This is a genomic window from Collimonas sp. GW821-FHT07E08 (genome assembly GCF_059418905.1).
In genome coordinates, this window is record NZ_JBWKQR010000009.1 from 57672 (window position 1) to 168054 (window position 110383).

A 110383-nucleotide genomic window follows, 5' to 3' on the forward strand; every position below is an offset into this window, starting at 1 on the left:
TAGTAATCGGCAAGGAAATGTAGCCAGTAGGTTGTCATGATGCCCGGAAAAATCAATGCAAGAAGACTTTACAATCGAACGAAATCCCAGGACATGTAAACTAGATGACTACGGGATCCTCTTGACCATCTGCTGCGACCTGATGCGATACCTCCGGCTTCGCGGCGAATTCCGTTACGGTCCGGTTGAGCAGCGCTGCCACGATGCGCTGCGAGGCGTAGCCGTCTCCGTAGGGATTGTGGTGTTGGGCAAACGACCTCCATGCGGCTTCATCGTCATACAGCCGGTGGACAGCCGTAACGATGCGCTCCACCTCGGTGCCCACCAGTTCGACCGTGCCTGCGAGAACCGCCTCCGGCCTTTCGGTGACGTCGCGCATCACCAGCACCGGCTTGCCCAGGGACGGCGCTTCTTCCTGGACGCCGCCGGAGTCAGTGAGAATGACATGCGCGCGCTGCATCAAACGTACGAACGAGAGATAATCCAGCGGCGCAATCAGGTGTACGTTGGACAGATGAGACAGGGCAGCCAACACCGGTTGCTGCACATTGGGATTGAGATGCACCGGATAGACGATGTCAATGTCGGCGCGCGCGGACAGCTCGGCCAGCGCCGTGCAGATATTCTGAAATCCTGGCCCGAAATTTTCCCTCCGGTGGCCGGTAACCAGCAAAATCTTGCGGCCCGATTGGAGGAAGGGGAATTGCGCATCGAGCCCGGCGCGCAATTCGTCGTCAAGCGAAATCCGCGTACTGGAAACCATCAAGGCGTCGATCACCGTATTGCCGGTGATATAGACCTTGCCGGCCAGATTTTCCCTGCATAGATTTTGTTTCGATCCGTCAGTTGGCGCAAACAGCAAGTCGCTGACGACGTCGACCACCCTGCGATTCATCTCTTCAGGCCAGGGCTGTTTCAAATTGCCCGTGCGCAGTCCGGCTTCGACATGCGCAACCGGGATCCCGCGATGGAACGCAGCAACCGCGCCCACCATAGCCGTCGTCGTGTCCCCATGCACCAGCACGCGATCCGGCTTTACTTGCTCTATCAAGGGATCGAGTGACGCGAAAAGACGGGAACTCAGGCCATTCAATGTCTGGTTCGACACCATCAGGTCCAGGTCGAAATCGGTCTGCAATTCGAAAACGTCCAGTACCTGCCGCAGCATGCTGCGGTGTTGCCCGGTGGTGCAGACAAGGGATTCGATTTCTGCTTCTAATGCGAGACTCTTGAGTACCGGCGCCATCTTGATAGCTTCCGGACGGGTGCCGAATATGGAGAGAATTTTCATAAGTCCCCCTTATGAATCAGACATGCAATGCTGCCATTGCCGCGAGAATGACTGTAATTATTTATTTGTTACTCATTGTTACGCTGAAGTCAGTTTATAGGATGAATGTAATTTTTGCCAATAGAATTCTTTCTAACAAGCGTTGCTTGTGCAAATGCTTTGTTTTAACTCAATAAAAACAATTAACGGCCGGCATGATGCGGCTTCCCGGGTCGTGTCGCAGGCACTGCGGATGGGGGCGCAGACGTCGCAGCCGGTATCGCTGGCGCCGCAGGTAGAGCCACTGGCACGTCAGGTGGAGCCGCAGGCAGAAGCACCGGCGCCGCAGGCGGACCCGCTGACGCTGCCTCCAGTTTGTTCTCGGCATGCTCGGGCAAGATTAACCGTTTGAGGATGCCGCCTTCCGACAGCAGCACATAGGTCTTGTGCACTTCCTTGATGCCGGTTCCCGGCTGCACTTCTTTGCCAACCCGGACCACTTGCGCTGGCTGGCCCTCTGCGCTCAGGATAGCCACGCTTTCCGCAGCATTTTGCGCTACTACCACTCCCGTCAGCCGGTAGTTGCTGGCAGCCACGCTTTCATGGCCGCCAAACAATCCGGCCGCTTGAGAAATATCAATCTGTGGCGCTTCTGCTTGCGGCGGCGGTGCCTCTGCACGTAGCGGCGGCTTGAGCAACGTCATGCCCCAGTACGCGGCGCAGGCACATAGCAGCATGAACAAAACCAGGCTGACGAGCGCTGGCATGCGCGCGCTATGGCGGCGCATATTTTTGCCGATAATTCTTTTTAAATAGCCGCCCATGTTCCTGTTGCTCCCTGGTCCACAGCATCGCGCCATGGTTGGATTCGCGCATGATCAATGACATGGTGCCGCTTGCCGCCCGGCACATGCGGACCTTGCCATTGCCCCAGAAGAGCTGGCGGGAAACGCCACCGGTTCCGGATTGACGGTTGCCGAGATCTCCTTGTTGCCGGGCAAGCGCCTCGAAAAAATCGGCCACGGCGACGGCCAGATCCAGCGGCAAATGCAAGCTGCCGGCAGGCGCTTGAAGATCGCCATTTCATCCAGGCCGACAACGCCGTCGATACTCGAATTAGTCAGCTTGCAGCGCGATAGTGCATCGGCGATATTGCCGGCTTTTATATTTTCAGCGCCTGCATCGAGGTCGCAATATCCCGGCGGGCTGCGAGAATCCGTGCATCATCGGTGCCTCCATCAACTTGGAAACAATCAGCGCAGCCAAGTATCTCCATAAGCGCCACTGCCAACCACGATTTCGACCAGTGCAAAGCCACATTGCGTGACAGCCGCGCAGCGATGTTGGACAGCGGGAATATTGCATCACTCAATTGCTTCCCGATTAAAAATGGCGCCGTATATTTTCCAGTTGCCATTCTATTTTTATGCAGCAACAAGCCTGCTTGCCCTTCATCGATTTGTGGAATTCTGGTGCGCAGGTGTTGTCGTCATGACGAGCATACTCCAAATTTTATTTCAGAGAAAAGCAGGTTTATTACCCGCGGAAAACAATAATTCAGACGACATTTTTTTGCGCAAGATGTCGCATCGAGCCCTAGTTAAAATGGCACTTTCGTCTATACTTTAAGCTAACATTCCACGGTACGAAAACGGCCATTCTCATGAGAAAGAATTGGCGCGTTTTCTATTTCATTCCGAGATTGCATCGTAGAAAGACGGATCATGATTGCTGTCAAGAAAACTCTCGGATGCAGGTCGATTGCCCCCCTTCCTCGTCATTTTCTCCGCACTGTTTTGACGCGCACGAAATCAAACAGCAACGTCATGCGAGACGGTCAGCAATATCCCACATTCAAAGTTTGCATTGCTAGTTCCCGGATGCGATATCCCAGCCCGACTTAACGAGAAGGCTGGCGCTGAAGTACTCATCTTCAATGGGAGAAATCATGAAAGCTACAGGTAAAACGCCGTTGCGCATTTTCATGGCGGGCATCGGCGCGGCAATTGGTTTTGCTGCCTCCGCCAATGCGGGCAATGTCGACATCCCCCCTCCTCCGAAACCCGTTTTTGACACGGTGGTCACGCCGGGCCAGGTGCCCGGAAAAGACATCCAGCACGGCCATCATCACAAGGGCGACGTCAAGAAGAATAAATCCAGCGATGATGAAGAGCGTAAACAAACCGGAAAAGCAGGTGGCCAATCATGAAAAAGATTGCAGCTATTTTCGTACTGATCGCCGAGCTGTTTTTGCTTAACCCGTCGCCAGCAACGGCGCAAATCCTGACCACACCGATAAAAGTATTGATTGTGTACGATGCCCCTTCCCCTGATCAGTATGAGAAGCTGGGATTTGCCTACGCCATCATGCTGCGTAATCTGATTGGACATTTCAACAGTGCCGTCGACCTGGTGCCGATACAAAACTATACCGCCGGCAAAGTGGAGTCCTATCAGGCCACTTTCTATCTGGGGTCGTACTATAACAATCCGATTCCGGCGGCATTTCTTAACGACGTCAATGCCACGCAGAAAACCGTCGTCTGGTTCAAATACAACCTGTGGCAGTTCGCATGGAACACGGCCTACAATTTCAATACCCATTACGGATTCAGCTTTGTCGGCTTGCAGGGATTGAATGCGCCGCCCAGTTCGAGCAACCCGACGCCGGGTTTCTTCGACACCGTCTCCTACAAGGGTCAGTCGATGGTGAAGTACTATGCCTACGATGCTCCGAGCAACACTGTCAACGCCGATCCCGACGTCGGCATCACGCAGGTCATCGATACCGCCAAGGCACAGACGCTGGTAACGATTACAAACAGCAAGACGTCCGCGCAGGCGCCGTATATTATCCGCTCCGGCAATTTCTGGTATTTCGCTGACATGCCACTGTCATACATCGGCCCACGCGACCGCTATCTGGTCCTGTGCGATATATTGCACGACATCCTCGGTGACAATCAACCGGTAAGCCATAAAGCTCTGGTACGGCTGGAAGATGTCGATGCATTGGTCAATTTCGGCACAATGAAAACACTGTCGGACTATTTGTTCAGCAAACGCATTCCATTTTCGATTGCGACTATTCCACACTATTTGGACCCTTTGGGCGTGTACAACGGCGGGGTTCGAGAAGAAGTACCGTTGTCGCAGGCCGGGACTCTCAAGACATCGTTGAATTACGCGCTAGCGCGAGGCGGGAAAATTCTGATGCATGGTTATACGCATCAATACGATTCAATGCGGAATAAAAATACAGGCGTCAGCGCCGATGATTTTGAATTCTGGAATGCCGTGGCAAATACCCCGGTGGCCGAAGACGCGGTCACTTCCGGCATCATCCCGCTATTCTCGCCATGGGCATTGGGACGTCTCCTGGCTGGGCTGGCAGAATTCAAGAATAACGGTTACGCCAAACCATTTGCCTGGGAGACTCCGCATTATCAGGCATCGCCGCTGAGCACGAAGGCTGTGCCGCTAGCATTTAACACAACCTATCAGCGCGCTGTCTATTACACCTCCGACATCCCTAATTTTACGGCGGCCGTGGGTAAGGATTTTTCAGTTGGACAGTTCTTCCCCTACGTCATCAAACAAGACTACTACGGCCAGTGGAACGTGCCGGAAAATCTGGGGAATGTCGAATACAATATCAGCGCCATCGATCCGTTTTCAAATGTTGTCTACACTTGGCAGGATATTTGTCTTAATGCCCAATATGCCACGGTGGTAAGAGATGGATTCGCATCTTTCTTCTTTCACCCGTTCTGGCTGGAGTCGTCGCTCGCGCCGTTGGTTACGACCGGATTCAGCGACTTCAAAAACATAATTCAGTGCATTACGACATTGGGCTACACCTGGACTGACGCCAGTACAGTCGCACATCCGTAAGCCATGCATCCGCCTGCCAAAGGAGTCGGTTCCTTTCGCAGGCGGGACATTTCAGCTTTCTCATCAAAAAACAGGGAATCTTGGACGCCTGCTCGAGCAGGCTCCAGACATGCTGGTCGAAGAGCTTGACGCCGGCATCCTTCACAGCTTCGGTGGACAGGAGGAGCATGTGTCCCGAGATTGAAGAAACGATCTTCATTCTTCTTTTCAAAGTACCGGGTGCCCTGTTGATCTTTACGACATCGGAACATATTGACTGCGGCAATGATGGCCGCAGCTTCCCTAAACACTCTCCTGCGCAACAAGCCAGGGTAACAAACGGCTTGGATAACGGACAACAGGCGCAAAAGAGATAAAATGGCGGCTTATTTGTAACGGAGCACATTTTCATGAAATGGGCAGTAGTCAGTATTTTCCTTTTATCGGTGTTGTACGTGCATTTCCGCGGCAAGGCGCGCCTGCCGTTTTTCCGGCAGCTGTTCGACCATTCGTCGATCATGGCCCCGCTCAACATCTTCATGTACATGTTTTCCAAGGTGCCGACCAACACGCCCTACCTGCCGACCAGCACCTTCGCCGACCTGAAGATCCTGGAAGACAACTGGGAAACCATACGCGATGAAGCCAAAGGCTTGATCGGCCTGGAAAAGATTCGCGCCGCGGAAAAGAACGACGACGCCGGCTTCAATTCCTTCTTCAAGGCCGGCTGGAAACGCTTCTACCTGAAATGGTACGACGCCAGCCATCCTTCGGCCGAACAATTCTGCCCCAAGACCGTGGCCCTGCTGCGCAGCACACCGAGCGTCAAGGCCGCGATGTTTGCCGAACTTGCGCCCGGCGGCACCCTCAATCCGCACCGCGACCCGTTCGCCGGTTCGCTGCGCTACCACCTGGGCCTGGTCACGCCCAACGACGACCGCTGCTTCATCGAAGTCAACCAGCAGCGCTACAGCTGGCGCGACGGCCAGGGCGTGGTGTTCGATGAAACATTCATCCACTGGGCGCACAACGGCTGCGACAGCAACCGCATCATCATCTTCTGCGACATCGAACGGCCGATGCGCTACCGCTGGGCGCAGGCAATCAACCGCTGGCTCGGCCGCCACATGATGAGCGCCGCCGCGTCGCCCAATGAAACCGGCGACGAAACCGGCGGCATCAACAAGCTGTTCCGCTTCGTCTGGGCCGCCGGCCAATACCGGCGCGCGCTGAAAAAGTTCAGCAAGCCGCTGTACATGTGCATCAAGTTCGGCCTGATCATCGGCGTGGTGCTGGCCATCATTTATCTTTGAACCGCTGGCCCGGCAGCATTTGGCCAAGCCGCCTCCGGGCGGCTTTTTTACACCTGGCATATAGCCCGCAAATGTTGTGTTGCAGTAACAATATTTGGCTTTCACAGGTAGACTACAGGTCCTACTTTGCACAAGGAAAACCCATGATGACTCGTTCGCTTATCGCCACCGCCGTTCTATCGCTTGCCGCCTGCGCCACCGGCCCGTCGATCGCACAAGACAGGGGCAGCGACGGACTGGCCGAATCGAATGCACAAAACCGCCCGGTCAAGGTGATGATCATCACCATGTTCGGTCCCGAGGGCCAAGCCTGGCTGGACCGCCTCGGCCCGTGGAAAACCGTCGCGGTGCCGGGCCTGTCGCCAGACTATCCGAACGTTAACTGCAACAAGCAGGATGTCTGCGTAATCACCACCGGCATGGGCTACGCCAATGCCTCGGCGTCGATCATGGCGCTGACGTTTTCACAGCGCTTCGACTTGCGCCATACCTATTTCCTGATCTCCGGCATCGCCGGCGTCGATCCGGCGCGCGGTACTGTCGGTTCGGCAGCCTGGGCCAAGTACCTGGTCGATTTCGGCATCCAGTGGGAACTCGATGCGCGCGAAATCCCGGCCGGCTGGAAAACCGGTTATCTCGGCATCAACACCAAGAGCCCGACCGAAAAACCGCCGCTCGACTACCGCAACGAAGTATTCCAGCTGAATCCGAAACTGGCCGACGCCGCGTTTGCGCTGTCGCGCAATGTAGTGCTGGCCGACAGCGCGCAGGCGCAGGTAGCACGCTCCAAGTTCGGTTACGCTCCGGCCAACCAGCCGCCGACGGTAGTCCAGTGCGACATCGCTTCCGGCAACACCTGGTGGTCAGGCACGCTGCTGGGCGAACGCGCGCGCGAATGGACCAAGATCCTCACCGACAACAAGGGTGTGTATTGCATGACAGCGCAGGAAGACAATGCAACCTTTGAAGCATTGAAGCGCGCATCGAGCATCAAGCGGGTGGACCTGAACCGCGTGGCGGCTCTGCGCACCGGGTCGGATTTCGACCGGCCTTACCAGGGGCAGACCAGCGCCGACAACCTGCTCAACTATGCGGACCAGGGCGGCTTCGTGCCAGCCACCGAGAACCTGTACCGTGCCGGGAATCCGCTGGTGCAGGATATCGTGACGCACTGGGGTGAGTGGCGGGATGGGGTGCCGCACCGGTAAGCATTTCTGCGCAGATCCCAAGCCGCCTTGTTTGGCGGCTTTTTTTACGCCTGGAGATTTTTCTCCATGCTATCGAGCCCGCACGCAATTCCGCAGCTGTTTTTCAGACTTTTGCCTCTATCGCGAAAGCCGGCTTTTCATGACATTTAAGTACTCGAAGTCCTCTCAATTCCAACTACTTAACATGAATCGTTGTTACACAAAAATACACAAAATTATTATTGAATTGTGTAATTTTGTGTATGATAATATGAACAGCACAAACATCATCAAGCAATTGAAAACTACCGGCTGGAAACATGTTTCCACACGCGGAAGCCACCACAAATACCGCCACCCGATTAGCGGCAAGTCGGTAATTGTTCCGCATCCGAAGAAAGACCTTCCGCTGGGAACAGCCGAGAGCATCCTGAAACACGCTGGACTGAAATGAGGACGAAATGTTATATCCGCTTTATGTATGGAAGGATAGCGATAGCGCTTATGGCGCCCGCTTCCCCGATCTGCCCGGCGTATTTACCGCCGCCGACGAATTGAATGATCTTCCGGCAATGGCGCAGGAAGCTGCTGCGACCATGTACGAGGGTGAAGCGCATATCCCCGAGGCGTCATCCATCGAGGAATGGAAGGATGCGGCGGATTACGCCGGCGGTTTCTGGATGCTGGTCGATATCGACCGTTCGAAAATCAACACCAAGCCCGTACGGCTCAACATTTCGCTGCCGGAAAACCTCTTGCGGGAGATCGATGCTTTCGCCAAGTCGCATCAACTGACCCGATCGGGATTCCTGGCCCAGGCCGCGCTGAAGGCAATGGCTCAATAAGTTCCGCAGGTAGTTACCTCCCCCGGCGGCGTCCTCGTGACATCAATCCATTCGGACTGCATAGCCAAGGCTCGAAACCGAAATGTAGACGAAACAGCAATCTTATTTAGTATCGAAGACCGAAGATATCGTCAAAAATATGGTTTAAAATTGCCTTTCGGAATTATTTTCCATCGATTCCCGATGTGCCGCGGACCACTGAGGTCTATCCGACAGTTCCGCATTTAGGCCACACATTCCACTTGATGGACTTCCAGTTTCACTCCGCTCTCCAGCGGGGCCAGCAGCGTCAACCGGGCTTCACTTTTAAACTAAGGGGCAAAACCATGGCAATCGACGTATATCTGCAAATTGACGGCATCAAAGGGGAATCCACCGACGACATCCATAAAGACTGGATCGAGTGCAAATCGGTGCAGTGGGAAGTGCTGCAGCCGAAATCGGCCACCGCATCCACCGGCGGCGGCCATACGGCCGAGCGTTGCGAGCACAAGGATATCGTGATCACCAAGCTGGCTGACCTGGCTTCGCCGCTGCTGCTGCAAAACTGCTCGTCGGGCAAGACCATCCCGAAGGCCAAGTTCGAATTCCTGCGTGCCGACGGCAAGGGCGAACGCATCCGCTATTTCGAGATCGAGCTGGAAAACCTGCTGATTTCCGACGTCGCGCCATCCGTCACGGAAGGCAGCGTGCTGACTGAAACCGTCAGCCTCAAGTATTCCAAGGTCAAATGGAAATACACCCAGCAAAAAATCGCCGGCGGTTCGGGCGGCAATACGTCGGGCGGCTGGGATCTGTCGACCAACAAGGTTGCTTGATACGACGCTGCACAAGAAAAAAGAGCCGTGGCGATCACGGCTCTTTTTTTATCCCCAGCATTCCTGTCAGCCGCGCGCCGGCAATATCTTGCCGCTGACCGTGCCGAAACCGACGCGATAGCCATCGCCCTGGCACCAGCCGGTCATCCCCACCTCATCGCCATCCTGGATAAAACTGCGCTGGCTGCCGTCTGCCAATGCCAGCGGATTCTTGCCGTTCCAGGTCAGTTCCAGCAGGCTGCCGAACGATTCCGGCGTGCTGCCGCTGATGGTGCCTGAGCCCATCAGGTCGCCGATGCGGGTGTTGCAGCCGGAAACCGTGTGGTGCGCCAGCTGCTGCACCATGGTCCAGTACATCGCTTTGAAATTGGTGCGGCAGATGGTTTGCGCCGCCGCGGCTGCGCCCGGCTTGAGCGAAACTTCCAGCGCGATATCGTAGCCGTTCTTGCCGCTCTGCTGCAGGTACGGCAGCGGCTCCGGCTGCTGTGCCGGGCTGGCGACGCGGAATGGTTCCAGCGCATCCATCGTGACCACCCACGGTGAAATCGACGTCGCGAACGACTTGCTGTTGAACGGGCCGAGCGGCACATATTCCCATTGCTGCAGGTCGCGCGCGCTCCAGTCGTTGAGCAAGACCATGCCGAATATATGCTGTTCCGCATCGGCGATGTCGATGGGTTCCCCGAGCGCGTTCGGCTGGCCGATGATGAAGCCGGTTTCCAGTTCGAAATCGAGCTTGCGGCAGGCGCCGAAGATGGGCGCGTCGGCATCGGGCAATTTCAGCTGACCCATCGGCCGCCGCAGCGGCGTACCGCTGACCACTACCGAGCTGGCGCGGCCGTTGTAGCCGATCGGGATGTGCAGCCAGTTGGGCAACAGCGCATTGGCCGGATCGCGGAACATGGAGCCGACGTTGGTCGCATGTTCCTTGGACGAATAAAAATCGGTGTAGCCAGGAATGTCCAGCGGCAGGTGCATCGTTGCCTGCTCTTGGGCAACCAACGCCTTGGCGCGCAGGGCCTGGTTGTCGCGCAGTTGCAGGTTGTCTTCGCGCAGCAGCTCGCTGACCGCGGCCCGGGTGCTGCGCCAGCTTGCGCGGCCCAGCGCGATGAATGGATTCAGGGCGGCCTGGCGGAACACGTCGGCGCCGGCGCTCAGCAAACCCGCTTCGGCCAGCACAGCCAGGTCGACGATCTGGTCGCCGATCGCTACGCCTACTCTCGGCGCCGGATTGGCGGCGTTGCTGAAAATGCCGAACGGCAGGTTCTGGATAGGAAAATGCGATTCAGGCGCAACCGGGATAAATGATTTCAGTGCAGGATCGTTGGTTTGCATCATGTCTTTTCTCTCAGGGTTGACCGGTGAAATGCTTTTGCAGGCCGTGCCAGCATTGCAGGTAGTCTTTCTGCAGCAGCGGCGTCGCCAGTGCATAGGGCGTAGGGTGGATCACGTAGCGGCTTTCAAACATGAAGGCCATTGTATTGTCGATGCGGTGCGGCGCCAATGCCGCGCTGGATGCCTTGTCGAAAGTGGCGGCGTCCGGGCCGTGGCCGCTCATGCAGTTGTGCAGGCTGCCGCCGCCGGGCGTGAAGCCGTCGGCCTTGGCGTCGTAGGCGCCGTGGATCAGGCCCATGTATTCACTCATGACGTTGCGGTGGAACCATGGCGGACGGAACGTGTGCTCGGCCACCATCCAGCGCGGCGGGAAAATCACGAAATCGACATTGGCGGTGCCGTGCGTATCCGAGGGTGAAGTCAGCACCGTGAAGATCGACGGATCGGGATGATCGTAGCTGACCGTGTTGATGGTGTTGAACAGGCCCAGGTCGTATTTGTACGGCACGTAGTTGCCATGCCAGGCCACCACGTCCAGCGGCGAATGGTCGATGCGCGCAGCCCACAGCCGGCCGCCGAATTTAGCCAGCAGCTGGAATTCGCCTTCGCGGTCTTCATAGGCGGCTACCGGCGCCTGGAAATCGCGCGCGTTGGCCAGGCCGTTGGAGCCGATCGGCCCCAGTTCCGGCAGCTGGAAAGCGGCGCCGTAATTTTCGCAGATATAGCCGCGCGCGCTGCCGTCCGGCAGTTCGATGCGGAAGCGCATGCCGCGCGGAATCACCACGATTTCGCCTGGCTTGACTTCCAGCACGCCGAGTTCGGTGCGGGCCAGCAAGCGTCCTTGTTGCGGAACGATCAGCAGTTCGCCGTCGGCATCGTAAAAGAAACGGTCGTGCATGGAGCGGTTTGCCGCATACAGATGGATCGCCACGCCGGCCTGGGCGGCAGCATCGCCGTTGCCTGCGAAGGTGACGATGCCGTCGATGAAATCGACGGCCTGGCCGTCGGCCGGCATCGGCAGCGGATTCCAGCGCAGCTGGTCGGGCGGCGTATCGGACTGGGTAAAAGGGCCGCTGGCCAGCAGAGGCTGCTGGATTTTTTCAAAGGCGTGGTGCATCGCGCCCGGGCGGATGCGGTACAGCCAGGAGCGCCGGTTGTGCGCGCGCGGCGCAGTGAACGCGGTGCCGGACAGCTGCTCCGCATACAGGCCGTAAGGCGCTTTCTGCGGCGAGTTCTGGGTTGCGGGCAAGGCGCCGGGCAAGGCTTCGCTGGCGAAGTCGTTGCAAAATCCGGACTGGTAATGGAGCTGACTGCGGAGCGCGTTTTCCATGGGTTTCATCCTTGGTTCAAGTTCTGATCTTAATGCGCAACGACGGCTTGCGCTTTGCTGCGGCGGGAAGTCTCTTGCATCAGCACCAGCATCGCGGCTGACACCAGCGCCGGCACCGCCAGCACGATGAAGATGGTGCTGTTGGGCCAGTTCAGGCGGATCAGCTCACCGCCCAGCACCGGCCCGACGATGGAACCGATGCGGCCGACGCCCAGGCTCCAGCCGATGCCGGTGGAGCGCAAGGTAGTCGGGTAGTAAGTGCCGGCCAGCGCATTGACTGCCGGCTGGCCGCCGACGATGCAGAAGCCGGCGACGAAGATGCTGGCGAACAGGAACAGCAGCGAAATCTCGGGGCGGCCGATCAGGAACACCGCCAGGCCGGCCACCAGGAATACCGGGATCAGCACGCGGCGGAAGCCGGAACGGTCAATCAGCTGGCCCATGATCAGGGTGCCGAGCGTGCCGCCTATCTGCAGGGTGGTCCCGGCCATTACAGCGGTGGCGGTGGACAGGCCGGCGTCCTTGGCGATGGTCGGCAGCCAGTTGGAGAGGAAATACAGGTTGACCAGGTTCATGAAATTGATGATCCACAGCAGGATCGTGACCCTGGCCCTGCCTTCCTGGAACAGCTGCAGCATGGGCGCACCCTTGCCGGCTTTTTCGTTGACCACGTAGCGGGTAGCCTCGCTGATAACGACATCGGGATCGATGCGGCGCAGCCACTTGCCGACCTGCTCCAGTCTTCTTCCACGCAATACCAGGAACTGCATCGACTCCGGCAGCAGGAAAACCATGAGCACGCCGATCACCAGCGGCACGAGGCCGCCGACATGGAATACGGACCGCCAGCCGAAACGCGGGATCAGCGCCGCCGACAGCAAACCTCCCAGCACCGCGCCCAGGGTGAAGCCGCAGGACACCAGCATCATCAGGGTGACGCGCTTGCGCAGCGGGCTGTATTCGCCGGCCAGCGCCATCGCGTTCGGCATGATCGCGCCCAGCCCGAGGCCGGTAATGAAACGCAGGACGATCAGCTGCTCTACCGTGGCGGCCAGCGGCGTGAGCAGCATGCAGGCAGCGAAGAACAAGGTGGCGCAAATGAGCACCGGGCGGCGGCCGATGCGGTCGGCCAGGATGCTGAAGGCAAGCGAACCGAGCAGCATGCCGAACAGGCCGGCGCCGAACACCGGCCCCAGGTTGGCCTTGGCGATGCCCCATTCCTGGATGATGGCGGGCGCCACGTAACCCATGGCCTGGACGTCGAAACCGTCGATGATCAGGCAGATGGCGCACAGGCTGAGCATGACGACCTGGAAGCCGCCGATGCGGCTGCGGTCGATCAAGGCGGGAATGTCTATCGGGCTGCTGTTTGTCGCGACGGCCATGCGTGTCTCCTGAGAAGTTGGCGTCGTATCAATACGATCTGGTTTTTGGCATTATCATCCTTTTTAATATTCAGAAAAATAGGCAATAATTAAAATCATTTTTTAATTAACTTAAATAATATAAAATCGTTATCATGGACAGGCTGGAATCGTTAAGGGTGTTTTGCCAGGTGGTGGAACTGAACAGCTTCAGCCGCGCGGCTGAACAGCTGGAGATGTCGAACGCCACCATCACCAACCATATCGCCGCCCTCGAGCGGCATTTCGGCGTGCGCCTGCTGAACCGCACCACCCGCAAGATCTCGCTGACCGACGACGGCCATAGCTGCTACCAGCGCGCCCAGCGCCTGCTGGGCGACATGAGCGAGCTGGAAGACGGGCTGCAAGGCCGGCGCGTGACGCCGCAAGGCATCTTGCGGGTCGACGTGCCGACCGTGATTGCACGGATCTACCTGGCGCCGGCGCTGGCGCGCTTCAGCGCCATGTATCCGGAGCTGTCGATCCGGCTCAACGTCGGCGACCGCATGGTGGATATGGTGGAAGGCCGCGGCGACGTCTGGATACGCATCGGCGAACTGAAGGATTCCAGCATGGTGGCGCGCCGCATCTACCAGACCCGCAACCTGTGCTGCGCCTCGCCCGCATTCCTGGCGCAGCACGGCACGCCGCAAACTCCGCAGGAACTGCAGGATTTCCGCTGCCTGGCGTTCATTCATCCGAACAGCGGCCAGAACGTGCCCTGGACCTTCAGCAAGGGCAAGCAGGAACTGAGCTGGGCGCCGCCCGGCAATATCGCGATCAACCACGCGGAAACCCTGATCCACGCGGCCGCCAGCGGCGCCGGCATCGTCCAGCTGCTGACGCTGTCGCTCAACCCGCAGGTCCGCGACGGCCTGCTGGCGCCGGTATTGGCGGATTGGTCGACGCCGGGGCCGCCGGTGTCGGTGGTGTATCACCAGAGCCATCAGTTGTCGGCCAAGGTGAGGGTTTTTGTCGATTTTGTTACAGAGCTGTTTGCCGCTATCGATTAGAGTTTCGTACCGTTTTGTTTTTTAGCCAGGAGAGAAGTCATGCATTGGGTCTATCTATTGATCGCCATCGTTGCCGAAGTGATTGCCACCAGCGCCCTGAAAGCCAGCGCCGAGTTCACGCGGCTGGTGCCGTCGATCGTGGTGGTGGCCGGCTACCTGACGGCGTTCTATTTCCTGTCGCTGACCCTGCGCACCTTGCCGGTGGCGATCGTGTATGCGATGTGGTCAGGCATCGGCATTGCGCTGATTGCGCTGGTCGGCTGGCTGTTCCTGAAACAGAGCCTGGATGCCGCGGCCCTGGCTGGCATCGGCCTGATTGTCGCGGGCGTGCTGGTGCTGAATATCTTCTCGAAGTCGGTGTCGCACTAACCCGCACCAAGCCGCGTCAGGCCGGCTTCATGCCTGCCACAGCGGCGCTTCGTCCATCAGCGCGATCTGCTCGCGCAGCTCCAGCACCCGGTCCTGCCAGTAGCGCTGGGTATTGAACCAGGGGAAGGCCACGGCGAAAGCCGGGTCGTCCCAGCGCCGCGCTATCCAGGCCGCGTAATGGATCAGGCGCAAGGTGCGCAGCGCTTCGATCAGGTACAGCTCGCGCGTATCGAAATCGCAGAAATCCTCGTAGCCGGCCAGCAAGCTGCCCATCTGCTGCACCATGTCGCGCCGTTCGCCCGACAGCAGCATCCACAGATCCTGCACCGCCGGCCCCATGCGGCTGTCGTCGAAATCGACGAAATGCGGCCCGGCGTCGGTCCACAGCACATTGCTGCCGTGGCAATCGCCATGCAGGCGCAAGGCGCCGACGCTGCCGGCGCGCTCGAAACAGCGGCGCACGCCTTCCAGGGCCTGGCTCACGGTGCTGCGATAGGCTTCCAGCAGATCCTCCGGCACAAAACCGTTGGCCAGCAGGAAAGCGCTGGGTTCTTCGCCAAAACTGACAATATCCAGCGTCGGCCGGTGCTGGTAGCTGCTGAGTGCGCCGACTGCATGGATGCGGCCGAGGAAACGTCCCAGCCATTCCAGCGTGGCGCTGTCCTCCAGTTCCGGCGCGCGGCCGCCGTGGCGTGGAAACACTGCAAAGCGGAAACCGTCGAACTGATGCAGGGTGCGGCCGTCCACATCGGCCCAGGCGGCGACCACCGGGATTTCCCGCTCCACCAGCTCTTGCACGAAACCATGTTCTTCCAGGATGGCTGCGTCGCTCCAGCGCTGCGGCCGGTAGAACTTGGCCACCAGCGGCGGCCCTTGTTCCATGCCGATCTGGTACACGCGGTTTTCATAGCTGTTGAGCGCCAGCAGGCGGCCGTCGCCGTGCAGGCCGATGCTGTCGAGCGCGTCCAGCACGGTATCGGGGGTCAGGGTAGAGAATGAGACGGGGCTTGGGATAGTCATGTCGGCTATTGTAAGCGCCAGCGGCCCGCTCATCGCATCGATTACACTAATACTCTTGCATCGTTCACCATTGCCGGGAGCAGCTTGTGCCAGCCATCGCCCTCAACCATTACAACCTGCGCGCGCCGCGTGCGCTGCTATTGCAGCTGAAGGAATTCTATTGCGAGGTGATCGGCCTGGAAGCGGGTGCGCGGCCGCCCTTCGACAGTTTCGGATTCTGGCTGTACGCCGGCGACCAGGCCGTGCTGCACCTGAGCGAAGCGCGCGCCGGCGATATCAGGCATACCGATACCGCCACCACCTTCGATCACGTTGCCTTCAGTTGCGTCGATCCGGAAGAAATGGAAGCATGCCTGCAGGCGCATGCGCTGCCCTACCAGGTGGCGTTTGTGCCGTCTGCGCAGCAAAAACAGATTTTCTTGCGCGATCCGGCCGGGAACGGGGTGGAACTGAATTTCGTGCATATAAGCTAAATCGCAAATCGCGCTTGCGGTGCGTTTCTACAGGCAACGTCGTTTTACGATATCGCTTCCTTGCCAGACAGCCCACGTCCCATGCATGCGTTATCGTCAATTATCGCCAGATTGCTGAGCACCGCGCTGCTTTGCTTCTTTCTCGGCCGGCCATCCATTGCAACAGCGGCGACACCTCCCGCAGCGCCGCCGCTGATGCTGGCCAATATTTACCATCCCGGGATAACCCTGGCCGACTATTGGGTCAGCGAAAAACTCGACGGCGTGCGCGGCTACTGGGACGGCGAGAAATTGCTGACGCGCGGCGGCCAGCGGATCAACGCCCCGCCCTGGTTCACCGCCAACTGGCCGAAAACCGCGCTGGACGGCGAACTGTGGGCCGGCCGCCGGCAGTTCAGCCGCGCGGTTTCCACCGTGCGCCGCGAGACGCCAAACGACGCCGCCTGGCGCCGCATGCGCTTCATGGTGTTCGACCTGCCGGCCCACCCCGGCACCTTCGACCAGCGCCTGCCAGCCTTGCAAAACACGCTCGCCAAACTCGCCGTGCCTTGGCTGCAGCCGGTGGAACAATTCAAGCTGGGCGACCACGCGGCCCTGCAGCGCTTGCTGCAGCAGACCGTCAAGCAAGGCGGCGAAGGCTTGATGCTGCACCTGGGCGCTTCGCTTTACCGCACACAACGCAGCGACGACCTGCTCAAGGTCAAAACCCATGAGGATGCCGAAGCTACAGTCATCGGCCATCTGCCGGGCAAGGGAAAATACCAGGGCATGCTGGGCGCCCTGCTGGTGGAAACGCCGGACGGACGGCGCTTCAAGCTCGGCAGCGGCTTAAGCGACCTGCAGCGGCGCCGGCCGCCGGCCCTGGGCAGTGTCGTGACTTACCGCTTCCGCGGCTTGAATGACAGCCGCATCCCGCGCTTCGCCAGTTTCATGCGGGTCTATGAGCCGTAGTTGCGGCGCTATGCCGCATCGAGATACAGGGCCATGCGTTCTTCGTCATGAAACTTCCCGTCTATGCACAAGGCGCGGCGGTCGATGCCGCAAGAGACGAATCCCAGCTTGGCGTATACCGCCCTGGCGCGGGGATTGATTGTGTTGACTTTCAGGTCCAGCTGGACCAGTTCCGGGATATTCCTTGCGTGGGCGATCAACGCCTCGAACATGCGTTGCGCCACGCCGCCGAAGCGCGCCGTTGGCGTGACATAGACGCCAACAACGATGGCCCGGTGACAAATTTTGGAGCGGGGATCGCGCACCAGGCCAACGGTGCCGACCAGCGTGCCGTCTTGAAACGCCCCATAAGTCACCTGGAAAGGACTCGCAGTCAGACGCGCCGCCATCTGTTCGTCGGGCACGGCGCTTTCTTCTTCATAGGTGGGCACGAATGAAGACGGTGAGTCGAGGATGGATTCCAGCCTCAGCTGGCGATAGGATGCAAGGTCTGCTGGGGTTAATGCTCTGATTTTCATATAAGATGGCCTGATCTGGATAGACTTGTCACAGGATAAATGATTGTGCGCAGGCAAGCAGCTCGAATATTTTCCAGCCCATGGCCATTTCAATCGTAAAATCCGTATCCCCATTTCCATCGTAAATTTAAGCGGCCATTTCCATGAATCTCGACGAACCCCTCTCAGACAAAGAATTTGACGAACTGGACGACTTCCTGTTGTCCGATCGCTGCGCTGAAGACAGCATGACCATGGATACCCTGCACGGCTACCTGACGGCGCTGGTGATCGGCCCGGAGCAGGTGCTGCTGGGCGAGTGGCTGCCGCACGTGTGGGGACCGTCGCTGAAAGACGCGCCGAAATTCAAGTCCGACAAGGAATATGAAAAGATCGTCGGCCTGATCGCGCGCTACATGAATGAAATCGCGGTCACGCTGGAAGTCGCGCCAAAAGAATACGAACCGCTGTTTTGCGAACAGGAATACGAAGGCAAGTCGCTGCTTGACGGCGAAGCCTGGACCTGGGGTTTCTGGGAAGGCATCAACCTGCGCGCCAAAGCCTGGGAGCCGATCTGGCACTCCAACCTGGCGCAGGTGGTGCGGCCGATCTACCTGCTGGGCGCGGAAGAGCTGGAAGAGGAAGAAATGGCGTTGCGCGATGATCCGGTGCAGCGCCACAAGCTGGCTGTGGAAGTGGAAGCCGCGATTCCGGAAATCTACCGTTACTGGCTGCCGCACCGCAAGTCCGCGGTCAAGACCATCCAGCGCGAGGCGCCGAAGGTCGGCCGCAATGACGAGTGCCCTTGCGGCAGCGGCAAGAAATTCAAGAAATGCTGCGGGATCGATGCAAAGGAAGATTGAGCCAAGAAGGACCAGGCAAGACAGCGGGTGGACAGGATAACCACCCGCCGCACTGCTATTCCTTGATGAAATGCTCGCGGTAATAGCGCAGTTCTTCGATCGATTCGATGATGTCCGCCAACGCGGTATGCTTTTGATGCTTCTTGAAACCGCTGGCCAGTTCCGGCTTCCAGCGGCGGCACAGTTCCTTCAAGGTCGACACGTCCAGGTTGCGGTAATGGAAAAACGCTTCCAGCTTGGGCATGCCGCGCGCCATGAAGCGGCGGTCCTGGCAGATGGTGTTGCCGCACATGGGCGACTTGCCGTTCGGCACGTATTTCTTCAGGAACTCGATCAGGGCCAGTTCAGCCTCGCTTTCGGTCACGGTCGAGTTTTTGACTTTCTCGATCAGGCCCGAACGGCCGTGGGTGCCCTTGTTCCAGGCATCCATGCCGTCCATGATCTCGTCCGGCTGGTGGATCGCAAACACCGGGCCTTCGGCCAGGATATTCAGTTGCGGGTCTGTCACCACCACCGCCACTTCAATGATGCGGTCGCTGTCCGGGTTGAGGCCGGTCATTTCCATGTCGACCCAGATCAGGTTGAATTCGTTTGGCCGCACCGGCGCTGCCGGGGCTGCGGTAGTGGCGGCGATGGTAGTGGATACGTCGGCGGCTTGTGACATAATTGTTCTCTTAGTTATTTAAGCAGTATTGCGGCATTTTTGATGTAGAACTTGCCGTAAGACGCCTTCAGGAACCGTAGCGAGCGGGCCAAGGTCTGGCAGAGAAGCGGAGCTGTACTTTAGTACAGTGAGCATCGCAGACCAGAGATTGAGCCGCGCAGCAGGTTCCTGTAGGCGCGATTGGAAGCTATTTTCTCACATAGGGACTACATGTCTTCATTTGCATTTTCAGTTTTGTTTGTGGTTTTCCTGGCGATCACCCTGGTGGTGCGCTTTTGGCTGAGTTCGCGCCAGATCCGCCATGTTTTGGCCCATCGCAGCGCGGTGCCGGCCGAATTCGCCGAAAAGATCCCCCTGGCGGCCCACCAGCGCGCCGCCGACTACACCGTCGCCAAGACCAAATTCGGCCTGTTTTCGATGCTGGTGAGCGCCGCCGTGCTGATCGGCTTCACCCTGCTCGGCGGTTTGCAATGGCTTTCCGGCGCCATGTTCAGCTGGGCCGGCCCGGGCATGCTCTACCAATTGAGCCTGCTGGTGGCGTTTGCCCTGATTTCCGGCCTGATCGACCTGCCCCTCGATTATTACAAGCAATTCGTGCTCGAAGCCCGTTTCGGTTTTAACAAGATGACGGTCAAGCTGTTCTTCACCGACATGCTGAAAAACACCCTGATAGGCGCTGCCATCGGCCTGCCGCTGATCTGGGTGGTATTGCAGCTGATGGCGAAAGCGGGCGGTCTCTGGTGGTTCTACGCGTGGCTGGTGTTCAGCGCTTTCCAGCTGCTGATGCTGGTGCTCTACCCGACCGTGATTGCGCCGCTGTTCAACAAGTTCACGCCGCTCAACGACGACAGCCTGCGCGACCGCATCGAGGGCCTGATGAAACGGGTCGGCTTCGCTTCCAAGGGCCTGTTCGTGATGGACGGCTCCAAGCGCAGCGCCCATGGCAATGCCTATTTTTCGGGCTTCGGCGCCGGCAAGCGCATCGTTTTTTTCGACACCCTGCTGGCGCGCCTGGCGCCGCATGAGATCGAAGCGGTGCTGGCGCACGAGCTGGGCCACTTCAAGCTGAAACATATCGTCAAGCGCATCGTCGTCATGTTTGCGCTTTCGCTGGCCTTCCTGGCTTTGCTCGGCTACCTGAAGCAGCAGCTCTGGTTCTATACCGGCCTCGGCGTCAATCCGCTGCTGCTGCCCGACCTCAGCAATAACGACGCGATGGCGCTGATCCTGTTCATGCTGGCGCTGCCGATCTTTACCTTCCTGCTGTCGCCGCTGTCGTCGATCAGTTCGCGCAAGCATGAATTCGAGGCCGATGCCTTCGCCGCCCAGCACACCGACGCCAACGACCTGGTGACCGCGCTGGTCAAGCTGTATGAAGACAACGCCTCGACCCTGACGCCGGACCCGCTGCACTCGGCGTTCTACGACTCGCACCCGCCGGCCTCGGTGCGTATCAACAAGCTAGCCAGCAAGTTATCGGCCGCCCATGGCTGAGCACAACAAGCAGAACGGCAAACAGCACAGCAGCCAGGCCGGCAGCGGCCTGGTGATCGCCGCCCACGGCCGGCATTACCTGGTGCAAGGGACGATTGAGGGGAAATCGCTGAAATTGCAATGCGTCACGCGCGGCAAGAAAAGCGATGTCGCCGTCGGCGACCGCGTGCAGTTGAAACTGACCTCGCCCAACCAGGGCGTGATCGAAGCCATCGATGAGCGCCGCAGCCTGCTATACCGTTCGGACCAGTACAAATCCAAGCTGCTGGCCGCCAACGTCACCCAGCTGTTCATCGTGGTGGCGACCGAGCCGGGTTTTGCCGACGACCTGATTTCACGCGCGCTGGTGGCAGCCGAAGCGGCCGGCGTCACCGCCCACATCGTGCTGAACAAGACCGATATCGTCGATGCGCTCGAAAAAACCCGGCAACGCCTGCAGCTGTATGCCGGCCTCGGCTATCAGGTGCATGAGGTGTCGGCGCGCGCCTTCCCGGAACAGACCTGCGCCACGCTGGCGCCCCTGCTGGCAGGCCAGTCGACGATCCTGATCGGCCAGTCCGGCATGGGCAAGTCGTCGCTGATCAACCTGATCGTGCCGGACGCCGACATCGCCGTGCGCGAAATTTCCGCCGCCCTCGATACCGGCAAGCACACCACCACTTTCACCCGCCTGTACGAAATGGATGCGGCCGACGCCAGCCTGGACGGCCATCCCGCCAACATCATCGATTCGCCCGGTTTCCAGGAATTCGGCCTGTACCAGCTGAGCGAAGGCATGCTGGAACGCGCCTTCGTCGAATTCTCGCCCTACCTCGGCAAATGCAAGTTTTACAATTGCCACCACCTGACTGAACCGAGCTGCGCCGTGCTGGAAGCTGTCAAGGAAAACAAGATCGCGGCCATGCGCCATCAGCTGTACGTGCAATTGCTGCATGAATCGTCGCAAAAGCTGTATTGATTGCCAAAAACACCATCTTTTGACAGGTATCTTTTCTACTGAAATCCCTTATAATTGAAGCACTTATTTCATTTCTAAGCCAATCTCAGGCAGCAGGGAAAACGGCAGCGCGGCAGTTGAGCAGTTGTTTTAAAAATGGAATTCCAACTATCGGCGGCAGTCGCCACAGCGGCCGCCGTTTTCATTTATGGCAATCAAACACTACCTGCAGTTTTCTGATTTTTCGCTGGACGAATACGAGTACGTGATTGAACGTAGCCGTCTCATCAAACGCAAATTCAAGAATTACGAACCGCACTACACGCTGCTCGACCGCACGCTGGTGATGGTGTTCGAGAAAAACTCGACCCGCACCCGCCTCTCGTTCGAAGCCGGCATGCACCAGCTGGGCGGCGCCGCCATCTACCTCAACACGCGCGACAGCCAGCTCGGCCGCGGCGAACCGGTGGAAGATGCGGCGCAGGTAATGTCGCGCATGTGCGACGTGATCATGATCCGTACCTTCGGCCAGGACATCATCGAGCGTTTCGCCACCCACTCGCGGGTGCCGGTGATCAACGGCCTGACCAATGAGCAGCATCCTTGCCAGGTATTGGCCGACGTCTTCACCTACATCGAGCACCGCGGCTCCATCGCCGGCAAGAAAGTGGCCTGGATCGGCGACGCCAACAACATGCTGTATTCCTGGCTGCAGGCAGCGCAGGTATTCGGTTTCCACGTCAACGTCTCGACCCCCAAGGGCTATGACATCGACCCCAGCCAGGTAGCCCCCGACAACCAGCGCTACACCTTCTTCGCCAATCCATCCGACGCTTGCGAAGGGGCCGACCTGGTGACCACCGATGTCTGGACCAGCATGGGCTACGAAGATGAAAACGCAGCGCGCCTGAAAGCCTTCGACGGCTGGATCGTCGACCAGGCCAAGATGCAGCGCGCCCAGCCGGACGCCTTGTTCATGCACTGCCTGCCGGCGCACCGCGGCGAAGAAGTTTCGGCGGAAGTGATCGACGGCCCGCAATCGGTGGTCTGGGATGAAGCCGAGAACCGCCTGCATGTGCAAAAGGCGTTGCTGGAATACCTGGTGCTCGGAAAAGTCGATTAACTGTACAAAACAGTACAACCCCAGTTACAACAACCCACATAGAAATATCATGTCCAATATCCTGCAATCCGTTCCAGTCAACGAAAAAGTCGGCATCGCCTTTTCAGGCGGCCTCGATACCAGCGCCGCGCTGCACTGGATGCGCCAGAAAGGCGCCATTCCCTACGCCTATACCGCCAACCTGGGCCAGCCCGACGAGCCGGACTACGACGCCATCCCCAAGAAAGCCAAGGCCTACGGCGCTGAACTGGCGCGCCTGGTCGATTGCCGCGAACAGCTGGTGGCCGAAGGCATTGCTGCGTTGCAGAGCGGCGCCTTCCACATCTCCACCGCAGGCGTCACCTACTTCAACACCACTCCGCTCGGACGCGCTGTCACCGGCACCATGCTGGTGGCCGCCATGCGCGAAGACAAGGTCGACATCTGGGGCGACGGCAGCACCTTCAAGGGCAACGACATCGAGCGTTTCTACCGCTACGGCCTGCTGGTCAATCCCAACCTGCGGATCTACAAGCCTTGGCTGGATGACCAGTTCATCCAGGAGCTGGGCGGCCGCAAGGAAATGTCGGAATTCATGATCGCGTCTGGCTTCGATTACAAGATGTCGGTGGAAAAAGCCTATTCGACCGATTCCAACATGCTCGGCGCCACCCATGAAGCGAAAGACCTCGAATACCTGAACAGCGGCATGAAGATCGTCGAACCGATCATGGGCGTCGCTTTCTGGCGCGACGATGTCGAAGTCAAGCGCGAGGAAGTCACCGTGCGCTTTGAAGAAGGCCGTCCGGTTGCCCTCAATGGCATCGTGTTTGCCAACCAGGTCGAGCTGATGATGGAAGCCAACCGGATCGGTGGACGCCACGGCCTCGGCATGAGCGACCAGATCGAAAACCGCATCATCGAAGCCAAGAGCCGCGGCATCTACGAAGCACCGGGCCTGGCCCTGCTGTTCATCGCCTACGAGCGCCTGGTCACCGGCATCCATAACGAAGACACCATCGAGCAATACCGCGAAAGCGGCCGCCGCCTGGGCCGCCTGCTGTACCAGGGCCGCTGGTTCGACTCGCAGGCAATCATGCTGCGCGAGTCGGCGCAACGCTGGGTGGCGCGCGCCATCACCGGCGAGGTTACGATCGAACTGCGCCGCGGCAACGATTATTCGATCCTCAACACCGAGTCGGCCAACCTGACCTACCATCCGGACCGCCTGACCATGGAAAAGGGCGCGGGCGCCTTCACGCCGCAGGACCGTATCGGCCAGCTCACCATGCGCAACCTCGACATCAGCGATACGCGCCAGAAGCTGGCGATCTACCAGAGCACCGGCCTGCTGGCATCCAGCAACGCCGTATCGCTGCCGCTGCTCGACAAAGACGCAGAGTAAATCCACGCCAGCGGCAAATAAGCCGCGGGCACAGGCGTGACACAGAACCGGCTTTGCGCCGGTTCTTTTTTGTCAAAGATCCTCCAAGCAACACCCCGGCAGGCATGGCCACAGGAAAAATGCCGCTTGAGTCAAATGCAGGCGCAATTGCGCAATGGGTTTATCCTAGGGCCAATTACCACGGTACAGACAATCAACCCAGATAAAAGGCATGAACATTCTTTCACTTGATTCACTGGCCGCTTATTGGTCCGGCCCAGAGGTCGGAGCTAACATCCTCATGTTTCTCAATTTGCTGGGAGCCTTGGTCCTGGGGGCGCTGGTCGGTTACGAACGCGCCTATCATGGCCGCGCCGCCGGCATGCGCACTTACGGCCTGGTATGCATGGCTTCGACCGCCCTGACGGTGTTCGCCGGATATCCGGCGCTCTGGTATGGCGGCCACTCCGGCTTGCCGATCAATCCGGATCCAACCCGGGTAGTGCAAGGAATCGTCACCGGCATCGGTTTTCTCGGCGCTGGCGTCATCATGAAAGAAGGCTTGAATATCAGGGGGCTCACTACGGCGGCGTCGATCTGGGCAGCCTCGGCGATCGGCGTCCTGGTGGGCGTCGGTTTTTACATGGCGGCGATATCGCTCACGCTGCTGTCGGCCATCTGCATGGTGTGGATAGCCAAGCTTGAATACTGGCTGCCGTCGCGCGCCGGCGTAGCCATCCTGGTCGAGTTCGAAAAAGGTTTTGTCCCGCACGAAGAAGCGCTGCGCAAGGTGGCTTTGGAGCATGGCTACGAGATTGCCAAGGATTCGTTGTCCATCAGCTCGCACGACAGGCATGCAAAATGGCATTTCATCGCCTTCGCCATCGACAGCAAAAAAGGCTCGTCGGTCTCGGAACTGGCGCGCATGATGAATTCTTACGAAGGGGTGGAGAATTTTGATTTGACCCACTGCCGCAACTGAGCTGCGGTTCCAGATCACGATGAATGTCGCCGCATCGCTGCATCCAGATACAGCGAATATCATGCAAAAGCGGGTTGGCTGCAGTTGACGTCGAGGACATGGGCCCGACGCCGGCGCGCGCTTATTTGATCAGCGTCACCGGCACATGAACCAGATGAATCACTTTGTTCATGATCGAACCGAGGATCAGGTTGCCCAAAGCTCCCCTGCCGTGGGTGCCCATGACAATGCAGTCGCACTTCTGCTCCTGGACATAGTCAACGATGCTCTTCGCAATCGGACCGATGCGGGTGCTGGCGATGTAAGGGACCTCGGCCTGTTCCAGAATCCGCTTGACGGGATTCAATACTTCATCGGCCGCCGCCGTTTCAATTGCCTTGATTTTTTCGAGAGACAGGTAAGCCTGGATTTTCCCGTCAAGATGTTCTTGCACGTTCAGCAAATGAATCTGTGCGGCAGTGTCCCCCTTGACCATCGAGCTCGCATATTTCACAGCCCTTAAGGCATAGTCTGAGCCGTCAACCGGAATCAATATTTTTTGCATTTTTGCACCTCGTCCACCAAAATCCCGGCGGCATGACCACATCCGCAATCGTGGATATCTTGTTAGGAAGATTAGCAGTTTGGATGTAAAGATTGTGTAAATAGTCGGATTGATTGCGTAGACGGAACGTAAAATATGATCTGCATCAAAAACCCCGTACACATAAAGCCAGCATCGACCTGTTCAAGCTGCCAGTTCTAATAAGCGCCATTAAAACAATGGGTTATAAAAACCAACCATGAGAAAGCATCCTTAAGTCATGAGCACTCAATTCGACAATGTATCCGTACTAAAGCAAGCCAGCGTCTACTTTGACGGCAAATGCGTTTCCCACACGGTGGTTTTCGCCGACGGCAGCAAGAAGACGCTGGGCGTGATCCTGCCGTCGTCGCTGACTTTCAGCACCGGCGCCGCCGAAATCATGGACATCACCAGCGGCAGCTGCCGCGTGCGCCAGAAAGACCAGCAAGCCTGGACCACATACAGCGACGGCCAGAGCTTCGATATCCCGGCCAATTCGAGTTTTGACATCGAGACGCTGGAAACGGTGAACTACGTCTGCCATTACGCCTGATACGCCAAGGCAAAAAAAACCCGCGATGCGGTTGCATTGCGGGTTAAATCCATTACCTTAGGGAGTGTTGGATATGAGGCATAACAGAGTTTAATTCCGTTATGTGACCCAATAATGACACATTAAGATACAAAGCGCTTGCGCCTCATACAAAAATCGGTTCCGGCTCCAGCGCCACCCCAAACTTCCCCATCACATCGGCTTGCACCGCCTGCGCCAGGCGCACCACGTCCTGCCCGCTGGCGCCGCCGCGGTTGACCAGCACCAGCGCCTGTTTTTCATAGACGCCGGCTGCGCCAAGCGTCCTTCCCTTCCAGCCGCACTGGTCGATCAGCCAGCCTGCAGCCAGCTTGTAACTGCCGTCCGGCTGTTGATAATTCACTAATTGCGGATGCTGCGCCAGCAAGCCCGCGCGTTGCGCCGCCGTGACAATAGGATTCTTGAAAAAACTGCCGGCATTGCCGATTACCGCGGGATCCGGCAGCTTGCGGGTGCGGATGGCGATCACCGCATCGCTGATGTCGCGTGCGCTCGGCTGCGCCAGTTTGCGTGCATCCAGCTCTTGCGCCACATCGGCGTAACGCAGGTCAGGCTGCCAGCGCTTGGGCAAGGCGAAGGTAACGTCCGTCACTATGGCCCGGCCGCGCAGGCCGTGCTTGAACACGCTGTCGCGATAGGCAAAAGCGCAAGCGTCCCGGTCCAGCGCCAGGATTTCGCCGCTTTCCATATCGATGGCGGTCAAGGCATGGAAGCGCTCTTGCAGCTCGACGCCGTAGGCGCCGATGTTCTGGATCGGCGCGGCGCCGACGCTGCCGGGAATCAGCGACAGGTTCTCCAGTCCGGCCAAACCCTGCTCCAGCGTCCACAGCACCAGCTCATGCCAGTTCTCGCCGGCGGCGGCGCGGACATAGACAGCATCGTCATCCTCGCCGGCAATTTCCCGGCCGCGATTACACATATGCAACACCAGCCCCGGGAAATCCTGGGTCAGCACCAGGTTGCTGCCGCCGCCCAGCACCAGCCGCGGCAAATCCGATGCAACGGCGTCGGACCTGAGCGCCCGCAGGGTTTCCAGTGAAGTGACCGGCAGGTAGGCATGCGCCTTGGCGTCGATACCGAAGGTATTGTGCCGGCGCAGCGAAAAATCGAATTGGAGCGGAAGCTGGAAGATAGTCATAGCAACGGGATTATAAAGTAAGTAACCACCGCCAGCGGGCGGCCAGGCGCCCGGAGCCGGGCAGGCCAGCAAGAAAATAGCGCGGCCGGACCGACACCTCGGGTTTCTTGTCCGCTAAAATGCGCATAGCTCGACGGCCGCGCCAGCCACCGGTTCCGCGGCCGGCTTTGTTTGAACATATAGAAGGAATATCACCATGCCATCATTTGATACCGTATCGGAAGCCAACCTGGTTGAAGTAAAAAACGCCAACGACCAGGCCAACAAGGAAATCTCGACTCGCTTCGACTTCAAGGGCAGCGACGCCCGCATCGAATTGAAAGAGCGCGACCTGACCGCCTATGCCGACTCGGAATTCCAGCTGAGCCAGGTGCGCGACGTACTGACCGCAAAACTGGTCAAGCGCAATGTCGACACCCGCTTCCTCGACATCGGCAAGATCGAAAAGATCGGCGGCGACAAGGTCAAGCAAGTCATCAAGATCAAGAACGGCATCGAATCCGAAGCGGCCAAGAAGATCGTGCGCATCGTCAAGGACAGCAAGATGAAAGTCCAGGCCAGCATCCAGGGCGACGCCGTACGCATCACCGGCGCCAAGCGCGACGACTTGCAGGCGGCGATGGCGATGCTGCGCAAGGAAGTGGCCGACCTGCCGCTGGAATTCAATAATTTCCGCGACTAAATTCCATAGTTAAATTGTATCGAGGCAACATATAAGGTTATTATCCTTCTGCTGTTGCCCGCTGATCATGAAATCGGCAATACGGCGCCATCTCAACCTCTTGCCACGAAAGTCGGATACTCATGCGCCCGCTTGCCTTGATCTCCAGCCTGTTTTTGTTTGCCTCCATCACCGCCCAAGCTTCCGATATCGGCGTAGTCGGCCTGTTTCCGGGCAAGGCGGTGCTGGTGATCGACGGCTCCGGGCCGAAGACGTTCTCAGTCGGCAGCAAGGTCACCGACGACGTCAAGCTGGTGGAAGCCAACGGTTCGACCGCAACGCTGGAGGTGAAAGGCAAGCGCCAGGTGATCGGCATCGGCGAATATGTCAGCCGCAGCGCGCCGGGCGCCGCTTCCAGCGTCACCTTGAAAGTCAATCCGCAAGGGCACTTCGTGGCGCAGGCCCAGATCAACGGCGCGACGATGACCATGCTGGTCGATACCGGCGCCACCATGATCGCCCTGCCCGCTTCGGATGCAATGCGGCTTGGCGTCGATTACAAGAAGGGTCGCATGATCATGGTCAACACCGCCAACGGCGCGGCGCCGGCATACATGGTCAAGCTGAACACCGTGAAGATCGGCGATATTGAAATGAACCAGGTCGACGCCCTGGTGCAGGAAGCCGGGCTGCCGTTCGCGCTGCTCGGCATGTCGTTCCTGAACCGCACCGAGATGCGGCGCGAAGGCGAAATGATGGTGCTGACCAAGCGCTTCTGACAGCGCGCGGCCTTGCAGACGGGCAGGCGGATAAGCCATCCGCCCTGCTCCGCTTACTGGTTCAAGCCGGGTTGCTGTTCAGCAAACGGCGTTGTTTTACCGCCGCCGCCAAACCTTCCAGCACCGCCACGCTTTCTTCCCAATTGATGCAGCCGTCGGTCACCGACTGGCCATACACCAGTTCCTTGCCCGGCACCAGGTCCTGGCGGCCGGCGATCAGGTGCGACTCCACCATGACGCCGACGATGCGGTCGTCGCCCGCAGCAACCTGGCGGCCGATGTCGGCGCACACCGGGATCTGGTTTTCCGGCTTCTTCGAGCTGTTGGCGTGCGAAGCATCGATCATCAGGCGCGATGCCAGGCCGCTGTTGGCGATATCCTTGCACGCCGCCTCGACGCTGGCAGCGTCGTAATTCGGCGCCTTGCCGCCGCGCAGGATGATATGGCAGTCTTCATTGCCGTTGGTCGATACGATCGCCGAATGTCCGCCCTTGGTCACCGACAGGAAATGATGCGGCTGCGACGCGGCCTTGATGGCGTCCACTGCAATCTTGATGTTGCCGTCGGTGCCGTTCTTGAAACCGACCGGGCACGACAAGCCGGAAGCCAGTTCGCGGTGTACCTGCGATTCGGTGGTACGGGCGCCGATCGCACCCCAGCTGATCAGGTCGGCAATGTACTGCGGGCTGATCACGTCCAGGAATTCGGTGCCGGCCGGCAGGCCCAGTTCGTTGATGTTCAGCAGCAGCTCGCGCGCCATGCGCAAGCCGTCGTTGATGCGGAAGCTGTTGTCCATGTACGGATCGTTGATCAGGCCCTTCCAGCCCACGGTAGTGCGCGGCTTCTCGAAGTACACGCGCATGACGATTTCCAGCTCGCCCTTGAAGCGCTCGCGCTCGCCGACCAGGCGGCCGGCATATTCCATCGCCGCCTTGGTATCGTGGATCGAGCACGGGCCGATCACCACCATCAGGCGGTCATCCTGGCCATGCAAGATGCGATGCAAGGCAATGCGCGAATTGGCGGCCGTGTCGGCCACCTTTTCGGAACAGCCGAATTCGCGGATCAAATGGGATGGCGGAACCAATTCTTTCATTTCTCGTATGCGCAGATCGTCGGTGCGTAGCATGTTTTTCTCCTGGCTCAAAAGTGACTGGGTATAAAAAAACCGCCATCGCTGGCGGTTTTTTAGAAATTTCGGTTTGCTCTTTACTTACGAACGCTTACCGCTTTTCACCGCCGTGGGGCTGGAATAGCTAAAGTAAAAAAAGAAATAAGCGCGTGCGAAAGACATGTTTTTCAGTAAAGGATCATTAAAATCAAGGCCAATAGTGCAGGATTTCCAGAAATTTGGCAAGGCCAGGATTACCACAGCCGGCCTCGGACCAAAACTGCAGCTACCCGAGCCAACCTGGTTTCGCCGGTCAATGCATGGCAACCGCATGCCCCGCGCCCACGATGGGCGCAATCCCGTCCCGCCGATCCAGCCGTCCCGCCAGTGAAGTCAGGCCCAACGCACCCAGCACCACGATAGCGCCGATCCAAGGCGTAGCCATCAGACCAAGATGACTGACGATCAGGCCGCCGCCCCAGGCGCCCAGCGCAATGCCGACATTGAATGCGGCAATGTTCAGGCCGGAAGCCACATCCACCGCGCGCGGCGCATGGCGTTCCGCCTGCTGCACCACATACACCTGCAAGCCCGGCACGTTGCCGAAGGCAAAAGCGCCCCAAGCCAGCACGGTCAGCACAGCCAGCCAAGGATTGGCCGCGGTAAAGGTCAGCACGAACAGGACCAGCGCCAGCAAGGCAAACACGATCTGCAATGCGCGTATCGGTCCCTTCCTGTCAGCCAGCTTGCCGCCCCAGATATTGCCGAACGCCACCGAAACGCCGTACACCAGCATCACCAGGCTCACGGTGGAAGCCGAAAAGCCGGAGATTTCCTGCAGGATCGGCGCCAGGTAAGTAAAGGCGATAAAAGAACCGCCGTAACCCAAGGCCGTGATTGCATACACCAGCAACAGCCGCGGTTTCTTCAGGACGGCAGCCTGGGTCAGCAACGATGCCGGCTTGCTGCTGGCGATATTGTCAGGCACAAGGATCCAGCTGCCGACAAATGCGATCACTCCCAGCAGCGACACCGCCAGGAAAGTCGACTGCCAGCCGAAAGTCTGGCCGATGAACGTACCGAGCGGCACGCCGGTGACCAAGGCTACTGTCAGCCCGGTAAACATGAGGGCAATGGCGCTGGCTGCCTTTTCTTTCGGCACCAGGCTGGTGGCAATGGTCGATCCGATCGAGAAGAATACGCCGTGCGCCAGCCCCGTCAGCACACGCGCCGCCATCAGCGCTTCATACCCCGGCGCCATCCATGCCACCAGGTTGCCGACAGTGAACAAGGCCATCAGGCCCAGCAGCAGATGCTTGCGCGGCACGCGGCCGGTCAAGGCGGTCAGCACCGGCGCGCCAATCGCGACACCCAATGCATAAAGGCTGACCAGCAGGCCCGCCGAAGGAACGGAAACGCCGAGGCTGGCGGCAATAGTTGGAATCAGGCCAACGATAACGAATTCTGTAGTACCGATGGCAAAAGCGCTGAGCGTCAGCGCCCAAAGTGCGAGTGGCATGATGTTTTTCCTGTTTGAAGTTTGACGCCATGCAGTTTGACGGCCGGCGCAACAAAGAAAAACCACCGCGGCCACAATACATATGTGACTGAAAATCAAATATATCCGAAATTTGATGTGAATTCCGCACAAAAATCCCCCAACACCAAGGCATGCAGCCTGCATCCAAATAAATAGGGTCAGAGTTGAATTGTTGACCGGTCAACAATTCAACTCTGACCCTATTTAACATTACTGAATTCGACCGCAAGAGCCGGAGTGCGGCGGTTCGGTTGCCTGTCTAGACTGGGAACCGTCAACCACTTTGGAGTAAATCATGGACGCACTGCACGGCGCTGCCACAACAGCGCTCTATTTGAGGCAACCTAATACCGTCGTGGAAGAGCAGATCCACTACGCTATCGGCGACGGCTCGCTGGGGAAATTCCTGGCGGCCCAGAGCTCGCACGGTATCTGCGCCATCATGTTCGGCGACAACGAACAAGTCCTGGCCAGCGAACTGGCGCGCAGCTTTCCCAGGGCAAAGCGTGTCTTGAGCTACTACGCGTTACGAGAATTGATCACGGAAATCAATACCGCGATAGCCTGGCCGGAATACCGGCTGAGCCAGCCGCTGGACATCGGCGGCACCAGTTTCCAGCAGCAGGTGTGGCAGGCGCTGCTGGAAATTCCCACGGGCGCCACCGCCAGCTACCAGGACATCGCCAATCGCCTCGGCAAGCCCGATGCCGTGCGCGCGGTGGCAGGCGCTTGCGGCGCTAACCTGCTGGCGCTGGCCATCCCTTGCCACAGGGTCATCAGGCAAGACGGCGACATCTCAGGCTATCGCTGGGGCGTGCAACGCAAACAGGCGCTGCTGCAGCGCGAGGCGCGGGCATGAACGCCGTCGCACGCCGCGCCGTGCCGGATGGCGGCGCCATCGCCGGCCGGCTCAACTGCATCGATTGGGAAAACGTTTACCAGGACCTGGACAACTACGGCAGCGCCTTGCTGCCGCGCCTGGTGACGCCAGAAGAATGCGCGGCGCTGATCGCACTCTATCCGCGCGACGATATCTTCCGCAGCCGGGTGCTGATGGAACGCCACGGCTTCGGACGCGGCGAGTACAAATATTTCAGCTATCCCTTGCCCGGCCTGGTCGGCGCCATGCGCACCAGCCTCTATCCATTGCTGGCGCCGCTGGCCAACCGCTGGCACGAAACCATGGATATCGACGTCCGCTTCCCGCAACGGCATGCCGATTTCATCGCTCGCTGCCACGCGGCAGGACAATTGCGTCCGACGCCGCTTATGCTGCAGTATGGCGCCGGCGACTACAACTGCCTGCATCAAGACCTGTACGGCGAACATGTGTTTCCCCTGCAGGCGGCGATCCTGCTATCCGAACCGGGCCGCGATTTCAGCGGCGGCGAATTCGTGATGACCGAGCAAAGGCCGCGCATGCAATCGCGTCCCGAAGTCATTCCCCTGGCCCAGGGCGACGCTGTCGTGTTTGCCGTCCACAATCGCCCGGTCCAAGGCCGGCGCGGCGCATATAGGGTAAATTTACGGCATGGCGTCAGCCGCATCCGCTCCGGGTCGCGGCACACGCTGGGCGTGATTTTCCATGACGCCTTATGAAGAACATCACATGACTTTAGATTTGTTCGACACCGAAGAATTGGCCGATAACCGCCAGCAGCAACTGGCGCAAGATGCGGTCGTATTGCGCGCTTTCGCCACGCCATACGTGGCGCAATTGCTGCCGCAGCTGGAGGCCATCCAGCAAGCATCGCCGTTCCGCCACCTGGTGACGCCGGGCGGCTTCCGCATGTCGGTAGCCATGACTTGCTGCGGCGCTGTCGGCTGGACCAGCGACCGCCGCGGCTATCGCTACAGCGCTATCGATCCCGACAACGGCCGCCGCTGGCCTGCCATGCCCGACGTTTTCCTGCAGCTGGCGCAAGCCGCAGCGGCACAGGCCGGATTCGACGGCTTCCTGCCGGACGCCTGCCTGATCAACCGCTACCAGCCTGGAACCAGGCTGTCGCTGCATCAGGACAAGGATGAACAGGACTACGACGCCCCCATCGTTTCCGTCTCGCTGGGCATCCCCGCGATGTTCCTGTTCGGCGGCCATGAGCGCGGCGACAAGGCAGCCCGCGTGCCGCTGTTCCATGGCGATGTCGTGGTCTGGGGCGGCGTCGACCGGCTGCGCTACCACGGCGTGCTGCCGCTGAAGGAAGCCCGGCATCCCCTGCTCGGCGGGCAACGGATCAACCTCACTTTTCGCAAGGCCGCTTAAATGCCAGTTTCAACCATGATCGTTGCGGATACACCCGAGAATGCCTACTCTGAAGCTGAACAATTTCTCTCAGCGCTGGACGCCGACTGGGAGCGCCACATAGCCCATGTCGGTCCTTGCCGCCACGCCGCCAAACCGGCGCGCGATCCCTATCAAGCCCTGGTGCGGGCGATTGCTTACCAGCAGCTGCATGCGCGCGCCGGCGACGCCATCCTTGGCCGCATGCTGGCGCTATATGCCGGCACGCCTTTTCCAAGCGCACGGCAATTGCTGGATACGCCGGTCGATGTCTTGCGCGGCTGCGGCTTCTCGGCCGGCAAGATCGCCACTATCCACGGCATTGCCCAGGCTGCGCTGGATGGCGTCGTGCCCCTGCGCGCCGACGCTGCGGCGATGAGCGACGCCGCCCTCATCGAACGGCTGACCAGCCTGCGCGGCGTCGGCCGCTGGACGGTCGAGATGTTCCTGATCTATACGCTGGAGCGCATGGATATCCTGCCGGCCGACGACTTCGGCGTGCGCGAAGGCTACCGCCGCCTGAAGAACCTGCCGCAGGCGCCGACCAGGAAACAGATCGGCGACATCGGCCTGGCCTGGAGTCCTTACCGCACCGTGGCCGCCTGGTATTTGTGGCGTTTCCCGAAAAATCCGGCGGCTGATGATATGGTCTGAATTTGACAGCAAGACTCGGAGTGCCAGGCACGTGACGCATGGCTAAAGTACAGTGACAACATCCGACTGGAAACCGATATGCGACCGCTGACACAATACCAACACACCGCCAGGCAGGCTGCCGAACGCGATCCGCGCTGGGCCGCGGTGCTGGCGCGCGATCCGGCAGCAGACACGCAGTTTGTGTATGCCGTCAAGACCACCGGCGTGTATTGCCGCCCGAGCAGCCCGACACGCCTGCCGCGCCCCGAAAACGTCGAGTTTTTCGATACGCCCGAAGCGGCCGAAGCAGCCGGCTACCGGCCCAGCAAACGCGGCGCCGACCAGACCTCGGTGGCGGCCCATCACGCCGAACTGGTAGCGGCCGCCTGCCGCCGCATCGAGAGCGCGGAGGAACTGCCGAGCCTGGAAAAGCTGGCCGCCGACGCCGGCCTCAGCCTGTTCCATTTCCATCGCGTGTTCAAGGCCGTCACCGGCTTGACGCCCAAGGCTTACGCCAACGCCCACCGGGCAAAAAAAGTGCGCGACCATCTCAGCCGCAGCCATTCCGTCACCGAGGCGATCTACGACGCCGGCTTCAATTCCAACAGCCGTTTTTATGAAGCCTCCGGCAAAGTGCTCGGCATGACGCCGACCGACTACCGCGCCGGCGGCGCCAACACCGATATCCGTTTTGCGATCGGCGAATGTTCGCTGGGGGCGATCCTGGTGGCGCAAAGCGAACGCGGCGTCTGCGCCATCTTCCTGGGTGACGACCCGAACGCGCTGGCGCATGACTTGCAGGATAAATTCCCGCGCGCCCACCTGATCGGCGCCGACCATGACTTCGAGCAGCTGGTGGCGCAAGTGGTGGGTTTCATCGAAGCGCCGGCCCTCGGCCTGGACCTGCCGCTGGACGTGCGCGGCACCGCTTTCCAGCAACGCGTATGGCAGGCCCTGCGCGACATCCCGGCCGGCAGCACCACCAGCTACGCCGAGATCGCCGCCCGCATCGGCTCGCCCAAGGCGGTACGCGCCGTCGCGCAAGCTTGCGCCGCCAACAGCCTGGCAGTGGCGATTCCCTGCCATCGCGTGATCCGCAGCGACGGCAGCGCCTCCGGCTATCGCTGGGGAGTGGAACGCAAGCATGCGCTGCTGGAGCGTGAACAAAACCCGGCCTGATTCACACTGGCAACCGCGCCGGCAAACCGGCTATCAGACCGGGCGCAGCTGCTCGGCCAGCGAGCGCGTTTTATCGCTGACGACGTCGCCGGTATGCAGCGTCGTTTTGCGTTCGATCAGCATCAGGTGGCACTCTTCCTCCGCTACGGGGTTATGCCGCACACCTTTGGGCACGACAAACATCTCCCCTTCGCCCAGTTCAACCGTGCGGTCTTCCATTTCGATGCGCAGGCGGCCTTTCAGGACCAGGAACAGTTCGTCTTCCTGGTCGTGGCTGTGCCAGGCCAGGGAGCCTTTTACCTTGGCGACCTTGACGTAAGAATCGTCAACCTCGGCGACTACGCGCGGCGACCAATGTTCTGTCAATGATGCGGCTATTTGCTGCGGCGAGCTGACGTCTGACATGATTTTTCCAGTTGATGAAGGTTGAGCACCGCCCGTCCATTACGGGCCTTTCAGTTTATTCGCCAGGTAGCTGCGCACTTGCTGTTCCTGCTCCGCCGACATGTCGCCCAGGATGCCATGCCGGTGCGGCGGAATGTGCGCGGTCAAGTCGTGGCCGGAGTCGAACACATAATGGTTGAAGATGCTGGCCCAGGCCTGGCGGTAAGCCGGGGCGCGTTTTTTCAGGTTGACCAGCGCCAGCATCAGGCTGTCGGAGCCGGAATGGATGGAGTCGGCAGTGCCGACCGCACCGCCCCACCAGTAGTTGACCAGGATATTGCACGCCTGCAGCGATTCGACATGATGCCACCACAGCGGCGGTATGTAGAGCGCATCGCCCGGCTCCAGCTCAGCCGCCCGGGCTGCCTTCAGGGCATCCCTGAACTTGGGATACTTGTCGAAGTCCGGCTCGTTCAGCGCCACCATGCTGATCGGCGCGCCGGTGGGTGCGAAATCCAAAGGGCCGATGTAAAGATTGCCGATCTGCTCCGGCGGGAACAAGGTAAACCGGCGCCTGCCGCTGACCACGCAGGCGATGTTATGGGCATCGTCAAAATGCGCGGGCGTGGTGACGGCGTTGCCTATCCATATCCTGGGGATGACCTCGGGGCCAAGCACCGACAATGAATTATCGTCCAGGAAACCCGGCAGGCAATTGGCGATCAGTGCGCTCTGCGCCGCAACCGCGGGCGGGTTGGCAAACTGCCGGTAACGCAGCAATTGCTCGACGATGGCGGAGACCGGAAGCCGGTTGCGCAGGTAGTTGAAACCGTTCATGGCTTCATCGTAGAAGATGCGGCCCTTGGCTTGCGGCGGCGTCATGATGGCATCGACGTCGCTGCCGCTATCCAGTTCCGTCAGGTAGCCGCAAATCGCTTCGGTGGAGGTCTTGGCCAGCTGCACCGCCGGCCAGTGTTTGACATAGCCGCGCAAGACCACCGGCTGGTATCGGGTGGCGATCTCTTCCTTGAAGATGCGGTCGTCTACATCGTATCGTTCCGCAATCGCTTGCACGCTCTGGCTCATTCAGCTTCCTGGTTAAAGACGGCGATCAATTTGCCTGAGGAGGATAACCTGATTTGAACTGACGAGCCAGAATACAAAGCAGCTTTACAATACCCAAATAGGGTATTACCATTCCATTTATGGGTATCAATTCAATCGGACTGGCAGACGCGCTTTTTTCCAAGGCACAGCAGCGAGTGCTGGGGCTGCTGTTCGTCAATGCAGAGCGCAGCTTTTATACAAACGAGATTGTACGGTTTGTCGATTCAGGAATCGGCGTCGTGCAACGCGAACTGGAAAAGCTGGCCACATCAGGATTGGTGACGACCAAAAGAATCGGTAACCAGAAACATTACCAGGCAAATCGCGAGGCGCCGATTTTCGAGGAACTGCGCGGCATCATGCTCAAGACAGTCGGCCTGGCGGACATTTTACGTGCCGCACTATTGCCGCTGTCCGATAAAATTCGCACAGCTTTTATTTATGGCTCTATTGCCAAAGGCAGCGACACGGCAAAAAGCGACATCGATATATTCGTCGTCAGCGACAATGTAGCTTACGCAGATTTATACACCTTGCTAAGCGACAGCGAAGCGAAGCTTGGGCGGCCGGTGAATCCCTCGATTTATTCAATGCAGGAACTGGAACGTAAGCTAATGGAGAAAAATGCTTTCGTGCTGCGTCTATTGGAGCAGCCCAAAATTTTTCTGCTAGGCTCTGCGGATGTCCTCCCAGAATCTTGAAAACCTGTTCAAGACCGGCAACCTGAAATCGGAACCGGCGAACCAGGGCGAATTCAACGGATTGCTGCGCTCAGCGAAAGCCAGGCTGGCCGATTCCGCCAATACCAGCCTTGCCGTCGAGAGTCGTTTCGACCTGGCGTATAACGCGTCGCACGCACTGGCGCTGGCGGCCCTGCGCTGGCATGGCTACCGCTCGGATAATCGTTATATTGTTTTTCAATGCCTGGAACACACTCTGCGGATAAAGCCGGAAATCTGGCGCGTGCTAGCGTTATGCCATCAGCGCCGCAATGTGGCCGAGTATGAAGGTCATCTTGAGGTGGGCGATCAATTACTTGCCGAACTGATTGCCGCCGCAGGTCTGTTGCAAAGGAAAGTCGAAGCATTGGCGCCAGTCAAGCCAATACCCCCATGACCTATCACTGTGCGGCCGGCGCAATCATGTGGATGTGTGAAATGCCGTCTTCGTCGTACAGCTCGCCGACCGGCTGGAAGCCAAAACTGCCATAAAAACGCTGCAAGTGCGCTTGCGCGCCGATCTTGACCTCATGCCCCGGGAACAGCCTGGCGGTTTGCGCCATTGCTTGCCGCATCAGTTCGTAGCCGGCGCTCTTGCCGCGCAGCTCGGGGGCGGTCACTACCCGCCCGATCGACGGCAAGTGGAACGCCTTCCCCGGCGGCACGATGCGCGCGTAGGCGCCCAGTTCACCGTTCGGCAGGTAACCCAGGCCATGCCAGGAATACAGGTCGACGCCGTCGGCATCCTGGAATACGCAGGCCTGCTCGAGCACGAACACGCGCTGGCGCAATTGCATGGCAGCATACAATTGCACGGTGCTCAACTCCTGGAACGGCAGCCAGCGCCATTCCATCATGGTTGCTTGCGCCATCGCCTTAAGCGGTGCCGCCGACGGTCACGCCGTCGATGCGCAGGGTAGGCTGGCCGACGCCGACCGGCACGCTCTGGCCTTCCTTGCCGCAAACGCCGACACCAGGATCGAGCTGCATGTCGTTGCCGATCATGGAGACCCGGTTGAGCACGTCCGGACCGTTGCCGATCAGCGTGGCGCCCTTGACCGGATAGGTCACCTTGCCGTTTTCGATCATGTAGGCTTCGCTCGCCGAAAACACGAACTTGCCGTTGGTGATGTCAACCTGGCCGCCGCCGAAATTGACTGCGTACAAACCGTTCTTCACCGACGCCAGGATTTCCGCCGGATCCTTGTCGCCGGCCAGCATGTAAGTGTTGGTCATGCGCGGCATCGGCAGGTGGGCGAACGATTCGCGGCGAGCGTTGCCGGTCACCGGCATCTTCATCAGGCGCGCGTTCATGGTGTCCTGGATATAGCCTTTCAGGATGCCGTCTTCAATCAGGGTAGTGCACTGGCTAGGATTGCCTTCGTCGTCAATATTCAACGAACCGCGGCGGTCGGCAATCGTGCCGTCATCCACCACGGTGACGCCCTTGGCCGCCACGCGTTCGCCGATGCGGCCGGAGAAGGTGCTGGAGCCCTTGCGATTGAAATCGCCTTCCAGGCCATGGCCGATTGCTTCATGCAGCAGGATGCCGGGCCAGCCAGGTCCAAGCACCACGGTCATCGGACCGGCCGGAGCCGGCCGCGCGTCCAGGTTGACCAGCGCCGAAGCGACCGCGTCGGCCGCGTACTCCTCCAGCAAGGCATCGCTGAAATAGCTGTAGCTGTAGCGTCCGCCGCCGCCGCTGCTGCCGGTTTCGCGGCGGCCGTTCTGTTCGACGATGACGGTCACCGACAAGCGCACCAGCGGCCGGATATCGGCGGCGATCACGCCGTCGCTGCGCGCCACCAGCACCACATCGTATTCGGCGGCCAGGCCGGCCATCACTTGCACCACGCGCGGATCCTTGGCGCGCGCCATGCGCTCTACCCGTTCCAGCAGCTTGACCTTTTCGGTGGCGTCCAGCGACACCAGCGGATCGTTCGGCAGGTACAGCGAGCGGCCGCCGCTTTGCGCCATGCCGGCAGCGATCTTGACCTTGCCGGCGCCCTGGCGTGCGATGGTGCGGGTAGCTACCGCCGCATCGTGCAAGGCGCGTTCGGAAATTTCATCGGAATAGGAAAACGCAGTCTTGTCGCCGGAGATGGCGCGCACGCCTACCCCCTGGTCGATAGAAAAGCTGCCGGTCTTGACGATGCCTTCTTCCAGGCTCCAGCCCTCGCTCTTGGTGAACTGGAAATAAAGATCGGCGTAGTCGACCTTGTGCGTGAACATGGTCCCCAGCGCTTTCAGCAAGCTCGATTCGTCCAGCCCGAACGGGGTCAGCAGGATATCGCGTGCAATGGCTAAAGTACCGAGGTTTGGTTCGAATGGTTTCATTGGTATTCCGGTTTTACTGTGGTGTTGGTACGGATTGTAGAGCATCCGAGGCTGGGCTGGCCTCGACGGCGAAAATAGTCATATCGTATTGCCAATTATTCCTATAATTTGCGATGCAGCAACGCCGGCAGGCTATCCCGCACTCCTTTAAGGAAATGGGGGTCGATGCTGCCGCTGACAAGGCCCTCGCCTTCCGCCAGTACCGATTTAATTTCGCCCCAGGGGTCGATCAGCATGCTGTGGCCCCAGGTGCGCCGGCCGTTGGGGTGCCTGCCGCCCTGCGCCGCCGCCAGCACGTAGCATTGGTTTTCGATGGCGCGGGCGCGCAGCAGGATCTCCCAATGCGCCTTGCCGGTGGTGTAGGTAAACGCCGCCGGCACCACGATCAGGGCGCAATCGCCCAGCGCCCGGTACAGCTCGGGGAAACGCAGGTCATAGCAGACCGACAAGCCGACCTTGCCGAACGGCGCCTGGAAACTGCCGGTGTCCTTGCCGTAGACGATGGTGCGCGCCTCGTCGTAGGATTCTTCGCCCTTGCTGAAGCTGAACAGGTGGATCTTGTCGTAGCGGCTGACCAGCCGGCCGTCGGGATCGTAGACCAGGGTGGTGTTGAGCACCTTGCCGGCTTCATCGGCAATCATCGGCAAGGTGCCGCCGATCAGCCAGATACCGTATTCTTTCGCCAGTTGCGCCATGAAAGCCTGGATCGGCCCTTCGCCCAGGATTTCAGCGCAAGTCAGCTTGTCGGTGTCCACCATGCCCATGATGGGCCAGTATTCGGGCAGCAGCGCCAGCTGCGCGCCCTGTGCAACCGCCTCAGCGACCAGGCGCCGCGCGGTGTTGAAATTTTCTTCCAGCACCGGCGTCGACACCATCTGGATTGCGGCGACATTGAAACTGGCTGGGCTGAGTGCTTGGTTCATTGTGCGGGCTCCTGTGCTGGGGCAGCTGCCGGCGCGGCTGCCTGGATAACTGCTTGGCTGGCGGCTTAGCGGCCGGACGACAGGTCGGGGGTGCCGGCCGCCGGTGTGTCGGTCTTGTGGTCCAGCTTGGTCACGACCGGATCGGTCCAGCCGCCGGTAATATTATATTCAAAGGTGAAGGCCCGCATCAGCGGGTCGCGCAGGAACAGCTGCGCCAGGAAAGTGCCGATGCCGATCACCGGATTGATCGCCAGCGCCACCACCGAAGCGGTGCCGGCATTGATTTCCGGCAGCACCGCGACATGCAGGTCCTGGGTCTCGCGCGCGATATCGGCGACGCCATCCATCAGCACCGTGGCGCTCACGCCGCGCATCTTGAAATTGTCGGTATGCGCCTTGCCCTGGGTGATCGAAGCGGTGCCGACCACGCTGTCGAAAGCGAAACCTTCAGAGAAAATATCGCGGAAATCCAGGGTCAGGCGGCGCGGCAGCGATTGCAGGCTGAGCACGCCGAGCAGCTTGGCGGCGCCCGGATCGACCTTCAGGAACTGGCCGGCCGCCATGTCCAGGTTGATCTGGCCGGACAGCGACGGGATATCCATGGTGAACGGCAAACCCTTCCAGCTGACTTCGCCATCCATGCGTCCCTTGGCGGCCCGCAGCACATGTGCAAAACCGAAGCGGTCCAGCAGCTTGCCGGCGTCGGCGATATCCATGGCGTAGGTCAGGCTGGTGGTGTTGTCGCCGTTGACGGTGGTCCATTTGCCGTCAGCCTTCAATTCTGCATCGGGATTCTTGATCGACAGTTTATGGATGCGCCATTCGTTGCCGACATTGGCGCGCACATTGTTGGCGCTCAGTTCAAGCCGCCCGAGCTTCTTGCCCAGCAGCTGGAAATCCTCGGCGATGATGTCCAGCCCGGGAATCTGGGTAGAGCCGCCCTTGCCTTCCAGCACGTCGCCGACATCCGTCTCGCCGCCTTGCGGAATGATCAGCGAAGACAGGCGCGCGGTCACCTTGCCCAGCCCGCGGCCCGACGGCGCGGCATTCCAGGTGACGTAGCCCGAAGCCTGCCTGGAATCGATGTTGACCTGCCAGGCGTTTTTCTGATGGGTAGCGCCAAGCACCACATTGTCCAGCGTCTTGCCCAGCAGGACCAGCTGGCCGGCCTTGACCGACACCAGGTTCGGTTCGGCATACTGCGCCAGGCCGGTCAGGGGTGTTTCCTCGCCGGCCTTGGCGGCGCCATCTTCGTTCAAGGCGCCGGCCAGGTTGTTCCAGGCGTCGACATTCAAGGTCTTGGCATTCATGTTGATCGCCAGCCCGCTATCCGGGTCCGGCGCCGGCGCATTGATGCCGATGCCGCCGCGCAGGATTTTCCAGTCGGCCGGTTTACCGTTCTCGGCGGCGCTCTTGCCGAGCGGCTTCTGCCGCTGGTAACGCGCAACGACGGCCGACCCCAAGGCCAGCTTGAGTTCGTCGCGCGCCATCGCCGCATCGTCGGACGCCACGCCCAGCCACTCGAACTTGAGCGGCATCGCTTCGCTGGCGCTCTTGCGCAAGGGTTCCGGGAAATCCAGGCCGATGCCTTGCAGGCTCGATTCGACCACCAGCTCAGGATGATGCTCGCGGATCGCCACGGTGGCGGTATAGCGGCTGCTGCCGCTGGCGTGCGACAGCAGCTTTTGCATCGCCGCGGCCGGATACATGGCGCGCAAGCCGTCGGCGCCGGCGCTGCCTTCGATCTTGATCACGGTCTGGCGATCGGCCTGGGTGCCGCCGCTGGCCTGCACCGGGCCGCCCAGCAGGCTGCCTTTGATGCCGTTCAGGTTGAAGCCTTTTTCATTGAATTCAAGCTGGCCGGTGGCGTTGGCGATAGGCGGGATGATCTTTTGCAGGACCACGTCGTTGTTCTGGAATTGCAGCACGCCGGTGACCTTGGCGTCGATCACATGGGCCAGCGGCAGCTGCAGGTTCAGCTGCAGCCTGGCATTGCCCTTGGCTTGCGATTCGCTGGTGAAACCGTCGATCCAGTGCAGCACCGGACTGTTGTTGGTGAACTGCACGAAATTCTGCAAGGCGCCGGCGGCGGTGCCGTCGATCAGCAGCATCTCGTCATGCGACGCCAGGTCAGGCACCGTCGCCGTCACGTCGCTTACCGTCACCGCCGAGGTTTGCGCGGTGGCGGCTTTGATCTGCAAGCGCGTACGGTCCACCGCAAACGTGCCTTCGATCTTTTCCAGCAGCGGCCACAGCGGCTGCTTGCCATCCTGGCCGACGTGGGAAGGGTCGTATTCCAGCGTGCCGTTTTCTATCTTGCCGGCGACGCTGAATTCGCCTTTCGGTTTAGCGTTCGCGGTGTCCGTGTGAAACGGAAAATCGGCCAGGTCGCCCTTGAGCCTGATCGTCACGTCTTTCGCCTTGCCCTCCTTGAGCGCGCCGACCAGCCAGTTGCGCAAATGCTCGGGGGTATGCAGCGGCAGGTAAGTGCCGATTTTCTTGAGGTCGAATTCGCTGATGCTGCCGGTCATGTCGATCACCCCCAGCGCGACGCCGTGGCGGTCTTGCAGCGGCAGCAGATGCGTGCCCGACAGCGATCCCGCCAGGCCGTCCTGGACAAAGTCCATGCTATCGATCTGCAGCAGCACATTCTTTTGCTGGAAATGCCAGCGCGCCTGCATGTCAAGCTTGTCGAAAGGCAGCAGCGGTGTATCGAAGAAGCCGGGCAATTCCAGCTGGGTTTTTTCCGATTTCAGGCTGACGCTGCCGCCATCCTGGTTGGCGTCGACGCTGCCGCTCAGGTTCTCGATCCCGGGAATGCCAGGCACCGCGGCTTGCGCCGGCTGGCTGGCGGTCTTGGGCTGCGCCGCATGCGGCGCCTGGGCGTTGACGCTCAAGCCCTCGAACCGGCCTTTGGCGCTGTACGACACGATTGCCGGATAAGCGCCCTGCCACTGTGCGGAAAAATCGCGCAGCTGGCCGCGTGGCGCAAAATCGTCAATCATCTTGATCTGCGCGGCTGTCAGCGGCAAGCGCTGGGCGAAACTCGCCACTGTCTGCAAATCCAGCTGCTTGGCTTGCAAGCTGTATTTTTCCGCCTGCTTGCCGCGCGCCGGCGCATAGGATTCGCTGATGGTGGTGCGCGGCAGGCTCAGGCCGTCCGCGGTTTTCAGGGAAAAATCGGTGAGCGTTACGGCATGGCCGTTGGCGCCGAAGGTCGGCGCGCCATCTTGCGGCGCCGGCCCCAGTTCTTCATGCGCGGAAATACGTCCGCTGATATTCGCCAGGCTGAGCGGCTGCAGGTCAGGCCGCAGCTGCATGGCCAGGTCGTTCAGTTCCAGGTCGGCGGTAAAGTTGCTGACCTTGGCATGGTCCAGGTCGAGCCAGGCTTGCACCGCGCCCTTGCCCTGGCTGATCTCGAAGGGATAATCGAAGTAAGGTTTCCACACTGTCAGGTCGGCTTCGTGCAGGTTCGCGTAGAGGGTGCCGGTCCAGCGCTTGAAATCGGCGGTCTTGTGGGTAAATACCGGATGGACAAAATCCGCCCGCAGATCCAGCGGCGCCGCAAATGAGGCAGGCGGCGTCGCCCGTGCCGACAGCTGATGGCGGCGCCAGCGGTTTTGCAGCACCAGGTCGATATCGGCCAGGACCAGTTCCGGCGCCTTGCGCAGGTCGTCGCGCCAGCGTACCTGGCCGCCGCGGATCACGATCTTGCGCTGGGCCAGCAGCCATTCGGCGCCGGCGCCGTCGTTTTCCTGCTTGGAGTTGACCAGGATGCCGGCAACGAACAGGTTGCCCTGGGTATCGCGCTCGATTTGCAAATCGGGTTTATTGATCTCCAGCGAAGCCAGCCGCACCGCGCCCACCAGCGCCGAACGCCAGGAGATGGTGGCCGCCACCTGCGGCAGCGTCAGCGCCGGCTGGCCGCCCTTGTCGTGCACCACGACGTTGTCCAGCACCAGGCGCGGCTGCAAGCCATGCCAGGAGGCCTGGATCGCGCCGATGGAGATCGGATTGCCTACTGTCTTGCTGACGATATGCTCGACCTCGGCCTTGTAGTAGCCGACGTTCGGCAGCACTACATAACGCAAACCCAGGAACAGTCCGCAAAACAGGAAATACGCCACCACCACCAGCGTCAGCAAAAGCCCCAGCAAATGGTGGGTGACCAGGTTAACGTGTCTATAGGTGGCGATCCCGGCGCGCCAGCAGATTTCAAGCTTGCTGGCCGGCGGCGGGATTTTTGCTTGTTCTTCCAACATCAATCAGAATGGGTAAAATTAATCATTGTGAGACAGCGGCTAGGGCCTGTTACTCTGTCCCCCAACTGAGCAGGGATAGGAAGTAAAATAAATCGGCTGCATCTGTGTGTTTCCAGAGTGGCAAGCTGTTGATGTTCGACAAGCCGCCAAGCCATATGTTCGCATGGATCATGCCCGCGCATAGCTAAAAAAACAAAAAGACCGTCGAAAACCCTGCTATTTTCTTTGAATTTTGCGCCATTTACCCTTCAATCCCTGATCCTATCCCGTGACTCCATCTCTCTTAAGCAGCACCGCCGCCTCGCGTTATTTTGCACGCTGGGTGAATGCCGAAGCCGGACGCGCCGGACAGGTCGCAGAGTTGGCCAAGCCGTTGACAAGATTAACCGTCGACCAGACGCTGCTTAAGCACTTGTTACAAAAAGAAACAGATTCCGGCATGCCGTTACCGCGCGCCATGCGCCGCCTACGCAACCTGCTGGTATGCACCCTGATCGAACGCGATTTGCGCGGGCTGGCCGACCTGGACGAAGTGGTCAGCGCCATCACCACTTTCGCCGAATTTGCAGTGCAAACCCACCTGGCGGCGCTGACCGCAAGCCTGGTGGCGCTGCACGGCACGCCGCTGGGCGAAGAATCGGGCCAGCCGCAGGAGTTGCTGGTGCTGGGCATGGGCAAGCTGGGCGGCTGCGAACTCAATATTTCCTCCGACATCGACCTGATCTTCACGTACGCGGAAGACGGCGATACGCAGACTACAAGCGCAGAACAGCGCTCATTGTCGAACCATGAATTCTTCACCCGCCTCGGCAAGAAACTGATAGGTGCATTGTCCGAGATCACCGAAGACGGCTTCACCTTCCGGGTCGACATGGCGCTGCGGCCGAACGGCGCTTCCGGGCCGCTGGTGGCCAGCTTCAACATGGTCGAGACCTACCTGGTGACCCAGGGCCGGGAATGGGAGCGTTATGCCTGGTGCAAGGCGCGCGCGCTGACCGGGCGGCCGGAAGATATCGCCACCCTGACCAACATCAGCCGCCCGTTCGTGTTCCGGCGCTACCTGGATTACGGCTCGATCGACGCCATGCGCTCCATGCATGCGCAAATCCGCTCGGAAGTAAAACGCCTGGAAGCGCTGCATCCCGAGCGCAGCAACAACGTCAAGCTGGGACGCGGCGGCATCCGCGAAATCGAATTCCTGGCGCAGGTGTTCCAGCTGATCCGCGGCGGCCGCGACTGCGATTTGCGCGACCGCTCGACCCGCACCACCCTGCGCACCCTGGCGGCCAAGAACCTGCTGGACGCCGCAGTGGTGGACAAGCTGCTGGCAGCCTACGATTTCCTGCGCAACCTGGAACACCGGCTGCAATACCTGGACGATGCGCAAACCCATACCTTCCCCACCAACGGCGCCGATTGCCTGATCATCGCCCAGGCCATGGGTTTTACCGAGGTTGCCTCATTGATGCAGGAACTGGACAAGCACCGGACCCTGGTCGACGCCCAGTTCGACGACATCTTCAAGGACAAGCAGCACAGCCGCCCCAGCCAGCAAGACTGGGATGAGTGCGACAATCCCTTGCACACGCTCAGTGAAACCGACAGCCGCGAAACGATTGCGCTGGTGCTGACCCATTGCGGCTTCTCCGACGCCTCGGCGGCGGCGCAGCGGCTGGTCACCACCTGGCAATCGACCCGCGTGCAAAACCTGCCGGCCGCCAGCCGTACACGCCTGCTGGCGCTGGTCAACGCAGCGCTGCCGGTGGTCGCCGCCATCCCCGAACCCGAGCGCCACCTGCCCACCCTGAACCGCCTGCTGGATTTCCTGGAGGCGATCGTGCGGCGCGCCGCCTACCTGGCGCTGCTGACTGAATATCCCGCCACCCTGCACCGCGTGATCCGCATGATCAGCGCCAGCGACTGGGCCGCCAAATACCTGACCCAGCACCCGATCCTGCTGGACGAGCTGCTGGATCCGCGCAGCCTGAATGCCGCGCCGGACTGGCCGGTGTTCGCCCAGGAATGCAAACGCCAGCTCGACACCGCTCCCGGCGACACCGAACGCCAGATGGACATCCTGCGCGAAATGCACCACGCCCAGCAGTTCCGCCTGCTGGCGCAAGACCTGGAGGGCATGCTCAGCGTCGAGGCGCTGGCCGACCACCTTTCCATCCTGGCCGACATCCTGGTCGCCGCCACCGTGCAGGCGATCTGGAACATGATGCCGGGCCGACACCGCGAGACGCCGCTGTTCACCGTGATCGCCTACGGCAAGCTGGGCGGCAAGGAACTCGGTTATGTTTCCGACCTCGACGTGGTGTTCCTGTATGAGGATGAAGACCAGGATGGCCCGGCCCTGTACGCCAAGCTGGCGCAGCGCTTCATCACCTGGATGACCAGCCATACGCCGGCCGGCATCCTGTTCGACATCGACATTGCGCTGCGCCCCGACGGCGCCAGCGGCTTGCTGGTATCGTCATTCGGCAAATTCGAGAAATACCAGCGCGAATCGGCCTGGCTGTGGGAGCACCAGGCCCTGACCCGGGCCCGCTTCTGCGCCGGCGACGCCGCGATCGGCGAACGTTTCGAAACCCTGCGCGTGGAAGTGTTAAGCCAGCAGCGCGATGCCGCCAGGCTGCAAAGCGAAGTGCTGGAAATGCGCCAGAAAATGCGCGACGCCCATCCCAACCGCAGCGACCGTTTCGACCTCAAGCACGACGCCGGCGGCATGATCGACATCGAATTCCTGGTGCAATTCCTGATCCTGCGCCATGCCGCCGCCTACCCGCAGCTGACCGCCGACATCGGCAATATCGCCCTGCTGAAACTGTGCGGGGAGCTCGGACTGATTGATGGAGGCCTGGCTCACTCAGTAGCCGACGCTTACCGGACTTTCCGCAAGCTGCAGCACCAAGGGCGCTTGCAGGGAGAGGAACGGGCGCGCGTGGCTGCGAGCCGCATCGCGACTGAAATCTCGGTAGTCAAACAGTTATGGTCTGAAACCTTTACGGCCGCATCAAGCTAGCCGCGCCGGTCTTTTCACCGCCCGTTACAAAAAAACGCCCCGATCGGTCAACGAGCGGGGCGTTTCATCTTGCAAGCAAAACCAAGGTCTTACTTGGCGTTCACCAGTGCAACCGTGGTATCCAGCATGCGGTTCGAGAAACCCCACTCATTGTCGTACCAGCTCGACACCTTCACCAGGCGGCCGGAAACCTTGGTCAGCGTGGAGTCGAAGTTCGACGACGCCGGGTTGTGGTTGAAATCGACCGACACCAGCGGCTCGACGTTGTAAGTCAGCAGGCCCTTCAAGGCGCCGTTTTCCGACGCATCTTTCATGACCGCGTTGACTTCATCGACAGTCGTGTCGCGCGCGGCGACAAACGACAGGTCGACCAGCGAAACGTTGATGGTCGGCACGCGGATCGCGAAACCGTCCAGCTTGCCGTTCAGTTCAGGCAGCACCAGGCCGACCGCAGCCGCGGCGCCGGTCTTGGCCGGGATCATGCTCATGGTGGCGGAACGGGCGCGGCGCAGGTCTTCGTGATAGACGTCGGTCAGCACCTGGTCGTTGGTGTAGGAGTGAACGGTGGTCATCAGGCCGTTCAGCACGCCGATCTTGTCGTTCAGCGGCTTGACCAGCGGCGCCAGGCAGTTGGTGGTGCAGGAAGCGTTGGAGATCACGGTGTCGCTGGCTTTCAGCACACCGTGGTTGACGCCGAACACGACGGTGGCGTCGACATCCTTGCCGCCAGGCGCCGAGATGATGACTTTCTTGGCGCCACCCTTGATGTGGGCGCTGGCCTTTTCCTTGGTGGTGAAGAAACCGGTGCATTCCAGCACGACGTCAACGCCCAGCTCGCCCCATGGCAGTTCGGCCGGGTTGCGCTGCGCCAGCACCTTGATGCGGTCGCCGTTGACCACGATGAAATCGCCGTCGACCGTGACAGTGCCAGGGAACTTGCCGTGGGCAGTATCGTACTGGGTCAGGTGGGCATTGGTTTTTGAGTCGCCGAGGTCGTTGATGGCGACGATCTCGATGTCATGCTTTTTGCCGCCTTCGTAATGGGCGCGAAGGATGTTGCGGCCGATGCGGCCATAGCCATTGATGGCGACGCGGATAGTCATGCTTTTCTCCTAAGGTATTAACAATGAATTTATTGCAACTACATCACACACGTTTCAACTGACCCTAATGGTACGCCAGCCATAGCCGGCTTCCTGCAAATCCAGACCGTCCCAGCTGAACGGCTGCTCCACCAGCAGCTCGGCCCCCAGCATTTCGTAAAACTGCCGCGCCTGGCGGTTTTCCGCCAGCACCCACACCAGCATGTTGTTGGCGCCGGCGCTAGCCAGAGTTGCCGCCACGTGGGCCACCAGGCGGCGGCCGATGCCGGCGCGCTGCACCGACGGTTCCAGGTAGATCGCGGTCAGCTCGGAGTCGTAGCCGAGCTTGGCTTCCTTGAGCGTCATGCCGGCCGCAAACCCGAGCACCTCGCCGTCGACTTCGGCCACGAACACATTGGCCGCACTCGACGTCGCCGACAGGATGCGGCTCCAGATGGCGGTGCTGTCTTCAACCTTCATCCCGTCCAGGTAGTCATCCGGAATGATGCCGCGGTAAGTGGCTCGCCAGCTGTCGATGCGCACTGCCGCGATCACCGATGCATCGGCGACCGTGGCGCGGCGGATGACGACATCGCCAACGATGTTGGTGACGTCGAGACCCTTGGCTCTCTTGGCTTCTCTTACATTCATGCCAGTATCAACTTGGTCTTGGCGACGACGTTTTCAACAGTGAAGCCGAAATGCTTGAACAGCACGGGAGCCGGAGCCGATTCGCCGAAGGTGTCGATGCCGACCACCGCGCCTTCCAGGCCGACATACTTGTGCCAGAACGCGGTCACGCCCGCTTCGATCGCCACGCGCGGCAGGCCGCGCTGCAACACGCTGGCCTTGTAGGCCGCTTCCTGGCGGTCGAAGACATCGGCGCAAGGCATGGACACCACGCGCACCGCAATGCCTTCCTGCGCCAGCGCTGCCGCGGATTGCATCGCCAGTTCCACTTCGGAGCCGGTAGCGATCAGGATTGCCTTGGCGTCCGGCGCATCTTTCAAGATGTAAGCGCCGCGCTTGATGGCGGCGATCTGCGCCGCATCGCGTTCCTGGTATTGCAGGTTCTGGCGCGAGAAAATCAGCGTGCTTGGGCCGTTTTTGCGTTTCACCGCCTGCTCCCATGCGACCGCCGATTCAACCGTGTCGCACGGACGCCAGTTGTCCAGCTGCGGAATCAGGCGCAGGCTCGACACGTGTTCGACCGACTGGTGGGTCGGGCCGTCTTCGCCCAGGCCGATCGAATCGTGGGTGAACACGAAGATCGAACGGATCTTCATCAGCGCCGCCATGCGCAATGCATTGCGGCTGTAGTCGGAGAAGGTCAGGAAGGTAGCGCCGAACGGGATGTAGCCGCCGTGCAAGGCGATGCCGTTGATCATGGCGCTCATGCCGAATTCGCGCACGCCGTAGTTGATGTGGTTGCCCGGCTGGTCGGCACGGACCGGCACCGATTCTTTCCAGTTGGTCAGGTTGGAACCGGTCAGGTCGGCCGAACCGCCAAGGAATTCCGGCAGCACCGGCGCCAACGCCTGGATTGCGTTCTGGCTGGCTTTGCGGGTAGCGATGGTTTCTTTCTTGGCGACGCAGCTGGCGACATAGTCGCTCACGGTCTGTTCAAAATTGCCTGGCAGCTCACCTTTCATGCGGCGCGTGAATTCAGCGGCCTGCTGCGGGTACTCGGCAGCGTAGGCAGCGAACAGCGCGTTCCAGTCGCCTTCGAACTGCTTGCCTTGCGGCTTGGCGTCCCAGGCGGCGTAGACGTCTTCCGGGATTTCAAACGGCGCCGAGGTCCAGCCCAGCGCTTCGCGCACGGCAGCGATTTCCTTGTCGCCCAATGCCGCGCCGTGCACCTTGTCGGTGCCGGCCAGGTTCGGCGAACCCTTGCCGATCACGGTCTTGCAGCAGATCAGGGTCGGCTTGTCGGACAGCTTGGCCTGGTGGATGGCGGCGCTGACAGCTTCGACATTGTGGCCGTCGACGGCGCGGATCACGTTCCAGCCGTAGGCTTCGAAACGCATCGGGGTGTCGTCCTTGAACCAGCCTTCGACGTGGCCGTCGATCGAGATGCCGTTGTCATCGTAGAGCGCGATCAGTTTCGACAGGCGCAGCGTGCCGGCCAGCGAACAGGCTTCGTGCGAAATGCCTTCCATCAGGCAGCCGTCGCCGACGAACGTGTAGGTGTAATGGTCGACCACCGGGAAATTGGCGCGGTTGAATTCCGCCGACAGCAGTTTTTCCGCCAGCGCCATGCCGACCGCATTGGTCAGGCCCTGGCCGAGCGGACCGGTGGTGGTTTCTATGCCGGGCGTGACGTCGACTTCGGGATGTCCCGGCGTCTTCGAATGCATCTGGCGGAAATTGCGCAGTTCGTCCATCGGCAGGTCGTAGCCGGTCAGGTGCAGCAAGGCGTACTGCAGCATCGAACCATGACCGTTCGACAACACGAACCGGTCACGGTTGAACCAGTGCGGATTGGCCGGGTTATGACGGTAATGCTTGGCCCACAAGGCGACTGCGATTTCCGCCATGCCCATCGGCATGCCGGGATGGCCGGAGTTGGCTTTCTGTACAGCGTCCATTGCCAGCGCGCGGATTGCATTGGCCATCTTGGTAGTCGGGAGTGTGGAAGTCATGGTGTGAGCGGGTAGGCAGCAGTTGAAGATCGGTTGGAAAGCGGTTGGCGGGCGAAAAGCAGCGAAACAGCCCACAAAGGCCGATATTTTACCAAAATGCAGTCGATTCCGGTTCAAATCGGCGCATCTCTCCGACGCCGTGACGGTAAAATGCTGCCGCACCGCATGAAGCGCGTGACAGCACCGAAGCCGGATCGCATTGTTTTGTTGCGATTTTCATATCCAATCACCTGTCCCCGTATTTTTCATTGATCGCACCATGCAAGGTTTACATCTGACGGCTGACTGTTACGACTGCCGCTGCCCCCCGGGCTTATTGCTAGACCCGATCCAGCTGCGCGAGTTCGTGATGGAACAAACCCTGCGTTCCGGGTTGACCGTGGTCGGCGAAAAATTCCATCCGTTCCAGGCTGCCGACGGCAGCGCCGCCGGCGTTACCTGCGCCCTGCTGCTGGCCGAATCGCACCTGGCGATCCATACCTGGCCCGAGCGCCAGGCGGTGACGCTGGATCTGTATGTCTGCAATTTCACGGAAGACAACAGCGCCAAGGCCAGCGGCCTGCTGGACGCCCTGGTCGCCGGCTTCGCGCCGGCCCGCTGGCAAACCCACCGCTTGCAACGCGGCGGCGGCGCCGACGACCAGACCCTGGCGCTGGAGCAGCTCACGCCGCACACCGCCTACGGCACGCAGCTGGCGCCGCCGCTGGTGCAGGTGCAATCGCCGTTCCAGCGCATAGAAATCGCCGAGTCCGCCGAGTTCGGCAAAGTGATGCGGCTGGACGGCGCCTACATGACTTCCGAGCGCGACGAATTTTTCTATCACGAATGCCTGGTCCATCCGGCCGCGCTCAGCCACCCGCACCCGCGCCGCGCCCTGATCGTCGGCGGCGGCGACGGCGGCAGCAGTGAAGAACTGCTCAAGCATCCGTCGATAGAACAGGTCACCTTGTGCGAAATCGATCCCGCGGTGATCCAGGCTGCACGCCAGCACCTGCAAACGGTCCATCGAGGAGCGCTGGACGATGCGCGGCTGCGCCATGTCGCCCAGGACGGTTTTGCCTACGTACAGGCAGCGGCGCACGCCGCCGCTGCCGACCTGCGTTACGACCTGATCCTGCTTGACCTGACCGATCCGCAAGGCGCCGACGGCAGCGCGCTGGCAGCCGATTGCTACACTCCCGGCTTCCTGCATGCCTGCCGTGCCTTGCTCAACCCAGGCGGCGCACTGGTGATGCACCTGGGCAGCCCGTTCCACCATCCACAACGATTCGCCTTGCTGCGCCAGCGCCTCAACGGCGTCTTCAGCAAGGTCCGTCCCTACACTGTGCATGTACCGCTGTATGGCGCGCTGTGGGGCATGGCGATTGCCAGCGACAGCCTCGATCCGCTGCAGCTGGACAGCCGGGCGGCGGCAAGCCGCTTGCGGGAAAGAGCACTGGGCGAACTCCAGTACTACAACGAAAATGTCCATTCGGCACTATTCGCCTTACCCAATTTCGTGCAGAATCTGGGCGCCTAGGGCCTGTAACAACCAATTCATCGTTGCCCGATATGGAGAGCGTCTTGCCAACCACCGGTCTTTTAAAGCAAATCCCCGAAACTGCCGCGCCATCGGCCCGCAAGAGCCGCGCCGTGCCGCTGGTGCTGGCGGCTTCGGCCCTGATCGCAGGCTGCAGTCCACGACAGGCGCGCGATGAATACGCCAGCCAGGACGATTGCAAGAAAGACTGGGGACGTCCCGAACTGTGCCAGCCGGCATCGGGCGGCAGCTCAGGCGGCAGCCACGGCGGCACTTACTACGGCCGCTACTACGGTCCCAGCTACGATGAAGGCGAACGCGCAAGCGCGCAACGCAGCGCACGTAGCGGCGGCAACAGTTTTGGCTTGACTGGCAGCGGCGGCGAGAGCAACCACTCGGTCGGCCGCAGCGTGTCGCGCGGCGGCTTCGGCGGCGCCCATATCTCCTCGGCCGGCGGTTAAGCATGATTCGCGAAAGCCTGACGCCGCGCAGCAACTGGCAAGAACAATTCGAATCGCTCGGCTTCACCTATCACTCGATTGACGACCTGTATTGGGACGAGCGCTACGCCTATCGCTTCACCGCGGCGCAGATCGATGCGGTCGAAGACGCCACCAGCGAATTGCACCAGATGGCGCTGCAGGCGGTCGAGCATGTGATCGCGCACGAACGGCTGGAACAGTTCGCCATTCCGCAGCCGTTCTGGGCGCTGGTCGAAGAAAGCTGGCGCGAAAAAGAATTTTCCCTGTACGGACGCTTCGACTTGTCCTGGGACGGCCGCACTCCGCCCAAAATGCTGGAGTACAACGCCGATACCCCTACCGGCCTGGTGGAATCCAGCGTGGCGCAATGGTATTGGCTGCAAGACGTGTTCCCGCAAGCGGACCAGTTCAACTCTCTCCATGAAAAACTGATCGCCCAATGGCAAACCCTGGCCCGCGACCATCACAGCAAAGGCTTGCTGCACTTCGCCTGCATCGGCGGCCATGAGGAGGACGAAGGCAACCTGGCTTACCTGCGCGACACCGCGATCCAGGCCGGTTTCGCCACCAAGCAGCTAGCCATCGAACATATCGGCTGGGACGACCGGCACGCGGAATTTGTCGACGACTTCGACCTGAAGATAGACAACCTGTTCAAGCTTTATCCGTGGGAATGGCTGTGCCGCGAAGCGTTTGCCGAACACCTGCTGGCGCGGCCGCTGCGCCTGATCGAACCGGCCTGGAAGATGGTGCTGTCCAACAAGGCCATCCTGCCGGTGCTGTGGGAACTGTTTCCCGGCCACCCCAACCTGCTGCCGGCGTTTTTCGACGCCTGGCGCATCAGCGGCGATTTTGTGAAGAAGCCGCTGTATTCGCGCGAAGGCGAAAACATCACGATCTATGCTGGCGGCGAAGTCCACCACCAGCCGGGCCAATATGGCGCCGAGGGCTATATCTACCAGGCATTTTCCGCGCAGCCGAAATTCGACGACGGCATCACGCCAGCCTACACTTCGGTCGGCTCCTGGGTGGTAGGCGACACCCCGGCCGGCATCGGCATCCGCGAAGACGTGTCGCTGATCACCAAGGACACCAGCCGCTTTGTGCCGCATTATTTTGTCGACTGACGATCAAACAGCAAATTTGAAGCACGTTCCCTCCCCTTGATACCAGGAGCACTGATCTTATGAACTTTCTCCCCGTCGGCCTGCCCGCCTTTCTGTCTCACTTCGGACTCGCACTGTTGCTGGTCGCGATATTTTCCGTGGTGTATATTTTCATCACGCCCTACCATGAACTGCGCCTGATCCGCGCCGGCAACCACGCAGCCGCGGCCAGCCTGGCCGGCGCATTGCTCGGATATATCGCGGCCCTGGCTTCGGCCATCGCGAACAGCGTCAGCCTGCTCGACATGCTGGTGTGGGGCGTGGTGGCCCTGGTGGTGCAGTTGCTGGCTTTCCTGATTGTCAAGTTGCTGCTGCCGACGCTGCTGGCCGATATTCCGGAAAACAAGATCGCATCCGGCGTCTTTCTTGGTACAGTAAGTCTGGGCCTGGGCTTGTTGAATGCCGCTTGCATGACTTATTGATTAAGGATTTTCCGTGCCTCGTTTTTACGTTCCTACCCCGCTCGAAATCGGCCAGCAGCTGGTTTTGCCGGAAGCCGTCGCCCATCACCTGCTGGTGCTGCGGCTAGGGCCGGCGGCGCCCGTCACCCTGTTCAACGGCGAAGGCGGCGAATACACCGCCACCATCAGCAGCATTGAAAAAAAGCGCGTCGGTGTCGAGATCAAGACTTTCTCGCCGCGCGAGGCGGAGCTGCCGTATGCGATCACGCTGGCCCAGGCGCTGCCGGAATCGTCGAAACTCGACTGGATCATCGAAAAAGCCGTCGAACTCGGGGTCGCGGCGATCCAGCCGCTGGCGGCGCAGCGCTGCGTGGTGCGCCTCAACGGCGAGCGCGCCGAGAAGAAACAGAACCACTGGCAAGCGGTGATCGTCGCCGCCGCCGAACAGAGCGGCCGCAACCGCCTGCCCACCCTGTCCAGCCTCAGCCCTTTCAACGACTGGGCGCAACAGCAGGACCTGCACAAGCGCATCCTGCTGTCGCCGCGCGGCGAGCAATCGCTGTCGGACTGGGCGCGCCACCAGCCGCCGCAGGCGCTGGCGCTGCTGATCGGCCCGGAAGGCGGGTTCACGGAAGCGGAAGAAAACCTGGCCTGCAGCCAGGGCGCGCTGATGTTGTCGATGGGGCCGCGGATACTGCGCACCGAAACCGCCGGCCTGGCGGCGCTGGCCGCGATCAACGCGATCTGGGGCGAGATGTAGTTTCGCCAACCCGGCGCTTGCCTCTATCGATCCTACAATTTGTTCTAAGCAAAAATATAAGTGCTGGCTAGAATGGTAAACGCAATCAAGACACAATCGTTTTCAGTTGCGCAACTATTCAAAGCCCTTACCGCGTTGTAAGATCGATCTTCTCAACTGCTTTGCATTTACAGAGCAGCAACCTGCCTCGATGGCTGACGTTGTATCACGCGTTCATTATTGACGCATTTTTACTCAGGAGAATATTATGGGACTGCTGGATTCGGTACTTGGCGCAATCGGTGGCGGCGGCCAACAGCAAGCAGGTGGAAATAACACGCAAGCCCTGTTGATCCAGGCGGCATTGCCGCTGGTCCTCAAGGCGCTGCAAGGCGGAGGCGCGGGCCAGGCTGCCGGCACGGAAGCCGGTGCGGGCGGCGGCCTGCTCGGCGCGCTGGAAGGCGCCGGCCTGGGTTCGATCGTGCAATCATGGATAGGCACCGGCCAAAACCAGCCTATCTCGCCAGACCAGGTGCAACAGGCGCTGGGCGGCGGCCACCTGCAGGAACTGGCGCAAGCTGCCGGCATTTCGCCAGCGGAAGCGGCCGGCCACCTGTCGGAGATACTGCCCGGCCTGGTGGACAAGCTGACGCCGCACGGCGAAGCCAGCCCTGCTCCTGGCGGCGTCGACCTCGGCAGCTTGCTGGGCGGTCTCTTGGGCGGCAACAAACCGGCCTAAGCAAAACCGGGCTTGCCTGCCTGATTAAAAAATCGTCCTCCGGGGCGATTTTTTTTGGCCGCGGCAATCCTGGATTCCCGATTCAGTATCCAAAATTCAATAAAATAGCCGTTTTATCAATTAAAAATCGAGCAATCCGCTGCGGTTCGACTTCCGTGCAGGGGCAAGAGGCCGAAAGCATTTATAATGCAGGGTTTTGGCAACAAATATTCCGGTCACTTCAATGAAGGTATTTCGCGGACTTCCCAACGCCGAATCGCGCGCGCCTTGCGCGCTCACCATCGGCAACTTTGACGGCGTGCATCGCGGCCACCAGGTGCTGCTCGCGCACGTCCGCAAGGCTGCCACCGAGCTGGGGCTGGATGCCGCGGTAATGACGTTCGAGCCGCACCCGCGCGAGTTTTTTGCGCAACGCGCCGGCCAGCCGGGCAATATGCCGACCCGTGTCGCCAACCTGCGCGACAAGCTGCAGTCGCTGTCCCAGGCTGGCATAGACCGCGTGATCGTCGAACATTTCAACGCCAGCTTTGCCGCCATGTCGCCCCAGGATTTCATTGAGAAAGTACTGGTTGAGGGCTTGCATGTGAAATGGCTGATGGTCGGCGAAGATTTCTGCTTCGGCGCCCGCCGCGCCGGCAATATCGCGACCTTGATCGAGGCCGGCAAGAAATACGGTTTCCAGGTCGAGACCCTGCCAACCGTCATGAACGACGGCGCGCGGGTATCGTCGTCGGCGGTGCGCGCGGCGCTGGCGGCCGGCGATTTCAGCCACGCACGGGCGCTGCTGGGCCATCCGTACTCCATCTCGGGGCATGTGGTGCATGGCAAGAAGCTCGGCCGCACCATCGGCTTCCCGACCCTGAACCTGCGCGTCAACCATAAACTGCCGGCGCTGTCCGGCATCTTCGTGGTCAACGTCCATGGCCTGGCCGACCGGCCTTTGCCGGCGGTCGCCAGCATCGGCATCCGCCCCACCGTGGACGACAGCGGCCGGGTGCTGCTGGAAAGTTATATCCTCGACTTTACCGGCGATTGCTACGGCAAGCTGATACAGGTCGAGTTTTTGCAAAAACTGCGCGACGAAGAGAAATATGTCGATTTGCCGACCCTGACCGCCGCGATTACGCGCGATGTCAGCAATGCACGCGCGTATTTCCGCCAGCATGGCCAGCACGACATGTCGGCGGTGTCGGCCACCGACCGAATTTGACGCTGTCAGCAACTCCTCGCGCTCTGCCTGCGCTTATGCCTGCATATGCGCCGGCTCCACAGAATTCCACTGAAGAAAATTATGTCCGACCAGACCAGCAAACCAGAAAACGATAAACCGGCGAAACCGCAAGGCAAGCCGCAAAATAAGCCGCAAAGCAAATACCCGGTCAACATGACCGAGACGCCTTTCCCCATGCGCGGCGATCTCGCCAAGCGCGAGCCGCAATGGGTCAAGCAGTGGCAGGAAAAGAAAGTCTACGAACGTATCCGCAAAGCTTCCAAGGGCCGCCCGAAATTCATCCTGCATGACGGCCCGCCCTACGCCAACGGCGAGATCCACCTGGGCCACGCCGTCAACAAGATCCTCAAGGACATGATCGTCAAGGCCCGCAACATGGCCGGCTTCGATGCGCCTTACGTGCCGGGCTGGGATTGCCACGGCATGCCGATCGAGATCCAGATCGAAAAGAAATACGGCAAGAACCTGCCGGTGGCCGAAGTGCAGTCGAAAGCGCGCGCTTACGCCAATGAACAGATCGACCTGCAACGAAAAGACTTTATCCGCCTCGGCGTGCTGGGCGAATGGGACAATCCGTATTTGACCATGGCCTTCGGCAATGAAGCCGACGAGCTGCGCGCCCTTGGCGCCATCCTGGAAAAAGGTTATGTGTACCGCGGCCTGAAACCGGTCAACTGGTGCTTCGACTGCGGTTCGGCCCTGGCTGAAGCAGAAGTGGAATACCAGGACAAGCGCGATCCGTCGATCGACGTCGGCTTCCCGTTCGCCGAGCCCGAAAAACTGGCTGCGGCCTTCGGTCTGCCATCGCTGCCGACCAATAAAGGCTATGCGGTGATCTGGACCACCACGCCATGGACCATCCCGTCCAACCAGGCGCTCAACGTCCATCCGGAAGTCGACTATGCGCTGGTGCAGACCGCGCGCAACGGCGAAGCGCTGCTGCTGATCCTGGCGCAGGACCTGGTCGAAGACGCGCTGCAGCGTTTCGGCCTCGAAGGCAAAACCATCGCCACCTGCAAAGGCGAAGCACTGGCCCTGATCAATTTCAAACATCCGCTGGCCGACAGCGATCCAGGCTATAACCGCCTGTCGCCGGTCTACCTGGGCGACTACGTCACCACCGACAGCGGCACCGGCATCGTGCACTCGGCGCCTGCCTACGGCATCGAAGACTTCATCTCCTGCAAGGCGCATGGCATGAAGGACGACGACATCATCAGCCCGGTCATGGGCGACGGCAAGTTCGCGTCCTGGCTGCCGTTCTTTGCCGGCATGACCATCTGGGAAGCGTCCAAGCCGATCTGCGCCAAGCTGGAAGAAGCCGGCGCGCTGTTCAAGCTGGTCATGTTCGACCACAGCTACATGCATTGCTGGCGCCATAAGACGCCGATCATCTACCGCGCTACGTCGCAATGGTTCGCCAGCATGGACAACCTGCCGAAGGACGGCCACCCGAGCCTGCGCGCAACCGCCCTGCAAGCGATCGAGGACACGGCCTTCTTCCCTGCCTGGGGCAAGGCGCGCCTGCACGGCATGATCGCCAACCGTCCCGACTGGACCCTGTCGCGCCAGCGCCAATGGGGTGTGCCGATGGCTTTCTTCGTGCACAAGGAAAGCGGCCAGCTGCATCCGCGCACGCCTGAACTGCTGGAACAGATCGCGCAGCGCGTCGAGCAGAGCGGGATCGAAGCCTGGCAGGCGCTGGATCCGAAAGAACTGCTGGGCGACGACGCCGTCAACTATGTCAAGAACAGGGACACGCTGGATGTCTGGTTCGATTCCGGCTCTACCCACCAGACGGTATTGCGCGGTTCGCACGCCAGCCAGCTGCAGTTCCCGGCCGACCTCTACCTGGAAGGCTCGGACCAGCATCGCGGCTGGTTCCACTCCTCGTTGCTGACCTCGGCCATGCTGAATGGCCGCGCGCCGTACAACGCGCTGTTGACGCACGGTTTCGTGGTCGACGGCGAAGGCCGCAAGATGTCGAAGTCGCTGAAGAACGGCGTCGAGCCGCAAAAGGTGGCCGACTCGCTGGGCGCGGAAATCCTGCGCCTGTGGGTTGCCTCCAGCGACTATTCCGGCGAAATCACCATCTCCGAAGAGATCCTCAAGCGCGTGACGGAATCGTACCGCCGCATCCGCAACACCTTGCGCTTCCTGCTGGCCAACACCTCGGACTTCAATCCGGCAACCGATGCGGTGCCGATCGCCGAGCTGCTGGAAATCGACCGCTATGCGATCGCCAGCATGGCGCAGCTGCAGGCCGACATCCTGAATCACTACGAGGCCTACGAATTCCATCCGGTGATCTCGAAGCTGCAGATGTACTGCTCGGAAGACCTCGGCGGCTTCTATCTCGATATCCTGAAAGACCGCCTGTACACCAGCGGCGTCAACTCGCCGGCGCGCCGCTCCGCGCAAACCGCGATCTGGCATATCACCCAAGCCCTGCTACGGGTGATGGCGCCGACGCTGTCGTTCACGGCGGAAGAAGCCTGGTCGTTCTTCGCCAGCCCGGAAGCGTTTGCCGCCAGCGATGAAACCATTTTCACGCAGACCTATTACACGCTGCCGGAAATCAGCGGCGCCGCGGCCCTGATCGAGAAATTCAACGCCATACGCGCGGTACGCGCCGACGTCACCAAGCAGCTGGAAGAAGTGCGGGTGGCAGGCGGCATCGGTTCTTCGCTGCAGGCCGAGGTGGAAATCAAGGCGGCCCCGGCCAAGCATGCGCTGCTCGGCAGCCTGGGCGACGACCTGAAATTTGTCTTGATCACCTCCAGCGCCACAGTGTCCGAAGTGGCGACGGAAGCCGAAGAAACGATCGTGGTCACGCCGTCGGCGCAGCAGAAATGCGAACGCTGCTGGCATTACCGGGCCGACGTCGGCAGCCACCCGGAACATCCGGGCCTGTGCGGACGCTGCGTCGCCAACCTGTTCGGCAGCGGCGAAGACCGGCATTTTGCTTAAGCGATGAAGTAGATTAACCAGGCGCGGCCTGCAATCGGCTACAAGCTTGCAGGCTGCGCATTTTGCCACATAGTTAAGAATCGACATGGCCACAAAAAAACGCTCTTCCGCTTCATCTTCTTCCAGCTACGGCCTGGCGCCATGGCTGGCTATCGCCGCGCTGGTGCTGCTGATCGACCAGCTGACCAAGATCACCATCGTGCGCCTGTTCAGCTACGGCGAATCGCAGCCGGTGACTTCCTTCTTCAACCTGGTGCTGGTGTATAACAAGGGCGCCGCGTTCAGCTTCCTGTCCACCGAATCGGGCTGGCAACGCTATTTCTTCACTGCGCTCGGCATCGCCGCCGCGCTGTTCATCACTTTCCTGCTGAAACGCCATGCCGGACAACGCATGTTCTGCACTGCGCTGGCGCTGATCCTGGGCGGCGCCATCGGCAACGTGGTCGACCGCATCGCCTACGGCCACGTGATCGATTTCCTCGACATCTACGTGCGCAACTGGCACTGGCCGGCTTTCAATATCGCCGATAGCGCGATCTGCGTCGGTGCGGTATTGTTTGTCATTGACGAGCTGCGGCGCGTAAACAAGTAAGCAAGCAAGTAGCCAATACATAACGTTTCCAGGAGCAGGTATGGATCTCGCTGGTAAAAAAATCGTGCTGGGACTGACCGGCGGCATCGCCTGCTACAAGGCGGCCGAATTCGCGCGCGCGCTGATCAAGGCCGGCGCTTCGGTGCAGGTGGTGATGACCGCGGCGGCAACCCACTTCATTACCCCAGTCACCATGCAGGGCTTGTCGGGCAAGCCGGTGTTTACCGACCAATGGGATGCGCGCATCGGCAACAACATGCCGCACATCGACCTCACCCGCGACGCCGACGCCATCGTGATCGTGCCCTGCTCCGCCGATTTCATCTTCAAGCTGGCGCATGGCGCCTGCGACGACTTGCTGTCGACGCTATGCGTAGCGCGCCCGGCGATGCTGCCCTTGCTGGTAGCGCCGGCGATGAATGTCGAGATGTGGCAAAACGCGGCAACCCAGCGCAACCTGGCGCAACTGCTGGCCGACGGCATACAGCTGCTCGGCCCTGACGCCGGCGAACAGGCTTGCGGCGAAGTCGGCATGGGCCGCATGCTGGAAGCCCATGAGCTGCTGACGGAAGTAGTCGCCTCATTCCAGCCCAAGCTGCTGAAAGGCAAACGCCTGCTGCTGACCGCCGGCCCGACTTTCGAACCGATAGATCCGGTGCGCGGCATCACCAATCTCTCATCCGGGAAAATGGGCTACGCCGTGGCCCGCGCTGCTTACGAGGCGGGCGCCGAAGTCACCCTGGTATCCGGCCCGACCGCGCTTGCCACGCCCTACGGCGTGCGCCGCATCAGCGTCCAGACCGCGCAGCAGATGCACGATATCGTGATGGCGCAGCTGGCCGGCGCCGACAGCCGCACCGATATCTTCGTCGCCGTTGCGGCGGTAGCCGACTGGCGGGTAGCCAACGCCAGCCCGCAGAAACTGAAAAAGAATGCCGACGGCAGCGCGCCCGAACTGGTGTTCGAGCAAAATCCCGATATCCTGGCAGCAGTTGCAGCATTGCCGAAAGCGCCTTACTGTGTCGGTTTTGCGGCCGAATCGGAAAACCTGCTGCAATATGGCGAGGCCAAGCGGCTGCGGAAAAACGTGCCGCTATTGGTGGGCAATATCGGCCATGACACGTTTGGCAAGGACGATAACCAGCTGGTATTGTTTGACGCCAGCGGCCACACCAACCTGCCGCGCGCCGGCAAGCAGCAGCTGGCGCGCCAGCTGATTGCAGCAATCGCCGATCGTCTTGTTTAGCGCCTGCATGCCGCTGCCGGTTTCAACGCCGGCGGCTTGCATCGAAAAATCCGCAGTAGCTTGATGAACACCGGGCGGGATGATTCCTGCCATGCCTGTTGCACCAGCCTCTATTATTTCACTTATAGATTGTTACAAAATTCAATGAATATCATCGACGTCAAAATTCTCGACCCGCGCATGCAAGACCAGCTGCCAGCCTACGCCACCGAAGGCAGTGCAGGCCTCGACCTGCGCGCCTGCCTGGATGCCGCGCTGACGATCAAACCCGGTGAAACCCACCTGATCCCGACCGGCCTGGCGATCCACATCGGCGACCCGGCTTACGCAGCGATGATCCTGCCGCGCAGCGGCCTCGGCCATAAACACGGCATCGTGCTGGGGAACCTGGTGGGCCTGATCGACTCTGATTACCAGGGTCAGCTGATGGTTTCAACCTGGAACCGCGGAACGACCGAATTTACCCTTAACCCGATGGACCGGCTGGCGCAATTGATCATCGTGCCTGTAGCACGTGTCCGTTTTAATGTCGTAGCCGATTTCGAGAGCAGCGAACGCGGCGCAGGCGGCTTCGGCAGCACCGGAAAACATTGATGGAGAAATTGATGAGATTGACGCGTAACAATGGATGGCAGGGAGTCAGGCGCTGTGCAACGCTAACACTGCCAGTGCTGTTGCTGGCAGCCTGTGCCATCCAGGAGCCTGCAGGCACCCAGCCGCAAACCGTGCCAGTCCCTTCCAAGCCCGCCGTGCCTGCACCGCCGCCGCAACAGGCGGAATTGAAAGCCTTGATCGGCTTGCAAGACCGTTTGTACGACGTCGCCGCGCCTTTGCTGGTGAACAATGCGCTGCTGTGCCGGAACAATGCGCGCAACCTGCTGGGTTTCACCGCCAAGACAAAATATTCCTATACCTCTGAATTCATTGACGCGGCGAGCTCTCTCGGCCTGAGCGACCAGCTGCAAGTGACCGGCGTGCTGGCCGGCAGCGGCGCCGCCAAGGTCGGCCTGCAGCGCGGCGACCTGCTGGTCAGCATCCAGGACAAGCCGGTGCCGACCGGCGCCGACGCCGAGCGCCAGACTGCCTTGCTGCTCGGTCCGCTGGTCAACGGCCGCAACAGCATCAAGGTCGCCATTGCGCGCAACGGCGGCAACCAGGTCCTGAACATCCCGCTGACCCGTGCTTGCGCCTTCGGCATCGAACTGGGCAATACCGAGAATGTGATCAGCTATGCTGACGGCCGGCGTGTGCTGATCAGCAGCGGCATGATGAAATACACCAAGAGCGACGATGAGCTGGCGCTGGTGATCGCCAAGGAAATGGCGCACAACACGCTGACCCACCCATCGCGCCAGCGCAATACCGCCACCATGACCGGTGTCATCGACAACCTGATCCGCCTCAAGCCGGACACCGCCGCGCTGAACGGCATGGCCGGCGTCAAGCCTTACCCGCAGCAACTGGATGCGGCGGCCGACAAGCTGTCGCTGTACATGGTTGCGCGCGCCGGCTACAAGGTCGACGATGCCGCGGCTTTCTGGCAGCGGCTGGCGAGCAGCTACCCGGCCAGCGTGCTCAACGGTTATACCGCGATCCATCCCGGCACGGACTATCGCCTGTCGGCGATCCAGCAGGCGGTTTCGGATATCCAGGCCAAGCAGGCGACCGGAACCACCATACAGCCATGACCAAACGCTCCATCGTTGCGGCGATGGAGCGCCTCCCAATGCCGAATGCAGCGGCGACCATAAAAAAAGCCTGAATCACTTGCGTGCGTTCAGGCTTTTTCAACATGCCAGGCAAATGCCCGGCAGTATCGGCTTGCTTATTCGACTTCGACAGTTTCTTCAGGGGCCGCAGGCGAGGACGAATCCTTTTCTGCAAAGTCCAGGCTGATCAGGTCCTTGTCGTCGAGATCGACAGTTACGCGGCCACCAGTCACCAGCTTGCCGAACAACAGTTCGTCAGCCAGCGCCTTGCGGATCATGTCCTGGATCAGGCGTGCCATCGGCCGCGCGCCCATCAGCGGGTCGAAGCCCTTCTTGGCCAGGAACTTGCGCAAGTTTTCGGTGAAGATCGCTTCCACTTTCTTCTCGTGCAGCTGCTCTTCCAGCTGCATCAGGAACTTGTCGACCACGCGCAGGATGACTTCTTCGTCCAGTGCATGGAAGCTGATGATGGAATCGATGCGGTTACGGAATTCCGGCGTAAACATACGCTTGATATCCGCCATCTCATCGCCGGCTTCTTTCTTGTCGGTAAAGCCGATCGAACGTTTTTGCAGGCTTTCCGCGCCGGCATTGGTGGTCATGATGATGATCACGTTGCGGAAATCCGCCTTGCGTCCGTTATTGTCGGTCAATGCGCCGTGGTCCATCACTTGCAGCAGGATATTGAAAATGTCCGGGTGGGCTTTTTCGATTTCATCCAGCAGCAGCACCGCATGCGGCTTCTTGGTCACGGCCTCGGTCAGCAGACCGCCCTGGTCGAACCCGACATAACCCGGCGGCGCGCCAATCAGGCGGCTCACCGCATGACGCTCCATGTATTCGGACATGTCGAAACGGATCAGGTCGATGCCGAGGATGAACGCCAGCTGCTTGGCCACCTCGGTCTTGCCGACGCCGGTCGGACCGGAGAACAGGAAGGAGCCGATCGGGCGGTCGGTCTTGCCCAGGCCGGCGCGCGCCATCTTGATCGCCGACGCCAGGGCGTCGATCGCCGGATCCTGGCCGAACACCACATTGCGCAAATCGCGGTCTATGGTTTGCAGCTTGCTGCGGTCGTCCTGGTTGACCGACTGCGGCGGAATCCGCGCAATCTTGGCGATGATGTCTTCGATCTCGCCCTTGCCGATCGTCTTTTTCTGCTTCGACTTCGGCAGGATGCGCTGCGCCGCGCCGGCTTCATCGATCACGTCGATGGCCTTGTCCGGCAGATGGCGGTCGTTGATGAAACGCGCCGCCAGTTCAGCCGCGCTGGTGAGCGCGGAGGCCGAATACTTGACGCCGTGGTGTTCTTCAAAGCGCGATTTCAGGCCGCGCAGGATTTGCACGGTTTGCTCTACCGTCGGCTCGTTGACGTCGATTTTCTGGAAACGGCGCGACAAGGCATGGTCTTTTTCAAACACGCCGCGGAATTCGGTGTAAGTGGTCGCACCGATGCATTTCAGCTGGCCGCTGGACAAAGCCGGTTTCAGCAGGTTCGATGCATCCAGCGTGCCGCCCGAGGCGGAACCGGCGCCGATGATGGTGTGGATTTCATCGATGAACAGGATGCCGTTCGGACTGTCTTTCAGCTGCTTGAGCACCGCTTTCAGGCGCTGCTCGAAATCGCCGCGGTACTTGGTGCCGGCCAGCAGCGAACCCATGTCGAGCGAATAGACGATCGCGCTTTGCAGGATTTCAGGGACGTCGCCCTGGGTGATGCGCCATGCCAGCCCTTCCGCAATCGCGGTCTTGCCGACGCCGGCTTCGCCGACCAGCAGAGGATTGTTCTTGCGGCGCCGGCACAAGGTCTGGATCACGCGTTCGACCTCGTACTCGCGGCCGATCAGCGGATCGATCTTGCCTTCGGCCGCCAGCTTGTTCAGGTTTTGCGTGAACTGGTCAAGCGGACTTTCCTTGGCCTGGCCTTCGGCCTGCACTTCTTCCGCACCTTCGGAAGATTTCTGCGCGTCGGCCTGCTGGTCCTTGCGCACCCCGTGCGAGATGAAATTCACCACGTCGAGCCGCGTCACGCCTTGCTGGTGCAGGTAATACACCGCGTGCGAATCCTTTTCGCCGAAGATGGCGACCAGCACGTTGGCGCCGGTCACTTCCTTCTTGCCGTTGGAAGCCGATTGCACATGCATGATGGCGCGCTGGATCACGCGCTGAAAACCAAGGGTCGGCTGGGTGTCCACTTCATTCGAACCCGGCACCGTCGGTGTGTTGTCGCCAATGAAGATGGTCAGCGTCTTGCGCATATCATCAATGTTGACCGCACACGCACGCAGCACCTCTGCCGCGGACGGGTTGTCTAGCAGAGCCAGCAGCAGGTGTTCAACCGTGATGAACTCGTGCCTTGCTTGTCGTGCCTCGACAAACGCCATGTGCAAACTTACTTCCAGTTCCTGCGCAATCATGCTTCCTCCATCATGCATTGCAGGGGATGCCCTGCTTTGCGTGCGTGCGTTAATACCAGTTCAACCTTGGTGGAAGCGATATCTTTCGGATATACCCCACACATGCCTTTGCCATCGCGATGCACCTTCAACATTATCTGCGTTGCGGCTTCACGATCCTTGTTGAAGTATTCCTGCAGGATGGCGACCACGAACTCCATTGGAGTGTAGTCGTCATTGAGCAAAAATACTTGATACATGGGGGGCGGCTTGAGCTTTTGCTCTTGTCGCGTCGCTACTGTCCCGTCTTCGTGCTTGGTTACCATGCGCCTATTCTAAAACCTTCCGCCAAATGCGCAACGCGCGACACAGAATAAAATATTGCTTATAACGATATTACGCGTTTTCCGATTGCTATGCAGATGACGATAGAAGAGATTAAATCAAGAGCAAAAAAACGGCCGAAACCAGAAAATTAATTGCACAAAGGAAATTACTTGACTTTTTTATTTTTAACGCGAACAATGACATTCATTGATAAGCATGTTTCAGCTTGTTAATAGAAGTGAGCAAGTTCTAGAAGGGGCAGCGTTACGCGAGGCTTCTTGCTTTTACGGCTCGTGTGATTGTTATTATTTGAAAGACGCTATTTTATGGCAACAGGTACAGTCAAGTGGTTCAACGATTCTAAGGGCTTCGGCTTTATCACTCCGGATGACGGCGGTGAAGATTTGTTTGCACACTTTTCCGCAATCCAGATGAACGGCTTCAAGACCCTCAAAGAAGGTCAAAAAGTCCAGTTCGAAGTCACGCAAGGCCCTAAAGGCAAGCAAGCTTCTAACATCCAAGCTCCTTAATTTCGCTTTGCGTCATTAAGCCGCGTTTGTAAAAAACCTCACCGTGGTGAGGTTTTTTTATAGGTACGGCCTGCAACAGCACAAAAAAAAGCCAGGACACGTCCTGGCTTTTTTGCAAAAACGACAAAATTACATGTTTTCGATCAGCACTTCACCGAAACCGGAGCAGGAAACCTGGGTTGCGCCTTCCATCAGGCGGGCGAAGTCGTAGGTGACCTTTTTCGAGGTAATCGACTTTTGCATCGATTCGATGATCAGGTCAGCAGCTTCGACCCAGCCCATGTGGCGCAGCATCATTTCCGCCGACAGGATCAGCGAACCCGGGTTGACGTAGTCCTTGCCTGCATACTTAGGCGCAGTACCGTGGGTTGCTTCAAACATCGCAACCGAATCCGACAGGTTGGCGCCCGGCGCAATGCCGATGCCGCCGACTTGTGCCGCCAGGGCGTCGGAAATGTAGTCGCCGTTCAGGTTCAGGGTGGCGATCACGCTGTATTCGTTCGGACGCAGCAGGATTTGTTGCAGGAATGCATCAGCGATCGAATCCTTGACGATGATTTCGCGGCCAGTCTTCGGGTTCTTGAATTTCGCCCATGGGCCGCCGTCGATCAGCTCGGCGCCGAATTCCTTTTGCGCCAGGGCATATGCCCAGTCACGGAAGCCGCCTTCGGTGAACTTCATGATATTGCCCTTGTGGACAATAGTCACGGATGGCTTGTCGTTGTCGATAGCGTACTGGATCGCCTTGCGCACCAGGCGCTCGGTGCCTTCACGCGAAACCGGCTTGACGCCGATGCCGGAGGTGCCAGGGAAACGGATCTTCTTGACGCCCATTTCCTTGATCAGGAATTCGATCAGTTTCTTGGCGCCGTCGCTGCCTTCCTGCCATTCGATACCGGCGTAGATGTCTTCCGAGTTTTCGCGGAAAATCACCATGTCGGTCTTTTCCGGCTCACGCACCGGCGAAGGCACGCCCTTGAAATAACGCACCGGGCGCAGGCAGACGTACAGGTCCAGCTCTTGGCGCAGGGCCACGTTCAGGGAACGGATGCCGCCGCCGACCGGCGTGGTCAACGGGCCTTTGATCGAAACGACGTAATCCTTGATTGCAGCCAGGGTCTCTTCCGGCAGCCAGACGTCAGGACCGTACACTTTGGTCGACTTTTCGCCGGCGAACACTTCCATCCAGCTGATCTTGCGCTTGCCTGCATATGCCTTGGACACCGCGGCGTCCACAACCTTGATCATGACCGGGCTGATATCGACGCCGGTGCCATCGCCTTCGATGTAAGGAATGATCGGATTGTCAGGGACGTTGATCGAAAAATCGGCGTTGACGGTGATTTTTTTGCCTTCAGCAGGCACTTTGATATGTTGGGACATCTGTGTACTCCGGAGTTGAGGAGGTAAAAACTACCAGTGCGGTTGGATTTGAAACACGGTCGGTCTTATATAAGACATAAGACAAGCATTCCATATTATGCACTAGTATTTTACTAGACGCCATGTTTTTGCGACACCCGCACCGTGCTTCCTCCATGGCGAAGCACTATACTAGCGCCATGTCCCTGATTCTGTTCAACAAACCATTTCAAGTGATGTGCCAGTTCTCGGCCCATCCCGGCCGCCCTACGCTGGCCGACTACATCAAGATCCCCGATATCTACCCGGCCGGACGGCTCGATGCCGATAGTGAAGGATTATTGTTGCTTACCGATGACGGCCAGCTGCAGCACAACATCAGCCATCCAGCGGCGAAGCAGCCCAAGACTTACATGGCGCAAGTCGAAGGCTTGCCGACCGAGGCCCTGCTGGAGCGCTTGCGGCATGGCGTCGATCTCGGCGACTTCCGCAGCAAGCCGTGCCAGGTGCGCCAGATCGAAGCGCCCGACTGGCTATGGCCGCGCGATCCGCCGATCCGCCAGCGCCAGGACAAACCCACCAGCTGGCTGGCGCTGACCCTGACCGAAGGCAAGAACCGCCAGGTGCGGCGCATGACGGCGGCGGTGGGATTGCCGACCTTGCGCCTGGTGCGGGTGGCGATCGGGCAGGTGTCGCTGCAAAGCCATCCGCTGTGGCCGGGCGAGTCGCTGGCGATCGATCCCGCCGACCTGACCACCTTGAGGAAGTAGCAGTCGATACAAATTGATACAAGTTTCTGGTCTTTTTAAAAAAGAGTGTCAACCATACGTTTCCGAGGGTCGTTAATTGCAGTGATTCAAGTGAATCATCGATTGATTAACTCGCTAACTGAATGGATTTGAAAATGAAAAAACTGATCGCTGCTCTGATTGCTGGCCTGTTCGCTTCTTCCGTTTTCGCTGCCGACGCAGCCCCAGCTGCTCCTGCAGCACCTGCTGCCGCTTCCGCTGAAGCATCGGCGCCTGCAGCCAAGAAGACCACGCACAAAGTCAAGAAGGCTAAGAAAGCCGCTAAAGCAAAAGCTGCAAAAGCTGAAGCTCCAGCAGCCGACGCTGCTCCTGCTGCCAAGTAATTCCGGCATCAGTTTCGACAAAAGGCAGGCGCGTCCTGCCTTTTTTTACGTCCTGAAACAATTAATATCCGCAGCCGGCGCCCCTCTGCCGATTTGCCTCTCTGTATAATCTCCCGATCCTAAAGGAGCATTATCGACATGAGAAAAATTCGCCCAGCCTACCTCGCAACCACCGCCGCCCTCATCGCAAGCCTCGCCGCAGCCGTACTGCCGGCAGCGGCCCAGGAAATCCAGCAGCTCCCGGTCACTCCCCTGAATATCGGCATCCATGTGATCAAGGCCGAAGTGGCGCGCAGCGAAGAACAGCGCGAACAAGGCCTCATGTTCCGCAAGAAAATGGGCGCCAACGAAGGCATGGTGTTTGTGTTCGAGACTCCTGCGGGCATCTGCATGTGGATGAAGAACACCCTGATTCCGCTGTCGGTGGCATTCATCGACGCCAAAGGCGCGATCCTGAACGTCGAGGAAATGAAGGCGCAGACACTGGATTCCCATTGCGCCCAAGGCGCGGCATCTTATGCGCTGGAGATGAACAAGGGCTGGTTCAAGGAAAAGAACATCAAGCCCGGCACCGTGATCCAGGGTTTGCCGCAGCTGTAGACAAGCAGGAGAAAAGCAGCGGCTAGACGCCGCTGCCCGCAGACGGGGCAAAAAACAAAGCAGAAAAACCCTGCATGACATGCGTCATGCAGGGTTTTTCTTGATCCGGCAACAACTCAGTAAAAAGCGCCAGCCTGGCCAGCGCTCAATTACTTGCTATTAAGCAGCCAGTGCTTTCAGAGCAGCGTTCAGACGGCTCTTATGGCGCGCAGCCTTGTTCTTGTGGATGATTTTCTTGTCCGCGATACGATCGATAGTCGATACGGAGTTTTGCAGGACCAGCGCTGCTGCAGCCTTGTCGCCGCCAGTGATTGCCTTGCGGGCAGCTTTGATAGCTGTGCGCAGGGTCGAACGCTGGCTGGAGTTGTGCAGGTTTTGCTGAACTGCTTGACGAGCACGCTTACGTGCTTGTGCGGTATTTGCCATTTATATTTCCTAAAACGAGGTCGGGAATGCTAACGCGGCAAACCAGACCGCGGCGCAGAATTCTGTAAAGCCACGGATTATAACCAGTTTTTGGGAAACAGGCAAACCCCCTCTTGCTTTGGAAGCAATTCTGTCGCAAGAAAGCAGCGTTGCCAGAGTGGCAAGCCGATATTATGATCGCCACGGGAACGATCCAGCCAGGACTTTATCACAGTCAGTGTTTGCCGGAGGCAAGCCAAACCCGGTGCCAACTCTCGCTTCTCCACCTCCTGAGAAAGCTGCGGCAGGCGATCTGCTCCAGCTATAATGCCGCTCCATGAACTTGCATAAAACGCTTGCCACCGTCTCTGGCATGACCATGGTGTCGCGTGTGACGGGCCTGATTCGCGAAATCCTGTACGCGCGCGCATTCGGCGCCGACGGTTATACAGACGCCTTCGCCATCGCTTTCCGCATTCCCAACCTGTTGCGCCGGCTGTTTGCCGAAGGGGCTTTTTCACAGGCGTTCGTGCCCATCCTGGGCGAATACAAGAACCAGAAAGGCGAAGCCGCGACCAAAGAACTGGTCGACCACGTCGCCACCGTGCTGACCTGGGCCATGCTGTTTACCTGCATCATCGGCATCCTGGCCACCCCGGTGCTGGTGTATTTCATCGCCACCGGCCTGAAAGACAACAAGGAAATATTCGACGCCTCGGTATTCATGACCCGGATCATGTTCCCTTACATCGGTTTCATGTCCTTTGTAGCGCTGGCCGGCGGCATCCTGAATACCTGGCATGAATTCAAGATCCCGGCCTTCACCTCGGTGCTGCTCAACCTGGCTTTCATCGTCGCTTCGCTGTTCGTTGCGCCTTATATGCAGCACCCTATCTATGCAATGGCGTTTGCGGTGCTGGTCGGCGGCGTGCTGCAAGTGGCGATCCAGGTGCCGGCGCTGCTCAAGGTCGGCATGCTGCCGCGGATTGCGCTCAGTCCCATGGCCGGCTTGCGCGACCTGGGCGTGCAACGGGTGCTGAAAAAAATGGGGCCGGCGGTGTTTGCGGTGTCGGCCGCCCAGCTCAGCCTGCTGATCAACACCAACATCGCCTCGCGCCTGGGACATGGCAGCGTGTCTTTACTCACCTACGGCGATCGCCTGATGGAGTTTCCGACAGCACTGCTGGGCGTGGCGCTCGGCACCATCCTGCTGCCTAGCCTGTCAAAAGCCAATGCAGACAAAGACCATGGCGAGTATTCATCGCTGCTGGACTGGGGACTGCGCCTGACCTTCCTGCTGGCGCTGCCGTCCGCGGTCGGCCTGGCAACCTTGTCAGTGCCGTTGACGGCAACCCTGTTCCAGCACGGCAAATTCGACGCCGCTTCGGTGGCCGTCACCAGCCAGGTGCTGATTGCCTATGGCGTGGGCCTGATCGGCCTGATCGTCGTGAAGATCCTGGCTCCCGGTTTTTATGCCAAGCAAGATATCCGCACGCCGGTCAAGATTGCCGTCGGTGTATTGATCGCCACACAATTGATGAACTACCTGTTCGTGCCGGTGTTCGCAGTGGCCGGCCTGGCGCTGTCGATCAGCGTCGGCGCCTGCCTCAACGCCGGGTTCCTGCTGTGGAGCCTGATGCGGCGCGGCATCTACAAGCCGGAAGCTGGCTGGATCCGCTATTTCATACGCCTGCTGGGCGCCCTGTTCCTGATGGCCGCAGTTGCGCTGTGGTGCGGCCAGCAATTCGACTGGACCGGCCCGCACACCAGCTCCCTGGCGCGCATTGCCGCCCTGTGCGTAGTGTTGGCTGCCTGTGGCACTACTTACTTTGGAGCACTATTGGCGATGGGATTCCGATTCCGCGATTTCAAGCGGATTGCGCGTTAACTGGATCGCACAGTAGAAAATAGTTTGCCAGTGCAGTGTTTCGCGATAAGGGAGCTTCAGAAATGGTGTATTTTTGTGTCAGGCTAGACGCAAACCGGAGCGATAGTACAACTATCGCGAGGATTTGCAACGACGCATGACGCGAAAAGGCGCCGTTTATGAAGTTTCATTATTGCGAAACACTGCACTAGAATAGAGTCATGACGATCACATCCTTAGAGTACTTTACTTCGTTGGTGAAACAAGCCAACGATGTCCCGTTGTTCGAGGCCGCCCTGGCGATCGCGCAGGATGTCTATCCCAAGCTGGATTTCGATGCGCCGCAGAACGAGCTGGACCGGCTGGCCAACACCTTGCGCCTGCGCCTGCCGGCGGATGCCTCGGCAATCCAGAAACTGCGCCTGCTGAACCAGTTCTTCTACCAGGAGCTGGGATTCGCGATCAACGTCAATCATTATTACGACACCGACAACAGCTACCTGCACCGGGTGATCGTCAAGCGGCGCGGCATCCCGATATCGCTGGCGCTGGTCTACATGGAGCTGGCGCAGCAGATCGGCTTGCCGGTCAAAGGAGTGTCCTTCCCAGGCCATTTCCTGATGAAGCTGACTGTGCCCTCAGGCGATATCATGATTGATCCGGCCAACGGCGCCAGCCTGTCGCGCGAGGAACTGGAAGAACGGCTAGAGCCTTACCTGCCGACAGAAAACGACGAAGAAAGAGCGGCCAGCCGGCTATCGCTGATCAGCTACCTGCAAATCGCCCACCCGCACGACATCCTGGTGCGCATACTGCGCAACCTGAAAGCCATCTACCAGCAAAGCAACCATTGGCAGCGGCTGCTGGAAGTGCAGCAGCGGATCCTGATCCTGCTGCCTGGCGACGCCGTCGAACGACGCGACCGCGGACTGGCGTTTGCGCAACTGGATTGCCCGCAAGCAGCCTTGGACGACCTGGAACATTACCTGGCGCAGCGGCCGCTGGCAGCCGATGCGGCCGCCTTGCGCGTGCAAGTGGCGGAACTGCGCGAGGCTTGCAAGCGCTTGAATTGATTAATTGGCGTTGGCCGCGGGCCACTCGCTGCGCAACAGCGAGAGCATCAGCATGTCGTGATACCGGCCGCCCCAATGCCCAACCTGGCGCATGCGCCCTTCGTCGACAAAACCGAGCTGGCGCAGCAGCTTGAGCGAACCTAGGTTTTCGGGATGGACCATGGCCTCGATCCGGTTCAGCGCCATCTCGGCGAAACCCCAGGTCATGACGGCAGTCAGCGTCTCGCGCATGAAGCCCTGTTTCTGGGCCGATGCCGAAAGTTCATAGCCGATCATGCATTTGCGCCAGTTCCGGTCCCAGCGGAACAAGCCGCACGAACCCAGCAACTGGTTATTCCCCTTGGCCTGGATGCCCCAGCGGGTCCCCGGATTTTCATCCAGGCGAAAACTGGCAAAGCGTTTGATCAGGCCCTTTGCTGCGTCCAGGTCCTGCAAGGGATCGACGCCAAACCAGCGCATCAGCTCGGGATCGCCGTGCATGGCGAGTATCTGTTCTGCATCGCGCTCGATTATCTCGCGCAGGAGCAGGCGTTCGGTCTGGATGACGGGGAAAGCCGGGGCTTCGCTCATTGCTTAACCATGTCCTTCAATGAAAGGTTGCGTAGATCTCGAATGAAGGCGCGGCCTTCCCTGTCGCCACAAAACTGCCTGCTTATCCCTTGCTGCGCGCCTCGATCACTTCCCACTTCTCCAGGCTCTCCAGCAGCAGGCCGTCGATTTCTGCGAAGCGGTCGTTGAGGCGTTTCACCTCGTCCGGTTTCTGCTTGTACAGGTCGGGATCGGCCAGCTGGCTGGAAATGGCTTTCTGTTCCGCTTCCAGCTTGGCGATCAGCAGCGGCAATTCTTTCAGCTCTTGCTGTTCCTTGTAGCTGAGTTTTTTCTGCTTGACGGCCGGTTCTGCCTTGGCTTCCACCTTGGCTTCGCTCTTGGCCTTGGCAATCACCGCCGACTGGCTCGGACGCACACGCTCCCAGTCGGTGTAGCCGCCCACATATTCGCGCCACATGCCGTCGCCCTCGGCGGCGATCACCTGGGTCACCACGTTGTCGAGGAAGGTGCGGTCATGGCTGACCAGGAACACCGTGCCGCTATAGTCTTCCAGCAATTCTTCCAGCAGTTCCAGCGTATCGATATCGAGGTCGTTGGTCGGCTCATCCAGCACCAGCACGTTGGCCGGCTTGGCGAACAGGCGCGCCAGCAGCAGGCGGTTGCGCTCGCCGCCGGACAGCGACTTGACCGGCGAACGGGCGCGTTCCGGGGCGAACAGGAAATCGTTCAGGTAAGTCATCACGTGCTTGCGCTGGCCGTTGATCTCGACCCAGTCGCTGCCCGGCGCGATGGTGTCGGCCAGGCTCGCGTCTTCGTTCAGCTGCGCGCGCATCTGGTCGAAATACGCGATCTGCAATTTGGTGCCCTGCTTGACCGTGCCGCTGTCGGGCTGGTCTTCGCCCAGGATCAGTTTCAGCAGCGTGGTCTTGCCGGCGCCGTTCTGGCCGATCAGGCCGACCTTGTCGCCGCGCATGATGGTGGCGGTGAAATTATTCACGATGACCTTCGCGCCGAACGCCTTGTTGACATCGGTCAGCTCGGCCACGATCTTGCCGGAACGTTCGCCCGAAGACACGTCCAGCTTGACCTGGCCTTGCTGGTCGCGGCGCGCGCTGCGCGCCAGGCGCAGGGCTTCCAGGCGGCGCACGCGGCCTTCGTCGCGGGTGCGGCGCGCTTGCACGCCCTTGCGGATCCAGATTTCTTCCTGCGCCAGGAATTTATCGAACTTGGCGTTCTCTACTTCTTCGATTTCCAGCTGCTCGGCCTTGCGCACCTGGTAGGCCGTGAAATTACCTGGGAAGGACAGGATGCGGCCGCGGTCCAGTTCAATGATGCGGGTGGCGACGTTATCCAGGAAACTGCGGTCATGGGTAATGAACAGCACGCTGCCCTTGTAATCGCGCAGCAAACCCTCGAGCCACATGATCGAGCTGAAATCCAGGTGGTTGGTCGGTTCGTCGAGCAGCAGGACATCAGGCGCGCTGACCAGGGCGCAAGCCAGCGCGACGCGCTTCTGCATACCGCCCGAGAGCTGTCCCATCAGCAAGTCCTTGTCCAGGTTGAGACGGTCCAGCGTGGTCTCGACCTTGTTGGTCAGGCTCCAGGCGTCGGCCGCATCGAGCTTGCTCTGGATCTCGTGCATGCGCTCCATGATGGCGTCGTCGTTATCGCCGCCGAACTGGCCGGTCAGCGCATCGTATTCGTTCAGCAGCGCCTGCATCTCGCCCATGCCGGACGCTACCGCGTCGAACACCGACATCTCGGATTCGAAATGCGGTTCCTGGTCGACGTAGGCGATCTTGATCCCCTGCTGCATCACCATCAGCCCGTCGTCCAGCCTGGACACGCCGGCGATGGTTTTCAGCAGCGACGACTTGCCGGTGCCGTTGCGGCCGATCAAGCCGACCCGCTCTCCCGATTCCAGGGAAAATTCCGCGCGGTCCAGCAGCGCAACGTGACCGAATGCGAGTTGCGCATTGGTGATAGAAATGACAGCCATAATTTGGATGAAACCAGAAAAAGAAAGATCTGCAGCAGCGCTACAACGGCTTTGTGCAGTCAATTGGATGAATGAACCGCACATTGTACCCATACTCGTGCCGCCTAGTCGTACATTTGTCGCAGCCCACCCTTTGCCAGGCCCATTTCATGCCCATCGCCAGCGGTGATTTCGGCTAGCCGGCCGCATCAATAAAATATTTCCATAAACGTATTGCCGGATAGGAATTTTAACCCTATATTATTTCCACATGGAAATATCCATCCACGAGACGGACACATGCCATGGCGTAATTTATCTGACCTGGTTTTTATAATAACAATGTTGCAAAAACAAGGGCAGAAGCGCCTCGCTTTTGCCTATCACATTCATACGACAGGGAGAAAGCCATGGATCCATTGCTAGGTCAATTATTGGCGCCGAAATATGACGCTGCTCTGGTACTGCTGTCATACATGATTTCATTCTGGGGCGCGCTGCTGGCCTTGCAATGCGCCAAATCCATGTTTCGCAAGGATGGCTCGCTGGACCTCGGCATGACCGTCTGCGCCGCTGCCTCGCTGGGCGGCATCGGTATCTGGTCGATGCATTTCCTCGCCATGCAGGCGTATCGCCTGACCGTGCCGATTGCCTATGACGTGGTGCTGACCGCGGCTTCGCTGCTGGCCGCCATCGTCATTTCCGGCATTGCGCTCTACCTGGCCGGCAGCCACGGCAAATTCAAGGTATCCGGCTGGCTCGCCGGCAGCCTGCTGGCCGGCGTCGGCGTGTGCGTGATGCATTACATGGGGATGTACGCGATGAACCTGCGCGCCACCATGCTGCTCAACCCGACCATCGTGGTGGTCTCGATCGCCATCGCCATCGCCGCCGCCTCCGCGGCGTTGTGGCTGGCGTTCAACCTGACACGGCTGCTGCACCGCGTGGCAGCGGCGCTGGTGATGGCGCTGGCGGTGTGCAGCATGCACTACGTCGGCATGTACGCCGCCAACATGATCTGCACCAGCAACGCGCCGCTGATCCCGCTCAAGATCGGCGGCAACTACCTCGACGTGTCGGTCTATGCCGTCGCCGGCCTGCTGTCCCTGTGCATTTTCTGGGTGGTCCTGGGGCGCAGCATGGATGAAAACAAGCTGGTCGAGACGCTGCGCTAAACAACCAGGGCGGGCTAGAGGTCAAAGCCCTTCATGACGCCGATCGTCATCAGGTCGGCGTCATTCTTGTTCCTGAACGTGACTACGCGGCCGAAACTGGCGAAGCCTCTCAGCTGATGGCCGAGGTCGCGCCCGACCTGCAAACTGACCAAGCCGTTGACTTTCCAGTCGTTCGAGTCGCGTTTATTGACGGCCAGGTAAGGGCCAACGCCGGCGCTGATGTCCCAATGCTCGGCGACAGGCTGCACATACCAGCCCTGTGCGGCAACCCCGTGCCGGTTCACGCGCACGCCATCATCCCCTTCTTCAATCGCGGAAACCGAAGCGGCCCATGGGCCGTAGTATTTCTTTGCTTCCAGCGCATAACTCAGGCGCTTGCCCGGTCCCGACTGGTTGGTCTGGGCGAAACCGCCCAGCGCCGCCAGCCATAAGCCGTGCTTGCCGCCATCATCGGGCGCGCCCACGCGGGCCGCGCCGAAGTCCTTGCCGAGGCCGACCAGGAAAGCATCCGAGGAAGGCGCGCCGGGCGTCAGCACGTGGTTGTAGGCCAGCCGCAGGCTGAGGCCGGGCGAATACTGGTCGAGATGCGCCAGCAACGCCACGGAAATCAAGCCGCCCAGGCGCGCATCGTCTTTTTCCGTGCCGTTGACAGTGGTCCGGTTCATGCTGAAATACGGGCCCGCCCCCAATTCAAGGTCAAAACTGGGGCGCAAGTTCTGGCGGTAGACCATTTGCATGGCGTAACCGTCGCGGTGATTGTTGTCGGGATGGCCTTCGTTGTAATACACATAGTCCAGCCGGGTGCTGGCGCCTGCCGGCAGATGGCCGCCGGCCGCCAGTCCGAACAGGTCGAGGGCCGGTCCGAAGCGGATTTCCGCCGCGCGCCAGCGCATCGGCTTCTGGCCGTCCAGGCTGGTGCCGTACAGGATGCCGTTGCCGAGCGCGGCCGAGGCGTAGTAGCTGTCGCCGGCCGGCGCCAGCGGTGGCAAGGCGTCGTCTGCCTGGGTGATGGGATGCCAGCAAAGAAACATGGACGCCAGCGCAAAATTTCGGATTACTCTGTTCTTCTTGGACATGGCAGCCTCCGTTATCAATGCAACATTGTTTTACGGCTTGCTCAAGCTTATGTGTGTGACCATTATATAACGGCATTGTTTCAACCCTTGACTTAGGAAACAAATATTTCCATAATCAAGCCATGTCAAATTCCTTGTCAAACCCAGTCACTACAGACCACGTCAATCTTTCGCGCGGCCGCGGCAGGCCGCGCGAATTCGACATGGACCAGGCGCTGGACAAGGCGGTACGCGTATTCAGCGAGCGCGGCTACCATGGCACCACTGTGTGCGACCTGACGCAGGCCATGCAGCTTGCTTCGGGCAGCGTCTACAAGGCGTTCAAGGATAAAAAAAGTGTCTTCCTGGCAGCGCTCGGCCATTACAAGACCGTACGCGATACGCAGCTGCGGGCAGTGGTCGGCGCGGGTGCAACGGGAAAAGAGCAGGTGCGCCTGGCGTTGGCTTTTTATGCCGAAGCATCGCACGGCGCCCGCGGCCTTGAGGGTTGCATGGTGGTCGGCAGCGCGGCGGAACTGGCCACTTTTGACCAGAATGTTGCGCAATGGGTCACCGCAGCGCTGACCAGGAACGAAATGTTCATCGGCACGCTGATCCGGCGCGGACAGGAAGACGGCTCGATCCCGCCGCATATCGATGGCGCGGCGACCGCCCGCATGATGCTGTGCGTGATCCAGGGCATGCGCGTGGTCGGCAAGACCGGTCGCACCCGGGATGAGATGGCCGTGCTGGTAGATATTGCAATGAAGACGCTCGCCTGATTTTTTTATCAATTTAGGAAATGCTTATTCCCTTTTTAAGGATTACCGATGACCACATTTACCGCTAACGCCGAGACCAGCTCCGAACCGGCAGCCTCGGCCTGGATCATGCTCCTGCTGGCGTTCGCCTGCGGGCTGATTGCCGCCAACCTTTATTACGCCCAGCCCTTGGCCGGACCGATCGGCGCAGCGCTGGGCCTGTCGCCCGGCGCCACCGGATTGATCGTCACCCTGACCCAGATCGGTTATGGCGCAGGACTGCTGTTTATCGTCCCGCTCGGCGACTTGCTGGAAACGCGCCGCCTGGTGCTGATCCTGATCGGCCTCGCCATGCTGTCGCTGCTGGCAGCTGCATTGTCGACGCATCCGCTGCCCTTCTTCGCCGCCACGCTGTGCATCGGCCTCGCTTCGGTTGCGGTGCAGGTGCTGGTGCCGTATGCAGCGCACCTGGCGCCGGAAGCGGAACGCGGCCGAGCCGTCGGCAGCGTCGTCAGCGGCCTGATGCTGGGCATCATGCTGGCGCGTCCGGTGTCCAGCTTCATCGCCCAGTTTGCCTCATGGCACGCGGTGTTTTTCCTATCGGCGGCGGCGATGGCGCTGCTGGCGCTCATGCTCCGCCTGGCGTTGCCGCAGCGCGAACCGGTTTCGACCATTTCCTATGGCAAGCTGCTGGCCTCCATGGTGCATCTGATGCGCAACACACCGGTGCTGCGGCGCCGTGCGTTCTATCAAGCCTGCATGTTCGCCGCCTTCAGCCTGTTCTGGACCACTACCCCATTGCTGCTGGCGGGGCCTGAATTCGGGCTATCGCAAGGAGGCATTGCATTGTTCGCCTTGGCGGGCGTGGCCGGCGCCATCGCCTCGCCCATCGCCGGCCGCTTCGCGGATCGCGGCTGGACCAAGGCCGCGACCGCGTTCGCGATGCTGGCCGTGGCCGGCGCCTTCCTCATCACGCACATCGGCGCCCACGGTTCGCCGCTGGCCCTGGGCCTGCTGGTAGCCGCCGGCATCCTGCTGGATTTTGGCGCGACCACCAACCTGGTGCTGGGACAACGCGCCATCTTTGTTTTGGGTGCCGAATACCGCAGCCGCCTCAACGGCCTCTACATGGCGACCTTCTTCGCCGGCGGCGCACTCGGATCGGCGCTGGGCGGCCTGGCATTCGCCCATGGCGGATGGGCCATGGCGTCGTGGCTGGGATTCGCGTTGCCGGTCATTGCGTTGCTCTACTTTTTCACCGAGCCGCGCTAGATTTTTCCAAAGGCTTGCCTGCCGTCGGCTGCTGGCCGGCGGCTTCACAAGAACGAATCAGGCAAGCGCAGCCTTGACCAGCGTCGCAAGAGTGGTCGTCGGTCGACCGATCAGCCGGCTCAGCTGATGGCCGTCATCAAACAGCCCGCCTTTTGATACCCCGACATCAGAATCCGACAGTAAACCGGCTACATGCTCAGGCAAGCCCGCGCCAAGCAGCGCTTCCTTGAACTCGGCTTCCGGCAGGTTTTGGTAGACCACCGCCTTGCCCGACTGGCGAGCGATTTCAGCCGCAAGTTCGGCCAGTGTGTAGGCTTCGTCGCCAGCCAGTTCGTACACCTTGCCGGCCTGGCCGGGGCTGGTCAGCACAGCCGCAGCTGCAGCGGCGTAGTCGGCACGCGCCGCCGATGCGATCTTGCCTTCGCCGGCGCTGCCGATGTAGACGCCATGCTGCAAGGCGGTGGGCACGCTGGCCAGGTAGTTTTCCGTGTACCAGCCGTTGCGCAGCACTACATGCGGCAGGCCGGATGCCCTCAGCAGCGCTTCAGTTTCCTGGTGTTCGGCAGCCAGGCCCAATGGCGAAGTATCGGCCCGCAAGATGCTGGTGTACGCTACCAAGCCGACACCGGCGCGTTTCGCCGCGTCAATCGCATTGCGATGCTGCGGCAGGCGCTGCCCCACTTCGCTGGATGAAATCAGCAGCAGCTGGGCGGCGCCCTTGAAGGCAGCGTCGAGTGTCGCTGGCTGGGCATAATCGGCCAGCCGCACCTGCACGCCCAAGGCGGCCAGGTCGGCGACTTTTTCAGGAGTGCGCACAGCGGCAACGATTTCGTTTGCCGGCAGCTTTTTAAGCAGTTCCTTGATCACAAGACGGCCCAGTTGGCCGGAGGCTCCAGTTATCACGATCATGGTCAAATTCCTTTATAAGCGAGAGAAGAACTGGCACAATATCATCCAAACTTACATTTAGTAAGTACCAACATAGAGGTAAGTACCCTTCCCATGAACAATGACGCCAACAGCCCGATAGCGGCAACCATGCCCCTCTCCGCCCAGATGAGGAGAGGCGACTTGTTTACCGGCAAATGTCCATCGCGCGAGGTGCTGACGCACGTCACCAGCCGCTGGGGAGTGCTGGTCCTGGTCGCCTTGCTGGGCGGGACCTACCGTTTCAGCGATTTGCGCAGGAAGGTGAACGGCGTCAGCGAAAGGATGCTCGCGCAGACGCTGCAATGGCTGGAAGCCGACGGATTCGTGCTGCGCAAATCCTACCCGGTTGTTCCGCCGCACGTGGAATACAGCCTCACGCCGCTCGGGCTGGAAGTCGGGGAAAAAGTGGAAGCGCTGGCCGACTGGATTGAAGAGAGCTTGCCGCAGATTATGGAGGCTCGGCGTCTCGGTGCCGATGCGTAAGGTAAAATCAGACCAAAAACGCTGTGCATCCCACCCCGACCCTTGCGACGAAATTCAAATCCGAGAGGAACGCCATGCCGGTACATCACGCCCTGATTCCCTGCCTGCGCTATAACGATGCGCAGGCCGCCATCGAATTTCTCTGTACGGCGTTCGGCTTTGAACGCAAAGCCGTGTATGCCGACGAGGGCGATCCTTCAATTGTGCACCACGCCGAACTGCTGCTGCATGGCCAGATGATCATGCTGGGCTCCGACAGGCCCGGCGAGGTCAAGGACAAATACCGCTGGAAGACGGTCGCCGAAGCAGGCGGCATAACGGCGTGCATATACGCCGTGGTCGAAGACCCTGACGCACATTGCGCAAGGGCGCGCGCCGCCGGTGCGGAAATACTCACGGCGCCGAAAGACAACGACGGCTATCCCGGCCGCGGCTACGATGCGCGCGACACCGAAGGGAACGTCTGGAACTTCGGCAGCTATGATCCGTTCGCCCCGGTTCCGCATTCATAAACGTCCCTTGGCGCATCGCCCCTCGGCGGCCGTCCTCCCGATTGCACATTAGTCGAATTTCACCAAATTCAACACTGCCAGCGGACCGCCCGGGAACTGCACTGCCCTTCCTTCGTTGACGCCGCCCAGGTCGATCGGGGCAAAACCCAGCCGCGCGATCAGGTCGCTTACTGTCTTCTTCGCATCGGCATCCGGTCCCGACAGGAATAACGCGCGGCGGCCGCCGTTGGCTTGCGGATCGGCATCCAGCACGGGCGCGACCAGGTGGCCGAAAGCCTTGACCACGCGAGCGCCTGGCGCCAGGTCTGCGACTACTTCGCTTGATGCACGGCCACCCAGGTTGACGGCCTGGAACGACGGCACTTCAACGGCATTGTTGGCGTCGACCAGGATGCGGCCGTTCCACGGGCCGAGGTCCTTCAGCGCCGCCGGGATGCGGCTCCAATTGACTGCTACGAATACCAGGTCTGCCTGGGCTGCTTCTTTCACGCTGACAGCCTTGATATTCGGACCAAGTTCGTCAGTCAGGGCTTGCAGCGACTGCGGGCCGCGGCTGTTGGCGATGGATGCTTCGATGCCGTTTTGAGCGAGTTTGCGGGCAATGGCCGAGCCGATGGCGCCAGCGCCGATGATTGCGATGTTCATGGTGTTTCCTTTGAATGAGGTGGAAAAGTTGTCTTGCTGAGTTGAATCTTAGGTGCTTCCGGCTTATAGCGTTAGTAGATAACGGCTATAATCAGTTTCAAGCATTACTTGAAATCTCAATCATGGAAACCCTCGCCAACCTGGAATCCTTCGTACGCAGCGCCGAGACCGGCAGCTTTTCGTCGGCAGCACGCCGGCTGGCGCTGACGCCGGCAGCGGTCAGCCGCAACGTCGCGCAGCTGGAACGCAACCTCGGCGTCCGCCTGTTCCAGCGCAGCACGCGCGGCCTGACCCTGAGCGAAGCGGGAGAGCGTTTCCTGCAAACAGTGCAAGGCGGCCTCGACAGCATCCAGGGTGCGATTGCCGATATCACGGTCAATGCCGGGCAACCGGCCGGCGTGCTCAAGCTGAGCGCCGCGCCGGGCTTTGGCATGGACTACCTGTTGCCGCTGATGCCGGCCTTTCTCGAACGCTACCCGGCAGTGACGCCGGACTGGTACTTCGATAACCGTCCGCTGGACCTGATCGCCGGCGGTTTCGACGCGGCTATCGGCGGCGGTTTCGACCTGCCGCCAGGCATGGTGGCGCGCGAGCTGGCAAGGATGCATTTGATTGCCGTGGCATCGCCAGAATTCATGCGCGGCAAACGCCGTCCCAAGGATCCGGCCGGATTGGCAGAACTGACCGGCATCGTGATGCGTTCGCCGCTAAGCGGCCGGCTACGTACCTATGTCATGCGCAACGGCGCCGGCGCTGAAATGGCGGTGGTGCAGAAGCCAGTGATGACGGTCAGCGGTCCGGATGCGATCTTTCCCGCTACGCTGCTGGGCCTCGGTGTCGGCATGGTTGCCGTGCCACATGCCCGGCCGCATCTGGAGAGTGGCGCACTGGAGCGGCTGCTTCCGGACTGGCATAGCGACATCGGACCGGTTTCTCTGTATTTCACCAGCCAGAAACTGCTGCCGGCCAAGACGCGCGCTTTTGTCGATTTCGTCACGGAAGCATTCCGCGTCCAGAAGCTGGCGCAAGTGCTGTCCGTCTATGGCCGTGGGTGAAAATTGCAAGCACTTCCGACGATTGCCCAGCGAGCAAAATCCAATGACCACTTTCAGCTTTCTTGACGATTACAGCGAAGGGTGGCACCTCGATATCCTGCAGGCTCTCCTAGAATCCAATCTCACCCAGCACGCCCCATACGGTTCCGACACTTACTCCGAGAAAGCCAAGGCCGGCATCCAGGCTCACTTGAGGAAAGTCAGGGCCGATATCCACTTTGTGGCGAGTGGAACGATGGCGAACATTGTGGCGATCGCCAGTTGCCTGCGTCTCCACGAAGCAGTGATAGCGGTCGGCTCGGCGATTCGCCTGGTCAGTTCTTGGGCAACGGAAGAGCGTCATGTCGATGCGTTCTTATCGAAGCTGCCGCCTGCGTGAAACTGCCAATAATTACGCCCTCTCGCATCCCCTTTGAGCAAGCGCTTCCATACGCCAGGGAACGAGAAACGCGCTCTTGCCAGGCCGATGCAATATCGGGTTCCAGTACCACTGGTCAAAAAAAAGCCCGACAACCTGTCGGTTGCGGGCATGAAGGTACATCGGGGTTGGGGATACCGTCATGGTAAGTGACGGTGCAAGTATAAAGCGGACTTAATTCCATAACATTAAGATGGCATGAAGATGGGCCCAGAAAGACGACAAGAAACATTCATTGCCGGCGTCTCATTGATGGCCTGATGAATACAGTGAAAGGTGGCACAGGTCATTGAGAAAGCGCAGGCGATGTGCTTGGCGCTTCGCATTGAGCGAGGTCCCTGACCATATGTTGTTTCATGGCTGAAACCACCTGATCTCTGATTTCTCTTTTAAACATGCGTTTTTTTTGGGTCCTTTTGCGATGGCGGACATGAATCAGGTCCAGTGCTCTTTCCGCGTATGGAAGTGAGATTCGGTAATAATTTTTTTGCGGAACAAGATCGCCGTATTTCTCAAAAAACTTATCGTACGAAAAGAAGAGTTTTTCGCACTGACAAATTTGATTTTTGCTGGCTATGCCTACTATCGTATTGAAACCAAGGGCCAGGCCCAATCCGCCGATTGCGGCCATCAACATTTGAGCCGGCTGAATATCGTGGCAAATTCTTGTCGCCTGCTGAATTTCCGCAAAGTCGTGCATTCCTTGCACACTGGAGATGAAGATTACATGGTCGTCGGAAAAATCAAATGCACTACCCTCGGCTATGACAAAAATCAGGCGGTAAATGCATGCCGTATCTTTTTTAAAGACCAGGCACAGATCTCCTTCATGGTCGACAGCATGCGGAAAATCCATCACGATCTCAAAGGAAATCCCATCGATGTGCCGGCTCCAAAGCAGGATGGGGCGCAGATAAATTCTATCTAAGAAATCAGTCTTGAAGTTACTTTGCAGATATGAATAATGGGAGATCAATATCAGCAAGCCATTTCGCGCAGGGATGTCGAACGAGATGTAGTCCCTCAAATATTTATAAGTCAGCTCCGGCTTGTTGATAATCAATTGCCTCGTTTGCGGATGGCTGAGAATGCCGATGAATTTTAAGTGGAACCTGAAATTCAGGATAAACAACATTCCCCTACGCCAAGTCTTGAGTTTCAGCATCGATCCTCTCGACACAATATTTCGCATTATCCTGAACGTATTGGCCAAGAAAAATCTGACCGGATGTTTTGGAACAGGGTTCATGACATTTCCCTTCAGCAATCCATTTAGCATGGCACCGACTTGAGCGATGAGACATTAAAAAAAAATGAAGGTTCGTTGCCGAAGTATTGGCGCATCCCCGCCGTGCGCGTCCGCGTTGCTTTGAGACACAAGGCATTTGCAGATGTCGCCAGCCCATAATTTCCAAGTGGGAATTTCAAGCGGCCAATAAAAAAAACCGCCAATCCTTACGAGGCGCGGGCCAAGCTGCGGCGCAGGCGAAGCGCGTTGCCACCCAGCAGGCGCCAGACGGCGCGCCTTGCGCGGCACGGAAACAGCGCAAGAACCTGCGAGGAAAAAAAGAGGGACTATCCTGTCCAACCTTTACTAGGTTTTTCTCCCGCCGATGAAACATTGATTCGAGATTCTTTGTTGCGTCATCTCGGCGGCTAGTGCTGCAACTTGGCACGAAACAGAATATCTCTAAGGATGTGGTCATCGTCGAAAGCGATTTTTAACGCATAGCCCAGCACCGTCAAATTCACTTTTGTTCCGTACGTTGCAAAATGACCGGCGTCGGAATCGAACGTGAATTCGTTCGCTAATTGATGAAATTGTTCCTTAACGATTGCTTGCGCAACTGAGTTCCAGTCGCGGCCGTTACCGACCCAGCCTTCCTTCGCTCGTTCCTTGAATATGGGCGCTTTAGCTTCAAAATCAGGGGCGAACAAGACCAACGCTGTGCAATTGCCTTCAATAAGTATGAATGGCCAAAACGTTGTCATGTCAGCGGACTCTTTTTCTTTTTGTTGCAGACAAACTCTTGCTGGCTCTTGGGCCAGGTCGGTTATTGGGTCGATCTTCATTGAATGCCTCCACTGGACGTAGCTGTCCAGCCCGTCCCTTGCTCTGCTTCAACACCGCGGATCAGGCCTTGATTCGTGATGCTTTGTTACGCCATATTGTCAGTGACTTGTAGGTATTGAACTCCTGGGCGCATACCCGTTGTTTTACTTCGCCCAAGTTAATGAATGGCAACCAGTGAAGCCGCATATTCGAAAGGCTTTTTGTATTCCGGCAGGCTGTAATGCGCGTCATTGCCCATTTTTGTTAGTCGGCTTTTGAATGCCAAGAGATTCGCCGTCGCATCGGATCGCTGACGAAGGAGGAAATAACATGCTTCGCTGATGACAGATTTAATGGGTGCGTCAACATCTTGTCCGTACAAGGCAAGGACTGCCAGCGCTTGAATTTTATTGACGTATTCGCTAATCATTTCTTCTTCTATATGCATGTCCATAGCGAACTCCCAAAACCGAAACAATAGATAAAATGACATGAATTCATCTTAGTAATCGGAATGAAATTTGTCCATGGTTCAGATCGGTTTTAGCAAAATTTATAAATGCCATACGGTAATGCGGGTCAACTCTCTAGCGGCATCGCGTGACCCCGCACGCGTGCAAAATGCGGCACCGAAATTGGCAATTCAAAAAAACACATTATTGTGGGCGTTATCTCCAGACATTTTTCAGAAGCGCTGCCTCACAGCGTCCGTCCCCCAGTCAGTAGTCACTAGTTCGCGGCTGACGCACTGGCTGCCGCCGCTACCAGTTGCGTACCGCCGACGGCTCGCCAACTCGCGTTGGGCAGCCATGCTCCCGGCTTGTTCGACGCACATCTTGTTTTTAATCACCTTGCATTTTCTGACTATTGATGCATTGTTGTTTTACGCAAATAATCGCGTGGGAATCGCGCAACAGCATAGTTAAATGATCTCGATTGTTAACTTTTTACTAGCTTTTTTTGCCATAGACGATTTAATATCAAATCGTCTCCATACAAAAAAAAGAGGTGACGACATGGGATGGTTTAACAAATTAGCGGCCAAATATATTCTGACGCCGGAAAAACTGGCGGAAAATGAATTGCGCGATACACGCTTAGCCTTGTATCAATCAGAAAGGCAGTTGCTGGAAGCGGAAATGCGCGTCGATTATTATTGCAATATCCTGACCTTCCTCGAAGCGATTACCGTCGACGGCGTAGAAAGTGTCGCCGAATCGCAGAGACCAAAACTGTCCTTACAACCGCAAGTACCGCAGCGGCGTACGCCAGATCTGAGTTCTTACCGGGGCGGAGCCTGACCTCCGGCTCGCACGGGTTTCATGCGGCGCAAACGGTCATGCATGGATCGCTGTTCATGCTTATTCGTTGTCGCCGCAACTCGTGTCGCAACTCCCGCGACGGCTGCAAAAAAAACTGATTACACGTCTCGAGCAAGCTTGATTGCGGTCGGCCAACGCTGCCCGTTGCGAAGCGGTAGCTCGCTTCGCCGCGCCTAGGCCTGCACGCCTGCGACGCGTTTGCGCTCCCAAATCAGAAAGCGGCGATGTTCGAAAAAATCGCCTGCAAAAAAATCTCAAAATCGAACAGGGTGTGATTGGCTGGAAGAGCAATTGAAATTGCGGCTCCAATCGACGAAAAAAAATCACTCCGCTTGTGATTCTGGACGTATTACCAACTATCACTTGTGACAGTATTTTGCTCACCCTAACTCTGCTAACGTCGCAAACGTAGCTCTGGCTCTCTGCAGATGAATTTTTTGCCAATGGCGCCGCTGGTAAATTACGCTACAAGTCACGTACGGCGCGAACCATTCAAAATAGGAGTCTTTCATGTCTCGATTCATTCCTGCCGGAAGTTATCAAAAAACAGCCTCACATATCAATTCGAACCTTTATGGCAAAGCGCGGCGTCGCGATCAATCGTGGATTGCATCTGGATTTAACATCTCCAGCCTATCTGGCGGCCTTGTAAATTATGATGGCGCGCTGCAATCGGAAAACGATTCTCTCCCCGTCACCGGCTTCATTCCTAACGGCAGCTACCAACAGACCACGGAAAATATCGCCGTCGCGTTAACGGCATATTGCCAAAAAAGAGACGGCAGCTGGCAATGGGCTTCGCTGGACATTACCAGTTACAAGCAGGGCGACGGCGATATTGCGAATATCGATGGCGAGCTGAAGATCCAAAAATAAAGCTCCGTGAGCTATGGTGGGTGGCGCCACCATTTTCAAAAAAAATACAGAGATAAATTCAGAAAAGCTGCGTCACCATATCTGCATCCCAATTGGCAATAACTGGTTCTTTGCTAGTCCTCGGCTGGCTATGCTTACCGCCAATGCCGTATTCGATATCCAGGCCAATCATCGTAAACCCATCGAACACGCGGCGAATACCTGAATCGCGCTGCTCCTGGACGTAGAGCTGAAAGCGCCAAACATTCCCGCTTTTCTGAATGATGCCATTTCGCAGTTTGTTCGCAAATTGCCACAGAAAACGCGGGAAATCATGGGTTTTCGTGGGAATCGCGCGAGGAGGAAAATCGTCGACAAGCCTTTAAATACGTGGCTGACGGCCGATTACAGGGAGTTGAAGAAAAGGGACTTGGTCCCGCCAACAGGAATCGGACCTGTATCTAGCGCTTAGGAGGCACTCGTTCTATCCATTGAACTATGGCGAGACTTGCATTGCAGGCAGGAGTATAGCAAAAACCATTGGCACCAAGATGAGGAAATAGCCACACATCGCCGCCGCGCCACAGATTGGTCGCGGGAATGCTGTGAACCGACTGATTTCTGTATCATTCCCTCATGCCAATCTTCCATAGCATCAAGTTCCGCCTGATTGGCCTCGGTATCCTGATTATCGTGGCCGGGATCGGTTTGCGCCTGTTTTTTGCACTGCCGTTCGCCCAGGGACTGTTGCGCGAGGAGGTGGCGGCCCAGCAATTATCGATTGCATCGTATATCGCACGCGACATTGACCATAGCGTCCAGGCGCGCCAGGCGCTGATCGCCGAACTGAGTTCGGCGCTGCCGCCGGCATTGCTGCAGCAGCCGGAGAAACTGGCCGTCTGGCTTGAAGAACGGCAGCGCGTGAATCCCTTGTTTAACAGCGGCCTGCTGGTGGTGAAGCCGGACGGCGACGGCCTGCTGGCGGAATATCCGGTGGTGGCCGGGCGCGGCAAGCTGGCTTTTTCCGGAATCGCGTGGTTCCAGGCTGCATTGCAGGCCGATGCCCCGGTGATGGGCAGGCCGCAGCGCGGCCGCGCCAACGGCGAGCCGATCCTGATCATGGCGGCGCCGGTGCGCAACGCGGCGCGCCAGGTGGTGGCAGTGCTGGCGGGCGTGGTGGTGCTCAATACGCCAGGTTTCCTGGATCGCCTGCAGGAAACCCAGCTCGGCGTCAGCGGCGGCTTCCTGCTGGTGTCGCCGGCCGACAAGCTGTTCGTCGGCGCCAGCGACCCGGCCATGGTGCTGAAACCGACCCCGCCCACCGGCGTCAACCTGCTGCATGACCGCGCCATGGCGGGTTACCGCGGCACCGGGATCACCATCAATGCCAAAGGCGTCGAGGAGCTGTCGGCGATGGTGACGGTGCCCAGCACCGGCTGGTTTGTCGTCGCCCGCATGCCGACCGCCGAGGTATTCCATCCGATCAACGCCATGCTCGGTTTCTATCTCAAAAACACGCTGCTGATCGTTGTCGGCATGATTGCCATCATGATGCTGCTGTTGCCGCGCACCTTGCGGCCGCTGACCGACGCCGCGCATGCGATGCGTGAAATGGCGGACGGTAAACGCCAGCTGGCGCCGCTGCCGGTCGGGCGGCAGGATGAGGTAGGCAGCCTGGTTCTTGGTTTCAACTACCTGGTGGAACGGCTGCGCGACAAGGAAATGGCGCTGAAGGAGAGCGAGGCGCGCATGGCGTTCATGGCGCACCACGATGCGCTCACCGGCTTGTGCAACCGGGCCATGCTGGAAGACCGCTTGCAGCAGGTGATGGCGCGCGCGCAACGCGACAGCACGCATTTTGCCCTGCTGTTTTGCGATCTCGACGACTTCAAGCCGATCAACGATGAATACGGACATGAGGCTGGGGACGCCATCCTGTGCCAGGTTGCGGCGCGCTTGCTGGATGGGCGCCGCAACACCGATACCGTGGCGCGCCTGGGCGGCGACGAGTTTGTGATCCTGCTGACAGACCTGACCGACACCCGCAATGCAGCGATCGGCGTCGCCCAGCAACTGCTGGCGGCGATCGGCATACCGTTCAATATCGCCGGCACCATATTCGAACTCAGCGCCTCGATCGGCATCGCCTTGTATGGCGGCGCCAGCATCTCTACTTCGCAACTGATGTCGCAGGCCGATATCGCCATGTACCAGGCCAAGCGGGCCGGCAAGAACGAATTCTTTGTATTCGATGAAACGCTGGAGTCTTACAACGTCTAGCGCGCAAAAAAAAAATCGCAGGACTCAGCGCGACGATTGCGTGAGTGCCTGCCTGGAGAAGGGGCGTGGCTTATTTGCTTTTTTGAGCCGGGGCCGAAGCTGGCGCGGCAGCGGCCGGCTTGCCATCGAGAGGAAATGCGCAAACGAAATTCATCATGACTTCGGCTACCGAATCCTTGGCTGGCGCGGCATACGTCGAATTCTTCAGGGCATCGCTGTGATCCACCCTGGCGCCGGCGCCGTCAGCATCGGCAAACAGGATTTCCCTCTTCAGGCTCAAGGTCTTGGCCTTGCAATCGTACACAGTCAAATCCTGGTACGACTTGAAGGTAGGCAGCACCTTGGCGTCGCCGTCATTCTTGCGCGCCTCCTTGAAGTTCCACATGGACCATGCTTCGCGGATGCCCTTGTTTTCCTTGATCGAATTCTGGTCCAGCTTGAGCTCTGCGGTATCGCTGGAACCGACCGATTGCCAGTCGGGAGCAGCCTGGACGGCGACGCAAGCGAGGCCAAGAGCAAGGGTGAGCGCTATTTTTTTCATATGTGTTCCTTAAAAAGTGCGAGCTTGGTTTCGACTTTGCATAGTAAACATTAATTCCCGCGACAAGGAAGCAATTTGGTAACAAAATGAAAAAGCCCCGTCTGCGACAGGGCTTTTTGCTACTGCGGGAATGCGCGAAGAAATGTCTTATGCCTTAGGCTTCGACAGGCATTCTTTCATGAACGCCTTGCGATCGTCGCCCTTCTTGCCGGTAGCGTCGACGTTGCAAGACTTCATTTTCTCTTGCTGCGTCATGGGAGCCGCGGCTGCCGGCTTTTTGCTCAGGCAATCTTTCATGAAAGCTTTGCGGTCGTCGCCAGCTTTACCGGTCGCATCCTTGTTGCATGCCGCCATCTTGCTTTGCTGGGCATTTGCGGCAAAAGCCGGGTTAAACACAAAGCAGCAAGCGAGCAATGCCAGACCTGTCAGTTTTTTCATGATTTTTCTCCGTTTCCACAGTGAGGGTTACCGCATTATTCTGCGACGATGCGGCTTGCTGCATTACAGCACGAAAATTGTCGGCTGCCAATATGTTAGCTATATGCTTATGCGGTCTCGACATATGCCGCCATTCATCCGGGGAAGGCCGACTGATATTCACAAACCGTATGGCGAGTATGTGAAAGCGAAATTGGATTAGTCATCGAGGGTTGCATATACTGCACTGCAACATAGACGACCAACTGAAAGGAAATATCATGGCCAGCATCTCCCCTCCACTGCCGCTGTCGACACGCGCGATGCAAGCCCAGGCTCACCCTGATATGTACAAGACCGAGGCTAAACAACAGCCGAGCCTGCTGGACAAGGTGCTGACCGTCTGGAGCGCGCCTTACAAGAAATTGAGCGGTGCTTTCCTGCGCTTCTGAAAACGCAGCGCCGTCAGGCACGCTCGAATCAGCCCCGCCTTTCGCGGGGCTTTTTTTTTGCCTATAAGACAGCCCGGCTCAACACCAACCCGAGTTACCCACAGAAAATGTGCGCAAGCCTGTTGATAACTTCACCGCAAAAAATCCAAGCCTTTGATTCATATCATTTTTTCGGCAATGCTCGCAGCAGGGTCAAATGTCTCGCCGCGAATGGTCGCCCGCGCTGCGCGCGCGATTCGCACAGGCAAAAAAAAGCCCGCTCACCTTGCGGTTGCGGGCTGAATCCAAACCTTAGGAGGTGTTGGAGGAGACAGGTGTAACTATATGGCGACGCAGCAATCGTGTCTGCTTTATTTGTCTGATAACAGATATTTTCTATCTATATATCTCTACGATATTTGTCGCCCGCGGGTTTCATTTTGGTTTTTCATCATGGCCGCGGCAGGCATCGGCGCGCGCCTTGCGCATCGTCCCATCCTTGCAACGCATTACGCTGTGGGTTCCCATGCGATGGCTGCCGTCGTAAAACGACTCGGGCCGCCTGTCGTTGCGCGCATCCGGATGTCCTTCCAGTCCAGCTCCCGGTTCGGGTCGCGGCATGGGTTCGTTCTGCGCATGAACCCACGGAGTAATGGCCAGCAATAGCGTCAGTGCGCCTAAGAGCTTCTTCATATCGGACCTTTCTTTGGAAGTGGATTTACCAGGAGGATCTCGGTTGCAACAGCTCTGTTTCGAGCCAGGCTGGATGCTTTACGTTCCGTCATTTACAGAAAACTTTAGCCGCGTGGCTGTGCTCAGGCACGCAGGGCGCGATACAGCGCCGCGCCGGACAATGGCTGCAAACCGCCCTGTTCGGCGGCGTGGACCAGCGCCGTGATACGCCGGTTGGCGGGCGCGTCGCGCGCCAGCGATTCGGCCAGGCGCACGATTGCGCCATTCAGGTAATCCACTTCCGTCGGGCGCCCTGCGTGCAAGTCTTGCCACATCGAAGAGCGCGCCTCGGGATCGATTTTCAGCATGGTTGCGGCAACCCGCGTGAACATCGCGTCGGGCAAACGCAGCAAGGCCGGCAGCAGCCGCGGCCCGGCCCTGGCGACCCTGGCCGGGCGAATCCCGGCGGCGCGCAAAACGCCCAATGCTTCTTCGATCAGCAGCGCCAGGCAACGGCGGTAGGCGCGTTGCGACAACTCGCTTTTGAGCGCCAGGCCGGAGAGCGCATTGACAGCATTATTCAAATTCAGCAACAGCTTGCCCCATTGGACTGCCGCGATATCCTGGCACTGCTGCAGCGGCAGGCCGGCCTGGCGAAACAGCGCCAGCCAGGGTTCCAGCCCGTGGTTCGCCTCCACCATCAGTTCGCCGCCGCTGGCGCGATGAAAGCGGTTGCCTTCCATCTGCACCACATTGAACGGCACCATGGCCGCCAGCACCTGCCGGCCGGCCAGCAGGCTGCGCAAGGTATCGACATTGCCAACACCGTTTTGCAAGCTGACGACCAGCGCCGACGGCTTGGCCCAGCCGGCAATCGCGCTCGCCGCGGCGGCGCTGTCAGCGCTCTTGACGGTGACCAGGACCAAGTCGGCCGCGGCCAGCGCCGACGGGTTTTCGCGGTAGGGAACCTGATCGCCTTCAAGCCGCTGCCGGCGCCCTTCCAGGTCGCTCAGCAGCAAACCCTGGCTGGCGATCTGCCCGCGCATGCGCGCCCGGCCGATGAACACCACGTCGGCGCCCGCGGCCAGCAGCGAGGCGCCGACATAAATGCCGACGGCGCCGGCGCCAAATACGGCGATCTTCAGGGCTGAAACCGGCATATGGCAACAGTCTTCAATAGGCGATATGCAGGCGGCGGTACAGGAAACCGAGGACAAACAAGGGGCCGATCAGGAGGAAACGCAAATCGTCGAAAAACGATGGTTTCTTACCTTCGATCTTATGGCCGACGAACTGCCCGATCCAGGCGATCACGAACACGCTGACCGAAAGCGGCAGCACCAGCCCGGGCGGCAGCGCATACAGCAGGGCCAGCATCGCGCCAGACATCAGCAGCATGCCGAAGGCAAACGGCACAGACAAGGAAAAATAGTAAAGCAAGGAGGCCAGCACGGCCGCCAGCGCTACCCATGGGTGGATGGTCCACAGCAAACCCAGCAGGGTAAACACGATGACCGGCACGCAAATGAAGTGGATCACTTCATTGACCGGGTTCAGGTGGCTTTCAGAGTATTTGGCTAGCAGGGTGTCTATGGAACGGCCCGCTGCCTGCTGCGGCTGCTGGTTCATGACGGTCTCCATCTTTTTTATGTACAACCATCTTAGACCATCATTTTTCTTCGCGCTTGAACGCAATCGCCATCTTTTGCAGTTCCGACGGGACTACGCCGAAGGTGCGGCGAAAGGTGCGGCTCATGTGCGCCAGGTCGGCGAAACCGGCCGCATGCGCGGCATGCGTCATGTTGTCGCCGCGCCCCACCGCCTCGACCGCGGCCAGCAAGCGCGACCACAGCAGGTAACGCGACAGCGACAAGCCGGTCTGCTGGCGGAACAGATGGGTGAAGCGGCTGGCCGACAGATGCACGGCAGCCGCCAGCGCCGCGCCGCTGACCGCCGGCCCCGGCTGCGCGGCTATCAGCGCCAGCGCCTGGCTGATCCGGCGATCGAAACCTGGCTGCGCCGGCCCAGCCAGGGTCGTGCAATCCAGCCATTCCTGGCCCAGCTGCTCGGCTTGCGGCAGCTCAAGCTGGCCCAGCCTGGCCTGGGCCAGCCCGGCTTGCACTTGCGCGAAGCCTGGGTCGCTGGCATAGGTGGCCGCCAGCACGCTTGCCGCGCCTTGCGCGCGCTGCGGCAATTCGACAAACAGGTGCGCCAGCTGCGTGGCGTCGCAATGGATCTGGTGCGGCTGGCTGGAAGCAAAGATGGCGGCGCGGGTGGTGGTCCACGGCTGGTCCGGCGCCAGGCGCGCCTGGAATGGCCCGTCCAGGCCCCAGGTCAGCTGGGTGCCGAAATGGGCGTGGAAGCGGGAATCGATGCCGGGGCCGATGACCAGGGCCCGGCCGCGCCAGAGAAACAGATGAGAGTGTTGCCGGTTCATTGAGGCCTGGTCGAATTGGGCAGGCTAGAATTTGTGGCAGGTGCAATTGCCCCAGCGGTACAGGTGCATCTTGTGGAAAATGTTTTTGATCTCGTTCGGCACGCCGCCAAACAATACTTCGGGCGCGGTCAGGCCGAACACGCCGAGGCTGATCGACGGTTCCAGCGACACTACCGCGTGCCAGGTGCGCTTGGGGATGAACAGCGCGTCGCCCGCCTCGACCCGCGCATACAGGCCCTGCGTTTTTTCGAATTCCTTGAGTTTGTCCGGCTGCCGGTCCAGCTGCGAGATATTGATATCGCTCAGGATCGCGCCCCAGTCGTATTTCTCGGAAATGCACATGTGCGGCGTTTGCTCGGGAGGGAACAAAATGAATTCCTTGCTGCCGCGCACCTGGCAAAACCAGTTGTGCGGAAAGTCGTAATGCAGGCCGGTGACCGTATTGGCCGGCCCCATGAAGACATATTCCCAGGTCCAGCGCCAGCCCGGCCACAGGTCCTTGATTGAAAAATCATGGCGCAGCGCCGGGAATTCGTCGAGGATATTCCACTGCGCCAGGTACATGCGGTCTGGCTGGAACGTCTGCATGTGCGGCCAGTCGAGGAAAAACCGTTCGCCCGGCGCCAGCTGATGGCGGCGCCGGTCCGGCAGCAGGCCGACATCGTCCGGCAGGGCGCGCTTGGCCAGCGTCGCCAGTCCTTGCAGGTAGGGGCCGACCGGCATCACCGGCCGCGGCTGGGTCTGGCCCTGCTCTACCAGGCCGTTCTGGAATTTCACTTTCGGTTCGGAACCGTCCTTGTAGCGCAGCGCCGCCATCTGTTCGAACGACCAGTTCTGCTGCGCCGGCCAGTTGCGCAATGCGCCCTTGACCAGCAAGGGCCGGGTGCGCGCGCCGAAACCGCCTTGGCGCTGCAATTGCTCGGCATCGATCTGGTCGACTAGCTGGAAGGATGGACCGCGGATCGAAGTCATAGGCAGGTAAGAAGCTGAAATGAAAATCGGGAAAAATCCCGCTGCGAGGCTTCACAGTTTAGCAGGATGAGACGGAAATTTTCCGGCAACGGCATTCTCTAGAAATTGCGTATGTCGTCCTGGATCATCCTGATCCGGTTATCGCTGTTGAGCCGGTTGATCAGCTGCGCCTGGGCTGCGCGCCATAACTGGTCGCGGTCCATCAGGTAGCCCTCGGTGCGGTAGCCGTAACGGCCTGTGCCGGGCACGTCGCCGTAATAGCTGATGGTGGCGCGGCGGCTTTCGGCGACTTCGTTGTAGCGCAGGTCCAGGCTCGGCACCCTGGTCACGGAAAGATCGAGGATGACCTGCATGGCGTTGGCTTCCTCGACCACCTTGCGGTTGAAACGGTAGGTGCGCACGGCGGTGCTGCCGTCAGGCTTTTTATATTCCACATTCTCGCTCATCGCCTCTACATATTGACTGAACCTGGGCGGCTGGTAGATATACGAGGTATTGAGATACATGCCGAGGTCGGCAGCGCCGCCGCCCTGGTATTGAAAACGGGTGAACCCCAGGTCGAACAGCCCCAGCACGCTCCTGGTGATATCGCCGTTCGGTTCGTTGCTGCTGATTTGCAGGACCACGGTGCCCATGTTGCGATATTTGTCGGACAGCGGCTGCGCATCCTTGTAGGCGCCATGCTGGCGGTACACGTCGTAGGCGTTGAAAAAGGCCAGGCTGGCGTCGCGGTACAGCGCCTTGCGGCGCTGCGGATTATTCGCAGCCAGCTCCGTCCCTTGCTGGTAATACGTTGCGGCGTCCTTGCTGTCTGCCGCATATTTATACTTGTCCGCCAGTTTCCTGGCATCTTTGTAGTCGCCGTATTTCTGGTAGGCGTCGGCGGCTGCGGCATAACTGACAGCCGCCATCCGGTCGTCCTTGACGGCCGCGGCAGCCCTGCCTTTCAGGTAGTACTGTCCGGCCAGGTTTTCCCGCAGGCCGACCTCGAGGTAGCGATCCGGCAAATCCGTATATTTGGAGTAGTACGGCCTGCCGGCCAGCATGGTCCGGATTGCCAGCAGATCCGAATAGGCGGCTATCTTCCTGTCGTACTCCTGGTCGCTAGCGGTCTGGACCGTGGTTGCATAACTGCTTTCGATAATCCGCAGGCGTTCGCGGATGCCGTTTCTTTCATCGCTGTCGTCGTAATCCGCTTTCTTGTATTTGTCGTCGAGATAGACCAGGGTCGATTGCACGCTGGCGACATAGTTGCCGTCCTTGAACTGCGAAATCGATGTAGACAAGGAAGCGCAGCCCGCAAGCAGCATGGCGCAGCCAAAGAATAAAAGCGCTGTCAAGACCGGTTTGAGTTTTTGCATTCTGTTTTCCCTGTAGCGATGCGGACCTGGCGTCGAGCAATGGCAGATCTTAAACGGAAGTACAAGGAGGAGGCAATCTCCGGCGCGGCCATGAAAAACCGCGTGCCCATGGCGAGATAGCGGTCAAGCGGTGCCGGAGCGCGGCGCCGAAGCCCCCGGAGGAGGCCCGAAAAAAAAAGCCCACTGCCTTGCGGCAGCGGGCTAAATATCAACATAGGAGAGGATAGGCTCCGATAGACGGTTTAATTCTAGTGAGAATTGGAAACTGCCACACCTGTCACTTTTAACAGGTTTACAAATCAGGGATATCGCCAGTCATGTCAACTATGACAATACCGTTGTCCAGGCTTGTTAATCAATCGTCATCTGCGATGCCAGGCCGGTTGGCGGCAGCCTGCGCTTGGAGCAACTGTCGCCGCAAAGGTCGGCCTGCTTGCATGGATGCCAGGCGGCGGACAAAAAAACAGAACGCGTGGAGCGGTAGTTTGCCAACATCCAGCGTATGGTCGCAGCACGCAAGAAACAGCTTGGCAAGCTCGCAACATAGTCGCTATTGCACAACATATCCTGGCGTGGCCCGGCAGGCGCTTCAACTCGCGAGGAACTCGCGCCAAGGCTCGAAATATTTTTCGCGCCAGCCGAGCTTGACCTCTTCGTAATCCTGGTCAGGCACATCCAGGTGCACCAGCTCTATGCGGCCATGCTCGCCTTGCGGATGGAACGACAGGATCAGGATCGAATCCGGATCGTCCGCCGCAAATGCCGGCGAGCGCCAGGTCTGCACGATCAGCCTGGGCTTGACCACCTGCAGCATCACGCCGGTCAGGGCGCCGTCGAAAGCCTCGAATTCGGCGCCGGCCTCGGCGCTTATGGTGACCGGCAAGCCGGTGATCGCCTGGTGCAGCACCGGATCGACATACATGTCGAACAAAGCGTCGGGAGTCGCTTTCAAGACTACCGTTTTATAAATCACATTGCGCATGCTGGTTCTTCCTGCTGTAAGCAAAGCATCAGATCAACAAACGCCAGGGACGCGACTGCGGGATGGCGCGCTGAGGAAATTTTCGTAACATGGGGAGACAGCGCAAGAACAGGCGCCGTCGCAAAACTTTACCTCATTTTTCAAAAACTCATTTCATCGCGCGCCGCATGCCGACATACAGGGCTTCCACCTTTTCGCGCGCCCACTCGGTCTTGCGCAAAAACGTCAGGCTGGATTTGATGCTGGGATCGCTCTTGAAACAGCGGATGTCGATGCGCTGCCCCAGTCCATCCCAGCCGTAATGCGCTACCAGTTCGGTCAGCATCGCCTCCAGCGTGACGCCGTGCAAATGGTTGTGTGTGTTCATGTGCTTCTCGATCAAGGTTCAGGCTGGCATTTTACGGTGCCTCGCTCCTCATCACACAGTATTAAAGTTTTTGGAAATCCTGTCGTTATCTGAATGACAGCTATCCTGAAAGAAAACAAATGATTTCAAGAATCGCCCCGGCCCAGGGTTCGACCCAATCCGCCGCCAGCGCTGCATCGCAGATCGCCGCCTTGCAAAAGCAGCTTGCCGGCCTGCAAAAACAACTGGTTTCCGCACTCAAGGAAATGCCATCGTCGAAAGAGGAACAGGCGCTGGCCGACATGCGGGTAAAAATGCTGCAGCAGCAGATTGCATCGATCGAGAACGAAATCAGCCGGCTGAGCCAGCTGGGGTCCGCGCCTGAGGCGCGGGATGGATTGCAAAGCGCCCAAGCGGCATTGCGAGACAAGCAGGCGCAACGCCAGAAAAACCCGGCCGCCTCAGCCGGCGCAGGGGTCGACCTGTATATCTGAACCCAGTCCTGCCCGGCGCTGGATTGCGGGGCAGGAGCAGCGTATCAAGGCTGCAGGTTAGCCCGGTAAAATGCCGTCACCGCATCGGCCAGCAGCTTGTGCGTATGCGTGGTCGGGTGCAGCGTATCCCAGAACACGAAGCTGTCCGGATTGCTGCACTGGGAACGCGCCGTCTGCGTACTCAGGTAGTTGGTGCTGGAATCGGTATTGATGTTGAGGCAGGACTGGGTAGTGTTGCTGACCTGGTATTTGCCTGGATTGCTCAGCAGGTCGTTGAATAGCGCGTAGCTGTCGAACAGCTGGATATGCAGGCTGCTCCCGTATTGCGCCTGCAGGGAACCGACCAGCGCCGCCAGCCGCGTGTTGAGATCGACCACCTGCGCGGCTACCGTCGCGCCCGTGGTCTTGATCCCGAACACCGGCGCCTTGGAAACGTCGGGCAGCTTGAGCAGCAGGATATTCCTGGCGCCGGCCTGGATCAGGCTTTGCAAGGCCTGGGTTTCGCCGCTGATCACCTGGTCGACCGTACTGTTGTAATTGACCAGGTCGTTGCCGCCGATGAGCATGGTGAACAAGGTGTTTTGCGGCTGGTAATTCTGCGCCTTCTGCATGTACTCGGTGTACGACTGCACTTGCTGGATCACGCCCGGGATCACGAGATCCTGGGTGCTCACGCCGGCGCCGCCGACGGCCCAGTTATACAAGGGAAGCTGCAGGTTGTCGGCCAGGTATTCGACCCAATTCTTGCCGTTGCTGAAACGGCCCAGGAACCAGCTGCCGGAATTGGGCAGCTTCCAGTCCGAGGCGTTGTAGGCATTCTGGGTATCGGACAAGCTGTCGCCGAAAGCGACTATCTTGTTGATGCCGCCCTGGACCACGCTGTCGGTAGTCCACACGGCATAGTTGAACGACAGCGCATTGTCGGCGGCGGCCACCATCGCCATCGGCTGGCTGATGCCCTTGGCGTTCAGCGTGCTTTGGCACACCGATTGCAGCGTGCTCTGCGCGACATCGCTGTAAAACATGTTTTCCCAGTTCAGCAGGCCGCCGGCCCACCAGTAGCCGTTGATGCGGTAATAGTCGCCGCTGGACGGATCCAGTCCCCAGACATAGGTAGTGGTCGGCTTGGTCGGATTGCTGCCGGTGCGGTACCAGCAGCGCAAATAGGTGTAAGTGCTGGCGCTGGCGGCCGCTGTTGCCGCCAGGCTGCGCGCGGCCGGCTTTTGCGCCTGCTGCTTCAGCAGCTGCTGCCTGGAGAGCGGACCGGACGACGATAGGTGATGGGTATAAGCGGGATCGGGTTTTGCATCAGCGGAAACTTCTGCCACGGCTAGATTCGAACACAAAGCACACAGTAAAAACAGGGTTTTCATTATTGGTTTCCTTGTTGTCTCGTTAGTCTCTGGATCACGGGAACTGCGCTTGCCACCGATAGCAAAATGCCACTATCGATATGGCTGCGGCAATGTTGACACACGGCAATAATATTCAGGTGACATTAAGATGACTGCCGGTCCTTTCCGATGGTTACCTCTAATCCCGGGTTACCCACAGAAATTGTGGACAGTCCTGTTGATAACCCGCAAGCGTTTTAGCTATGTAACTGATATATATAGGTTTTTCAGCAGTGCACAGAGTTGTCGCGCGGTGCTTTAAGAATCATTTAATTCAATCCGGCTAAACTGTCGTGATTTCCGATGTTTCCGAGGAGCTGGCCCCATGCGTTTGCTGTTGGTGGAAGACGATCTGATGGTGGGCGAAGCCGTGCGCAAGGGATTGCGCCAGGACGGTTTCGCCGTCGACTGGGTGCAGGACGGCGCCGCTGCGCTCAGCGCGCTGGCGCAGGAAGATTACCAGTTGCTGCTGCTCGATCTCGGCCTGCCGAAAAAGAATGGCCTGGAAGTGCTGAAATCGCTGCGTGCCGGCGGCAACCGGATCCCGGTGCTGATCCTGACCGCGCGCGACGCGGTAGCGGACCGCGTGGCCGGCCTCGACGGCGGCGCCGACGACTACCTGGTCAAGCCGTTCGACCTGGAAGAACTGGCGGCCCGCATCCGCGCCCTATTGCGCCGCCAGTCGGGACGCGCCGAACCGCTGGTCGAACTGGGCCAGCTGACGCTCAATCCGGCCACCCATGAAGTATTGCTGGAAGGCCGCCAGGTGAACCTGTCGGCGCGCGAATTCGCGCTGCTGCGCGCCTTCCTCGACCGCCCCGGCGTAGTGCTGTCGCGCGCCCAGCTGGAAGAAAAGATGTACGGCTGGGACGACAGCATCGAAAGCAATGCGGTCGAGGTCTACATCCACGCCTTGCGCAAAAAGCTCGGCAGCAATTTCATCAAGAATGTGCGCGGCATCGGCTACATGGTGGCCAAATGAAGTCGGCGCCGTCGATCCGCAGGAGCTTGCTGCTGTGGCTGGCGCTCGGCCTGAGCGGCGCCATCCTGGTGGCCGGCATCGCCCTGTATTTCCAGGCGCGCGGCGAAGCCAACGAATTGTTCGATTACCAGATGCGCAAGATCGTCGCTTCCCTGCCGCGCCAGGCGTTCTCGCCGATGATAGAAAACGGCGACGGCGGACCCGAGCTGGACGACCAGATCATGATCCAGATCTGGGACAACACCGGCGTCGTCATCTACCATTCGCACGGACAGGCCAGCCTGCCGCTGCAGGCCGAGCTGGGATTCACCTATGTCCGCCAGAGCAACGGCCTGTGGCGCGTCTACAGCGCGCAGATCGGCAACACCGTGGTGCAGATCGCGCAGCCGCAAAGCGCGCGCAACCAGATCGCCGCGCAAATGGCGGTCAAGACCGTCACTCCGCTGCTGCTGCTGTTCCCGCTGCTGGGCGTGCTGATCTGGGTCGCCGTCAGCCGCGGGCTGGCGCCGATCCGGCGCGCGGCGATGGAAGTCCAGGCGCGCGACATGCATGCCCTGTCGCCGATCCCGGACGCCACCCTGCCCGGCGAAATCCAGCCGCTGACCCAGGCCCTCAACGATCTGCTGGCGCGCCTGGGGCAATCGATCAAGGCGCAGCGCGCCTTTGTCGCTGACGCGGCGCATGAACTGCGCACACCGCTGACTGCCCTGCGCCTGCAAGTCCAGCTGGCCGAACGCGCCGCCGACGAGGGCGAACGGCAAGCCGCTTTCGGCGACCTGAAACAAGGACTGGAACGCGCCACCCACCTGCTGCAACAGCTGCTGACGCTGGCGCGCCAGGAACCGGGCGCGTTCGAGCAAGCCCACGCCGAACTCGACTTGCGCGCGCTGCTGCACAGCGTGGTCGGCGACTTCGCGCTGGCCGCGCATGCACGCCAGGTCGATCTCGGCATCAGCGCGGAGACGCCGGCCAGCGTGACCGGCAACGCCGACGCCTTGCGCATCCTGTTCAACAACCTGATCGACAACGCCTTGCAGTACAGCCCGGCCGGCAGCAGCATCGACGTCTCGCTGGCCGCCGACGCCGCCGGCGTCACGGTGGCCGTGCAAGACGGCGGCCCCGGCATTCCCGAGGCCGACCTGGAGCGCGTGTTCGACCGCTTCTACCGCGCCGCCGAAAGCCAGTCGCAAACCCGCGGCAGCGGCCTCGGCCTAGCGATCGTCAGGCAGATCGCCGATGCCCACCGGGCCAAGGTCAGCCTGAAAAATACCGGACATGGATTGCGTGCAAGCGTGCGCTTCGGCGCTTGACGCACCGCTTAAGCTATCACTCAACTGTTCCCGTTGATATTATTTTTTAAATCATTAAAACTACAATTATGTAACTACAAATTTGGAGTTACAATTTTTTTCATGGGACGATGTTAAAAACCGGAATAACCGGCGCAAACACTGCGTCAGTCTTGAGGCAGCTACATTTGTTTTCGACCACCCTCTGCATATCACCCGGCAAGATCGTGTTGAAAACAACGAATAGTGGAGTGGCTCAAAGAAGAAGGAAAAGGCTACCAAAGCCGCATGAACGATATTTTGCGAGCCGCAATGCTGGAAAACCTCCGTCACCGCTAGCGTGATCCGCGCGCTCAAAACAAGCACCTGTTGCCTGTTTAAGTCTGCTTTAATTTTTCGTATTTATGCTGTGCGCTAGTTCTAGTCCATCTGCAAGGAGCACAGCATGAATCGTCAAACCTTTACCCGCAGCGCCGTTGCCGTCGCCGTCCTGGTGGTCGCCGGCGGCGCCTACCTGCATTCGAAGAACGGCGATATCGGCATCGAAAACGCCAATGCCGCGATCGTCGCCCCCGCCCCCGTGGCGAGCAGCGCCGCGCCGGCTGTTGCGGTGGCGACCGATTTTTCCGGCATCGTCGAACGGGCCGGGCCGGCGGTGGTGAATATCAGCGTCACCGGCAAGGCAAAACAGAGTGCGGTATCCGACCAGGACGACGAGCTCGATCCGAACGATCCTTTCTCCCAATTTTTCAAACGTTTCGGCCCGCAGCTGCAAATCCCGCGCCATCCGCAGATCATGCGCGGCGAAGGTTCCGGCTTCATCATCAGCGCCGACGGCCTGATCCTGACCAACGCCCACGTTGTCGAAGGCGCCCAGGAAGTCACGGTCAAGCTGACCGACCGCCGCGAATTCAGGGCCAAGGTGCTGGGCTCCGACAAGCAGAGCGATATCGCCGTGATACGGATCGACGCCAAGAACCTGCCGACGGTACAGATCGGCAACCCGGCGCTGACCAGGGTCGGCGAACCGGTGCTGGCGATCGGCTCGCCGTACGGTTTTGAAAACACCGCCACCGCCGGCATCGTCAGCGCCAAGTCGCGCTCCTTGCCGGACGACACCTACGTGCCGTTCATCCAGACCGACGTCGCCGTCAATCCCGGCAATTCGGGCGGCCCGCTGTTCAACATCAAAGGCGAAGTGATCGGCATCAATTCGCAGATCTACAGCCAGACCGGCGGTTACCAGGGCCTGTCGTTTGCGATCCCGATCGATGTCGCCACCAAGGTCGAGCAGCAGCTGGTCAAGCACGGCAAGGTCACCCGCAGCCATCTCGGCGTCAGCGTGCAGGAAGTAAACCAGGCGCTGGCCGAATCGTTCGGCCTGAAGAGCGCCGCCGGCGCGCTGGTCAGCTCGGTCGACAAAGGCAGTCCGGCCGACAAGGGCGGCCTGCAAGCCGGCGATGTGATCCTGCGCTTCAACGGCCAGCCGATCAACCATTCATCCGACCTGCCGAGCCTGGTGGCCGATACTGCGCCAGGCACCGCCAGCACGATTGAAGTAGTGCGCAACGGCCAGGCCAAGACGCTGACCGTCAAGCCGACCGAAGCCGAAGCAGTGAAAACCGCCAGCAACGATGAAAGCGCCGGTTCGCAGGCACGGCTGGGACTTGCGTTGCGCCAGCTCAGCCCGGACGAACAGCAGCAGGTCGGGATCCACGGCGGGCTGGTGGTGGAAGATGCTTCCGGCCCGTCGGCGCTGGCCGGCATCCAGCGCGGCGACGTGATCCTGTCGCTCAACGGCAAGCCGGTCAACAGCGTCGAGCAGTTGCGCCAGCTGGTAAGCAAGGCCGGCAAGAACGTGGCGCTGCTAGTGCAGCGTGACAAAGACAAGATCTTCGTCCCGCTCAACCTCGGCTAAGGCCCCGACCGCAGGATGTGAAACGATGATCAAGCTGGCCAACAACAACCTGTCGCAGCACATCCTGCCCTCTTCCGCCACGATGATCGGCGTCTGCATCACCGCGCTGTCGATCATCAAGCTGGCCCGCTTCAGCGGGCTGGCGCTGTGGCTGAGCCACCTGCTGGCGCTCAACAGCCTGGTGTTCCTGAGCAGCGGCGTGCTGTCTTATGCCTCCATGCGCTCCAGCCGCAGCACGCGCCTGGAGCAATACGCTGACATCGCCTTCATCTTCGGCCTGACCCTGCTCAGCCTGTCTACCGTCTTCATGGCGGTGGTGATTGACTGAATTTTCATTCTCGCCGAAGTTACCCACAGAAACTGTGGACAGTCCTGTTGATAACTCCCGCGCGTTTCAGCTATGTGCTTGATCTATATGGATTTTTCATCTGTGCTCATTGGCGTGCTGGCAGCGCCGCTGAAATAACGCCCGATGCCGCCGGCTGCCGCAGCATCGTGACGCCGCAAAATTCTGTCTTTGAACGAATGCTCGATTTGCAGTTTGCACTGAACCCGCATCGGCTGTTTGCGCTCAAACAAACCTGGCCGCATGCCTGCCGAATAAAGAAATTGCGATTTCCACAAGTAAAGCCGCCCCTTCAAATATAATTCAAAAAAAATCTGCAAACTGTCGATCTCGCCGTTTCCCGCTCGACTAGTAAGCAGATCCGGGAATTCATCGGCGGCAGCCGCCGGCCCGGCCCCGACCTTAAACCGAACGGAGACATCAAGATGCGATTCATGATCATACGCAAAGCGGACAAGAACACGGAAGCCGGCACCATGCCCAGCACCGAACTGCTAGCCGCCATGATGAAATACAACGAAGAAATGGTGAACGCCGGCGTCATGCTGGCCGGCGAAGGTCTGCAGCCTAGCGCCAAGGGCGCCCGCATCAGCTTTGCGGGAGGCAAGCCGACCGTGTTCGACGGCCCCTTCGCCGAAACCAAGGAACTGATCGCGGGCTTTACCATGATCCAGGTCAAGTCGAAACAGGAAGCCATCGAATGGGTCAAGCGCTGGCCTGCGCTGGATGGCGACGGCGCTGTCGAGCTCGAACTGCGCCAGGTATTCGAGGCGGAAGATTTCGGCGCCGAGTTCACGCCGGAACTCAGGGAAACCGAAGAACGCCTGCGCCGCCAAAGTTCCGGCGCCTAAGCCTGCCGCGCTGCCCCAACGCACCAGGAGACCAGCAATGATCAAGACCATCGCCATCGTTATTGTCGTCGCACTAGCCGCCGTCTTCGGCTATGCCGCGACCCGGCCCGACACATTCCGCGTCCAGCGCACGATCTCGATCAAGGCGCCGCCGGAAAAGATCCTGGCGCAGGTCAACAACTTCCACGACTGGAGCAACTGGTCGCCTTATGAAAAGCTGGATCCAGCCATGAAACGGACTTTCAGCGGCGCCGCCAGCGGCCCGGGCGCGGTGTATGCCTGGAGCGGCAACGACAAGGCCGGCGCCGGACGCATGGAGATCAAGCAAACGTCGCCGTCGAAAACCGTCATCAAGCTCGATTTCAGCAAGCCGTTTGAAAGCAGCAACGTCGCTGAATTCAGCGTCGACACCCAGGGCGACAGCAGCAACGTCACCTGGGCCATGTACGGACCCGCACCTTATGTCAGCAAGGTGATGGGCTTGTTTTTCAATATGGACAGCATGATCGGCAAGGATTTCGAAGCCGGGCTTGCCAACCTGAAGACCGTCACCGAGAAATAAACGACGGTACCCCTGGCGTCGCGTGCAGAGACAGGCGCGGCGCCGTTTTCATCATCCATCGCAGGAACAGAGGAGATCAACATGCTATTGAACGCCTACCTGAATTTCAACGGCCAGTGCGACGCCGCCTTCAAGTTCTACCAGCAAGTCCTGGGCGGGAAAATCGCCTTCAGGCTGACCAACAAAGAAACGCCGATGGCAGAACAGACGCCGCCTGACCGGCAAGAAAAGATCGCGCACATCCGCCTGGAACTGGACGGCGGCGTCTTGATGGGATCAGATTGCCCGCCTGAATATTTCGAAAAAATGCAGGGCATGGTGTTGTCGATCAATGTCGACACGATTGCGGACGGCGCCCGCATCTTCAATGCGCTGGCAAAAAACGGCACGGTCAAGATGCCTTACGAAAAAACCTTCTGGGCCGCCAGTTTCGGCATGCTGGAAGACCAGTTCGGCACGCCGTGGATGGTCAATTGCGAGAAGGACGGCTAAGCAGCGGTTGCAGCACGGGTGCATCGTCAGCCTCGCGAGGATGACGATGCGCCGGTTCAGGACAGCGGCAGCTTGACCACCGTCACGCGGTCTATGAAAAATTCGCCGTCGACGCATTTCCGGTGCGGCACGCCGGCCACCTTGAATCCCGGCCCGCCCTGGGCCGCCCAGAGTTTGGCAACCGTGTCGAAATCTTCCAGCTCCAGCCCGAGCAAAGGCGCCGACAGCACGAATTGCGCGCCCTCTTTTTGTCTTGCCAGAACTTCTTCAATCGTCTTTGCCATGGTGTCAATCTGATGTATCGGGTTAATCGTTATCCGTGCGCGGCGCCTCAGCCGTCGCGCAGCAGTTCGCGCGGCAGCTCGTAGGTTTCCTTGATCGCCTGCAGCACGATATTGGAGCGGATATCCTGCACGCCCGGTATTTTATATAACTTCTCCAGCACGAAAGCGGAATAATGCTTGAGGTTGCGCGCCTTCACCCGCAGCAGGTAGTTGGCGTCGCCGGTGATGATGTAGGAGCCGACCACCTCCGGGTAATCCTGCAGCGCCTGCATGAAGTTCTCATGCCAGCTCTCGACATCGCGCCGCATCGTCACCTGCACGAAGACATCCAGCTCCAGCCCCAGTTTTTCCGGGCTCAGCACGGCGCTGTAACGGCTGATGATGCCGGCCTCTTCCAGGATGCGGACGCGGCGCAGGCAGGACGACGGCGACAGAAACACCTGCTCCGCCAGGTCCTGGTTGCTGATCCGGCCATTCTGCTGCAGCAGCGTCAGGATGTTCAAATCGATAGTATCGAGTTGCATTGAAATTATCTTTCAATATTAATAAACTATCTTTCATTTTATTCTAATTAATATTGAAAACAGCTATTAATTTCGTATAAAAATTCCTGCAAGCTCGCCTAAAATAATTGCCAGCGGACCATAGCAGTTCATTAGCAAGTTCACTAGTATCCAGCACCGGGGAACGCCATCGCCACTTCAAAACCCATCTGGGACATCAGCCCAACCCTGTCCGCACGGATCCCCGTGTGGCCGGGCGACACCGCGTACAGCGCGCAAGCCACCTGGGAAATCGGCGACGGCTGCCCGGTGCATGTCAGCCGCATCACGCTTTCCACCCATACCGGCGCGCACTGCGATGCGCCCAGCCATTACGATCCGCAAGGCGCGGCTATCGACCAGGTCGCCCTCGACGCCTATATCGGCCCCTGCCGCGTCATCCATTGCATAGGCGCTGCGCTGGTCACCCCGCAGCACATTGCCCACGCCTTGGCCGAGGTTCCGCCGCGCGTGCTGTTGCGCACCTACGCCAGCGCGCCGCAAGAGCATTGGGATCCCGCGTTTGCCGCGGTAGCGCCGGAAACCATCGCGCTGCTGGCGCAGCACGGGGTGCGCCTGGTCGGCATCGATACGCCCTCGCTCGATCCGCAGGAATCCAAGACCATGCTGGCGCACCACGCCGTCAGGCAGCACGGCATGGCGATACTGGAAGGCATCGTGCTCGATGCGATCGACGCCGGCGACTACGAGCTGGTTGCCCTGCCCTTGCGCCTGGCCGGCATGGACGCCAGTCCGGTGCGGGCCGTGCTGCGCCCTCTTTCACCTTAAGGAACACCACATGACAAACAGTAGCCGCGCAGCTTGCCAGGCCCTGGACGCCGACGATCCGCTGGCGCCGCTGCGAACCTTGTTCGACCTGCCGTCCGGCGTGATCTACCTGGACGGCAATTCGCTGGGCGCGCGCCCGCACGCAGCGCTGCAGCGCGCGCAGCAAGTGATCCAGCAGGAATGGGGGCACGACCTGATCCGCAGCTGGAACAAGGCTGGCTGGTTCGACCTGCCGAGCCGGCTGGGCAACAAGCTGGCGACGCTGATCGGCGCCGGCGAGAATGAAGTGGTGATCACCGACTCCACGTCCATCAACCTGTTCAAGCTGCTGGCCGGCGCCCTGCAGATCCAGGCCGGCAAGGCGGA

General features: G+C 59.5%; 119 protein-coding genes, 1 tRNA gene and 1 pseudogene (2 of these 121 only partly in view). 71 read left to right on the forward strand and 50 right to left on the reverse strand.

The genetic code is table 11. The features are described 5' to 3' along the window. From AC07RZ_RS13085 to AC07RZ_RS13105, 5 genes are all read right to left on the reverse strand, one after another. Positions 1-38, reverse strand: partial view of a glycosyl transferase family protein gene (locus tag AC07RZ_RS13085; RefSeq protein WP_494668218.1) — the start only. It extends 2086 nt beyond the left edge of the window; only the first 38 of its 2124 coding nucleotides appear in the window; its start codon is at positions 36-38; its stop codon lies off the left edge, out of view. A 62-nt stretch (positions 39-100) separates the two neighbouring features. Then, on the reverse strand, positions 101-1291 hold the full coding sequence (gene wecB, locus AC07RZ_RS13090) for a non-hydrolyzing UDP-N-acetylglucosamine 2-epimerase (protein ID WP_494668219.1): 1191 nt from the start codon (positions 1289-1291) through the stop codon (positions 101-103). 182 nt (positions 1292-1473) lie between these two features. Next, positions 1474-2094 (reverse strand): type II secretion system protein N, encoded by a 621-nt coding sequence (locus AC07RZ_RS13095; RefSeq protein WP_494668220.1) that lies wholly within the window; start codon positions 2092-2094, stop codon positions 1474-1476. After that, complete coding sequence (locus tag AC07RZ_RS13100; RefSeq protein ID WP_494668221.1) at positions 2045-2317, reverse strand: hypothetical protein; 273 nt, start codon at positions 2315-2317, stop codon at positions 2045-2047. Before AC07RZ_RS13100 ends, AC07RZ_RS13095 begins: the two co-directional genes overlap by 50 nt. Positions 2318-2432: 115 nt before the next feature. Beyond that, positions 2433-2687 (reverse strand): hypothetical protein, encoded by a 255-nt coding sequence (locus tag AC07RZ_RS13105; protein WP_494668222.1) that lies wholly within the window; start codon positions 2685-2687, stop codon positions 2433-2435. 531 nt (positions 2688-3218) lie between these two features. On the opposite strand from AC07RZ_RS13105, the gene AC07RZ_RS13110 reads away from it, so the two are divergent. From AC07RZ_RS13110 to AC07RZ_RS13145, 8 genes are all read left to right on the forward strand, one after another. Then, a complete protein-coding gene (locus AC07RZ_RS13110) occupies positions 3219-3479 on the forward strand; it encodes a hypothetical protein (protein WP_494668223.1) in 261 nt (86 codons plus the stop codon). Then, complete coding sequence (locus AC07RZ_RS13115; RefSeq protein ID WP_494668224.1) at positions 3476-5164, forward strand: DUF2334 domain-containing protein; 1689 nt, start codon at positions 3476-3478, stop codon at positions 5162-5164. The genes AC07RZ_RS13110 and AC07RZ_RS13115 overlap by 4 nt, the downstream gene beginning before the upstream one ends. A 167-nt stretch (positions 5165-5331) precedes the next feature. Next, positions 5332-5520, forward strand: a complete 189-nt coding sequence (locus AC07RZ_RS13120; protein ID WP_494668225.1) for a hypothetical protein — start codon at positions 5332-5334, stop codon at positions 5518-5520. A gap of 33 nt (positions 5521-5553) precedes the next feature. Next, positions 5554-6456, forward strand: a complete 903-nt coding sequence (gene lpxO / locus AC07RZ_RS13125) for a lipid A hydroxylase LpxO (RefSeq protein WP_144739135.1) — start codon at positions 5554-5556, stop codon at positions 6454-6456. Between the two features lie 143 nt (positions 6457-6599). Continuing rightward, complete coding sequence (locus AC07RZ_RS13130; protein ID WP_494668226.1) at positions 6600-7664, forward strand: purine-nucleoside phosphorylase; 1065 nt, start codon at positions 6600-6602, stop codon at positions 7662-7664. 250 nt (positions 7665-7914) lie between these two features. Then, complete coding sequence (locus AC07RZ_RS13135; RefSeq protein ID WP_494668227.1) at positions 7915-8097, forward strand: type II toxin-antitoxin system HicA family toxin; 183 nt, start codon at positions 7915-7917, stop codon at positions 8095-8097. Positions 8098-8104: 7 nt separating this feature from the next. Continuing rightward, complete coding sequence (locus tag AC07RZ_RS13140) at positions 8105-8488, forward strand: type II toxin-antitoxin system HicB family antitoxin (protein WP_494668228.1); 384 nt, start codon at positions 8105-8107, stop codon at positions 8486-8488. Positions 8489-8814: 326 nt separating this feature from the next. Further along, positions 8815-9306 (forward strand): Hcp family type VI secretion system effector, encoded by a 492-nt coding sequence (locus AC07RZ_RS13145; protein WP_092401171.1) that lies wholly within the window; start codon positions 8815-8817, stop codon positions 9304-9306. 66 nt (positions 9307-9372) lie between these two features. On the opposite strand, the gene fahA is transcribed toward AC07RZ_RS13145, so the two are convergent. From fahA to AC07RZ_RS13160, 3 genes are read right to left on the reverse strand one after another with little or no spacing between them, the layout of a single operon-like run. Further along, positions 9373-10644 carry a fumarylacetoacetase gene (gene fahA / locus AC07RZ_RS13150; protein ID WP_494668229.1) on the reverse strand — a complete coding sequence of 424 codons (1272 nt, stop codon included), beginning with the start codon at positions 10642-10644 and terminating at the stop codon, positions 9373-9375. Positions 10645-10654: 10 nt separating this feature from the next. Then, positions 10655-11971: a homogentisate 1,2-dioxygenase gene (gene hmgA, locus AC07RZ_RS13155; protein WP_494668230.1), complete on the reverse strand. Its 1317-nt coding sequence runs from the start codon at positions 11969-11971 to the stop codon at positions 10655-10657. A gap of 29 nt (positions 11972-12000) precedes the next feature. After that, positions 12001-13356, reverse strand: coding sequence for an MFS transporter (locus AC07RZ_RS13160; protein WP_494668231.1), 1356 nt, complete (start codon positions 13354-13356; stop codon positions 12001-12003). Between the two features lie 134 nt (positions 13357-13490). Between AC07RZ_RS13160 and AC07RZ_RS13165 the strand changes: the two genes are divergently transcribed. Then, complete coding sequence (locus AC07RZ_RS13165) at positions 13491-14387, forward strand: LysR family transcriptional regulator (RefSeq protein WP_144739142.1); 897 nt, start codon at positions 13491-13493, stop codon at positions 14385-14387. Between the two features lie 39 nt (positions 14388-14426). Next, positions 14427-14756, forward strand: coding sequence for a DMT family transporter (locus AC07RZ_RS13170; protein WP_092401156.1), 330 nt, complete (start codon positions 14427-14429; stop codon positions 14754-14756). Positions 14757-14783: 27 nt separating this feature from the next. Here the strand turns inward: AC07RZ_RS13170 and AC07RZ_RS13175 are convergent, their stop codons facing one another. Next, positions 14784-15776, reverse strand: a complete 993-nt coding sequence (locus AC07RZ_RS13175) for a serine/threonine protein kinase (protein WP_494668232.1) — start codon at positions 15774-15776, stop codon at positions 14784-14786. Positions 15777-15862: 86 nt separating this feature from the next. Here AC07RZ_RS13175 and AC07RZ_RS13180 point away from each other — a divergent pair, with 86 nt between their 5' ends. Both AC07RZ_RS13180 and AC07RZ_RS13185 read left to right on the forward strand, forming a co-directional pair. Then, positions 15863-16249: a VOC family protein gene (locus AC07RZ_RS13180; protein ID WP_144739144.1), complete on the forward strand. Its 387-nt coding sequence runs from the start codon at positions 15863-15865 to the stop codon at positions 16247-16249. Positions 16250-16330: 81 nt separating this feature from the next. Further along, complete coding sequence (locus tag AC07RZ_RS13185) at positions 16331-17200, forward strand: DNA ligase (protein WP_494668233.1); 870 nt, start codon at positions 16331-16333, stop codon at positions 17198-17200. 8 nt (positions 17201-17208) lie between these two features. On the opposite strand, the gene AC07RZ_RS13190 is transcribed toward AC07RZ_RS13185, so the two are convergent. Next, positions 17209-17718 carry a GNAT family N-acetyltransferase gene (locus tag AC07RZ_RS13190; protein ID WP_494668234.1) on the reverse strand — a complete coding sequence of 170 codons (510 nt, stop codon included), beginning with the start codon at positions 17716-17718 and terminating at the stop codon, positions 17209-17211. Between the two features lie 143 nt (positions 17719-17861). On the opposite strand from AC07RZ_RS13190, the gene AC07RZ_RS13195 reads away from it, so the two are divergent. Then, on the forward strand, positions 17862-18560 hold the full coding sequence (locus AC07RZ_RS13195; protein WP_494668235.1) for a UPF0149 family protein: 699 nt from the start codon (positions 17862-17864) through the stop codon (positions 18558-18560). 55 nt (positions 18561-18615) lie between these two features. Here the strand turns inward: AC07RZ_RS13195 and orn are convergent, their stop codons facing one another. Next, positions 18616-19224, reverse strand: a complete 609-nt coding sequence (orn, locus tag AC07RZ_RS13200) for an oligoribonuclease (RefSeq protein WP_092401144.1) — start codon at positions 19222-19224, stop codon at positions 18616-18618. 210 nt (positions 19225-19434) lie between these two features. Here orn and AC07RZ_RS13205 point away from each other — a divergent pair, with 210 nt between their 5' ends. The 5 genes from AC07RZ_RS13205 to AC07RZ_RS13225 all read left to right on the forward strand — a co-directional run bounded on the left by AC07RZ_RS13205 (position 19435) and on the right by AC07RZ_RS13225 (position 25123). Further along, positions 19435-20718, forward strand: a complete 1284-nt coding sequence (locus AC07RZ_RS13205) for a M48 family metallopeptidase (protein WP_494668236.1) — start codon at positions 19435-19437, stop codon at positions 20716-20718. Further along, a complete protein-coding gene (gene rsgA, locus AC07RZ_RS13210) occupies positions 20711-21676 on the forward strand; it encodes a ribosome small subunit-dependent GTPase A (RefSeq protein WP_494668237.1) in 966 nt (321 codons plus the stop codon). The genes AC07RZ_RS13205 and rsgA overlap by 8 nt, the downstream gene beginning before the upstream one ends. A 187-nt stretch (positions 21677-21863) precedes the next feature. Next, on the forward strand, positions 21864-22778 hold the full coding sequence (gene argF / locus AC07RZ_RS13215; RefSeq protein WP_144739148.1) for an ornithine carbamoyltransferase: 915 nt from the start codon (positions 21864-21866) through the stop codon (positions 22776-22778). Positions 22779-22827: 49 nt separating this feature from the next. Beyond that, positions 22828-24162 (forward strand): argininosuccinate synthase, encoded by a 1335-nt coding sequence (argG, locus tag AC07RZ_RS13220; protein WP_144739149.1) that lies wholly within the window; start codon positions 22828-22830, stop codon positions 24160-24162. A 280-nt stretch (positions 24163-24442) separates the two neighbouring features. Next, positions 24443-25123, forward strand: coding sequence for an MgtC/SapB family protein (locus AC07RZ_RS13225; RefSeq protein ID WP_494668238.1), 681 nt, complete (start codon positions 24443-24445; stop codon positions 25121-25123). Between the two features lie 121 nt (positions 25124-25244). Here the strand turns inward: AC07RZ_RS13225 and AC07RZ_RS13230 are convergent, their stop codons facing one another. Then, positions 25245-25667, reverse strand: coding sequence for a universal stress protein (locus tag AC07RZ_RS13230; RefSeq protein WP_186450557.1), 423 nt, complete (start codon positions 25665-25667; stop codon positions 25245-25247). 259 nt (positions 25668-25926) lie between these two features. Here AC07RZ_RS13230 and ppnP point away from each other — a divergent pair, with 259 nt between their 5' ends. Continuing rightward, on the forward strand, positions 25927-26241 hold the full coding sequence (gene ppnP, locus AC07RZ_RS13235; RefSeq protein WP_092401123.1) for a pyrimidine/purine nucleoside phosphorylase: 315 nt from the start codon (positions 25927-25929) through the stop codon (positions 26239-26241). A gap of 145 nt (positions 26242-26386) precedes the next feature. Here ppnP and murB read toward each other — a convergent pair whose 3' ends face one another. Beyond that, positions 26387-27418 carry a UDP-N-acetylmuramate dehydrogenase gene (murB, locus tag AC07RZ_RS13240; protein ID WP_494668239.1) on the reverse strand — a complete coding sequence of 344 codons (1032 nt, stop codon included), beginning with the start codon at positions 27416-27418 and terminating at the stop codon, positions 26387-26389. Positions 27419-27614: 196 nt separating this feature from the next. On the opposite strand from murB, the gene AC07RZ_RS13245 reads away from it, so the two are divergent. Continuing rightward, positions 27615-28100 (forward strand): YajQ family cyclic di-GMP-binding protein, encoded by a 486-nt coding sequence (locus AC07RZ_RS13245; protein ID WP_014007212.1) that lies wholly within the window; start codon positions 27615-27617, stop codon positions 28098-28100. 122 nt (positions 28101-28222) lie between these two features. Further along, positions 28223-28858, forward strand: a complete 636-nt coding sequence (locus tag AC07RZ_RS13250) for a retropepsin-like aspartic protease family protein (RefSeq protein WP_494668240.1) — start codon at positions 28223-28225, stop codon at positions 28856-28858. A 61-nt stretch (positions 28859-28919) separates the two neighbouring features. On the opposite strand, the gene aroG is transcribed toward AC07RZ_RS13250, so the two are convergent. Beyond that, positions 28920-29987, reverse strand: coding sequence for a 3-deoxy-7-phosphoheptulonate synthase AroG (gene aroG / locus AC07RZ_RS13255; protein ID WP_494668241.1), 1068 nt, complete (start codon positions 29985-29987; stop codon positions 28920-28922). 295 nt (positions 29988-30282) lie between these two features. Beyond that, complete coding sequence (locus tag AC07RZ_RS13260) at positions 30283-31488, reverse strand: MFS transporter (protein ID WP_494668242.1); 1206 nt, start codon at positions 31486-31488, stop codon at positions 30283-30285. Between the two features lie 601 nt (positions 31489-32089). Between AC07RZ_RS13260 and AC07RZ_RS13265 the strand changes: the two are divergent. From AC07RZ_RS13265 to ada, 5 genes and pseudogenes are all read left to right on the forward strand, one after another. After that, positions 32090-32368: pseudogene (locus AC07RZ_RS13265) on the forward strand (methylated-DNA--[protein]-cysteine S-methyltransferase); the annotation flags it as partial. Next, a complete protein-coding gene (locus tag AC07RZ_RS13270) occupies positions 32365-33108 on the forward strand; it encodes a 2OG-Fe(II) oxygenase (RefSeq protein WP_494668243.1) in 744 nt (247 codons plus the stop codon). The pseudogene AC07RZ_RS13265 and the gene AC07RZ_RS13270, both read left to right, overlap by 4 nt. A gap of 10 nt (positions 33109-33118) precedes the next feature. Beyond that, positions 33119-33772 (forward strand): DNA oxidative demethylase AlkB, encoded by a 654-nt coding sequence (gene alkB / locus AC07RZ_RS13275; protein WP_494668244.1) that lies wholly within the window; start codon positions 33119-33121, stop codon positions 33770-33772. Beyond that, positions 33773-34444, forward strand: a complete 672-nt coding sequence (locus tag AC07RZ_RS13280) for a DNA-3-methyladenine glycosylase family protein (RefSeq protein ID WP_494668245.1) — start codon at positions 33773-33775, stop codon at positions 34442-34444. It begins immediately after the preceding gene. Between the two features lie 78 nt (positions 34445-34522). Then, on the forward strand, positions 34523-35605 hold the full coding sequence (ada, locus tag AC07RZ_RS13285) for a bifunctional DNA-binding transcriptional regulator/O6-methylguanine-DNA methyltransferase Ada (RefSeq protein WP_494668246.1): 1083 nt from the start codon (positions 34523-34525) through the stop codon (positions 35603-35605). A gap of 33 nt (positions 35606-35638) precedes the next feature. Here ada and AC07RZ_RS13290 read toward each other — a convergent pair whose 3' ends face one another. Both AC07RZ_RS13290 and AC07RZ_RS13295 read right to left on the reverse strand, forming a co-directional pair. Then, positions 35639-36010, reverse strand: coding sequence for a cupin domain-containing protein (locus AC07RZ_RS13290; protein WP_342831304.1), 372 nt, complete (start codon positions 36008-36010; stop codon positions 35639-35641). Between the two features lie 39 nt (positions 36011-36049). After that, positions 36050-37075 carry a cupin-like domain-containing protein gene (locus AC07RZ_RS13295; protein ID WP_494668247.1) on the reverse strand — a complete coding sequence of 342 codons (1026 nt, stop codon included), beginning with the start codon at positions 37073-37075 and terminating at the stop codon, positions 36050-36052. A gap of 119 nt (positions 37076-37194) precedes the next feature. On the opposite strand from AC07RZ_RS13295, the gene AC07RZ_RS13300 reads away from it, so the two are divergent. Together AC07RZ_RS13300 and AC07RZ_RS13305 are read left to right on the forward strand one after the other, a co-directional pair. Then, positions 37195-37797, forward strand: a complete 603-nt coding sequence (locus tag AC07RZ_RS13300; protein ID WP_144739161.1) for a nucleotidyltransferase domain-containing protein — start codon at positions 37195-37197, stop codon at positions 37795-37797. Then, complete coding sequence (locus AC07RZ_RS13305; protein ID WP_494668248.1) at positions 37778-38212, forward strand: hypothetical protein; 435 nt, start codon at positions 37778-37780, stop codon at positions 38210-38212. Before AC07RZ_RS13300 ends, AC07RZ_RS13305 begins: the two co-directional genes overlap by 20 nt. A gap of 4 nt (positions 38213-38216) precedes the next feature. Here the strand turns inward: AC07RZ_RS13305 and AC07RZ_RS13310 are convergent, their stop codons facing one another. From AC07RZ_RS13310 to AC07RZ_RS13325, 4 genes are all read right to left on the reverse strand, one after another. Next, positions 38217-38687, reverse strand: coding sequence for a GNAT family N-acetyltransferase (locus tag AC07RZ_RS13310; RefSeq protein ID WP_494668249.1), 471 nt, complete (start codon positions 38685-38687; stop codon positions 38217-38219). Positions 38688-38691: 4 nt separating this feature from the next. Beyond that, a complete protein-coding gene (gene tldD / locus AC07RZ_RS13315; protein ID WP_494668250.1) occupies positions 38692-40152 on the reverse strand; it encodes a metalloprotease TldD in 1461 nt (486 codons plus the stop codon). 101 nt (positions 40153-40253) lie between these two features. Then, positions 40254-41075 (reverse strand): carbon-nitrogen hydrolase family protein, encoded by an 822-nt coding sequence (locus tag AC07RZ_RS13320; RefSeq protein ID WP_494668251.1) that lies wholly within the window; start codon positions 41073-41075, stop codon positions 40254-40256. A 65-nt stretch (positions 41076-41140) separates the two neighbouring features. Then, on the reverse strand, positions 41141-45337 hold the full coding sequence (locus tag AC07RZ_RS13325) for a YhdP family protein (RefSeq protein WP_494668252.1): 4197 nt from the start codon (positions 45335-45337) through the stop codon (positions 41141-41143). Between the two features lie 268 nt (positions 45338-45605). On the opposite strand from AC07RZ_RS13325, the gene glnE reads away from it, so the two are divergent. Then, complete coding sequence (glnE, locus tag AC07RZ_RS13330; protein WP_494668253.1) at positions 45606-48362, forward strand: bifunctional [glutamate--ammonia ligase]-adenylyl-L-tyrosine phosphorylase/[glutamate--ammonia-ligase] adenylyltransferase; 2757 nt, start codon at positions 45606-45608, stop codon at positions 48360-48362. An 89-nt stretch (positions 48363-48451) separates the two neighbouring features. On the opposite strand, the gene gap is transcribed toward glnE, so the two are convergent. From gap to tkt, 3 genes are read right to left on the reverse strand one after another with little or no spacing between them, the layout of a single operon-like run. After that, positions 48452-49465 carry a type I glyceraldehyde-3-phosphate dehydrogenase gene (gene gap, locus AC07RZ_RS13335; RefSeq protein ID WP_144739168.1) on the reverse strand — a complete coding sequence of 338 codons (1014 nt, stop codon included), beginning with the start codon at positions 49463-49465 and terminating at the stop codon, positions 48452-48454. 54 nt (positions 49466-49519) lie between these two features. After that, entirely contained in the window at positions 49520-50095 is a 576-nt protein-coding gene (locus AC07RZ_RS13340; RefSeq protein ID WP_494668254.1) for a GNAT family N-acetyltransferase, read from the reverse strand. After that, positions 50092-52086 carry a transketolase gene (gene tkt, locus AC07RZ_RS13345; RefSeq protein ID WP_494668255.1) on the reverse strand — a complete coding sequence of 665 codons (1995 nt, stop codon included), beginning with the start codon at positions 52084-52086 and terminating at the stop codon, positions 50092-50094. Before tkt ends, AC07RZ_RS13340 begins: the two co-directional genes overlap by 4 nt. 259 nt (positions 52087-52345) lie before the next feature. Between tkt and speE the strand changes: the two genes are divergently transcribed. The 12 genes from speE to AC07RZ_RS13405 all read left to right on the forward strand — a co-directional run bounded on the left by speE (position 52346) and on the right by AC07RZ_RS13405 (position 64859). After that, positions 52346-53605 (forward strand): polyamine aminopropyltransferase, encoded by a 1260-nt coding sequence (gene speE, locus AC07RZ_RS13350; protein ID WP_494668256.1) that lies wholly within the window; start codon positions 52346-52348, stop codon positions 53603-53605. Between the two features lie 44 nt (positions 53606-53649). Next, positions 53650-54066 (forward strand): hypothetical protein, encoded by a 417-nt coding sequence (locus AC07RZ_RS13355; RefSeq protein ID WP_144739171.1) that lies wholly within the window; start codon positions 53650-53652, stop codon positions 54064-54066. Positions 54067-54068: 2 nt separating this feature from the next. Next, entirely contained in the window at positions 54069-55214 is a 1146-nt protein-coding gene (locus AC07RZ_RS13360; RefSeq protein ID WP_494668257.1) for a glutathionylspermidine synthase family protein, read from the forward strand. Between the two features lie 59 nt (positions 55215-55273). Then, positions 55274-55675: a DUF350 domain-containing protein gene (locus tag AC07RZ_RS13365; protein WP_494668258.1), complete on the forward strand. Its 402-nt coding sequence runs from the start codon at positions 55274-55276 to the stop codon at positions 55673-55675. A gap of 13 nt (positions 55676-55688) precedes the next feature. After that, a complete protein-coding gene (locus AC07RZ_RS13370) occupies positions 55689-56414 on the forward strand; it encodes a 16S rRNA (uracil(1498)-N(3))-methyltransferase (protein ID WP_494668259.1) in 726 nt (241 codons plus the stop codon). Between the two features lie 247 nt (positions 56415-56661). Then, positions 56662-57132, forward strand: a complete 471-nt coding sequence (locus tag AC07RZ_RS13375; protein WP_494668260.1) for a YidB family protein — start codon at positions 56662-56664, stop codon at positions 57130-57132. Between the two features lie 223 nt (positions 57133-57355). Continuing rightward, a complete protein-coding gene (locus tag AC07RZ_RS13380; protein WP_144739176.1) occupies positions 57356-58342 on the forward strand; it encodes a bifunctional riboflavin kinase/FAD synthetase in 987 nt (328 codons plus the stop codon). An 81-nt stretch (positions 58343-58423) separates the two neighbouring features. Beyond that, positions 58424-61333 (forward strand): isoleucine--tRNA ligase, encoded by a 2910-nt coding sequence (gene ileS / locus AC07RZ_RS13385; RefSeq protein WP_494668261.1) that lies wholly within the window; start codon positions 58424-58426, stop codon positions 61331-61333. Positions 61334-61418: 85 nt separating this feature from the next. Next, positions 61419-61925, forward strand: coding sequence for a signal peptidase II (gene lspA, locus AC07RZ_RS13390; RefSeq protein ID WP_092401226.1), 507 nt, complete (start codon positions 61419-61421; stop codon positions 61923-61925). A gap of 40 nt (positions 61926-61965) precedes the next feature. Continuing rightward, a complete protein-coding gene (coaBC, locus tag AC07RZ_RS13395; RefSeq protein WP_494668262.1) occupies positions 61966-63171 on the forward strand; it encodes a bifunctional phosphopantothenoylcysteine decarboxylase/phosphopantothenate--cysteine ligase CoaBC in 1206 nt (401 codons plus the stop codon). Between the two features lie 144 nt (positions 63172-63315). Next, entirely contained in the window at positions 63316-63765 is a 450-nt protein-coding gene (gene dut / locus AC07RZ_RS13400; protein WP_092401233.1) for a dUTP diphosphatase, read from the forward strand. After that, a complete protein-coding gene (locus AC07RZ_RS13405) occupies positions 63765-64859 on the forward strand; it encodes a M48 family metalloprotease (RefSeq protein WP_494668263.1) in 1095 nt (364 codons plus the stop codon). Before dut ends, AC07RZ_RS13405 begins: the two co-directional genes overlap by 1 nt. Positions 64860-64996: 137 nt before the next feature. Here the strand turns inward: AC07RZ_RS13405 and clpA are convergent, their stop codons facing one another. Continuing rightward, positions 64997-67297 (reverse strand): ATP-dependent Clp protease ATP-binding subunit ClpA, encoded by a 2301-nt coding sequence (clpA, locus tag AC07RZ_RS13410; protein ID WP_144739180.1) that lies wholly within the window; start codon positions 67295-67297, stop codon positions 64997-64999. Continuing rightward, positions 67294-67602 carry an ATP-dependent Clp protease adapter ClpS gene (gene clpS / locus AC07RZ_RS13415; protein ID WP_014007243.1) on the reverse strand — a complete coding sequence of 103 codons (309 nt, stop codon included), beginning with the start codon at positions 67600-67602 and terminating at the stop codon, positions 67294-67296. The genes clpA and clpS overlap by 4 nt, the downstream gene beginning before the upstream one ends. A 327-nt stretch (positions 67603-67929) precedes the next feature. On the opposite strand from clpS, the gene cspE reads away from it, so the two are divergent. Then, positions 67930-68133 carry a transcription antiterminator/RNA stability regulator CspE gene (cspE, locus tag AC07RZ_RS13420; RefSeq protein ID WP_009665919.1) on the forward strand — a complete coding sequence of 68 codons (204 nt, stop codon included), beginning with the start codon at positions 67930-67932 and terminating at the stop codon, positions 68131-68133. A 129-nt stretch (positions 68134-68262) separates the two neighbouring features. Here the strand turns inward: cspE and icd are convergent, their stop codons facing one another. After that, complete coding sequence (gene icd, locus AC07RZ_RS13425) at positions 68263-69516, reverse strand: NADP-dependent isocitrate dehydrogenase (protein WP_494668264.1); 1254 nt, start codon at positions 69514-69516, stop codon at positions 68263-68265. Positions 69517-69695: 179 nt separating this feature from the next. On the opposite strand from icd, the gene AC07RZ_RS13430 reads away from it, so the two are divergent. The 3 genes from AC07RZ_RS13430 to AC07RZ_RS13440 all read left to right on the forward strand — a co-directional run bounded on the left by AC07RZ_RS13430 (position 69696) and on the right by AC07RZ_RS13440 (position 71227). Continuing rightward, complete coding sequence (locus AC07RZ_RS13430; protein ID WP_144739182.1) at positions 69696-70265, forward strand: pseudouridine synthase; 570 nt, start codon at positions 69696-69698, stop codon at positions 70263-70265. Between the two features lie 134 nt (positions 70266-70399). Beyond that, positions 70400-70627 (forward strand): hypothetical protein, encoded by a 228-nt coding sequence (locus AC07RZ_RS13435; protein WP_494668265.1) that lies wholly within the window; start codon positions 70400-70402, stop codon positions 70625-70627. A 138-nt stretch (positions 70628-70765) separates the two neighbouring features. Continuing rightward, the gene (locus AC07RZ_RS13440) at positions 70766-71227 is read left to right on the forward strand and encodes a DUF192 domain-containing protein (RefSeq protein ID WP_494668266.1); all 462 of its coding nucleotides are present in this window, start codon (positions 70766-70768) and stop codon (positions 71225-71227) included. Between the two features lie 159 nt (positions 71228-71386). Here AC07RZ_RS13440 and rpsT read toward each other — a convergent pair whose 3' ends face one another. Then, on the reverse strand, positions 71387-71653 hold the full coding sequence (gene rpsT / locus AC07RZ_RS13445) for a 30S ribosomal protein S20 (protein ID WP_092401247.1): 267 nt from the start codon (positions 71651-71653) through the stop codon (positions 71387-71389). A 316-nt stretch (positions 71654-71969) separates the two neighbouring features. Between rpsT and murJ the strand changes: the two genes are divergently transcribed. Both murJ and AC07RZ_RS13455 read left to right on the forward strand, forming a co-directional pair. Beyond that, on the forward strand, positions 71970-73520 hold the full coding sequence (gene murJ / locus AC07RZ_RS13450; RefSeq protein ID WP_494668267.1) for a murein biosynthesis integral membrane protein MurJ: 1551 nt from the start codon (positions 71970-71972) through the stop codon (positions 73518-73520). 200 nt (positions 73521-73720) lie between these two features. Next, on the forward strand, positions 73721-74572 hold the full coding sequence (locus AC07RZ_RS13455) for a SirB1 family protein (protein ID WP_092401253.1): 852 nt from the start codon (positions 73721-73723) through the stop codon (positions 74570-74572). On the opposite strand, the gene AC07RZ_RS13460 is transcribed toward AC07RZ_RS13455, so the two are convergent. After that, positions 74573-75142: a GNAT family N-acetyltransferase gene (locus tag AC07RZ_RS13460; protein ID WP_494668268.1), complete on the reverse strand. Its 570-nt coding sequence runs from the start codon at positions 75140-75142 to the stop codon at positions 74573-74575. It lies immediately after the preceding gene. An 82-nt stretch (positions 75143-75224) separates the two neighbouring features. Next, positions 75225-77120 carry an ATP-binding cassette domain-containing protein gene (locus AC07RZ_RS13465; RefSeq protein WP_494668269.1) on the reverse strand — a complete coding sequence of 632 codons (1896 nt, stop codon included), beginning with the start codon at positions 77118-77120 and terminating at the stop codon, positions 75225-75227. 389 nt (positions 77121-77509) lie between these two features. Here AC07RZ_RS13465 and AC07RZ_RS13470 point away from each other — a divergent pair, with 389 nt between their 5' ends. Further along, complete coding sequence (locus AC07RZ_RS13470; RefSeq protein WP_494668270.1) at positions 77510-78274, forward strand: MHYT domain-containing protein; 765 nt, start codon at positions 77510-77512, stop codon at positions 78272-78274. Between the two features lie 14 nt (positions 78275-78288). Here AC07RZ_RS13470 and AC07RZ_RS13475 read toward each other — a convergent pair whose 3' ends face one another. Continuing rightward, positions 78289-79305 (reverse strand): hypothetical protein, encoded by a 1017-nt coding sequence (locus AC07RZ_RS13475; RefSeq protein WP_494668271.1) that lies wholly within the window; start codon positions 79303-79305, stop codon positions 78289-78291. A 179-nt stretch (positions 79306-79484) separates the two neighbouring features. On the opposite strand from AC07RZ_RS13475, the gene AC07RZ_RS13480 reads away from it, so the two are divergent. Together AC07RZ_RS13480 and AC07RZ_RS13485 are read left to right on the forward strand one after the other, a co-directional pair. After that, entirely contained in the window at positions 79485-80111 is a 627-nt protein-coding gene (locus AC07RZ_RS13480) for a TetR/AcrR family transcriptional regulator (RefSeq protein ID WP_494668272.1), read from the forward strand. Positions 80112-80159: 48 nt separating this feature from the next. Beyond that, positions 80160-81362 (forward strand): MFS transporter, encoded by a 1203-nt coding sequence (locus AC07RZ_RS13485; protein WP_494668273.1) that lies wholly within the window; start codon positions 80160-80162, stop codon positions 81360-81362. Positions 81363-81419: 57 nt separating this feature from the next. On the opposite strand, the gene AC07RZ_RS13490 is transcribed toward AC07RZ_RS13485, so the two are convergent. Then, positions 81420-82271, reverse strand: a complete 852-nt coding sequence (locus AC07RZ_RS13490; RefSeq protein ID WP_494668274.1) for an SDR family oxidoreductase — start codon at positions 82269-82271, stop codon at positions 81420-81422. Positions 82272-82364: 93 nt separating this feature from the next. On the opposite strand from AC07RZ_RS13490, the gene AC07RZ_RS13495 reads away from it, so the two are divergent. Together AC07RZ_RS13495 and AC07RZ_RS13500 are read left to right on the forward strand one after the other, a co-directional pair. Beyond that, complete coding sequence (locus tag AC07RZ_RS13495) at positions 82365-82775, forward strand: winged helix-turn-helix transcriptional regulator (RefSeq protein ID WP_494668275.1); 411 nt, start codon at positions 82365-82367, stop codon at positions 82773-82775. 74 nt (positions 82776-82849) lie between these two features. Then, positions 82850-83287, forward strand: a complete 438-nt coding sequence (locus AC07RZ_RS13500) for a VOC family protein (protein ID WP_494668276.1) — start codon at positions 82850-82852, stop codon at positions 83285-83287. A gap of 48 nt (positions 83288-83335) precedes the next feature. Here AC07RZ_RS13500 and AC07RZ_RS13505 read toward each other — a convergent pair whose 3' ends face one another. Continuing rightward, a complete protein-coding gene (locus AC07RZ_RS13505) occupies positions 83336-83932 on the reverse strand; it encodes an NADPH-dependent F420 reductase (protein ID WP_494668277.1) in 597 nt (198 codons plus the stop codon). 122 nt (positions 83933-84054) lie between these two features. Between AC07RZ_RS13505 and AC07RZ_RS13510 the strand changes: the two genes are divergently transcribed. Beyond that, the gene (locus AC07RZ_RS13510) at positions 84055-84987 is read left to right on the forward strand and encodes a LysR family transcriptional regulator (protein ID WP_494668278.1); all 933 of its coding nucleotides are present in this window, start codon (positions 84055-84057) and stop codon (positions 84985-84987) included. 43 nt (positions 84988-85030) lie between these two features. After that, the gene (locus AC07RZ_RS13515; RefSeq protein WP_494668279.1) at positions 85031-85366 is read left to right on the forward strand and encodes a hypothetical protein; all 336 of its coding nucleotides are present in this window, start codon (positions 85031-85033) and stop codon (positions 85364-85366) included. 325 nt (positions 85367-85691) lie between these two features. On the opposite strand, the gene AC07RZ_RS13520 is transcribed toward AC07RZ_RS13515, so the two are convergent. The 3 genes from AC07RZ_RS13520 to AC07RZ_RS13530 form a co-directional block, all read right to left on the reverse strand. Beyond that, on the reverse strand, positions 85692-86654 hold the full coding sequence (locus tag AC07RZ_RS13520) for a DUF535 family protein (protein ID WP_494668280.1): 963 nt from the start codon (positions 86652-86654) through the stop codon (positions 85692-85694). A gap of 407 nt (positions 86655-87061) precedes the next feature. Continuing rightward, positions 87062-87478 carry an Imm51 family immunity protein gene (locus tag AC07RZ_RS13525; RefSeq protein WP_494668281.1) on the reverse strand — a complete coding sequence of 139 codons (417 nt, stop codon included), beginning with the start codon at positions 87476-87478 and terminating at the stop codon, positions 87062-87064. Positions 87479-87636: 158 nt separating this feature from the next. Then, the gene (locus AC07RZ_RS13530) at positions 87637-87906 is read right to left on the reverse strand and encodes a hypothetical protein (RefSeq protein ID WP_494668282.1); all 270 of its coding nucleotides are present in this window, start codon (positions 87904-87906) and stop codon (positions 87637-87639) included. A 79-nt stretch (positions 87907-87985) separates the two neighbouring features. Between AC07RZ_RS13530 and AC07RZ_RS13535 the strand changes: the two genes are divergently transcribed. The 3 genes from AC07RZ_RS13535 (at position 87986) to AC07RZ_RS13545 (ending at position 89656) form a co-directional block, all read left to right on the forward strand. Further along, positions 87986-88384 (forward strand): hypothetical protein, encoded by a 399-nt coding sequence (locus AC07RZ_RS13535; RefSeq protein WP_494668283.1) that lies wholly within the window; start codon positions 87986-87988, stop codon positions 88382-88384. Next, on the forward strand, positions 88385-88759 hold the full coding sequence (locus AC07RZ_RS13540; protein ID WP_494668284.1) for a hypothetical protein: 375 nt from the start codon (positions 88385-88387) through the stop codon (positions 88757-88759). A gap of 531 nt (positions 88760-89290) precedes the next feature. Continuing rightward, positions 89291-89656, forward strand: a complete 366-nt coding sequence (locus AC07RZ_RS13545) for a cyanovirin (protein ID WP_092401297.1) — start codon at positions 89291-89293, stop codon at positions 89654-89656. A gap of 410 nt (positions 89657-90066) precedes the next feature. Here the strand turns inward: AC07RZ_RS13545 and AC07RZ_RS13550 are convergent. Continuing rightward, a tRNA-Arg gene (locus tag AC07RZ_RS13550) sits at positions 90067-90141 on the reverse strand. 130 nt (positions 90142-90271) lie between these two features. Here AC07RZ_RS13550 and AC07RZ_RS13555 point away from each other — a divergent pair. Beyond that, positions 90272-91915, forward strand: a complete 1644-nt coding sequence (locus AC07RZ_RS13555; protein ID WP_494668285.1) for a diguanylate cyclase domain-containing protein — start codon at positions 90272-90274, stop codon at positions 91913-91915. Between the two features lie 70 nt (positions 91916-91985). Here AC07RZ_RS13555 and AC07RZ_RS13560 read toward each other — a convergent pair whose 3' ends face one another. Then, positions 91986-92456: a surface-adhesin E family protein gene (locus AC07RZ_RS13560; protein ID WP_494668286.1), complete on the reverse strand. Its 471-nt coding sequence runs from the start codon at positions 92454-92456 to the stop codon at positions 91986-91988. 147 nt (positions 92457-92603) lie between these two features. After that, the gene (locus tag AC07RZ_RS13565; RefSeq protein WP_144739202.1) at positions 92604-92894 is read right to left on the reverse strand and encodes a PsiF family protein; all 291 of its coding nucleotides are present in this window, start codon (positions 92892-92894) and stop codon (positions 92604-92606) included. A gap of 260 nt (positions 92895-93154) precedes the next feature. Here AC07RZ_RS13565 and AC07RZ_RS13570 point away from each other — a divergent pair, with 260 nt between their 5' ends. Next, positions 93155-93325, forward strand: a complete 171-nt coding sequence (locus AC07RZ_RS13570; RefSeq protein WP_494668287.1) for a hypothetical protein — start codon at positions 93155-93157, stop codon at positions 93323-93325. A gap of 414 nt (positions 93326-93739) precedes the next feature. Here the strand turns inward: AC07RZ_RS13570 and AC07RZ_RS13575 are convergent, their stop codons facing one another. From AC07RZ_RS13575 to AC07RZ_RS13610, 8 genes are all read right to left on the reverse strand, one after another. Next, on the reverse strand, positions 93740-93997 hold the full coding sequence (locus AC07RZ_RS13575) for a hypothetical protein (protein WP_144739203.1): 258 nt from the start codon (positions 93995-93997) through the stop codon (positions 93740-93742). Between the two features lie 122 nt (positions 93998-94119). Continuing rightward, positions 94120-95136 carry a 2-dehydropantoate 2-reductase gene (locus tag AC07RZ_RS13580; RefSeq protein WP_494668288.1) on the reverse strand — a complete coding sequence of 339 codons (1017 nt, stop codon included), beginning with the start codon at positions 95134-95136 and terminating at the stop codon, positions 94120-94122. 13 nt (positions 95137-95149) lie between these two features. Continuing rightward, the gene (locus tag AC07RZ_RS13585; RefSeq protein ID WP_494668289.1) at positions 95150-95605 is read right to left on the reverse strand and encodes an Mpo1 family 2-hydroxy fatty acid dioxygenase; all 456 of its coding nucleotides are present in this window, start codon (positions 95603-95605) and stop codon (positions 95150-95152) included. A gap of 40 nt (positions 95606-95645) precedes the next feature. Then, complete coding sequence (locus AC07RZ_RS13590; RefSeq protein ID WP_494668290.1) at positions 95646-96413, reverse strand: AraC family transcriptional regulator; 768 nt, start codon at positions 96411-96413, stop codon at positions 95646-95648. Between the two features lie 24 nt (positions 96414-96437). Continuing rightward, positions 96438-97385: a cupin-like domain-containing protein gene (locus tag AC07RZ_RS13595; protein WP_494668291.1), complete on the reverse strand. Its 948-nt coding sequence runs from the start codon at positions 97383-97385 to the stop codon at positions 96438-96440. A gap of 98 nt (positions 97386-97483) precedes the next feature. Next, positions 97484-98746 carry a hypothetical protein gene (locus tag AC07RZ_RS13600; RefSeq protein WP_494668292.1) on the reverse strand — a complete coding sequence of 421 codons (1263 nt, stop codon included), beginning with the start codon at positions 98744-98746 and terminating at the stop codon, positions 97484-97486. Positions 98747-99335: 589 nt separating this feature from the next. Then, positions 99336-99728: an SRPBCC domain-containing protein gene (locus AC07RZ_RS13605; RefSeq protein ID WP_092400325.1), complete on the reverse strand. Its 393-nt coding sequence runs from the start codon at positions 99726-99728 to the stop codon at positions 99336-99338. 148 nt (positions 99729-99876) lie between these two features. Next, positions 99877-100095 carry a VF530 family protein gene (locus AC07RZ_RS13610; RefSeq protein ID WP_092400353.1) on the reverse strand — a complete coding sequence of 73 codons (219 nt, stop codon included), beginning with the start codon at positions 100093-100095 and terminating at the stop codon, positions 99877-99879. A 119-nt stretch (positions 100096-100214) separates the two neighbouring features. Between AC07RZ_RS13610 and AC07RZ_RS13615 the strand changes: the two genes are divergently transcribed. After that, the gene (locus AC07RZ_RS13615; protein WP_494668293.1) at positions 100215-100568 is read left to right on the forward strand and encodes a hypothetical protein; all 354 of its coding nucleotides are present in this window, start codon (positions 100215-100217) and stop codon (positions 100566-100568) included. Between the two features lie 44 nt (positions 100569-100612). Here the strand turns inward: AC07RZ_RS13615 and AC07RZ_RS13620 are convergent, their stop codons facing one another. Next, the gene (locus AC07RZ_RS13620; protein WP_494668294.1) at positions 100613-101896 is read right to left on the reverse strand and encodes an SGNH/GDSL hydrolase family protein; all 1284 of its coding nucleotides are present in this window, start codon (positions 101894-101896) and stop codon (positions 100613-100615) included. Between the two features lie 391 nt (positions 101897-102287). On the opposite strand from AC07RZ_RS13620, the gene AC07RZ_RS13625 reads away from it, so the two are divergent. From AC07RZ_RS13625 to AC07RZ_RS13665, 9 genes are all read left to right on the forward strand, one after another. Then, the gene (locus tag AC07RZ_RS13625; protein ID WP_144739211.1) at positions 102288-102944 is read left to right on the forward strand and encodes a response regulator; all 657 of its coding nucleotides are present in this window, start codon (positions 102288-102290) and stop codon (positions 102942-102944) included. Beyond that, positions 102941-104254, forward strand: coding sequence for an ATP-binding protein (locus tag AC07RZ_RS13630; protein WP_144739212.1), 1314 nt, complete (start codon positions 102941-102943; stop codon positions 104252-104254). The genes AC07RZ_RS13625 and AC07RZ_RS13630 overlap by 4 nt, the downstream gene beginning before the upstream one ends. A 225-nt stretch (positions 104255-104479) precedes the next feature. Next, on the forward strand, positions 104480-104572 hold the full coding sequence (locus AC07RZ_RS13635) for a BrnA antitoxin family protein (protein WP_494668295.1): 93 nt from the start codon (positions 104480-104482) through the stop codon (positions 104570-104572). Positions 104573-104678: 106 nt separating this feature from the next. After that, positions 104679-106151 (forward strand): DegQ family serine endoprotease, encoded by a 1473-nt coding sequence (locus tag AC07RZ_RS13640; RefSeq protein ID WP_494668296.1) that lies wholly within the window; start codon positions 104679-104681, stop codon positions 106149-106151. A 25-nt stretch (positions 106152-106176) separates the two neighbouring features. Then, positions 106177-106479, forward strand: coding sequence for a hypothetical protein (locus AC07RZ_RS13645; protein ID WP_494668297.1), 303 nt, complete (start codon positions 106177-106179; stop codon positions 106477-106479). Between the two features lie 47 nt (positions 106480-106526). Then, entirely contained in the window at positions 106527-106799 is a 273-nt protein-coding gene (locus tag AC07RZ_RS13650) for a hypothetical protein (protein ID WP_494668298.1), read from the forward strand. Between the two features lie 123 nt (positions 106800-106922). Further along, a complete protein-coding gene (locus AC07RZ_RS13655; protein WP_494668299.1) occupies positions 106923-107348 on the forward strand; it encodes a YciI family protein in 426 nt (141 codons plus the stop codon). 37 nt (positions 107349-107385) lie between these two features. Next, positions 107386-107910: an SRPBCC family protein gene (locus tag AC07RZ_RS13660; RefSeq protein WP_494668300.1), complete on the forward strand. Its 525-nt coding sequence runs from the start codon at positions 107386-107388 to the stop codon at positions 107908-107910. An 81-nt stretch (positions 107911-107991) separates the two neighbouring features. Then, on the forward strand, positions 107992-108402 hold the full coding sequence (locus tag AC07RZ_RS13665) for a VOC family protein (RefSeq protein ID WP_494668301.1): 411 nt from the start codon (positions 107992-107994) through the stop codon (positions 108400-108402). A 56-nt stretch (positions 108403-108458) separates the two neighbouring features. On the opposite strand, the gene AC07RZ_RS13670 is transcribed toward AC07RZ_RS13665, so the two are convergent. Further along, the gene (locus tag AC07RZ_RS13670; protein WP_144739220.1) at positions 108459-108686 is read right to left on the reverse strand and encodes a hypothetical protein; all 228 of its coding nucleotides are present in this window, start codon (positions 108684-108686) and stop codon (positions 108459-108461) included. 47 nt (positions 108687-108733) lie between these two features. After that, positions 108734-109210: an Lrp/AsnC family transcriptional regulator gene (locus AC07RZ_RS13675; RefSeq protein ID WP_092400301.1), complete on the reverse strand. Its 477-nt coding sequence runs from the start codon at positions 109208-109210 to the stop codon at positions 108734-108736. Between the two features lie 225 nt (positions 109211-109435). Here AC07RZ_RS13675 and kynB point away from each other — a divergent pair, with 225 nt between their 5' ends. Together kynB and kynU are read left to right on the forward strand one after the other, a co-directional pair. Further along, a complete protein-coding gene (gene kynB / locus AC07RZ_RS13680; protein ID WP_494668302.1) occupies positions 109436-110017 on the forward strand; it encodes an arylformamidase in 582 nt (193 codons plus the stop codon). A gap of 10 nt (positions 110018-110027) precedes the next feature. After that, a protein-coding gene (kynU, locus tag AC07RZ_RS13685) for a kynureninase (protein WP_494668303.1) crosses the window boundary here: on the forward strand, positions 110028-110383 show its 5' portion. 901 nt of this gene lie beyond the right edge of the window; 356 of the gene's 1257 nt are visible here — the first part of the coding sequence; its start codon is at positions 110028-110030; its stop codon lies off the right edge, out of view.

Bases quoted from the DNA above. Each gene is read 5' to 3' on its own strand.
- wecB (WP_494668219.1), bottom strand. From the start codon at position 1,291: ATGAAAATTCTCTCCATATTCGGCACCCGTCCGGAAGCTATCAAGATG.
- AC07RZ_RS13095 (WP_494668220.1), bottom strand. From the start codon at position 2,094: ATGGGCGGCTATTTAAAAAGAATTATCGGCAAAAATATGCGCCGCCAT.
- AC07RZ_RS13105 (WP_494668222.1), bottom strand. From the start codon at position 2,687: ATGGCAACTGGAAAATATACGGCGCCATTTTTAATCGGGAAGCAATTG.
- AC07RZ_RS13110 (WP_494668223.1), top strand. From the start codon at position 3,219: ATGAAAGCTACAGGTAAAACGCCGTTGCGCATTTTCATGGCGGGCATC.
- AC07RZ_RS13115 (WP_494668224.1), top strand. From the start codon at position 3,476: ATGAAAAAGATTGCAGCTATTTTCGTACTGATCGCCGAGCTGTTTTTG.
- AC07RZ_RS13120 (WP_494668225.1), top strand. From the start codon at position 5,332: ATGTGTCCCGAGATTGAAGAAACGATCTTCATTCTTCTTTTCAAAGTA.
- lpxO (WP_144739135.1), top strand. From the start codon at position 5,554: ATGAAATGGGCAGTAGTCAGTATTTTCCTTTTATCGGTGTTGTACGTG.
- AC07RZ_RS13130 (WP_494668226.1), top strand. From the start codon at position 6,600: ATGATGACTCGTTCGCTTATCGCCACCGCCGTTCTATCGCTTGCCGCC.
- AC07RZ_RS13135 (WP_494668227.1), top strand. From the start codon at position 7,915: ATGAACAGCACAAACATCATCAAGCAATTGAAAACTACCGGCTGGAAA.
- AC07RZ_RS13140 (WP_494668228.1), top strand. From the start codon at position 8,105: ATGTTATATCCGCTTTATGTATGGAAGGATAGCGATAGCGCTTATGGC.
- AC07RZ_RS13145 (WP_092401171.1), top strand. From the start codon at position 8,815: ATGGCAATCGACGTATATCTGCAAATTGACGGCATCAAAGGGGAATCC.
- fahA (WP_494668229.1), bottom strand. From the start codon at position 10,644: ATGATGCAAACCAACGATCCTGCACTGAAATCATTTATCCCGGTTGCG.
- hmgA (WP_494668230.1), bottom strand. From the start codon at position 11,971: ATGGAAAACGCGCTCCGCAGTCAGCTCCATTACCAGTCCGGATTTTGC.
- AC07RZ_RS13160 (WP_494668231.1), bottom strand. From the start codon at position 13,356: ATGGCCGTCGCGACAAACAGCAGCCCGATAGACATTCCCGCCTTGATC.
- AC07RZ_RS13165 (WP_144739142.1), top strand. From the start codon at position 13,491: ATGGACAGGCTGGAATCGTTAAGGGTGTTTTGCCAGGTGGTGGAACTG.
- AC07RZ_RS13170 (WP_092401156.1), top strand. From the start codon at position 14,427: ATGCATTGGGTCTATCTATTGATCGCCATCGTTGCCGAAGTGATTGCC.
- AC07RZ_RS13175 (WP_494668232.1), bottom strand. From the start codon at position 15,776: ATGACTATCCCAAGCCCCGTCTCATTCTCTACCCTGACCCCCGATACC.
- AC07RZ_RS13185 (WP_494668233.1), top strand. From the start codon at position 16,331: ATGCATGCGTTATCGTCAATTATCGCCAGATTGCTGAGCACCGCGCTG.
- AC07RZ_RS13190 (WP_494668234.1), bottom strand. From the start codon at position 17,718: ATGAAAATCAGAGCATTAACCCCAGCAGACCTTGCATCCTATCGCCAG.
- AC07RZ_RS13195 (WP_494668235.1), top strand. From the start codon at position 17,862: ATGAATCTCGACGAACCCCTCTCAGACAAAGAATTTGACGAACTGGAC.
- orn (WP_092401144.1), bottom strand. From the start codon at position 19,224: ATGTCACAAGCCGCCGACGTATCCACTACCATCGCCGCCACTACCGCA.
- AC07RZ_RS13205 (WP_494668236.1), top strand. From the start codon at position 19,435: ATGTCTTCATTTGCATTTTCAGTTTTGTTTGTGGTTTTCCTGGCGATC.
- rsgA (WP_494668237.1), top strand. From the start codon at position 20,711: ATGGCTGAGCACAACAAGCAGAACGGCAAACAGCACAGCAGCCAGGCC.
- argF (WP_144739148.1), top strand. From the start codon at position 21,864: ATGGCAATCAAACACTACCTGCAGTTTTCTGATTTTTCGCTGGACGAA.
- argG (WP_144739149.1), top strand. From the start codon at position 22,828: ATGTCCAATATCCTGCAATCCGTTCCAGTCAACGAAAAAGTCGGCATC.
- AC07RZ_RS13225 (WP_494668238.1), top strand. From the start codon at position 24,443: ATGTTTCTCAATTTGCTGGGAGCCTTGGTCCTGGGGGCGCTGGTCGGT.
- AC07RZ_RS13230 (WP_186450557.1), bottom strand. From the start codon at position 25,667: ATGCAAAAAATATTGATTCCGGTTGACGGCTCAGACTATGCCTTAAGG.
- ppnP (WP_092401123.1), top strand. From the start codon at position 25,927: ATGAGCACTCAATTCGACAATGTATCCGTACTAAAGCAAGCCAGCGTC.
- murB (WP_494668239.1), bottom strand. From the start codon at position 27,418: ATGACTATCTTCCAGCTTCCGCTCCAATTCGATTTTTCGCTGCGCCGG.
- AC07RZ_RS13245 (WP_014007212.1), top strand. From the start codon at position 27,615: ATGCCATCATTTGATACCGTATCGGAAGCCAACCTGGTTGAAGTAAAA.
- AC07RZ_RS13250 (WP_494668240.1), top strand. From the start codon at position 28,223: ATGCGCCCGCTTGCCTTGATCTCCAGCCTGTTTTTGTTTGCCTCCATC.
- aroG (WP_494668241.1), bottom strand. From the start codon at position 29,987: ATGCTACGCACCGACGATCTGCGCATACGAGAAATGAAAGAATTGGTT.
- AC07RZ_RS13260 (WP_494668242.1), bottom strand. From the start codon at position 31,488: ATGCCACTCGCACTTTGGGCGCTGACGCTCAGCGCTTTTGCCATCGGT.
- AC07RZ_RS13270 (WP_494668243.1), top strand. From the start codon at position 32,365: ATGAACGCCGTCGCACGCCGCGCCGTGCCGGATGGCGGCGCCATCGCC.
- alkB (WP_494668244.1), top strand. From the start codon at position 33,119: ATGACTTTAGATTTGTTCGACACCGAAGAATTGGCCGATAACCGCCAG.
- AC07RZ_RS13280 (WP_494668245.1), top strand. From the start codon at position 33,773: ATGCCAGTTTCAACCATGATCGTTGCGGATACACCCGAGAATGCCTAC.
- ada (WP_494668246.1), top strand. From the start codon at position 34,523: ATGCGACCGCTGACACAATACCAACACACCGCCAGGCAGGCTGCCGAA.
- AC07RZ_RS13290 (WP_342831304.1), bottom strand. From the start codon at position 36,010: ATGTCAGACGTCAGCTCGCCGCAGCAAATAGCCGCATCATTGACAGAA.
- AC07RZ_RS13295 (WP_494668247.1), bottom strand. From the start codon at position 37,075: ATGAGCCAGAGCGTGCAAGCGATTGCGGAACGATACGATGTAGACGAC.
- AC07RZ_RS13300 (WP_144739161.1), top strand. From the start codon at position 37,195: ATGGGTATCAATTCAATCGGACTGGCAGACGCGCTTTTTTCCAAGGCA.
- AC07RZ_RS13305 (WP_494668248.1), top strand. From the start codon at position 37,778: ATGTCCTCCCAGAATCTTGAAAACCTGTTCAAGACCGGCAACCTGAAA.
- AC07RZ_RS13310 (WP_494668249.1), bottom strand. From the start codon at position 38,687: ATGGCGCAAGCAACCATGATGGAATGGCGCTGGCTGCCGTTCCAGGAG.
- tldD (WP_494668250.1), bottom strand. From the start codon at position 40,152: ATGAAACCATTCGAACCAAACCTCGGTACTTTAGCCATTGCACGCGAT.
- AC07RZ_RS13320 (WP_494668251.1), bottom strand. From the start codon at position 41,075: ATGAACCAAGCACTCAGCCCAGCCAGTTTCAATGTCGCCGCAATCCAG.
- AC07RZ_RS13325 (WP_494668252.1), bottom strand. From the start codon at position 45,337: ATGTTGGAAGAACAAGCAAAAATCCCGCCGCCGGCCAGCAAGCTTGAA.
- gap (WP_144739168.1), bottom strand. From the start codon at position 49,465: ATGACTATCCGCGTCGCCATCAATGGCTATGGCCGCATCGGCCGCAAC.
- AC07RZ_RS13340 (WP_494668254.1), bottom strand. From the start codon at position 50,095: ATGAATGTAAGAGAAGCCAAGAGAGCCAAGGGTCTCGACGTCACCAAC.
- tkt (WP_494668255.1), bottom strand. From the start codon at position 52,086: ATGACTTCCACACTCCCGACTACCAAGATGGCCAATGCAATCCGCGCG.
- speE (WP_494668256.1), top strand. From the start codon at position 52,346: ATGCAAGGTTTACATCTGACGGCTGACTGTTACGACTGCCGCTGCCCC.
- AC07RZ_RS13360 (WP_494668257.1), top strand. From the start codon at position 54,069: ATGATTCGCGAAAGCCTGACGCCGCGCAGCAACTGGCAAGAACAATTC.
- AC07RZ_RS13365 (WP_494668258.1), top strand. From the start codon at position 55,274: ATGAACTTTCTCCCCGTCGGCCTGCCCGCCTTTCTGTCTCACTTCGGA.
- AC07RZ_RS13375 (WP_494668260.1), top strand. From the start codon at position 56,662: ATGGGACTGCTGGATTCGGTACTTGGCGCAATCGGTGGCGGCGGCCAA.
- AC07RZ_RS13380 (WP_144739176.1), top strand. From the start codon at position 57,356: ATGAAGGTATTTCGCGGACTTCCCAACGCCGAATCGCGCGCGCCTTGC.
- ileS (WP_494668261.1), top strand. From the start codon at position 58,424: ATGTCCGACCAGACCAGCAAACCAGAAAACGATAAACCGGCGAAACCG.
- lspA (WP_092401226.1), top strand. From the start codon at position 61,419: ATGGCCACAAAAAAACGCTCTTCCGCTTCATCTTCTTCCAGCTACGGC.
- coaBC (WP_494668262.1), top strand. From the start codon at position 61,966: ATGGATCTCGCTGGTAAAAAAATCGTGCTGGGACTGACCGGCGGCATC.
- dut (WP_092401233.1), top strand. From the start codon at position 63,316: ATGAATATCATCGACGTCAAAATTCTCGACCCGCGCATGCAAGACCAG.
- AC07RZ_RS13405 (WP_494668263.1), top strand. From the start codon at position 63,765: ATGGAGAAATTGATGAGATTGACGCGTAACAATGGATGGCAGGGAGTC.
- clpA (WP_144739180.1), bottom strand. From the start codon at position 67,297: ATGATTGCGCAGGAACTGGAAGTAAGTTTGCACATGGCGTTTGTCGAG.
- clpS (WP_014007243.1), bottom strand. From the start codon at position 67,602: ATGGTAACCAAGCACGAAGACGGGACAGTAGCGACGCGACAAGAGCAA.
- cspE (WP_009665919.1), top strand. From the start codon at position 67,930: ATGGCAACAGGTACAGTCAAGTGGTTCAACGATTCTAAGGGCTTCGGC.
- icd (WP_494668264.1), bottom strand. From the start codon at position 69,516: ATGTCCCAACATATCAAAGTGCCTGCTGAAGGCAAAAAAATCACCGTC.
- AC07RZ_RS13430 (WP_144739182.1), top strand. From the start codon at position 69,696: ATGTCCCTGATTCTGTTCAACAAACCATTTCAAGTGATGTGCCAGTTC.
- AC07RZ_RS13435 (WP_494668265.1), top strand. From the start codon at position 70,400: ATGAAAAAACTGATCGCTGCTCTGATTGCTGGCCTGTTCGCTTCTTCC.
- AC07RZ_RS13440 (WP_494668266.1), top strand. From the start codon at position 70,766: ATGAGAAAAATTCGCCCAGCCTACCTCGCAACCACCGCCGCCCTCATC.
- rpsT (WP_092401247.1), bottom strand. From the start codon at position 71,653: ATGGCAAATACCGCACAAGCACGTAAGCGTGCTCGTCAAGCAGTTCAG.
- murJ (WP_494668267.1), top strand. From the start codon at position 71,970: ATGAACTTGCATAAAACGCTTGCCACCGTCTCTGGCATGACCATGGTG.
- AC07RZ_RS13455 (WP_092401253.1), top strand. From the start codon at position 73,721: ATGACGATCACATCCTTAGAGTACTTTACTTCGTTGGTGAAACAAGCC.
- AC07RZ_RS13460 (WP_494668268.1), bottom strand. From the start codon at position 75,142: ATGAGCGAAGCCCCGGCTTTCCCCGTCATCCAGACCGAACGCCTGCTC.
- AC07RZ_RS13465 (WP_494668269.1), bottom strand. From the start codon at position 77,120: ATGGCTGTCATTTCTATCACCAATGCGCAACTCGCATTCGGTCACGTT.
- AC07RZ_RS13470 (WP_494668270.1), top strand. From the start codon at position 77,510: ATGGATCCATTGCTAGGTCAATTATTGGCGCCGAAATATGACGCTGCT.
- AC07RZ_RS13475 (WP_494668271.1), bottom strand. From the start codon at position 79,305: ATGTTTCTTTGCTGGCATCCCATCACCCAGGCAGACGACGCCTTGCCA.
- AC07RZ_RS13485 (WP_494668273.1), top strand. From the start codon at position 80,160: ATGACCACATTTACCGCTAACGCCGAGACCAGCTCCGAACCGGCAGCC.
- AC07RZ_RS13490 (WP_494668274.1), bottom strand. From the start codon at position 82,271: ATGATCGTGATAACTGGAGCCTCCGGCCAACTGGGCCGTCTTGTGATC.
- AC07RZ_RS13495 (WP_494668275.1), top strand. From the start codon at position 82,365: ATGAACAATGACGCCAACAGCCCGATAGCGGCAACCATGCCCCTCTCC.
- AC07RZ_RS13500 (WP_494668276.1), top strand. From the start codon at position 82,850: ATGCCGGTACATCACGCCCTGATTCCCTGCCTGCGCTATAACGATGCG.
- AC07RZ_RS13505 (WP_494668277.1), bottom strand. From the start codon at position 83,932: ATGAACATCGCAATCATCGGCGCTGGCGCCATCGGCTCGGCCATTGCC.
- AC07RZ_RS13510 (WP_494668278.1), top strand. From the start codon at position 84,055: ATGGAAACCCTCGCCAACCTGGAATCCTTCGTACGCAGCGCCGAGACC.
- AC07RZ_RS13515 (WP_494668279.1), top strand. From the start codon at position 85,031: ATGACCACTTTCAGCTTTCTTGACGATTACAGCGAAGGGTGGCACCTC.
- AC07RZ_RS13520 (WP_494668280.1), bottom strand. From the start codon at position 86,654: ATGAACCCTGTTCCAAAACATCCGGTCAGATTTTTCTTGGCCAATACG.
- AC07RZ_RS13525 (WP_494668281.1), bottom strand. From the start codon at position 87,478: ATGAAGATCGACCCAATAACCGACCTGGCCCAAGAGCCAGCAAGAGTT.
- AC07RZ_RS13530 (WP_494668282.1), bottom strand. From the start codon at position 87,906: ATGCATATAGAAGAAGAAATGATTAGCGAATACGTCAATAAAATTCAA.
- AC07RZ_RS13535 (WP_494668283.1), top strand. From the start codon at position 87,986: ATGGTTCAGATCGGTTTTAGCAAAATTTATAAATGCCATACGGTAATG.
- AC07RZ_RS13540 (WP_494668284.1), top strand. From the start codon at position 88,385: ATGATCTCGATTGTTAACTTTTTACTAGCTTTTTTTGCCATAGACGAT.
- AC07RZ_RS13545 (WP_092401297.1), top strand. From the start codon at position 89,291: ATGTCTCGATTCATTCCTGCCGGAAGTTATCAAAAAACAGCCTCACAT.
- AC07RZ_RS13555 (WP_494668285.1), top strand. From the start codon at position 90,272: ATGCCAATCTTCCATAGCATCAAGTTCCGCCTGATTGGCCTCGGTATC.
- AC07RZ_RS13560 (WP_494668286.1), bottom strand. From the start codon at position 92,456: ATGAAAAAAATAGCGCTCACCCTTGCTCTTGGCCTCGCTTGCGTCGCC.
- AC07RZ_RS13565 (WP_144739202.1), bottom strand. From the start codon at position 92,894: ATGAAAAAACTGACAGGTCTGGCATTGCTCGCTTGCTGCTTTGTGTTT.
- AC07RZ_RS13570 (WP_494668287.1), top strand. From the start codon at position 93,155: ATGGCCAGCATCTCCCCTCCACTGCCGCTGTCGACACGCGCGATGCAA.
- AC07RZ_RS13575 (WP_144739203.1), bottom strand. From the start codon at position 93,997: ATGAAGAAGCTCTTAGGCGCACTGACGCTATTGCTGGCCATTACTCCG.
- AC07RZ_RS13580 (WP_494668288.1), bottom strand. From the start codon at position 95,136: ATGCCGGTTTCAGCCCTGAAGATCGCCGTATTTGGCGCCGGCGCCGTC.
- AC07RZ_RS13585 (WP_494668289.1), bottom strand. From the start codon at position 95,605: ATGAACCAGCAGCCGCAGCAGGCAGCGGGCCGTTCCATAGACACCCTG.
- AC07RZ_RS13590 (WP_494668290.1), bottom strand. From the start codon at position 96,413: ATGAACCGGCAACACTCTCATCTGTTTCTCTGGCGCGGCCGGGCCCTG.
- AC07RZ_RS13595 (WP_494668291.1), bottom strand. From the start codon at position 97,385: ATGACTTCGATCCGCGGTCCATCCTTCCAGCTAGTCGACCAGATCGAT.
- AC07RZ_RS13600 (WP_494668292.1), bottom strand. From the start codon at position 98,746: ATGCAAAAACTCAAACCGGTCTTGACAGCGCTTTTATTCTTTGGCTGC.
- AC07RZ_RS13605 (WP_092400325.1), bottom strand. From the start codon at position 99,728: ATGCGCAATGTGATTTATAAAACGGTAGTCTTGAAAGCGACTCCCGAC.
- AC07RZ_RS13610 (WP_092400353.1), bottom strand. From the start codon at position 100,095: ATGAACACACACAACCATTTGCACGGCGTCACGCTGGAGGCGATGCTG.
- AC07RZ_RS13615 (WP_494668293.1), top strand. From the start codon at position 100,215: ATGATTTCAAGAATCGCCCCGGCCCAGGGTTCGACCCAATCCGCCGCC.
- AC07RZ_RS13625 (WP_144739211.1), top strand. From the start codon at position 102,288: ATGCGTTTGCTGTTGGTGGAAGACGATCTGATGGTGGGCGAAGCCGTG.
- AC07RZ_RS13630 (WP_144739212.1), top strand. From the start codon at position 102,941: ATGAAGTCGGCGCCGTCGATCCGCAGGAGCTTGCTGCTGTGGCTGGCG.
- AC07RZ_RS13640 (WP_494668296.1), top strand. From the start codon at position 104,679: ATGAATCGTCAAACCTTTACCCGCAGCGCCGTTGCCGTCGCCGTCCTG.
- AC07RZ_RS13645 (WP_494668297.1), top strand. From the start codon at position 106,177: ATGATCAAGCTGGCCAACAACAACCTGTCGCAGCACATCCTGCCCTCT.
- AC07RZ_RS13655 (WP_494668299.1), top strand. From the start codon at position 106,923: ATGCGATTCATGATCATACGCAAAGCGGACAAGAACACGGAAGCCGGC.
- AC07RZ_RS13660 (WP_494668300.1), top strand. From the start codon at position 107,386: ATGATCAAGACCATCGCCATCGTTATTGTCGTCGCACTAGCCGCCGTC.
- AC07RZ_RS13665 (WP_494668301.1), top strand. From the start codon at position 107,992: ATGCTATTGAACGCCTACCTGAATTTCAACGGCCAGTGCGACGCCGCC.
- AC07RZ_RS13670 (WP_144739220.1), bottom strand. From the start codon at position 108,686: ATGGCAAAGACGATTGAAGAAGTTCTGGCAAGACAAAAAGAGGGCGCG.
- AC07RZ_RS13675 (WP_092400301.1), bottom strand. From the start codon at position 109,210: ATGCAACTCGATACTATCGATTTGAACATCCTGACGCTGCTGCAGCAG.